This window comes from Mesorhizobium sp. BR1-1-6, from assembly GCF_020165355.1.
Taxonomy (GTDB): Bacteria; Pseudomonadota; Alphaproteobacteria; order Rhizobiales; family Rhizobiaceae; genus Mesorhizobium.
The window spans coordinates 55,333-165,462 of the sequence record NZ_JAIUHZ010000009.1; the positions used below are offsets into that span (position 1 = coordinate 55,333).

The following is a 110,130-nucleotide window of genomic DNA, read 5'->3' on the forward strand; positions in this document are numbered from 1 at the left end:
CTTGCGGCATTCGAACAGACGGTATGGCCGGCAGCGCAAGCAGCGCCGGGCAGGGCGCCCCGGCCGGAGATACGCGTCGACATTGGCGCGCGCATGCGCGGCATGTGGAAATAGCCGCGGCGATGGCGCCAGTCAGGATCGCAATTGCCGGTGCGCTCGGCCGCATGGGGCGCCAGATGGCGGACGCCGTGCAGGCCGACTCGCGGCTGGCGCTTACTGCCCGCTTTCATCGACCGGGCATTGCCGGCGATGGCCTGGTCAGCCGCGACGAGGCGCTCGGCCTGGCCGATGTGGTCGTCGATTTCACCACGCCGGCGGCATCGGCCGATCTGGCGAGAGCCTGCGCCGGCCGTCGCGGGCCTGCCATGGTCATTGGCTCGACCGGTTTCGATGACGCTGAATTGGCAGCCATCGCCGATGCCGCGAAAACCGTTGTCATCGTACGCTCCGGGAGCTTTTCGCTTGGGCTGAACATGCTGGTCGGATTGGTCGAGCAGGCGGCGAGAGCGCTCGGTCCCGCGGACTGGGATGCAGAGATTTTAGAGGCGCATCACCGCCACAAGATCGATGCGCCATCGGGCACCGCCCTGATGCTCGGCCAAGCCATTGCCGACGGACGCGGCGTCGAACTCAATGCGATGGCGAGGCTTGTTCGCGACGGTGTCACCGGTGCGCGGCCTGCCGGCGAGATCGGCTTCGCGATGCTGCGCGGCGGCAGCATCGTCGGCGAGCACAGCGTCAGCTTCTGCACCGGGGGCGAGATCGTCACCCTGTCGCATGCGGCCGAGGACCGCGTCATGTTCGCCCGTGGCGCCATCGCCGCAGCCCTCTGGGTGGCCGGGCGACCGCCCGGTCAATACGGTATGCGCGACGTCCTTGGCTTTGGCGCTTCCTGACGGGCCAGAACCCGCCGCTTTCCATTTCTCCAGTCGGCAAAATGACTGAAAGCTTGCGCCTGCCGCGACCGGAGGCGAAGCCTCCGCGTGGAGAATGCGGCGCGCCTCTTGGCGCGTCCTTCAGCCCGTTTGCAAGCGACAATGTCGACCCAGCCGCAAAAGCAAACGCCCGGATGCGGCCACTTGCGCGGGCCTTACGTAGATAAAGACCGAACCGTTCGGTTCGATTTATGTTGACGGACCGTACATCAAACGGTGAACGTACGCTCTGCGCAAACGGGTGGGCTCAATGGAGTTTTCTCAATAAACCGTTGGTTCAACAAGATAAAATTGTGGCAGCCAGCGATGTCGTTTCAATTTCAAGGGCCGTCCCACAGCTTTTTTGGCACATTTTCGTGACTGGAAACGACAACACCGCAGACCCATCTCGGGGTGGTCCGAGCGACGCGAAATCCTCCCAAGGGCACGCCACTAGACGGACAGAACAAACATACTGGAGTAACCAAAATGACCAAGATCGCTCTTACCGCCGCTGCCATCCTCGTTGCCACGGGCACCGCTTTCGCCGGCAGCGACAATTATGGTTCGGCCAACGCCAATCAGCCCGCCGCCGCTGTCGACCATTCCGTCACCGCTTCGACCTCGAAGACGAACGGAACCGTCCAGGCCCCGGCTTCGCAGGGCGCCGACCGCAACCTTTTCGGCCGCTAATCGCGACTGCCGACATCAACCAACTTGAACTCAGGAGTAAAGAAATGACCAAGATCGCTCTTACCGCCGCCGCCATTCTCATTGCCACGGGCACCGCCTTTGCCGGCAGCGACAATTATGGTTCCAATAATGTCAACCAGCCGGTTGCCAACCAGTCGACCTCCAACATCGACACCACGCATACCGGCTCGATCACCAAGTCCGTAAAGGCGCAGGGCGACGCGAATGCCAACGTGCCGGCTCAGTCTGGCCAGGGCATCTGGGGCCGTTGATTCTGTAAGTCTTCGACCACAAAGAGCGGTGGGCCTGGCCCGCCGCTCTTGTTTTTTGCGCATGACCAATCCTCCAAGCTCGGCAGAAAACAATCCGAGCCCAGGAATAAAACAGGAGTGCCTGGGGTCTTGTCCTTAGCGGAACCGTCCTCCCAAGACGCCGCCTAACGGATGAATCCAGGAGATTGAAATGAACAAGATCGCCCTCGCCACCGCCGCCATCCTCGTTGCGACCGGCAGCGCCTTTGCCGGCAGCGACCATTATGGCTCCGACAATGCCAACCAGCCCGTCGCCCCGATGGCGGGCGTGGACCACCTTGTCACCGGCGCGCTCAAGGATACGGGCATGGCCAGCCACGAGACAGGCGATGCCAAGACGAAGCCCACGACCGACTGGCCCGAACCCGGCCAAGGCATCTGGGGCAATTAACGTCCCGGACACGCAGCGGCCTTGGCTGCCAGCTTAACCCCGGATTTCTAGCGCAGATCCTTCGGACGCAGGCAATGCGTCAGCCGCGCGGACGACAGGTTGGACCAGTCGCCCTGGAAAACGAGGCGCGCAAAGGCTGCCGTTGGAAATTTTCCTTCGAGCCTCCTGCGCGCCTTGGCCTCTGACCCTGGCCCGGCAAGCTGTTTCGCCAGATATTGCAGACCGGGATTGTGGCCGACCACCAGCAAGCTGTCGTTCGACGGATCGGCTTGACGAATCTGGCTCAGAATATCCGTCGCTGAGGCTTCATAAAGCGCCTCGGAGAACGCGACTCGTGGATGCGCTGGCAACTCCGCGTCCACCAGCCGCCAGGTCTCGCGGGTGCGCAGCGCCGGCGATACCAGCGCCTGGTCCGGCAGCCACCCGCGCGTCGCGAGTTCGCGCCCTATCAATTGGGCCGCCTTCAATCCGCGTTCGGCGAGCGGCCGGTCGAAATCGGGGAGGTTGGGATCGTCCCAACTCGACTTGGCGTGGCGCAGCACAAACAACTGTTTCACGATACTCCCGGTCGAATGGCGGATGCAGATGGAGGCAGGACAGCTGCTGGTTCAGGCAATTTGCTTTTCGGCGGCCTCGCGCAAGACTTCTTCTCCCCACTGGTTCAGGCTCTTGCCTGCGAGTTCCGCTGCCATTGCGACTTTTGAATGAACCGAGGGGTCAACGCGCAACATGAGATTGCCGGAATAAGGTCTTTGCGGCGACTTACCGATTTTCGCGCAAGTTTCGACATAGTCGTCCACGGCTTCATGGAAGGCGGCTTTTAGCCCCGCGACAGTTTCTGAATGGAAGGATACGCCGTCTCGAATACCGGCAATACGGCCGAAGAAAATCTCGTCATCGTCATCATAATCAACACGGGCCGAATAGCCCTTGTAGGTCATCGCATTCATGGCTTCACTCCGATCCTCGACAAGAATTGGCGAGCATCCCGTACTTGATATCGCTTTGCTTCCTTTGAAGGGTGCGGCCGGTGGAACGTCTCGACTTCGCTCTTAAAGACAAAACGCACGCGTGAGCCGCTTCCTTCGATCACCTGGCAACCAACGGCGACCAGCAAGGTTTCGACGGCAATCCATTCGATACTGCCCGAAACTGGATCGGTGAATATCGCCTTGAGCACGCGCCTATGCTTGCTGTTCATGCAAGCATGAGATAGGCGAGTGCGCCAAAGTTTGCAATCAAATTATGACTGCAAAAATGCCTACGGCGTGATCCGCGCCAATTGCTCGAAATCGATTTCCTCGCGCAGCGGGCTCGGTGCAATGATCATCGAGGTTGCATTGTCGGCATCGTCGGCGAAGCGGGCAAACACGGTGTGGCCCTTTTCCATCCGGGCCTTGCCCTCGGCGACCAGCCCCAGCGCCAGCGGATAGAGCTGGTGTTCCACCTTCAGCACTCGTGCGGCAAGTGTGTCGGCATTGTCGCCGACCATTACCGGCACCGCCGCCTGTGCGATGATCGGGCCGTCATCCATCTCGGACGTGACGAAATGCACCGTGCAGCCATGGATACGCATACCCGCCACCAGCGCGCGCGCATGCGTATCGAGCCCCTTGAAGGCCGGCAGCAGAGCGGGGTGGATGTTGATCATGCGACCCTGCCATTTCTGGACGAGGCCGGTGGTCAAAATGCGCATGTAGCCGGCCAGTGCCACGATCTCGGCATTGAAGGCCGTGAGGGCCGCATCGATCGCGGCGTCGTGCGCCTGCTTGCTGGCGTGGTCGGCCCGGGAAATCACCTGGGTGGCGATGCCGCGCGCCCTCGCCATGCCGAGCCCGGCGGCATCCGCCTTGTCGGAGATGACGCCGACGATTTCGGCGGGGAAAGCCGGGTCGCTGGCGGCGGCGATCAGCGCCGTCATGTTGGAACCGCGCCCCGAGATCAGAACGACAGTGCGTTTCTTCTGCGCACTCATAGACCGATCGAACCCCGATAGATGACGCCGGCGTCGCGGCGCGGCACGATCCGGCCGATCGGCGTCACCGTCTCGCCGGCTTCCTGCAAGACGGCAGCGACCTGCGCCGCCTGGCCGGACGCCACCGCCAGGATCATGCCGATGCCGCAGTTGAAGGTGCGCATCATCTCTTCGGGCGCCACACCGCCGGTTTTGGCCAGCCATGAGAACACAGGCGGCACGTCGATGGCGTCGAGATCGAGCTCGGCCGAGAACTCCTTCGGCAGAACGCGCGGAATGTTTTCGGGGAAGCCGCCGCCGGTGATATGGGCCAGCGCCTTGATGCCGTGCGTGTTGCGGATCGCCTTCAGGATCGATTTCACATAGATCCGGGTCGGCTCGAGCAGCGCCTCGGCCAATGTGGCCTCGTCATTGAAGGGAGCCGGATCGGTCCATGCCAGGCCGCTGGTCGCAACGATGCGGCGCACCAGCGAAAAGCCGTTCGAATGCAGGCCCGACGAACCCAGCCCCAGCAGCACGTCGCCCTCGACGATGTCGTCGGTGGGCAGAAGCTGGCCGCGCTCGGCCGCGCCCACGGCAAAACCGGCAAGGTCATAGTCCTTGCCGTGATACATGCCCGGCATTTCGGCCGTCTCGCCGCCGATCAGCGCGCAGCCGGCCTGCCGGCAGCCCGCGGCGATGCCGCCGACGATCGCCGCACCCTGGTCCGGATCGAGCTTGCCGGTGGCGAAATAGTCGAGGAAGAACAGCGGTTCGGCACCCTGCACGACGATGTCGTTGACGCACATGGCGACGAGGTCGATGCCGATCGTGTCGTGCTTGCCGGCGTCGATGGCGATCTTCAGCTTGGTGCCGACGCCGTCATTTGCAGCGACCAGCACCGGGTCGGTAAAGCCGGCGGCCTTGAGGTCGAACAAGCCGCCGAAACCGCCGATCTCGCCATCGGCGCCCGGCCGGCGCGTCGCCTTGACCAGCGGTTTGATCTTCTCGACCATGAGATTGCCGGCATCGATGTCGACGCCAGCCTCGGCATAGGTGAGCCCGTTCTTACGCTTGACTGTATCGCGCTTCATATCTGGCTTGTCGCTGTTTCCTTTGCGGCTCTTCGCATGAACGGTTTCGGTCCGCAAGGAAAACGGCGCTGAAACTGCCGCTCCCCACCAGGGGAAGCTCGGCAGCTTCTCTCTTGCGCCCATCCCCCATCTCCATCATCTATCGTTCAGACAGAAGCGACGGGACATGCGCTTGACCATCCCCAACCTGATCACAATCATGCGCCTTGTCCTGGTGCCTGCCGTGGTGCTGGCCATGCTCCAGGCGCGCTGGGATTGGGCCTTTGCCGGGTTCCTCGTTGCCGGCATCTCGGACGGCGTCGACGGCTTCATCGCCCGCCGGTTCAACCAGCATTCCAAGCTCGGCGCCTATCTCGATCCGGTAGCCGACAAGCTGCTTCTGGTTTCCGTGTTCGTCGTGCTGGGCTTCATCGGGCAATTGCCGCTGTGGCTGGTCGTCACCATGGTGTCGCGCGACGCGCTGATCATTTGCGCGGTGCTGTTGTCCACCGTGATGGCCCACCCCGTCGAGATGAAGCCGCTCCTCGTCTCCAAGGTCAACACCGCCATCCAGATTGTACTGGCGGCGCTGGTGCTGGGTGAGCTTGCTTTTTCGATCCATCTCGATCCACTTCGTCCCGCCCTCATAATGCTGTCCGGGGTCTTGACCGTGGCTTCGGCCGCAGCCTATCTCGTGGCTTGGCTGAGGCATATGAGCGGCTATGGCGAAGGCTCCACCCCGGGCACCTGACAAAGAAGCTGCGGCGAGCGCGCCGGCGGCCGCCGGTGATGATCCATCCGCCGGATTCCGCCGGCAGATCTTCTTCTGGCTTGCCGGTGTCGCCGCGCTTGCGCTTTTCCTCTATGTTTTCAGCGCCATCCTCTTGCCCTTCGTGGCCGGCATGGTGCTCGCCTATTTCCTCGATCCCGTGGCCGACCGGCTGCAGCGGCTCGGCCTCAGCCGTTTCATGGCAACGGTGGTCATCCTCATCACCTTCCTTGTCGTGCTGGTGCTGGCCTTTGTCATCCTCATCCCGGTGCTGGCGACGCAGATGGCCGATTTTGCCGGCAAGTTGCCTGAGTACCTGACGCGGCTGCAGAGCCTGATCACCTCGTTCGATCCGAAATGGCTGGAACAGAAATTCGGCGTCAACGCCAATGGCCTGCGCGACGGATTGAACTCACTGCTGACATCCGGCTTCGGTCTGCTGACGACCGTGTTCACCTCGATATGGAGTTCGGGCGTGGCGCTGGTCTCGGTGATCAGCCTGTTCGTGGTGACGCCGGTGGTCGCCTTCTACATGCTGCTCGACTGGGACCGCATGGTGGCGGTGATCGACAGCTGGGTGCCGCGGGACAATGTCGCCACGGTGCGCGCCATCGCCAGGGACATCAACACGGCAACGGCCGGCTTCGTGCGCGGGCAGGGCACGCTGTGCCTGGTGCTGGGCGCCATGTATGCCACTGGCCTGACGCTAACCGGTCTCAATTTCGGCATCCTCATCGGCCTGTTCGCCGGGCTGATCTCCTTCATCCCCTATGTCGGCTCGCTGACCGGACTGGTGCTGGCCGTCGGCGTTGCCTTCGTCCAGTTCTGGCCGGACTGGACCATGGTCGTAGCGGTCGCGGTGGTGTTCTTCATCGGCCAGTTCGTCGAGGGCAATATCTTGCAGCCGCGGCTGGTCGGCAAAAGCGTCGGCTTGCATCCGGTGTGGCTGATGTTCGCGCTGTTTGCCTTCGGCGCGCTGTTTGGCTTCGTCGGCCTGCTGATTGCGGTGCCTGCATCGGCCGCGGTCGCGGTCCTGGTGCGCTTTGCCATTGCGCGTTATCTGGAATCGCCGCTCTACAAGGGTCACGGCAAGGCCGTGCCGCCATTGCCGGCCGATCGTCGCAAAGGCATCAATCCATGATCCGGCCTGGCCGGGTCGCGCGGCTGAGCCTGGCATGAGCGACCAGAGGGCCGACCCGCCGCGCCAGCTGCCGCTCGATCTCGGCCATGGCACCGGCTATTCGCGAGACGAACTCGTCGTCTCCGGCACCAACAACCAGGCAGTGGCGCTGGTCGACCGCTGGCCGGACTGGCCCTCGCCGGTGGTCGTGCTGGCCGGTCCGGCCGGTTCCGGCAAGACCCATCTGGCCTCGATCTGGCGGGCACGGGCGGATGCCGTTCAGGTCGACGCGCACCGCATCGGCGACAGCATTGTAAATCTCGGTGCCCGGCCGGCGCTGATCGACGACGTCGATACCGGCACAGTCGACCAGCAAGGGCTGTTTCATCTGATCAATGCGGTGCGCGGCAGCGGCTCGCATTTGCTTTTGACGGCGCGCCGCTTTCCCTCGGCCTGGGGCGTCACGCTGCCGGATCTGGCGTCGCGGCTGAAGGCGGCGGCAACCGTCGAGATCCACGAACCCGACGATCTCCTGCTGGCAGGTGTCATCACCAAGCTGTTCGCCGACCGCCAGGTCGAGGTCGAGCCGCATGTCGTGCAATATCTGGTGCGCCGCATCGAGCGCTCCCTGGCGACGGCCATGCGCGTGGTGGAGCGGCTGGACCGCGCCGCGCTCGAACGCAAGACGTCGATCACCCGGGCGCTGGCGGCTGAAACCGTCAGCGCCATGGACGAGGGGCAGGGCGAGTTCGAGGTCTAGCGCGCGATGGTCGCCGGCCAGCAAACGGTGGTTCCATGTCCCTTTAGCCGTCCCATTTCGGGAAACAAAAGCTGGCACCGATCTTGCGATACAAGCTTGCCGGCTGACCCCGGTCCTGATTGCGTTCCAAATCAGGTTGTAGGCTCGCCGGGAGTGGGGCGGTTGGGGTTCTCGCCCGGCGAGCTTACCTTCATGTGACTTCAGTCACCCTCACTCTTGCTGCGCGTTCGGCTGGCCCGCGCAATGCCAAGCTAGGTGAGAGAAGAACGGGTATTCGTCAATTGACGGATACCCAAAATGGCGACGGGGCCACCGAGTCGCTGAAATGCCGGCGCTCGGTGAACTCCGTGGCTGAGGCGAACGAGCCATATGCCCGCTGCTTGACGTTGATCTCGTCAGTTGGCCTTCTTCGCCTTGTTCACATAGTCGTTCGTGTACGTCTGCGTGATATCGATCTTGGCGTTGGCCACATCGGGCGAACCGAGAGAGAAAACGTCGAGCACGGCCTGCGCGCCTTTTGGATCCATGAGCCCGGTGGTCGAATACATGGGGATCGCATTTTTCAACGCGGCCAGATAGGCGTCCTTGTCGCTGCCGATCAGATTGTCGGGGATCTGGGCCATGATCTCTTCGGCGCTGTGGGAGTGAATGTAATCCAGCGTGGCAAGCATGGCATTGGTCAATCCCTGCGTTGCTTGGGGATGCGCGGCCATCCATTCCGGCCGGGTGTAAAGCGCTCCGCCGGGATAGTCGCCTCCGAATACCGCCTCGGTATCCTTCTGGGTGCGCGTGTCCGCCAGGATGGTCAGGTCCTTATGCCTGGCCTGAAGCACGGTGACGGCCGGATCGAGCGTCACCACGGCGTCGATCTGCCCTTGCTCCATGGCGGCGACGGCGGTAGCGCCCAGCCCAACGCCGATCACGGCGGCGGATGTCGGGTCGATGCCGTTCTTCTGCAGAAGGAACTTCAGGAAGAAGTCGGTCGAGGAACCGGGAGCGGTCACGCCGACCTTTTTGCCAGCAAGGTCCTTCACTGACTTGATCTTGCCGGTCTGGCCCGGCGCCACCGCCAGCACCAGTCCCGGGAACTGGTCGTAAACGACGAAGGATTGCAGGCGCTGGTTCTTGGCGGCCAATTTCACCGTGTGATCGAAATAGCCGGACACCACATCCGCGCTGCCACCCAATACTGCGGTCAGCGATTGAGAACCGCCCTTGAAATCGACGAGGTCTGCATCGATACCGGCTTTTTCGTAAGCGCCGATCTGTTTGGCGAGCACGGTCGGCATGTAGCAGAGGCATGATGCTCCGCCGATCGAAATGGTGACCTTTTCGGCGGCCCCCGCGTCTGTGGCCACCGCGAGCAATACGACGGCGGCGGCCGCCAGTTTCGAAATGATCCTCATGATCTCCTCCTTGAGCGGAATTGGGGCCTATCGGCCTGGTTTCGAGAATTCAGGCCGCCAGACAAGCAGCCTTTTTTCGATCAGCGTGACGATCCAGTCGATCAAGAGCACAAAAGCGGCGAGGACGAACATTCCGGCAAAGACGCCCGCTACGTCGAAAACGCCCTCGGCCTGCTGTATCAGATAGCCTAGTCCGCCCGCCGCACCGAGATATTCGCCGACCACGGCGCCGACCACGGCAAATCCGACGGAGATATGGAGCGATGAAAACACCCAGGACAATGCCGATGGCATATAGACGTGGCGCAGCAATTGCCGTTCGTTCATGCCGAGCATTCGGGCATTGGCCAGCACCGTCGTGTTCACCTCCCTCACGCCCTGGTAGACATTGAAGAAGACGATGAAGAAAACCAGCGTCACGCCCAAGGCAACCTTGGACCAGATGCCGAGGCCAAACCAAAGCGTGAAGATCGGCGCCAACACGACGCGGGGAAGCGCATTGGCCGCCTTTACATAGGGATCGAAGACGGCCGCAAGTCTCGGCTTGCGGGCAAACCAGAAGCCGATCGCGATCGCTGCCAGCGAGCCGATGGCGAAGGCCAGCATGGACTCCCACAGCGTGATCCACAGATGATGCCAGATCGTCCCGGTGGCAAACCACTTCCATATCTGGCCTGCCACCGCCAATGGGGTCGAGAAGAAGAAGGAAATATTGTTCGGATCGCCGATCAGGTGCGTCGTCGACGCTGCCTGCCAGAGCGCGATGACGATGACGGCCACGGTTAGCTGTGCGAAAAGCAGCGTCGTCCTTTTCATCGGATCGCTCCTTCTTCAATCTCGCCGTAAGCCTTGAGCACTTCCTTCTTCAGCATGTGCCAGATGTCTCGATGCAATTCCTGGAAGCGCGGTTCCAGCCTGATTTCCGAAATATCGCGTGGACGCGCCAGCGGGATTGGAAAGTCGCCGATGATGCGTGCCGAGGGACCGGCTGACATCACCACCACGCGATCAGCCAGCGCGATCGCTTCCTCGAGGTCGTGGGTGACGAACATCACCGCCTTGCGGTCGTCCGACCACAGCTTGAGCAAAAGGCCGCCCATGATCAGCCGCGTCTGTGCGTCGAGCGGTCCGAAGGGTTCGTCCATGAGGATGATCTTGGGGTCGCGGATCAGCACCTGCGCAAGAGCAACGCGCTTTTTCTGGCCGCCTGAAAGCATGTGAGGGTAGCGCTCGCAGAAAGCAGCCAGGCCGACGCGTCCGAGCCATGCTCGCGCGCGTTCCTTTGCTTCGGAAGAGGGCACGCCTGCCACTTCCAGCCCGATGGCCACATTGTCCAGGCCGGTCTTCCAGGGCATCAATGCGTCCTGCTGGAAGAGGTAGCCAGCCTGTCTGTTGAGACCGCGAAGCGGGGCGCCGAACACACGGACGCTGCCTGCCGAAGGCTCGAGAAGCCCTGCGCCGGCATTCAGCAGCGTTGACTTGCCGCAGCCCGTCGGCCCAATGATCGCCACGAATTCCTGGTCGCCGACTTTCAGATCGGCGCGGGCGACCGCCTGGAAGCTACGCCCGGCCGCCAATGCGAAATCTATGGTCACTCCATCGAGATCGACCGCGATCCCGGTTCCGGCTGGCGGCTGTCTGAATTTTGTCTCCGTGCCGCCCGTGGCGGTTTCCGTCGTCATGCTGAATGCCGCCCTGCGCCGAGACGGGTGGGTGTCCAACTGTCGCTCATGGTTCCTCCGTGAGGCTTTAGCGGAGACCGTCGATGTCCGATGGGCATCTGTTGCCCCGCACCGTGTCGTGTTCCGGCTCACAATAGTCGATGCGGTGGAGCAGGCAACTTTGCCGTCCGCGGCTTTTTGTTGCGACCGTGACATGCAGCAGCAAAGACCACTGGGCGCGCGCGGAGATTGCCGACAGCCCCATTCTGCACCCGACACATTGCCATTCGCAGGCGCCAACGGCCCTCGATTGCCTGTTCTGTGAAAGGTGGTCGGAGTGGAGAGATTCGAACTCCCGACCCTCTGGTCCCAAACCAGATGCGCTACCAGGCTGCGCTACACTCCGAACGGTCTGTTGCCTATTCATTTCAGTGTTGCATGGCAAGTGCAAAAACCTGCAAGTGCAAAAACCTTGCCGCCGTCGGCATTGCGCAGTAATGACGGGCGAAGAGGCGGCCATGCTGCCTTGCACAGCAATGAGGTGGTCATGTCCGCGCGCATTTTCAGTCCAGCCAAAACCGCGATGCAGTCCGGCACGGCCAAGACCGGCCATTGGGTGCTGGAATTCGATCCCGAGATGCGCAAGAAAATCGACCCGCTGATGGGCTACACCACTTCCGGCGACATGAGGAGCCAGATCAAGCTGACCTTCGACACGCGTGAAGAGGCCGTGGCCTATGCCGAGAAGGAAGGGCTCGCCTACCGCGTCGAGGAGCCGAAAGAGCCCAAGCGCCGCCAGATTTCCTATGCGGAAAATTTCCGCTATGACCGCAGGACGCCCTGGACGCATTGACCGGCAAAGCCCGGGCGGGCGCCAGCGCAGACATCTTACCGGCTCCGAGCCGGCCAGCGGTCCCGTAGCTCAGCTGGATAGAGCACCGGCCTTCTAAGCCGATGGTCACAGGTTCGAATCCTGTCGGGATCGCCAATAATTTCAACGGCTTAGCTGCTCCGGACGTGAGAAATTTCAACGCGGGCAGGAATCCGGTCGGAACTTTTCATCCCTTCTCGTCTTCACGAATGCGCTTGCCGGCGCGACGGCGGCACGCCGCCGCCGCGGCGCCCTTTCCGTATTATTTCGTGACCTTGTCGCGCGGGAACCTTCGTAACGATCACGCGTTCGGGGCCTTGTATTCGCGGTCCCTCATAAAAGTAAGCATTCGGGCTGCGAATGGCGGGCAAAACAAGCATGGGTTGGGGAAGGAGAAAACCGCGTCATGTCGAAACGTGAAATTGGAACGTCGCCCGCCCTGGGGCGACGTATCGCCGAGCTCAAAGCCAAGATGCAAACCGCCCGGATTTCCGACCATGAGCTGAAGACCTTCCATAAGGTTGCCGCCATCATGGGAGCGGGCGAAGGCTCTCTAGGCCTGGATGCCGACGATCTGATCGCGGCATCCTTTGTTGCAGAGACGCTGGGCGAATCGGCGCCCAACGGCTGACGGCAGGACCCTCCTGTCGTAGGTCCGGATCGATCATCCGGACAAATCTTCGAGACGCAGGCCGGAGGCGGCCGCCGGTCCGGCGGCCGTAACCCTGCAACCTCTGCCGTCGAATTGGAGGGAAAGTCTTATCGTTTTGTTTGCGTTGGCGCGTCATAGTAGACGCGGCTAACGGAGTTGAAGAGATGAAGCTCGACCTGTCGCCGACGAGTTGGGGCAGGGTGATCGCCGTCACCGCCGCCGGCACGGCGTTCTTCATTGGCGTGGCGTTTTTCGTCGATTCGTTCAATTTCCCGTATCTTTCGCCCGAAGCTGTGTGGCGGGCTCAGCTGACCGACATTCTGTTGCCCCTGGTGCTGGGTGGATCGTTTCTCTTCTTCCTGATGTGGAAGATACGCCAGTTGGCCATTGCCCAGCGCGATCTCACCGTCGTTGCCGCCACCGACAGCCTGACGGCGGTGCTCAACCGCGGCGCTTTCTCCATGCTGGTCGAAGCCTATCTCGAACAGGTCCGCAAACAGGCGTCGGCCAATTCCGGTGCGCTGCTGATCATCGACGCCGATCACTTCAAATCGATCAATGACCGGCTTGGGCATGACTGCGGCGACCAGGCGCTCAAACTGATCGCGCAGACGATCAAGGATCAGCTCCGCGGCACCGACATCGTCGGCCGCATCGGCGGCGAGGAATTCGGCGTGTTTCTTCCCGGCGTCGATCCCTCGCAATCCTGGCTGGTTGCCGAAAGCATCCGCCGGCGAATTCGCGAGGTGGAATTTTCGCCGGGCGGCCGGTCCTGTCCGCTTTCCGTGAGCATTGGCGGTACCGCCTTTAACGGGCCGACCACCTATGAGGAGATATTCTCGGCAGCCGACAGGCGGCTCTATGCCGCCAAGTCAAATGGACGCGACCAGGTCAGTTTCGATCCGATGGTTTCCCAGCAAACGCCGCCAGCCGCGACAATCACGGTTCATTGAGGCGGATCCGGCCAGCCACCGGCGCCGGGGGCGCGTCGCTGGGGATTTCTGCAGCCATCACGCAGAAGGTATTTTCGCTTTGCGCGCCGCCCGCTAAAGGTGGTGGCCACAGCTCCGGCCGGGGCTGAATGCATCGGGCAGGGCCTTCTTCGCATGACATTGATGGGCGCGGCGGCACTGCTGATCCTGGTCCTGACCTATGCCGGCGTCGCCGTCGGCCGCATACCAGGCCTGCGCCTCGATCGGGCGGGGATCGCACTGCTCGGCGGGGCCGCGATGATAGCCATCGGGGCGATCAGCCTGGAGGATGCCTACCGCGCCATCAATTTCGACACCATCACGCTTTTGCTCGGCATGATGATCGTAGTGGCGCATCTGAAGGTCTCGGGCGCCTTTCGCGGCCTCGGTGCCGTCGCGATCGAGCATGCGCATGCGCCGTTCATGCTTTTGGTTATGGTGACCCTGCTGACCGGCCTGCTGTCGGCTTTCCTGGTCAATGACGCCATCTGTCTTGTCATGGCGCCGATCGTCGTTCACGTCACCCGCGCCATCAAACGCAATCCGGTTCCTTACCTCATCGCGACCGCCACCGCGTCAAATTGCGGCAGTGTCGCCACCATCACCGGCAATCCGCAAAACATGGTCATCGGTGCGCTGTCGGGCATCTCCTATCCGGCCTTTTCAGCGGCTCTGGCTCCGGTTGCCCTGTTCGGTCTCGTCGCGGTCATCGCCATTGTTCGCATCGTCTACCGCACCGAATTCGCGCGCAACGGCGAATTGACGCCACAGGTCTCGCGCGGCCGCATGCATCGCCGCCAGGTGCTGAAAGCGGTGGTGGTTTGCATCGGACTGGCCGTTGCCTTCTTCGCCGGTGTGCCTGTCGCCAAGGCGGCGCTCATCGGCGGCGCCATCCTCCTGCTCACCCGCGCCATCAAACCAGAGCGCATCTATCGCGAAATCGACGGGCCATTGCTGTTCATGTTCGCCGGCCTGTTCATCGTGGTTGCCGGCGCCGAACGAACGCTGCTGACACCGGACATCGTCGCATCGGCCAAGAACGTCGGGCTGGACGACGTCTGGCGCCTGTCGGGCTTCACCGCGGTGCTCTCCAACATAATGAGCAACGTGCCGGCCGTGCTGGCGCTGCGGCCCTTCATCCCCGGCCTGGAAAACCCCGAGCGCGCCTGGCTGGTCGTCGCCATGAGCTCGACGCTGGCCGGCAATTTCACGCTCCTGGGCTCGGTCGCCAATCTGATCGTTGCCGAACAGGCGCGCGCCGCCGGCACGTCGCTGTCGTTCGGCGCTTTCTTCAAAGTCGGCCTGCCATTGACGCTGCTGACGCTGGCGGCTGGCACGGCATGGCTGGCGCTCTGATCCCTGGCGCGACTGTTCCGTGCTCAATTGCTCCGGAGTGACGGGTGCTCCGGAGTGACGGGGCTTGGTATTTGCGGCCAAGTCCCGCCACCGGCCCAGATTTTCAGGGCGCCACTATCAATCGGCCTTTCATGTTGGGATGGAAGCGGCAGAAATAATCAACCGCTCCCGCCGTCTTGAGGGTCAGTTTTCCCTTCGCCTTCGGCGGGATCATCACCTCCCAGCCGCCCTTCACCGTGGCCGTGTGGGCGAATGCGTCCTTGTTCACCCACTCGATCGTGTCGCCGACCCTGGCCTCGACGCTTGCGGGCGAGAAGACGAGCTTGTCGATCGTCACCTCGATCGTCGCTGCCGGCGCCGGGCCGGCGGCAAGCACCAGCGCCAGCCAGGCAAGGAGCGGTCGGATCAGCACGGCCGCTTTCATTTCAACATGCCGGCGACATGTTCGGCATGCTGCTCATGCCCCTGGAAGATCTTGAGGCCGGTTTCGAGCAGGCTCTTCAGCTCGGCATTGCTGGCTGACGGAATGAGCAGGGTTTCGAGCGCTCCATTGACCTGCTTGTGGTAGGCCACCTCGTTTTCGATATAGGCCTTGTCGAAGGCAGCCCCTTTCAGCTTGGCGAGCTTGGCATGTTCCTCTTTCGCCGCCTTGGTCAGCGCCTGGCTGGTGGCATTGTCTTCCGGCTTCACCTTGAGCTTCTTGAGCAGGTCGAGCGCCTGCTTGTTCACCGCTTCGTGGTCGCGCTCCATGTCCTTGGCGAAATCGACGACTTCCTTGTTCTTGGATTTCTTGATTGCCTGCTTGGCCGCCTCGATGTCGATCATGTCGGCTGTGTAGGCGATGTGGGCGATCTGCGGGTCGGTCGGCTTGTCGGCAGCTTGCGCGAATGGGGCAGCGCCAAGCAGCAAGAGGGCGGCAAACGCTGTGGTATGTCGGATAAGCATGGCATCTCCTTCGCCCGACAGGCTGGGCAGCGGGCTTCATCTGGGTTGACATTCATTGGATGAGGATGGCGCAGAAACGTTCCCGACAAATCGGCGAAAGATCTGGCCTTGAAGATCACCCGTCGAATCCGAGCCGTTTCATCACGGCCTGCGTCAGCCGCTCGCAGCGCCGGCCGGCGAAGGGAAAGGCGTCGAGCAGCACCGGCCCGATCTCGTCGTCCAGCGCCTTGCGCAGCAAAACGCGGGCGCGGTGCAGTCTCGTCTTGACGGTCTCGGGCCGCACGCCGAGCAGGTCGGCGGTCTCCTCGATGCTCAGCCCCTCGATGACGCGGGCCACGAAAACCGCGCGATAGGCGTCGGGCAGGCTGTCGGTCGCCCGCTCGACAAGCCCGAGGATCTGCCGCTGCGCCATCGTCCGCTCCGGATCGTCGCTTGGGTTGAGGGGAAACCGGATGATCTGCGCTTCCGGGTTTTCAGGCATGGCCACGGTTCGCCGTCCTTTGCGAAGCCGCCCGAGCGCCTCGTTGATGACGATGCGCGACAGCCAGGTGGAAAGCGAAGCATCGCCGCGATAGGTGCCGAGATTGGTAAAGGCCCTGACATAGGCCTCCTGCACGATGTCCTCGGCCTCGCTGTCGTTGCGCACCATGCCGCGCGCCAGTCGGTAGAGCCGCTGGTTGTTCAGCTTCATGATCTTGCGAAAGGCATCGCTGTCGCGGGCAAGCGCGCGGGCTACGAGCCGGAGCTCGTCCGTCGCCGTTGATGTTGCCGTCAGCGCGGGCATGTGTCCTCCATCGATCCTTGCACGGAAGATTGGATGCAGGTTTCGAAAAAAGGTTCCCGAAAAATCACGCCAGGCGATCCGCCTGGCTGCCTATGCTAGCACTTTGGCCGGCTCCCTGCCGGTGTTTTGCATCCGCGCCGTCGCGGCCAGCAGATCGGTCTGCGTGATCAGCCCGAGGATGTGGTTTTTATCGTCGACGATGATGACGGCGTGGCTGCGCCCGTCGGTCAGCACTGGCAGCAGCGCCATGGCGTTCGAGCCGGCAGTTGCGGTTGCCGCCGGCGAGATCACGGTTCCGACCGTGCCGGCCGCCAGCGTCAGTTCCCGCAAGCCCACGGTTCCGGCCAGCCTTGCCTCGGCATCCACCACCGGCAAGGTTCGTATGTTGTGGTCAAGCAGCAATTGGCGCGCAGCGGCGGCTGGCGTGTGCTCGTCCACCGAGATGACGTCGCGCGACATGATGTCTTGGCACCGCAACGTCGCATGCTCGCGCACCATGGCCTGCAGCTCGACCTGCCGCAGCAGCCGGTCGAGATCGCCCCGGTCGATGTCGAAGGTCTCGTCGAGCGCTCCAAGCGCGGCATCGATATCCTCGGAGCGAAAACCGACACGCAATTGCGCCGGCGGGTCGATGGTGCCGTGGCTGTTTACCGGCGCCGGGGCCGGCACGTGCGGGTAGTTGCGCCGGGCCAGCTTGTGGAAGCCGTAGCCAAGCGCCACCAGCAGCATCGAATTGACCGCCACGGGCACGAAAGGAAAAAGGAAGCCGGCGCTGATGACGGCTGGACCGCCGAACACCGCGGTCAATGCCGCCGCACCCCCGGGTGGATGCAGGCAGCGCGTGAACGACATTGCGGCGATCGCCAACGCTACCGCAATACCGGTGGCGAGCACCGGCTGGTGCACGAATTGCACCACGATCACGCCGACAAGCGCCGAGATCGTGTTGCCGCCGATGATCGACCAGGGCTGCGCCAGCGGGCTGGCGGGCACCGCGAACAACAGCACCGCCGATGCTCCCATTGGCGCCACCAGCAGCGGCACATGTGGCCCGCTACCCAGTGTGAGTCCGCTGATCGCGCCAGTCAGCGCAATGCCGATCATCGCACCGACGCAGGCGATGATGCGTTCGCGCAGCGTCGCGCCGGCAAGAATGGGAACAAAGAGGCGGAACGCCATGGGCAGGCTCTTGGTGCGGTGGCTGGGGAATGATTTCCGCTGCCGCAATGAAGCGGAAGCCGGCAATTTGGAAGTCAAACAAATCCGCAAAACTGCGGATGGGGAGAATAATATTGCCGACATGGCCGGACCGGGGCGCCGCGTGCGGCCCCCGTTTGCTCAATCGCGTCAAGGCCTTGCGGGCGTTGCTGGTATCGGTCCGAGAGGTCGCGTCAGGCCGCTGCGGCGGCGGTGAGCCCGCGAAGAATATCGGTCATGAGGTCCTCGACATCCTCGAGGCCGATCTGGAGACGAATCAACGGCCCTTCATAGGGGCCCTTGGCAACGACGCGGTCGCCGAGCCAGACCGGCACGGCAAGGCTCTCGTAACCGCCCCAGGAGTAGCCGAGACCGAAGATCCGCAATGCGTCGAGGAACGCGTGCTGCTGTTTCTGGCCGCCGCCGGCAAGCACGATGGAGAAGATGCCGCTGGAGCCGGAAAAGTCACGCTTCCACAGCGCGTGGTCGGGATGGCTGGGAAGGCCAGGGTGGAGCACGCGCGCGACGCCCTTCTGGCCCTCCAGCCACGCCGCGATGGCGAGCGCGCTGCGCTGATGGTGGTCGAGGCGCACGCCCATGGTGCGCAGGCCGCGCAGCACCTGGTAGACGTCGTCGGGTCCGGCGCAGCAGCCAAGCGTGCAGAAGCTTTCATACAGCTGTTTCCAGCAGGCCTCGGTGGCCGACACCGTACCCAGCAGCACGTCCGAATGGCCGGCGGGATATTTCGTCGCCGCATGGATCGAGATGTCGACGCCATGGTCGAGCGGACGGAAATAAAGCGGCGTCGCCCAGGTATTGTCCATCATGACGATGGCACCGGCGGCGTGCGCGGCCTTCGCGATGGCTGGTATGTCCTGCACCTCGAACGTGTTTGAGGCCGGCGATTCCGTGAACACCACCTTGGTGTTCGGCTTGATCAAGGCGGCGATGCCCGCGCCGATGCCGGGAGCATAATACTCGACCTCGACGCCGAGCCGCTTCAGCATCGTGTCGGCGAAGTTGCGCGTCGGATGATAGACGCTGTCGACGATCAGCAGGTGGTCGCCCGCCGAAACGAAGGCAAGCAGCGGCACCGTCACCGCCGCCAGGCCCGACGGGACCACGATCGTGCCGGCCGACCCCTCCAGCGCGTCTATGGCCTGGGCCAAGGCGTCGGTGGTCGGTGTGCCGCGCGTGCCGTAGGTGTATTTCTGGTCCCGTCCAGCCATCGAGGCGGCATTGCGGAACAGCACCGTGGAGGCGTGCACGACAGGCGGATTGACGAAGCCGAAATAGTCGTGCGGGTTGTTGCCCGAATGGGCAAGCCGCGTGTTGATGCCCATTTTGCCAGTCACCGGCTCGTTGCCGTCTTTTGCCATTCGTCGTCGCCTTTTTTGGTAAGCCGCTAGCCATAGTGCGGCGACATGGACCGCGCAACAGCCGGCTTTCGCCAGGACCCCGACTTCGAATGTGCCAATTGCCGGAGCCGCCGCAGGCCGACTGCAAGCGTAATGGCGCGGCCAGAAAGCCCGCCGCCGGCAGCGGCATGCGTCGCCTGATAGCGCAAAGCGTACCTCACCATGACCCAGATCCAGCCAGAGGGCGCAGACATCGGCACGCAACCGGCCGGCAGAGCACAGTAACGCAGAGTAATCGGGCGGATGGATTTTTTGCGGACAGAGCGCAGCCTGGCGTAGGGCGAGCTTCGCCGGCTTTATTCGCGCTTCTGACTAAATTGCGGGCGCGTTTGTCTGCTATTCAGGCAATTGCGGCAAACGATTTTCAAACCCATCTGAATTCGGTCATTTTCCTTGACCTCACAGGAATTATCGCCTTCGATGCTGTTCGTGAATGGGAGGCGGCGCGTCGACTGCGATGCGGAGTTCCGGAAATGGGCCGGAACGAAAAGCTGCGTTCACGCGGGAAAAAAAGATCAGGTTTGCCTGAAAACAGAAAAGGGTCTGTGGGTCATGAAACACATTGCAATCGGCATCCTTGGAGCCGCCGCGCTTGGAGCCGTGGCTTCAACGGCTTCAGCCACCACGCTCGACACGGTCAAGCAGAAGGGCTTCATCCAGTGCGGCGTGTCGACGGGCCTGGCCGGCTTCTCGGCGCCGGACGACAAGGGTGACTGGCAAGGCATCGATGCCGATTTCTGCCGCGCCGTGGCGGCCGCCGTCTTCGGTGACGGCTCCAAGGTCAAGTTCACGCCGCTCAGCGCCAAGGAGCGCTTCACCGCGCTGCAGTCGGGCGAGATCGACATCCTGTCGCGCAACACCACCTGGACCATTAACCGCGACACGGCACTTGGCCTGAACTTCATCGGCACCACCTACTATGACGGCCAGGGCTTCATGATCAACGCCAAGAAGCTGCCGGGCGTCAATTCGGCGCTTCAGCTGTCCGGCGCCGCCGTCTGCGTGCAGAGCGGCACCACCACCGAGCTCAACCTCGCCGACTACTTCAAGGCGAACAAGATGGAGTACAATCCGGTCGTTTTCGAGAAGCTCGAAGAGGTCAACGCAGCCTATGACGCCGGCCGCTGCGACGTCTACACCACAGACCAGTCGGGCCTTTACGGCATCCGCCTGACGCTGGGTGCGCCGGCCGATCACGTCGTGCTGCCGGAGATCATCTCCAAGGAGCCGCTCGGACCGGCAGTGCGCCAGGGCGACGACCAGTGGTACCATATCGTCAAGTGGACCTATTTCGCGCTGCTCGATGCCGAGGAACTCGGCATCACCAAGGCCAATGTCGACGAGATGAAGAACTCGGCCAGCCCTGAGATCAAACGCGTGCTCGGCCAGGAAGCCGACACCAAGATCGGCACCGATCTCGGCGTCTCCAACGACTGGGTCGTCAACATCGTCAAGGCGGTCGGCAATTACGGCGAAATGTTCGACCGCAATGTCGGCTCGGGCAGCCCGCTGAAGATCGCTCGCGGCATCAACGCGCTGTGGACCAAGGGCGGCCTGCAATACGCTCCGCCGATCCGCTGATCGAAATGTGATCCGGAAGGCAGAACCATCTGCCTTCCGGTTTCTCTTTCACAGGGGACGGTGATATGGCATCGCAGGAAGTCCTTCGCGAGGACACAAGTCGCGGCTCCTTTATCAACGACCCGAAAGTCCGCAGTCTCTTCTTCCAGACACTGGTCGTCGTCGTTCTGTTCGGCTCTGTCTGGTGGATCGTGCAGAACGTCATCGACAATCTGCAGCGTCTCCATATCGCCTCCGGTTTCGGCTTTCTCAGGGGCCGCGCCGGATTCGACATCTCGGACACGCCGATCGCCTACACGTCGGATTCGACCTACGGTCGCGCCATCATTGTCGGCCTGATCAACACCATCATCGTCGCCGTGGCCGGCATCGTCACCGCGACCATTATCGGTTTCGTCATCGGCATCGGCCGGCTGTCGCAGAATTGGCTGATCCGCAAGATCTGCACGGTCTATGTCGAGATCTTCCGCAACATCCCGCCGCTGCTGGTCATCTTCTTCTGGTATTCGGGCGTGCTGGCCGTGTTGCCGCCGCCGCGCGAGAGCTATAACCTGCCTTTCGGTTCCTTCCTCAACCAGCGCGGCTTCTATTTTCCGCGCGCCGTCTGGGGCGAGGGCTCCTGGCTGATATTCGTGGCGCTCATCGTGGGTATCGCCATGGCCTGGTTCGTCGCCCGCAAGGCGCGCCAGCGGCAGATGGCGACGGGTCAGCAATTTCCCGTGTTCTGGACGTCCGTCGCGCTGATCGTCGGCCTCCCGCTGCTCGCCTATGCGCTGAGCGGCTTTCCGCTGAGCTTCGATTTTCCGAAACAGTCGACCTTCAACCTGACCGGCGGCTTCCAGGTCAAGCCGGAGTTCCTGTCGCTCTATCTGGCGCTGTCCTGCTACACGGCGGCCTTCATCGCCGAGATCGTGCGTGCCGGCATCAGGGGTGTCAGCAAGGGCCAGACCGAGGCCGCCGCGGCACTTGGACTGCGGTCGGGATCGATCCTGCGGCTGGTCGTGGTGCCGCAGGCCATGCGCATCGTCATCCCGCCGTTGACCAGCCAGTATCTCAACCTGACCAAGAACTCCTCGCTGGCCATCGCCATCGGCTATCCGGACCTGACGGCGACCGCCGGCACGGTGCTCAACCAGACCGGCCAGGCGGTCGAGGGCGTGCTGATCATGATGATCGCCTATCTCATACTCAGCCTGGTGACCTCCGCCGTGATGAACGTGGTCAATGCCAGAATGGCGTTGGTGGAAAGGTAGGCCATGCAGGAACACGACATGTCCTGGGTGCGCACCGAAATGGCCCTGGCGGAGGCGGCGCCGATCAGCGAGCGCGGCCTGTATGCCTGGGTCCGCAAGAACCTCGTCGGTTCGGTCGGCGACACCATTCTCACGATACTCGGCATCATCATCGTCGCCTGGGTCCTGCCGCAGGTCATCAACTGGGCCTTCATCAATGCCCAGTGGACCGGGCCGGACCGGACCGTCTGCGCGACCGTGGCGCAGGGCGGCATCCAGCCCGATGGCTGGAGCGGCGCCTGCTGGGCCTTCGTCAACGCCAAGTTCGGCCAGTTCATGTTCGGCACCTATCCGGTCGAGGAGCGCTGGCGGCCGATCCTGGTCGCCATCCTGTTCGCGGCGCTGCTGGTGCCGATGCTGGTCCCCAGCGTGCCGCGCAAGGGCCTGAACGCCATCCTGCTTTTCCTCGTGCTGCCGATCGTCGCCTTCTTCCTTCTGGTCGGCGGCGTGTTCGGCCTGCCGCATGTCGAGACGTCGCGGTGGGGCGGACTGCTGATCACGCTCAGCCTCTCCTTCGTCGGCATCGCCGTGTCGCTGCCGCTGGGCACCGTGCTGGCGCTCGGCCGGCGCTCCAAGATGCCGATCGTCAAGATGCTGTGCATCGTCTTCATCGAAGCCGTGCGCGGCATCCCGCTGATCACAGTGCTGTTCTTCGTCAGCGTCATGCTGCCGCTTTTCCTGCCCGCCGGCGTCACCTTCGACAAATACCTGAGGGCGCTGATCGGCGTGTCGCTGTTTGCCGCCGCCTATATGGCGGAGGTGGTGCGCGGCGGCCTGCAGGCGATCCCCAAGGGCCAATACGAGGGCGCCGATTCGCTCGGCCTCGGCTATTGGCAGAAGATGGGACTGATCGTGCTGCCGCAGGCGCTGAAGCTGGTCATTCCCGGCATCGTCAACACCTTCATCGGTATGTTCAAGGACACCAGCCTGGTCCTCATCATTTCAATGTTCGACCTGCTTGGCGTGGTCAAGCAGAACTTCTCGGACGCCAACTGGGCGACGCCGCAGACCGCGAAATCCGGTCTCGTGTTCGCCGCCTTCGTCTTTTGGCTGTTCTGCTTCGGCATGTCGCGCTATTCAATGTATACGGAACGCCGGCTCGACACCGGTTACAAACGATAAAAAGGGGATTGGTTCATGGCCACCGAAAACGCCGTCAGCGCGGAAGAGATCAAGGTCAATGCCGCGAAGATGCACATCTCGACCACCGATGTCGCCATCGACATCATCGCCATGCACAAATGGTATGGCGAGTTCCATGTGCTGAAGGACATCAACCTCAAGGTGATGCGCGGCGAGCGCATCGTCATCTGCGGCCCGTCCGGCTCCGGCAAGTCCACCATGATCCGCTGCATCAACCGGCTCGAAGAACACCAGAAGGGCAAGATCTTCGTCGACGGCAAGGAATTGACCAACGATCTCAAGAAGATCGACGAGGTGCGCCGAGAGGTCGGCATGGTGTTCCAGCACTTCAACCTGTTCCCCCACCTGACCATCCTGGAGAACTGCACGCTGGCGCCGATCTGGGTCCGCAAGACCCCGAAGAAACAGGCCGAGGAGATGGCCATGCATTTCCTCAAGCGCGTCAAGATCCCCGAGCAGGCCAACAAATATCCGGGCCAGCTCTCCGGCGGTCAGCAGCAGCGCGTGGCGATCGCCCGTTCGCTGTGCATGAACCCGCGCATCATGCTGTTCGATGAGCCGACCTCGGCACTCGACCCGGAAATGATCAAGGAAGTGCTGGAGACCATGGTTAGCCTTGCCGAGGAAGGCATGACCATGCTGTGCGTCACCCACGAAATGGGCTTCGCGCGGAAAGTCGCCAACCGGGTGATCTTCATGGATCAGGGCCAGATCGTCGAGCAGAACACGCCGGCCGAGTTCTTCGATCACCCGCGCCACGAGCGCACGAAGCTGTTCCTGTCGCAGATATTGCACTGAGCGCTGCCTCGTCGAAATGGAAGGAGCCCGGCCGCGCCACGGTCGGGCTTTTTCACATTTGGCCGATCGGATCGTTTCGATTGAAACGTGATGGAATCGCAAGAACTATGCCCGGATGAGAAAACGCCTTCGTTTCCTGGCCGTGCTGGTGGCCGCGGTGGTGCTGGTCGCGGCACTCGGCACGCTGGTGCCACGACCACTCTGGCCGGCTGCCGCGGCCGGCGAGGGCGTCAGGCACATTCTGGTGCTGAGCAATCCGATCCACACCGACATCGCCATTCCCGTCGATGACGGCGTGCGCCGGCGTTTTCGCTTCCTCGCGGCTGCCGGCCAGCCTTCCGATGCGCCCGAGGTGCGCTACATCGTCTTCGGCTGGGGCGGCCGCGCCTTCTACCTGGAGACGCCGACCTGGTCGCAGCTGAAGGCGATGCCCGTATTCAAGGCCCTGACGCTTGACGCTTCAGTGATGCATGTCGAGGTCGCCGGCGATATCTCCGGACCCGATGTCGCCGGCTTCGACATCCCGGAAGACCGCTTTGCGGCATTGCTCGACTTCATCGATGCGAGTTTCCAGCAAGGACCAGGCGGGCCGATCGTCATCGCCAGGGCCGCCTATTCCGATTTCGACCGCTTCTATGAGGCGAACGGCCATTTCAATGCGCTGGCCGGCTGCAACACCTGGACGGCCGCCGCCTTGCGAACCGCCGGCCTGCGGACCGGTTGGTGGAACCCGCTGCCGGTCTCGCTTGGGTGGTCGTTGAAGCTGTATAATGGTAGGTAGCGCAGATAACGCCAACGCCTCGTTCGAGTTCTAGGCCCGCCACCCATAAAGCCAGTCCAAATCCGCGGCGAGCTTCTCCGGCGCCCGCATTTTCAGGAAAAGGTTGCGCGCCAACGCCACCGGACCCCAGGCATGCCAGGCAAGGCGGTTGAGGGCGCCGCGACGTGCCACTCTCACGACGCGCGGCCGGCGCAGGCCTTCCCAGATTTGAAGACTTCCGGCCAGGTCGGCAGGGGAGGCGGCCATGACGTCGGCAAGCGTGGCGGCATCCTCGATGGCCATCGCGGCGCCCTGTGCCGCGAACGGCGTCATGGCATGCGCCGCGTCGCCGACCAGCGCGATGCGGCCCGACCTTACCCATGGCTGCTTCTGATCGACCGTATGGATCGGCCAGGCCGCCCACGGGCCGGCCAACTCCGCAAGCCTTGCCAGCGCCGGCGCGGTGCCGCGCACGGCGCCGGCCAGAATTGCGGGATCGGCATGGCCGGACCAGCCTTCGGCGATACGCTCGCCCCTGGTGAAAGCGACGAGGTTGATGGCGCTGCCCTTGCTGACGGGATAGGCGACCATGTGAAAGCCGGGATGCAGGAAGGTGGTGACGCAGTCCGGCGCACCGATCTCTGCAAAAGCTTGCCCGGCAGGACTGTCTGCGCTGACGGTTGCCCGCCAGGCCAGTTCGCCCGAGAAGTGGCTTTTCGCAGGGCTGGTTCTTGCTGGGTCGGCAAGTCCGCGGACCGACGACCAGACGCCATCGGCGCCGACCAGAAGGAAACCTTCCGCCGCGACGGGCCTGCCACCCACATCGGCTGCCGCGGTGATGCCTGAACTGCTGATCGTGACGCTGTCAAGGCGCGCGCCGGTGGTGAGATGAACATCGGGCATGGCAGCCACGCGCGCCATCAGCGCGTTTTGCAGGTCCGCTCGATGCGCCACGAGGTAGGGCGCACCCCAGCGCGCCTCGCCGGCTCGTCCAAGAGGCACGCGCGCCAGTTCGCCCAAGGTTGCCGCATCCTTCAGCACCACGGCTTCCGGCCTGACGGCATTGGGAAGAAGTGCGTCGAGTACGCCGAGCTCACGCAGGATGCGTGTCGCGTTGGGCGAAAGCTGGATGCCGGCGCCCGCCGCTTCGAGGCGCTGCGCCTGTTCGAAGATACGCACGGTATAGCCGCGCTCGGCGAAAACCAGTGCCGCGGTCAGCCCGGCAATACCCGCCCCGGCGATGATGACTTGCCGGGACTGTGCGTCTGCCATTGGCCCGGCCCGCTGGAGGTCAGGCGGCCTGATCGATGTAGAGGCAGCCGGCCGGCAGCGTTTCCATCGCCGTCAGCTTCGGCGAATAGCGGTAGAGCGTCGAGCAGTAGGGGCAGACCTTCTCATTGTCGTCGCCCATGTCGAGAAACACATGCGGATGGTCGAAAGGCGGGTTGGCGCCGGTGCACATGAATTCCTTGACTCCGATATCGATCGCCGGATGGCCCGCATCGTTCTGGAAATGGGGAATGGAACCGCCTGCCATCGTCGTCTCCTTTAGCGCAGTCTGCTCAGCGTTTGGATCATAACCGGTCTGTTTGCAAGTTCGATGAAATGAAACTGTCGCAAAAGCCTGTCAGAGGATAAGTTAAGCCGGTTAACCGGCTGGAGCATCGCAGCCAGGCGCAACAGCCTGGGCGCCGCCCGAAAAAGCGGCGAAGCAACCAGACGTGGGAAGAGCAGGAACCATGAACGAACTGAAGCCGGTCCAGAGCGAGTTCATCAATGCGGAAGCGGCAAGCCCGGAAGGCAATCCGGATCGTTTCGTCAATCGCGAGTTCTCCTGGTTGCAGTTCAACCGCCGCGTGCTCGAGGAATCGCAGAACACAAACCATCCGCTGCTGGAGAGGGTACGTTTCCTGTCGATCTCCGCGGCCAATCTCGATGAGTTCTTCATGGTGCGCGTCGCCGGCCTGGCCGGCCAGGTTCGCGAAGGCATCGTGTTGAGAAGTCCGGACGGGCGTACCCCCGAACAGCAGCTCGAACAGCTGCTGCGCGAGGTCGAACGGTTGCAGGAAGACCAGCAGAAAAGCCTTTCGGCGCTGACCGTGCTGCTCAACAAGGAAGGCATCGAGAGCATCACCCGCGACGCGCTGACCAAGGACGAGAAGGCCTGGCTGGAGGAGCACTTCCAGGACCAGGTGTTTCCTGTTCTCACGCCATTGTCGATCGACCCGGCGCACCCGTTCCCGTTTATCCCCAATCTCGGCTTCTCGATGGCGCTGCAGCTTCGCCATCGCAAGAACGGCGAGGAGATGAGCGCGCTCTTGCGCCTGCCGGTGGCGCTGAAGCGTTTCATCCGCCTGCCGGACCGCAAGCACCATGTCCGCTTCATCCCGCTGGAAGAGGCGGTCGGCCTTTACATCGGCAAGTTGTTCCCGGGTTACGAGGTCAAGGGCTCCGGCACGTTCCGCATCATTCGCGACAGCGACATCGAGGTCGAGGAGGAATCGGAAGATCTCGTGCGCCTGTTCGAGACCGCGCTAAAGCGCCGCCGCCGCGGCTCCGTCATTCGCATCGAGTTCGACATGCTCATGCCGGCCGAACTGCGCGAATTCGTCGCCGGCGAACTCGGCGTTTCGTCGAGCCGCATCAGCGTCCTGACCGGCCCGCTGGCGCTCAGCCAGATTTCGGAGATCGTCGCCGTTGCCCGCGACGACCTCAAATTCACGCCCTACAATCCGCGTTTCCCCGAGCGCATCCGCGAGCATGGCGGCGATTGCTTCGCCGCTATCCGCGAGAAGGACATCATCGTCCACCACCCCTACGAATCCTTCGACGTGGTGGTGCAGTTCCTGCGCCAGGCGATGGCCGACCCGGAAGTGGTGGCGATCAAGCAGACGCTTTACCGAACCTCCAACGACAGCCCGATCGTGCGTGCGCTGGTCGACGCCGCCGAGGCCGGCAAGTCGGTGACGGCACTGGTCGAGCTCAAGGCTCGCTTCGACGAGGAGGCCAACATCCGCTGGGCGCGCGACCTCGAGCGCGCCGGCGTCCAGGTCGTGTTCGGCTTCCTCGAGCTCAAGACCCACGCCAAGATGTCGCTGGTGGTGCGGCGCGAGGACGGCAAGCTGCGCAATTATGTGCATCTGGGCACCGGCAATTACCATCCGGTGACCGCGCGCATCTACACCGACCTGTCCTTCTTCACCACCGATGCAACGATCGCACGCGATGTCGCCCAGCTTTTCAACTTCATCACCGGCTATGCCGAGCCGACCGCCGAAATGCGGCTGGCGATCTCGCCCTTCACGCTGAGGAACCGTATCCTGCAGCACATTTCCGATGAGGTCGCCCACGCACTCGAGGGACGGCCGGCACGCATCTGGATGAAGATGAACGCCCTTGTCGATCCGATCATCATCGACGCGCTCTACGACGCCAGCCGAGCGGGCGTCGAGATCGACCTCGTCGTGCGCGGCATATGCTGCCTGCGGCCGCAGGTGCCGGGCCTGTCGGAAAACATCAGGGTCAAGTCGATCGTCGGCCGTTTCCTCGAGCACAGCCGCATCTATTGCTTCGGCAATGGCCACGGCCTGCCGTCGGACGAGGCGGTGGTCTACATCTCCTCGGCCGACCTCATGCCGCGCAATCTCGACCGTCGCGTCGAGACCATGGTGCCGATCACCAACCCAACTGTGCATGAACAGGTGCTGGGCCAGATCATGCTCGGCAACATCATGGACAATCAGCAAAGTTTCGACGTATTGGCTGATGGAACCTCCCGGCGCGTCGTGCTCGAGGAGGGCGAGGAGCCGTTCAACGCACAGGAATATTTCATGACCAATCCGAGCCTGTCGGGACGGGGTGATGCGCTGAAATCGCATGCGCCGAAGCGGATCGCGCAATTCAAGCGCCGCAAGAAGAACGCCGCCGCCTGATGCTGTCCGATTCCCAGGGCCGGCTGCAGGATCGCCGACCGCTGTCCATCATCGACATCGGCTCGAATTCGATCCGCCTTGTCGTCTATGAGGGGCTGGCGCGCTCGCCGACCATGCTGTTCAACGAAAAGATGCTGGCGGGCCTCGGCCGCGGCATCGTGTCGACGGGAAAGCTCGACCCCGAGGGCGTGACACGGTCGATGGAGGAGTTCCGCCGTTTCCGCGCGCTCTCCGACCAGGCCGGTGCCGAGCACATGTACGTGCTGGCGACCGCGGCCGCCCGCGAGGCCGTCAACGGCCCCGATTTCATCCACCGCGCCGAAGACGTGCTCAAGACCGAGATCCGCGTGATCAGCGGCCGCGAGGAAGCCTACTATTCCGCGCTCGGCGTCATCTGCGGCTTTCATCCGGCCAATGGTATCGCGGGTGACCTCGGCGGCGGCAGCCTTGAACTGGTCGACGTCAATGGCGAAGCGATCGGCGACGGCATAACGTTGCCGCTGGGCGGCCTGCGCCTCCAGGATATGGCCAAGAACTCCCTCACGCAGGCAGCGAAAATCGTGCGCGACGAGCTGGGGCGGGCGAAGCTGCTGAAAGGCGGGCAAGGCAGGCCTTTCTATGCCGTCGGCGGCACCTGGCGAAATCTCGCCCGGCTGCACATGGAGATGACCAACTATCCGCTTGGCGTCATGCACCACTACGAGATCGGCGTCGAAAGTGCCGCCAATTTCCTGCGGCAAGTGGCCAAAGGCGAGATCGAGAAGATCAAAGGCATCGAGGGCGTTTCGAAGAACCGCCGCTCGCTGCTGCCTTACGGTGCCATCGTGCTGCAGGAGATCATGGCGGCGATGCAGCCGTCGAAGATCATCGTCTCGGCGCTCGGCGTGCGCGAAGGCTTCCTCTATTCCCTGCTCGACCAGGCCGAGCAGAAGGCCGATCCCCTGATCTCGGCATCGGAGGAACTCGCCCGGCTGCGCTCGCGCTCGGTCACCCATGCGCATGAACTCGTCGACTGGACGGCCAAGACCTTTGCCGCTTTCGGCATCGACGAGACCGAGGACGAGGCGCGCTACCGCCACGCCGCGGCATTGCTGGCCGACATCGGTTGGCGCGCGCATCCCGAATATCGCGGCAAGCAATCGCTCAATATCATCGCCCACGCCTCCTTTTTCGGCGTCGACCACCCTGGCCGCGCCTATCTGGCGATGGCCAACGCCTATCGGCACGACGGCATCTTCAACGAAGCCATCGCGCCCGAGATCAAGGCGCTCGCGACACCGCGCTATCTGGAGCGGGCGCGGGTGCTGGCGGCATCGATGCGCGTCGTCTACCTGCTGACCGCCTCGATGCCCGGCGTCATGCCGAGACTGAAATGGGAGCAGCGCGGCAATGGCGTGCTGGCGCTGGTCTTACCGGCATCTCTGGCAGATCTCTATGGCGAGCGGCCCGCCGGGCGCTTGGCGCAACTGGCGCGAATTACCGGCCGCCTCCTGGTACTGGCGGTCGAAGGCGGGCCGAGCGTTTCGGTGAAATAGGTACGGCCAACTCCATCGCGCCACTTGTTCAGCGGCTTCGCGTTTGAAGACCGGCTTCCCCCACTCCGTCTTGGCTTCGCCAAGCCACCTCTCCCCCGTCCGGAGGGAGAGGAGGGGCGCCAAGATTAGCGAACGCGAGCCCTTCCTCTACCCCGTCGATCGGGGAAGAGGTGTCGAGCGCAGCTCGACGGAGGGGGGTCGACTTGGCTCGGGCGTCGACTTGGCTCGGGCATCGAGAGTTCAACCCGGGGCATATGTCTGGTTGGTTCCGGGCCTGCCCTTGGATTTAGGCGATATCAAACCGCAGCCCGCCCGTCGACCGACCAGGCGCCGGCGCCGGCCATGGCGAGCGCCAGAAAGCCGCCCGATATCGCGATGTCCTTCATCAGCATCTGCTGGTGCAGGAAGGCAAGCGTCGCATCATCGGCGCCCTGGCCGTAATGGCCGATGAAGCCGGCAACGATGCAGAAGGCGGCCAAAAGCAGAGCCACGATCCGGGTCTGGAAGCCGATGAGTATCAGCAGGCCGGCGATCAGCTCGAACAGGCCCGTGCCCCACGCGGCGAGCCCCGGGAGCGGCAGGCCAAGGCCGGCGAAATAGCCCGATGTGCCGGCAATGTCGGCGAGCGCATGGAAGCCTGACGGTACGAACAGCGCGGCAAGCAGCAGCCGCGAAGCCATAAGCAGTGCGTTGCGAGGCATGGTCACCTCCGTTGTCGGTTGGCCGGCTTGGGCTTTACCCACCCGGACCGATCGATCCTACCACCAATGCCCCGGCAAATCCGGGCGCTAAATTGAGGCTTCTGCACTGACAACGAAACAGTGGCGCGGAAAATCCCGCGCCACTGCTGTCAAGACGGGGGAGGGAAGTTCAGCCGCGCTTGGCGTCGATCGAATAGGCGCCGGCGCCGGAGGAAGCCAGTACGAGGAAGCCGCCGGTGATCGCCAGGTTCTTCATGAAGTTGATCATCTGCATCTGGTCGGCCCAGCCGGTGTGGGCGACCAGGGCCGTGGCGACGGTGAAGATCGCCAGCACCCAGGCGGCAATCCGGGTCTGGAAGCCGACGAGAATGGCCAGACCACCGAGCAGTTCGATGAGGCCGACGACGATGGCTGTCACGGTCGGCAAGGGCAGGCCGAGGCCGCCGAAATAGGCCGCGGTGCCGGAAAGGGCGCTGAGCTTGCCGAAACCGGAAAGCAGGAAAATGACCGCAAGCAGGATGCGGCCGAGCAGGATCGTGACAGAACTGTTGGACGCGGTGCCGGCGCCGGCGAAGGAAGTGTTGGTGGACATGGTGGCTCTCCGAATGGGGTTGATCGCCCGTCAGATAGACCATGCTGACTGTTCACCAAAGCCGCCTGTCTGGCGACACATTGTTCACAGGACATACGTTTCCGTGAACCGGTGAAAAACGGAAATTCGTGCCGGTCGATGCGGTGGCGGGAGCATATTTTCCCGCCGAAAAAGTGCCTTCAGCCAGGATGGGTCATATCTTCCGGCCGCACGATCCGATCGTAATCGGCTTCGCTGACCAGCCCGGTGGCCAGCGCTTCCTCGCGCAGCGTGGTACCGTTCTTGTGCGCGGTCTTGGCGATCTTGGCAGCGTTGTCGTAGCCGATGGTGGGCGCAAGCGCCGTCACCAGCATCAGCGAGCGGTCGAGGGCCGCCTTGATGTTGTCTTCGCGCGCCTCGATGCCGACGACGCAATTGTCGGTGAAGGAGACCGAAGCGTCGGCGAGCAACTGCACCGACTGCAGGAAGTTGTAGGCCATCAGCGGGTTATAAACGTTGAGCTCGAAATGGCCCTGGCTGCCGGCGAAGGTGAGGGCTGCATTGTTACCGAACACCTGCACGCAGACCTGGGTCATCGCTTCGCACTGCGTCGGGTTGACCTTGCCCGGCATGATCGAGGAACCCGGCTCATTTTCCGGCAACGACAATTCGCCAAGGCCGGAACGCGGGCCGGAACCGAGGAAGCGGATGTCGTTGGCGATCTTGAACAGCGCTGCGGCAGCGGCGTTGATGGCGCCATGTGAGAACACCATGGAATCATGGGCTGCCAGCGCCTCGAACTTGTTCGGGGCAGTGACGAAGGCGATGCCGGTGATGGCGGCGATGCGGTCGGCCACCCGCTCGGCGAAGCCGACGGGCGCGTTGAGGCCGGTGCCGACGGCGGTGCCGCCCTGCGCCAGTTCCTGCAGGCCGGGCAACGTCAGCTCGATGCGCTTGATCGACGAAGCGACCTGCGCGGCGTAGCCCGAGAATTCCTGGCCCAGCGTAAGCGGGGTGGCGTCTTGCGTGTGGGTGCGGCCGATCTTGATGATATGGTTGAACTCTCTGCTCTTGGCGGCGAGCGCCTTGTGCAGGTGCTTCAGCGCCGGCAACAGGTCATGCACGATGCGTTCGGCGCAGGCGATGTGCATGGCGGTCGGGTAGGTGTCGTTCGACGACTGGCTCATATTCACGTGGTCGTTAGGGTGCACCGGCTTCTTGGAGCCCATGACGCCGCCCAGCATCTCGATCGCCCGGTTGGAGATCACCTCGTTGGCGTTCATGTTGGACTGCGTACCCGAGCCGGTCTGCCAGACCACCAGCGGGAAATGGTCGTCGAGCTTGCCGTCGATGACTTCTTGAGAGGCTTCGACGATCGCCTTGCCGATCGCCGGATCGAGCCGCTTCAGCTCCATATTGGCTTCCGCCGCCGCCCGCTTGACGATGCCGAGCGCGCGCACGACGGATGCCGGCTGCTTTTCCCAACCGATCTTGAAATTGCCGAGCGAACGCTGCGCCTGCGCGCCCCAATAACGGTCGGCGGCGACCTCGATGGGACCGAACGTATCGGTTTCGGTTCTGGTCTTGGCAGCGCTCACGGCAAGTCTCCGGTCTGTCGATTTGGGCAACGGCGTATCGCGTTGCACAAAACGCATCAAGCGGAGATTGCGGGCGATGAAGATGCAAATCGGTTGAAGACGGAGCCAATCTCCCCGCTCGTGGGGAGATGCCCGGCAGGGCGGCGGGAGCGCGAAGGAACGCTATCTGTCGTCATTCAGCTGCGTTCAGGTTAGAACAAGGGCGGAAGTGCAATCGAATGAGAGATCGGCGGGACAGCGCCCCCCTCTGGCCTGCCGGCCATCTCCCCCACGAGGGGGGAGATCGGCTGTCCACTCACTCCGCCGTATACCCGCCGTCCACCGCAAAGACGCCGCCCCGCCTCTGATCAGACGCCGCCTCCGCGCGGACTGGGAAATCAGCAACAAAGCCGCGAGCGCGATGTCGCCGACAGGCGCATGGTTTCGGTCGGTCTGGTCAGGTCATGTCGGACGGCGTGCGAGAAGGCTTGCCATGCAGGTGAGGCGGCAAGCGCGGTTTCATGCTGGGCCTGCGCTTCTTCGCCATCAAAACCCATCACACTGATGAAAACATTCTCACTCGCTCGCACCGGCAGGCGTGGAAAGCTGTTTTCCGCATGCTCCGTGACGAAAGCGGCGAGCAGCCGCGCACCGGGTGACGCCGTCATCGGCGCGACTTCGGCCTCGAAGCGGCTGGCGAACGCGGCCTCTGTGCCCGGCCGCAAATGATAAATCCGAATCACGACCATGCCTGACAGCGGCGTGCTTCTGCCTGGCTTTTCGTCTACGGCCAAGCTCGCGCGCAAGGCGCCAGAGAGATCGAAGCCAGCCCCGGTCCACGCAGGCTTGAGCAGCAGCACATCGTCGGAATCGATCATCGTGGCATTGGCTGAATTGCGGTGCGCTGCCCATACCGGACCGTCATAGAAGGCGCTCAGGGCGCCTTTGCGCACCTCCATGTCCTCGAAGCCGCGCAGCCAGACGAACATGTCGGGGCGATCGAGGTCCCGGAATTGGCCGATGATGGTCATCCCGGCCTCTTCCTGGCCTTCAATCAGCTTGCCGTCAAAGAGGTCGATAAGAGTATCGCGTTTGCCGGGTTTCAGCGTGTACTGGCGCAGTTCGACGACCGGGGAGGCGAGCACTGCCGTCTCCGATGTGGCACTCAGGGGCATGCTCATAAGCTCTCCAAAACAGGGTGATCATCCTGTTTTATAAAACAGACCGGTTGTCCTGTTTTGTCAATCTGCTACCTTCTTTTTCTTCCCTGCTTGAGGGAGAAGGTGGAGATTCCCGATGACAGGGCATGCCCAGAAGCGCACCAATGATCCCGAAGGCATGCGCAACAGAGTGCTCGATGCCGCGCAGGAGTCCTTTCAGGTACGCGGCTATCACGCGTCCAGTCTCGGCGATCTGATGGCGGCGGCGGGTGTCAGCGGCGGCGCGTTGCATCATCATTTCCCGACCAAGAAAGCGTTGGCGCTGGCGGTGATCGAAGAGCGTGTGGCCGCGGCGGTCGAAGAAACATGGATGGCGCCTTTGCGGGCGGCCGCTTCGGCGCGCGAAGGCGTGCGTGCAGCCTTCGAAGCCGTGGCGGCGGAACTTGAGCAACAAGGCTTCGTGCGCGGCTGTCCCCTCAACAACCTTGCACATGAACTGTCGCTCGCCGATGCCGAATTGCGCGCCGCCCTTGCCGGCATTTTTGCCGGCTGGCGCCAGGCGATCGCCGACAAGGTCCGGGCTGATCAGCAGGCGGGCAGGGAGCAGGACACCGATCCGCAGCGTTTCGCCGCCCTGGCCGTCGCGGCCTATTCCGGAGCGATGTCGATGGCCAAGACGGCGCAGGATGCCGGCATGTTGCGCGATTGCCTGGCGGGGCTGGAGCAGAATGTCGCCCAAGCTTCGCCCATGGCCGCAACGAGGCGGCGTCGCAGGATATTGCTGCCACCGGGAAACCTTTGATGCCGAGGACGGGAACGATCCCTACAACTCAGTTCCGTTCTGGGGGAGGGCAGCCGTGGACCGGGCGCTGAACTTTACTGCTGACCGGTGTCCGTGCTGAACTTCAACCCATGATGAAGCGCTTCTCACCAAAATCGGTATCACGACGCCGTTTTCTGGCGCGGGCCGCCGGTCTTGCCACGGCCCTTGCGCTTCCACGCCCGGCGCTCGGCCAGACCGGGCAGCGCATTCAGCCTGTCGACGCCACCTTCCTGTTCATCGCCGATGTCCATGCCTGCCGCATGGCCAGCGGCTTGAGTCCCAATTGCCAGCAGGAAGGCAAGACCGACGCTGCCTTGCTGCGCAATGTGGCGGCTCTGAACGGCATTGGCGACAAAACATGGCCCGTCGAGATCGGCGGCGTCCCGACGGGCCTACGCTCCGCCGGCAGCCGAATCGGCACGCCGCTCGGCCTCGTCATCGGCGGCGACATGACCGACGATGGCGGTGGTCAGATCACCCAGCCGAGTGAAGGCACGCAATTGCTGCAATTCAGCCAGCGTTACCAGCAAGGCATGGGGCCTGACCGCGTGCATGTTCCAGTCTATGTCGGGCTCGGCAATCATGACCTCGACCAAAACGGCCCGCGGCATCACGTTGACTGGTACCGGCGCGAAATGCGCGACTATGTCGAAGTCAATCACCGTGCCGGCGTGTTCTTCAAGCCACCGGTTCCGGCCACCGACTACGATGTGGAGACCGACTGCTATGCGTGGGACTGGGGCGGGCTGCATCTTGTCCAGACCCACCGTTTCGCTGGCGACACCGGCCATGGCGCGGAGAGCAGCCTGCCCTGGCTGAAGCAGGATCTGGCGACCTATGCGGCGGACGGCCGCCCGGTCATCCTGTTTCAGCATTATGGCTGGGATAATTTTTCGACGGAGCGATGGGATCCCGCCAAAAAGGCGTTCGACGACGACGGCAAGGGGCCGCCGCATTGGTGGAGCGATGCGGACCGTCAGGCACTGCTTGCGGCTCTGAAGGGCTATAACATAATTGCCGTCTTCCATGGCCATCAGCACGAGGTGCCGATGATCTATCAGCGCGACGGCCTTGATCTCTTCAAGCCAAAGGCGGCCTATATGGGCGGGTTCGCACTGGCGCGGGTCACCAATGATGGCATGGATGTCGTGCTGGGCGAAGCCAGCGACGATCACGGCGGGGTCACATTCACCAACGCCTTCAGCAAACCGTTCCAGACATGAAAGCCCGCAGCGGCCTTTTCGTCCCGGACGCCGACTGACGTCGACCTGGCAGTGCGCTCGGGCCTCGGCCTCCGCTACGAGATGCCGCCGATGATGACCGCCGCGATGTAGGGGCCGAAAGAAAACGCCCCTCGCACCTTTTATCGTGCGGGGGGCGTCTTTGCCGTTCGCTTTTCCTTCGATTGCTCTCGTGAATTGCTGACGACAACCATGAAACGTGCTTCGACCGAAATGGCTCCCGGCGCGTCCAGATTTTTTTAGGGCCGCTTTGTTCAGTGCCCGATTGGCGTGAACCGTCGCGGCGGGTGAGCCAAGAATTGACATGGCCGTTTAAATAGCTTACAAGACCTTTGTCGATATTTGTTGACTGACTTTTGTTATCCGCGCTTTGCAGCGCGCCTTTGACGAACTTCCCACATCAAAAATCGAGACAAACGACGTTGTGCATCCGCATGACGGCGAACGAGTATTTGCCATGGAAAGGGTTCGTCATGAGCACCGGCACAGTTAAATGGTTCAACGCCACCAAAGGTTTTGGTTTTATTCAGCCTGACGACGGCTCTGCCGACGTTTTCGTCCACATCTCGGCCGTAGAGCGCGCCGGCATGCGTGACATCGTCGAGGGCCAGAAGCTCGGCTACGAGATGGTCCGTGACAACAAGTCCGGCAAGATGTCGGCCGACCAGTTGAAGGCGGCCTGAAAAAGGATTCAGCCTTCCCGGTGACCACGGATGTACTGGCACTGGTGAATGGCGAATTCGGGCGCATGGCGGCGGAAACCTGAGTTTTCGCACGCTGCGTGCCGGAGCGTCCTGTGCATCCACTGGATGCGCGACGCTCTCATGGAAGGTCAGGCGGTGCCTGGCCTTTTTCACTTTGTGGGTCTCGCCGCCGAAAATGCGCTGCGCGTCGGCCTGAACGTGCTAAGGGACGCTCCAGCAAGTTGAATCCGCCGCCCCAATGCTTTTGTGCGTGGGTCCTGACTGAAGACCGGTCTTGCCCTATCGGCACGAGACTCCTGACAGGAGAAAGATTTTGACCGCCAATTCGAAAACAGCTGCTGATCAGGCAGTGCCCTTGTTCAGCAAGACGCAAACCCAGTCGATGTCGCTCAACCGCATCATTTCCGAACGCGATGCCCTCACCCAGGCGCGTGAAGCCAAGACCGCGCGTTTGCGCGAACTGCGCCTGGAAAAAGAGGCAGATGAAATCGCTGCGGCGGCCGCACAGGCGGCGTTGCCGAAACGGGCCGGAAGACGCTGATGGCGACGAAGCGTGTGCCGGCGACACCCATCGCCGCTGATGCGACCATCGCCGACATGGTCGAAACATTGGACAAGCCAGTCGAATATGTTCGGCGTGTGCTGGAAAAACTCGAACGCTGCAAGCGCGTCCATGGCGATGCACAGGTGCGCGTCGGCGTGCGGGGGCGCGCCGAGTGCCCGAACTATTTGATCGAATATGTCCGCCAAGACGCCAAGACCCGCGAGCCGGTGACCCATCAAGACGCCGCCTACAGCGGCAGCACGCATCGCGAACTGGCGCCGCATCACATCGCGGAGGCGAGGAACTGGTCGCCTGAGGAAATGAACATAACGGCGGTTTCGGCCCTGATCGGCCGTTTGCGCAGTCCGCGCGCACCATCGCGCTTCGCCGACGAGGACTGAGATGGCCATAAAATTCTCCGCCAAGGACCAACCGCCGGCGCCCGCCGCCGCTGCAAAGCCAGTCAAGCCGGCTGCCGCGCCGAAGGCCGATGCAGCTGCCGAGGCCGCGACCGATCTATTCAAGTCGCCGGCCGAGGCGCCGTCGCGCAAGGCAGGCAAGAAGAAATAGCGCCTTGCCGCAAGACGCCGACCGCAATCCTGCTGCGCAGGGGCTGTTCAACCCGGTGGCCGCAGCCAGCCTTTCATCGTCGCAACGAGGCACCGTCCCGGCATTTGATTGCCAGAGCTGCGGCGCCTGTTGCTCCTACTCGGCCGAGTGGCCACGCTTTTCCACCGAGGACGACGCGCAGCTCGACCGTATCCCGGACAAGTATGTCGCGACCGATCTGTCGGGTATGCGTTGCGAGGGCCCGCGCTGTTCGGCCCTCTGTGGCGAAGTGGGCAAGGCAACCGCTTGCGGCATCTACGAGCTGCGCCCGGATGTCTGCCGCGCCTGCATGCCCGGCGACGAGGATTGCCTGATGGCGCGCCGGGCGCACGGGCTGCCTGTCCTCTGATCTGACGGCGCCGCGGCTTGTGCGCGGGGATTTCGCTGCTACGCTGCCCGCCGGGCAGCACAGCGGAGGACCAAATCGTGAGTATCGAATTCTTGTTGACGTCGCTGATCGTGGTGGCTTCGCCCGGCACCGGCGTCCTCTACACGCTGAGCGCCGGGCTTTCCCGCGGCGCCCGCGCCTCAATCGTCGCCGCTTTCGGCTGCACGCTCGGCATCATCCCGCATATGGCTGCCGCCATCACCGGCCTCGCCGCGCTCCTGCACACCAGCGCGGTCGCCTTCGAGACGCTGAAATATCTGGGCGTCGCCTACCTCCTTTACATGGCCTGGAACACGCTGAAGGAGAGGGGTGGTCTGAACGTCGAGGACAATGTCGCGCCGCGCTCCACCGGCAAGGTGATTGCGAGAGGCATCCTCGTCAATGTGCTCAACCCGAAGCTGTCGATCTTCTTCTTTGCCTTCCTGCCGCAGTTCGTCAGCACGACCGAGCCGCACGCGCTGTCGAAGATGCTGGAACTGAGCAGCGTCTTCATGCTTTTGACCTTCGTCATCTTCGTCGGCTATGGCATCTTCGCCGCCTCAATCCGCAGCCATGTCGCGTCGCGGCCGAGGGTGCTGACCTGGATGCGCCGCACGTTCGCCGGCGCTTTCGTCATGCTCGGCGCCAAGCTTGCGCTGGCGGACAGGTAGAATTCGTTCGCCTCGCCTTGGCACGAAATCGATGCCGAACAATGAGAAGGCGAGCCTTGGCCCGCCTTCTTTTGTTCTTCAACTCCGGACTAGCCGGCAATCATTTGTTCGCGCCGCCGAGCGCCTTCAATTTTTCGCAGAACGGGGCATACGGCTTGCTCATCGCCGCATCCTGACAGTCCTTCATCATCATGGCTTGGTCGTCCTTGGACATTTTTGCCCAGGCGGCTTTCATCTCGGCGTCGGATTTCATCGTCTTCATGCTCGCATCGGTGAAGAACGGTTCCATCATCTTGGGCGAGTCGAGCGCTCCGGCAAGTGCCGTGCCGCTGAGAACGGTCAACGCGAGTGCTCCAAAGCAGGCGGTTCTGATGTTCATGACATTAGTCCTCCCTATGGTCTTTCTCGATCGTCGAATGGCGGTCGGACTCTATTCCTAGCACAAACCGATGTGTATTAGGAGTAACTCATATGGTGAAGCCGGCCTATCCCTTGACGTAGCCCATCGCCTCGACGATACGCCCGCCCTCGACGCGCATTAGATTGACGCCGCGCAGCGAATTGCCGTCCGCCATCCAGTAGCGCCAGCGGATCGTCGCCCGCTCGCCGGCGACGAAGGTCTCCTCGATGTCGAAGCGCGTGCCGGGCTGGGTCGCGATCGCCGTCCATAGCCCGACGCAGGCCGCCTTGCCGGCATGGCGCGCACCGTCCGGTGCCGGCACGGTGTTTTCAATCACGCAGTCCTCGCCCACCAGCTCGGCGAGCGCCGACGGTTCGTGCAACTGGAACACATCGTTGAAGCGCCGCATGATCTCGGCTGTCCGCCGCGACTCTGGATGGCTGTCCATGATGCTGCTCATCTCGTGCTTCTCCTGATTTATTGTTGCGCGGCGGTACCCACGAGGGTCGCCTTGAGGTTGATCTGGGCCACGCCGGCCAGCGCGCGCGAAACGAGACAGCTCGCCTTGGCGGACTGGGCAAGGCGCTCGAACTGGTCTTCGGCGAGCCCCGCGACGTCCACCGCCGTTTCAAGGTCGATGCGGGTGATGGTCGGCCCGGCCTCCGTCGCTCCGAGGTGCACCCTGGCGATGGTGCGGATGTCCCGGGGAATATGACCTCCCTGGCCAAGGATGAAGGTCAGCGCCATCGAGAAGCAGCCGGCATGCGCGGCCGCGATCAGTTCTTCCGGGTTGGTGCCGGGGCCGTTCTCGAAACGCGACGGAAAGGAATAGGCGCCTTCGAACACACCACTGCCGAGCCGCAGCCGGCCTGAACCTTCCCTCAGCGTGCCTTGCCACTCGGCCGAAGCTTCACGAATTGTCATTGCTGTTCTCCCTTCTGGTTCGATCGATATGAAAGATCAGGCTCCGTCGATGACGACCTTCCCGAACACGTCGCCCTGCTGGAAATAGCGGTAGGCGTCGCGGGCCTCGGCGAAGGGGAAGACCTTGTCGATGACCGGTCTCAACCGGTGCGCCGAGACGGCGTTGAGCATCGTTTCGAGGTTTGCGCGGCTGCCGACGAACAGACGGCCGATTGTGACGAGGCTGCGCTGATAGACGGCGCCCGGGATCTGCACCGTTGCGCCCTTCGCATCCTGAATGGTGAGCAGCACGATGCGCCCGTAAAGCGCGCTGGCGATCAGCGACTGCGCGAAGGTCGGCGGGCCGCCGGTTTCGACGGTAAGGTCGATACCGCCGGTTTCGCCACGCACCATCGCCCCCCATTCCGGCATGTCGGTCGAGGACACGACGAGGTCGGCCCCCATCGCCCGCAGCTTGCCGACCTTCTCGGCGCGAGAGGTGACGGCGACGACGCGGCAGCCGAGCAGCTTGGCGAACTGCAACGCGAACAGCGAGACGCCGCCCGAGCCTATGACCAGAACCCATTGGCCAGGCTTGGGAATCTCCGCCCCGGTCAGTGCGTTCCAGGCTGTCAGGCCGGCGCAGCTCAGCGTTGCCGCCTCGCGCCAGTCGAGATGCTCGGGAAGTCGCACCGCCCATTGCTCGTCAAGCACGGCGTACTCGCCGAGCATGCCATCCAGCGTGCAGCCGAGCTGGTCGATCAGTCCGGCATTGATGCGGCCATCGATCCAGCGGGCGAAATAGCTGCCGGTGACACGGTCGCCGACGGCAAAGCGTGTGACATCATCGCCGATGGCGACGACCTCGCCGGCGCCGTCGCTGAGCGGAACGATCCCGCGGCGCGGTGTCAAGGGGTAGGTGCCATTGAGGATCATCGTATCGCGTCGGTTGAACGAGGTGGCGCGCACCCGCACCACGATCTCCTGGGGCCTTGGCTCCGGCCGCACCTCTTCCCGCATCACCAGACATTCGGTTCCGCCCAAACCCTCAAGACGATAGCTGCGCATTTCGGCTCTCGATTATATAGACTGATCTACATATTATGTAGACCAGTTGTCATATTTCTGGCAAGGCTTATAAGGATCTCTCCTGACAGAGGTTGACATGGCGAACGATACGAGAGCCCGCATACTCGAAACGACCGGATTGCTGCTCAGGCGGCGCGGCTATCACGGCACTTCGCTCAATGACATACTGAGCGCCAGCGGCGCCCCGCGCGGCTCGCTCTATTTCCACTTTCCCGGTGGCAAGGATCAGCTGGTCGTCGAAGTGACGCGCGCCAGCGTGGCCGAGGTGACTGAGAGGCTTGGCGCCGAGCTGGCGGCGGAAAGCGATCCGGCGGTTGCCGTTCACCACATTTACCAGTCGGTCGCTCGCATGCTGGAGGACAACGAATTCTCGCTCGGCTGCCCGATCGCGCCGGTCGTGCTCGATGCGCCGAACGACGTGCCGGACTTGGAGGAAATCTGCCGCTCCGCTTTCGAGCAGTGGATCGGCCTGCTGCGCCAGGCGTTTGTCAGGGCAGGGGTGGTCGAGCGCCGCGCACGGGCGCTGGCGCTGTTGGTCGAGTCCTCGCTGGAAGGCCTGATGGTGATTGCCCGCGCCACCCGCGATCGCTCATCGATCAACGTCGTGGCCGATGAGGTGGCTACCCTGATCGAGCAGGCAGTCCTCGCCGGCAAGGCGACGCGGCAAGCGGAGAGCACTGCTATCTGACGCTGGTTCCAACCGACTACGCTGAAGCAAAGCCTGAATGTGCAAAGAAAAGGGCGGCATCGCTGCCGCCCTTTCCGCATGCATAAAGCAGATGGCTGGATTAGAAGTCCATGCCGCCCATACCGCCCATGCCGCCGCCGCCCATGCCGCCAGGCATGCCGCCGCCAGCCGACTCCTTCTTCGGAGCCTCCGCGATCATGGCTTCGGTGGTGACCAGCAGGCCGGCGACCGAGGCCGCGTCCTGTAGAGCCGTACGCACGACCTTGACCGGATCGACGATACCCATGGCGATCATGTCGCCATATTCGCCGGTCTGGGCGTTGTAGCCGAAGGTCGCGCCCTTGTTCTCGAGGATCTTGCCAGCAACGATCGATGCTTCCGCACCGGCGTTGGCAGCGATCTGACGGGCCGGGGCCTGCAGTGCGCGGCGAACGATGTTGATGCCGGCGGCCTGGTCGGAGTTGACGCCGGTGGCCTTGAGGTTGCCCGAAGCGCGCAGCAGGGCCACGCCACCGCCGGCAACGATGCCTTCTTCTACGGCCGCGCGGGTCGCGTTGAGGGCGTCATCGACGCGGTCCTTCTTTTCCTTCACTTCCACTTCGGTCGCACCGCCGACGCGGATAACGGCAACACCGCCGGCGAGCTTGGCCAGGCGCTCCTGCAGCTTCTCCTTGTCGTAGTCCGAGGTGGTCTCCTCGATCTGCTGCTTGATCTGGGCAACGCGGCCCTGGATCTCGGCCTTCTTGCCGGCGCCGTCGACGATGGTGGTGTTCTCCTTCGAGATCGACACCTTCTTGGCGCGGCCGAGCATGTTGAGGCCGACATTCTCGAGCTTGATGCCGAGGTCTTCGGAGATGACCTGGCCACCGGTGAGGATGGCGATGTCTTCCAGCATGGCCTTGCGGCGATCACCGAAGCCCGGAGCCTTGACGGCGGCGATCTTCAGGCCACCGCGCAGCTTGTTGACGACCAGCGTGGCCAAGGCCTCGCCTTCGACGTCTTCCGAGATGATGAGCAGCGGCTTGGAGGTCTGCACGACCGCTTCCAGGACCGGCAGCATGGCCTGCAGGTTGGAGAGCTTCTTCTCGTGGAGCAGGATGTAGGCGTCCTCGAGATCGGCAACCATCTTATCCGGGTTGGTGACGAAGTAGGGCGAGAGATAGCCGCGGTCGAACTGCATGCCTTCGACGACTTCCAGCTCGGTCTCGGCGGTCTTGGCTTCCTCGACGGTGATGACGCCTTCGTTGCCGACCTTCTGCATCGCTTCCGCGATCATCTTGCCGACCGACTCGTCGCCATTGGCCGAGATGGTGCCGACCTGGGCGACTTCCTCGGAGGTCTTGATCTTCTTGGCGGCCTTGCCGAGAGCTGCGACCACTTCGGTCACGGCCAGGTCGATGCCGCGCTTCAGGTCCATCGGGTTCATGCCGGCGGCAACCGCCTTGTGGCCTTCCTGGACGATCGACTGCGCCAGAACGGTCGCGGTCGTGGTGCCGTCGCCGGCGATGTCGTTGGTCTTCGAAGCGACTTCGCGGACCATCTGTGCGCCCATGTTCTCGAACTTGTCCTCAAGTTCGATTTCCTTGGCGACGGTGACGCCGTCCTTGGTGATGCGCGGTGCGCCGAACGACTTGTCGATGACGACGTTGCGGCCCTTGGGGCCGAGCGTGACCTTCACCGCGTCGGCGAGGATGTTGACGCCGCGCAGCATGCGCTCACGGGCGTCGCGGGAGAATTTTACGTCTTTGGCAGCCATGTTCAACTCCTGGCAGGGGCTCGGATCGAGCCCGAAGATTTAAGATTCAGTTGATGGAAAGGCCGATATTCAGCCGATGATGCCCATAATGTCGGATTCCTTCATGATCAGAAGGTCTTCGCCATTGAGCTTGACTTCGGTGCCCGACCACTTGCCGAACAGGATGCGGTCGCCAGCCTTAACGTCCAGGGGCACGAGCTTGCCAGCTTCGTCGCGGGCGCCGGAGCCGACGGCGATGATCTCGCCTTCCTGCGGCTTTTCCTTCGCCGTGTCGGGGATGATGATCCCGCCGGCGGTCTTGGATTCGGATTCGACCCGGCGTACGACCACGCGGTCATGAAGCGGGCGGAACTTCGACTTTGCCATGTTTTCTTCCTCGATGAGAACGGTGAGAAACAGTTCCTCCGTCCGGCGAAGCCGGACAATCTACAAAGCCCGGCGGTACCGGACCTGTGGTTAGCACTCACCCAGGGCGAGTGCTAACGTGGCGGTGAAATAGGCTGCTGGCTGGCGAGAGTCAAGGCGCGCGCGAGCGGGCAGCGGCGCGAAATTTTGTTTTCCGCGAAAGCCCGCTCGCAGAACGTGCCAGTTGCCGCTGGCCTTTCATGCGAAATGCGCCGGTTCCTCCCGCAATCGACGGCAAAACAAGGCGCGGAGGGGTGCTCTGCCGCTATCGGTCAGAGATCCTGCCGCCCGATACTTCGATACGCAAGACGTGTCGATGTCACGGGAGAGGGGCGCGAAAGCCGCCGCCGAAAACTACAGAAACAATCTCAGCTGCGTATGGATGATGGACCTGTAGTCGTCGATCGTGCGGCGGCCTTCCTTCTCGTCCTGCGTCAGCGCTAGCCGCACGACGCCGCCGGCAAGCTGGAAGATCAGGAACACCACGCGCGCGAAGTCTTCGCGCCGGTCGGGCCGCAGCATCGGAGCGACGTGGTCGCAGAACATCTTGGCCTGGTGCCTTGTCTCAGCAATGTCGAGGTTCTGCAGCGCCTTGTCAGCCTGTATCGCGTTCTGCAGATCCTGGATGGCCGGGTCGTCGGCCACGCGCCGGTAATAGTCCTCGATCATGCGGTCCGCGGCAGCCGTCACGTCCTCAAGCCCACTTATTTCGGCGATGATCTCGCCGAAGCGTGCGCGGCTTTCCTCCGAGAAGCGCTCATAGAGCATCGCCAGTATCGCCGATTTATTGGGAAAATAATGGTAGACGGTGGCGATCGGTCCTCCCGCCAGAGCGCCCACTTCCTTCATCGTCACTGCGTCGATGCCTTTTTCGCCGATCAGCCGCATGGTCGTCGAAAGGATCGCGTCGATGCGTTCGCGGCTCCGCTCCTGCTTGGGCCTGCGCCTCGGCGCCGTCGCCATCCGCCTTGCTTCCGCCATGCGCCCAATCTCTCGCGAGAGCTTCAAAATTCCCGGTTGACAAGAAACATGATCAAGTATCAGTTTCGTAATGCTGACAAGTTGTCAGCTTTTTTATCGCACTGCAAGGACGTTGGGAGGCGCCTCGTGACTGCGACGCAAGCCGTACAAGCGGAAAATGGCGATTGGCTGGTCGGCAACCCGACCGGCGTCGAGCTCGGCTCCGCATTATGGATCGGCTCGGTCGGGCTGCTGATCCTCGGGCTTCAGCCCGTGCTGCTTGGCGCGCTTTACACCGAGGGCCATGTCAGCGGCGATGAACTGGCGCTGGTCGCCACGGCGGAGATGATCGCGATCGCCATCGGTTCAGCCGTGGTGGCGATGCTGCTTTCCGCGCGCAACATGCGCTGGAAAAGCGCCGTCCTTTTGATCCTGCTGGCCCTGGCGAATGTGTGGACCGCCCATGCCGCAAGCGCCAATGCGCTGATCGCCGCCCGCGCCATCGCCGGGCTGGCTGAGGGCGGCCTGGTCGCGATCGCCACCGAACTGATCGCCCGTTCGCGCCGGGCGGAGCGCATCGGCGGCTATTTCGTGACGCTGCAGACCCTGGCGCAATGTGCGCTCGCTCTGCTTTTGGCACTCTATGTCATTCCCGAGGCGGGGTCGTCCGGCGGCTTCATCGTGCTTGCCGTCGTCTGCGTCGTCTCGCTGGCGGCCGCTTTCACCGTACCCGGTGACTACGCCGACCTGCCGAAAGAGGAGAACCTGGCCAATGTGCTGACGGTTCCGTCGATCACCGCGCTATTGTCGGTCTTCTGCTACTTCATGTTCTTCGGCGCGATCTGGGCCTTCCTGGAACCGCTCGGTGCGCAGTATGGGATTGATAGCTGGACCGTCGGCCTGATCGTCTCGGCCAGCCTGGCGACGCAGGTCCTGGGCGCGATGACGGCGACCGTGTTCGAGGCGCGCATCGATTACCGCATTGCCATTACGGCCATCGGTGCCGTCGCGCTGGTCTCCTCCCTTGTTCTTGCCAGCGCACCTGGCCTGACGACATTCTGGATCGCCGCCTTGATCATGGGCTTCATCCTGTTGTTCATCGTACCTTATCAGATCCGGCTGACGATCACGGCGGACGAGACGCGTACCGCCGTGCTGCTGGTGCCGGCTGCACAGCTCTTCGGTCTGGCGATCGGGCCGGTCGCGGCGTCGCTGCTCATCGACGGCAAGGATTTCCGGCCCGTGCCGGAATTCGCCGCGGCAAGCGCGTTTGCCAGCGTGGCCCTGCTTGGCCTGTTCGTGGCCACTATGCGCCGTCGGCGCGCTTGACGGGACGGCTGGATGTCGACGATCACCGCGCGGAACTGGAGCAACTGGTCGGGCTTCGTGCGCGCCGAGCCGAAGCTGGTCGCCACTCCAACCGACGCCGGCGAGCTTGCCGATCTGGTGCGCACGGCACCTGGGCCGCTGCGCGTGGCGGGTGCTGGCCACTCCTTCACGCCGCTGGTGGCATCGCAAGGCTCGATCGTTTCCCTGGAGAAGATCGAGGGGCTGGTCTCGCACGATGTACAAAGCCATCGCGCGCGGGTGCGGGCAGGGACGCGGCTCGGCCCGCTGATGCACATACTGCAAGGCCTGGGCCAGGGCCTGCCCAATATGGGCGACATCGACCGCCAGGCGATCGGCGGCGCGCTGGGCACCGCCACCCATGGTTCCGGGCCGGCGCTGGGTGCTTATCACACCCAGTTGGAGACGGTGCAGATCGTGGACGGACGGGGCGAGTTGCGCGAATTCGATCGGACCCGCGACCAGGACATGATCCAGGCGATGGGCGTTGCGCTCGGCTCCTTCGGCATCTTGACCGAAGTCACGCTGAACAACATCGCGACCTACCGGCTGCGCCGCCGCAAGTGGGTGCTGCCGATCGCCGACATGCTGCGCGATTTCGAGACGATGATGGCCGCGCACCGGTCGGCCGAATTCTACTACATCCCGTTTTCCGGCTACGCGCAGTTCATCGCCAGCGACCTCAGCGACGCGAACCCGACCACCAGGCCTACCGAGCACGACGAGGCCGGCCTGGCGACGCTACGCAAGCTGAGCAGGGCGCTGCGCCGGCTGCCATGGCTGCGCCGCTCCTTGATCCGCGGCGCCGTGAAGAAGGTGCCGGCCGAGGATTATGTGCAGGACTGGCTCAACGTCTATGCCAGCGACCGGCAGACCAAGTTCAACGAGATGGAGTATCATCTGCCCTTCGAGGAGGGGCCGAAGGTGATCACGCAGATCATCGAGCTGACCGAGAAGCACTTTCCGGAAGTTTATTTTCCGATGGAGGTGCGCTCGGTGGCACCCGACATGTTCTGGCTTTCGCCCTTCTACAAGCGTCTGACCTGCTCGATCGCCATTCACCACGATGCCGCCAACGACCCTGAGCCCTTCATGCGGGCGGCCGAGCCGATCTTCCGCAGGCATGGCGGCCGGCCGCATTGGGGCAAGATGCACAGCCTAAAGGCGGCGGATCTCAAAAAGCTCTATCCGCGCTGGGATGATGCCATGGCCGTTCGGGGAGACATCGATCCCGAGAACCGTTTCGTCTCGCCCTACATGGCCGGCCTGTTCGGCATCGGCCAATGAGCGGCTATTTCACCGCGCTGTCGGATGCGTTGAGGGCGGCCGGCGTCTTTCAGCCTTGTCTCGTGCTCGACCGCGACCGGCTGGACCGCAACATCGACCTGGTGAAGCAGAGACTGGCGCCCGGCCTTGCCGTGCGGCTGGTCGACAAGTCGCTTGCTTGCCTGCCGCTGCTTTCGCACATCGCCGGGGCGCTCGGCACCCATCGCTTCATGACGTTTCATCCGCCGATCACAAGCGCGGTGCTCGACGCTTTTCCCGATGCCGACATGCTCTACGGCAAGCCGATGCCGGTCGGCGCGGCAAAGCAGGCGATTTCAAGCAGTACCGCCGACTGGTCGCGTATCTGCTGGCTGATCGACAGCGAGGAGAGACTGGCGGAATACGGCGCTCTGGCCGCCGAACTGGACATCGGGTTGCGCATCGCTTTCGAGATCGATGTCGGGCTGCATCGGGGCGGGTTCGCGGAACCGCGCGCGCTGTCGAAGGCATTGAACGCGCTGCCCGCCCGGCTGCGCTGCGAAGGCGTCATGGCCTACGAGGCGCACGCGCCGAACATTCCCGGTCTGTTCGGCGGTCCCCAAAAGGCGCTGGCAGAGGCGTCGCAGCGGGCCGCGGCATTCATCGCGGCTCTCGGCGAGGACCAGCACCGAACGCTGAACATCGGCGGCTCGAAGACCGCGTTGCTTCATCGTGGCGGCATGGCCAACGAAGTGTCGATCGGGTCGGCCTTCGTGCTGCCCGGGGATTTCGATACGCCCGGCCTCGACGGCTTCCAGCCCGCGGCCTTCATCGCCACGCCTATCCTCAAGGTGGTCGAGCCGATGCTGCCCGGCCCGCCGGCGGTCACCCGCCTGCTGCAGACGATCGGCCGGTTTCCGCGCAAGGGCTGCTATCTCTATGGCGGCAAATGGATGGCCGAACCGGTGTTTCCCGAAGGCATGGAGACCAATGGCCTGCTTGGCCTTTCCTCGAACCAGCAATTCATGGGCCTGCCCGGCGATGCCACCACCAGGTCAGGCGACTACGCCTTCCTGCGTCCGACGCAAAGCGAGGCGGTGCTGCAGCAGTTCGGATCGATCGCGGTCTTTTCGGGCGACAGGCTCGTGGACCGCTGGCCCGCGCTGCCAATGGGGTAGGGCATGGTGCCTCGTTACGATGAGTCCAAACCAGACGCTTCGATGTAACAGACCGACCGTCAACCCAAAGCCACGATGCGCCGGCGACCAGCAGCCGCATGCTTGGAACAGTCAGCGAGCCTATCCGCCTCCAGACGGGGTCATCGTTGACCGGCCTTCTCGGCGAGATATCGAGTAGCCAACGCGATTGAATTGGGGATCGGTGTCGATCCTCTATAGTTGGCAATTTGGCGCCTGGAGATTTCCAACTGGAGCGCCATCCCCTCAAGCGAGAATTTCAGCAGATCGTCCATGATATGGCGGAATTCCCGGTTCTCCATACCAATTGAGGGCAGGGTATCGATCCATTCGGCTGTCAACTCGACTCCCCCGTCCCACTCGATTGCATTGCCGTCTTCGTTAACCCGCATGGTTCCAAACAGCTCGTCATTGTCGCGAAGCGGAATGAAGTGTCGATGGCTATTCAATACTGGATTCAGGTCAACCGTATTGGAGCGGCCGTCTCGCCAGGTGATGCGCACGCGGCGGCCATCAATCATGGTGACCGAGGCGATCCTGGGGAGCGGATTGCCGACTGTTACGATGTCGTCAACCATTGAGGCGGGTCCATTCATTGCGCAACTCCTCTTCATGCGAGTTAGCCCAAGCGATTACGGCATCGAGGTCTTTGCGATGCATTTGGCCACGCAACACGTTCCATGAGCCAATCCTGATCAGGACTTCATACTCACCCTTCAACGCGTGAAAGTGAGGCGGGTTATGGTCATCCGCAAAGACCTGAATCTTGATGCCGTCGAGAACCTTCAAAGTGGGCATGTGGCTGTTCCATCGCGCCAAATTTAATGCAGAGGGTGCACTAAATCAAGCGAAAGTGCACTGGGTGCACCCAAAGCGTCGCATTTCATCAGTTTGATCGATATTGCGCGTGACGTAAATCGACGACCCCGGCCCTGCGTTCTCGTCCGCGCGGCCGCCGTTGTAGCTACCGGATTGAGCTCGGACGGTCGCGCCGAACGGCCGGCCTTGGGTAGCGTTTCAGCGGTAGCGCGCCTGGTTCCAGCGGTGGCCAAGCAGCGACAGGATGATGATCAGCCCGTTGAAGAACTGCACATAGAAGCCGCTGAGGCCGGCAGCGACGACGCCGGTCTGGATGAACGCCACCGTCAGCGCGCCGATAGCGCCGCCAAGCACGGTACCGATGCCGCCCCAGGTCGGCGTGCCGCCGACGAACACCGAAGCCAGCACCGGCAACAGATAGCCGTCGCCGGCGGTTGGCCACCAGGTGAAGTTGATCATCGTCGAGAAGGTGCCGCCGATCGCGGCCCCGATACCGACGAAGACGAACACCTTGACCTTCACCCGCTTGACGTCGATGCCCATCTGCTGGGCGCTGTCGGGATTGTCGCCGACCACCTTCACCTGCGCGCCGAAGCGGTGGCGGTTGTAGAGCAGCGCGGCGAACACGACGAAGGCGAGCGCCCACAGGATCTGTACCGGAATCCCGTAAACCTGGCTGGAGAAGATCGTATAGGTCCAGCTTTGCCCGAGCGTCGGCAGCGCGGTCGACTTGCCTTCGTTGATGATCTGGATCAGCCCGCGCAGCAGGAAGTTCATGCCGAGCGTGGCGATCAGCGACGACAGGCTGCCATAGACGACCAGCACGCCGACCAGGAAGCCGAGCAGCATGCCGGTGGCGAGTGCTGCGACGATGCCGAGGAAGGGATCGTAGCCGGCCTGAACGACCAGCGCGAAAACCCAGGAGGCAAAACCCATCGTCGCCGGAAACGACAGGTCGATTTCGCCGGCGGTAACGACAAAGACCAGCGGCACGACCACGAACAGCGCCACCGGCAGCGTGGTCAGCACCGAGCTGTAGAGGAACCAGGTGGTGAACACCGTCGGATTGGCGATGGTGAAGGCGACCATCATCACCACGAAAACGCCGAGCGTGCCCAGCGCCGCGCGATTGTCGAGAACGAAGCCGCGCAGCAAATGATCCGACGGGTGCTTCCACGCCGCTTCGCCCATTTCGGTATGGGGCGAGGGAGCCTGGCGATTGGGCTCGGCGATGTTGCTCATGGCCTTGTGTCCTCCGCGCGCTGGGCTTCGCCCAAGCCGGGCAGTCCGCCGGGATGCGCGAGGTCTTCCATGAAATTGACGAGCGTGTCGGCCGACTTGATGTCGCGCTTGTCGGCCTGCAGCGCCACAGTGCCACGATCGAGCACGACGAAACGGTCGGCGATGTCGAAGACATGGTGGATGTTGTGGCCGATGAACAGGATCGAGCGCCCGCTCGCCCGCACCTGGCGCACGAAGTGGAAGACCTTGGCGGTTTCGGTCAGCGACAGAGCCGTTGTCGGCTCGTCGAGGATGATCAGGTCGGCCTGCTTGTAGATGGCGCGCGCGATCGCCACGCCCTGGCGCTCGCCGCCGGAAAGCTGGCCGACGACGGACTGCGGCGTGAACACTTTCGAAGTGAAGCCGATCTCGCGCATAAGCCGGCTCGCCTCCCTGATTTCGGTGCCGACTTTCAGCCAGCCGAGGAAGCCGGTGAGTTCGCGTCCCATGAAGATATTGCGCACGATGGTCTGCTGCACGGCCAGCGCCCGGTCCTGGAACACGGTCTCGATGCCGGCGTCGCGCGAGCGCGCCGCGTTCCAGCCGGTGACCGGCTTGCCGCGAACGAGGATCTCGCCGTTGGTCGGCTTGACCGCGCCGGCGAGGATCTTGATCAGCGTCGACTTGCCGGCGCCATTGTCGCCGATCAGTCCGACCACCTCGCCGCGGTCGACGCTGAGATTGACCCCGCCAAGCGCGTAAACCTGGCCGTAGGATTTCGTGATGTCGCGCAGTTCGATGATGCGTTCGGCCATCGGGTCCTCGCTTGCTTGTCGCATGCCGGGCCTCGCCGGCGGTCCCGCCGGCCGGGCCTGAGCCCCCGGCCGGCGGCTTGGGAGGTCAGCGCAGTGCCTGCTTGGCCAGTTCGGCGACGATCTTGTAATTCTCAGGCGTGACGAAGCCGGCGCCGGTATCGACATTCATCGGTGCCAGCCCCAGCACCACTTGCTGGCAGAGGCTGAGGATCGGCAGATAGCCCTGCATGAACGGCTGCTGATCGGCGGTCAGCTGCACCCAGCCGCCCTTGAAGGCCTCGACGATCTGCGGGCTGGTGTCGAAGCCGAAATTGAAGATGTCGCCCGGCTTCCGGCCCGCCGCCGTCATATAGGTCTGGACGTTGCCGAGCATCTGTCCGCCGGGGTAGCCGACGGCCTTTACGCCGGGGTTGTTGAGCAAGGCGGCGGTGATCACCGGGATCGCCAGATTCGGATCGGCCGCCCATTCGGTTGCGGAATTGATTTGAACGACATCGATGCCGGCCTCTTTCAAGGCGGAGACGGTTCCTCGCTCGCGGGCGCCGCGGCTCTCATTCTCGAACGGGCCGATCATGATTGCCTTGTCACCGGCCTTGAGCTTGGCCAGCTTGAAGGCTTCCGCGCCGAGCGCGCGGCCCTGCTGTTCCTGCTGCGCGCCGACATAGCCGCCGCCGAAGGCCGTCACCACCGTCGGCACCGGCACGTTCTGGTACATCATCTTGATGCCGTCCTTATGCGCTTGTTCGGCCAGCGGCATGATGGCGGCGTCGCCGGGGTGGCCCATCATGGCAATACCGTTGGGCTTGACGGCGACCGCCTCGCGCAGCTGCTGGACCATTTTTTCGATGTCCCAGCCTGAGAAGATGTAATCCACTTTCGGTCCGAGATCGGCCGCAGCCTGCTTGGCGCCATTGTAGACAATGGTGCCGAAAGCGTCGCCCTCGGCGCCGCCGACGAAGAAACGGATGTGGACGTCCTTGCACCATTGCGCGTCGAGCGCCTGTGCCGGCAAGGTGGAGATGGCGGCGGCGAGCGCCGTGGCGGTCGCCACCACGGTCGTGCGCAGAAGTGTCGTTCTCTTGGCGATGCTCATGCACGTTCCTCCCTTTTGTCCTCGCGAGCGAGGGTTTCGACATCTGCTTCGGCAATCCCGTCCGGCTCCTCCCGCCGGCCAATCCTCACGTCGGGTTCGGCAGGTAGCTCAGGCCTCCCCTGCATTGCTGGAGGTATTCCAGCGCGCGGACCTGGCCTGTCATTTCAAGATCGTCGCGATAGACCGGGTCGTGCCAACCTTCGATGTCGATGGCGCCCTTGTATCCGGCCAGCCGCAATTCGCTGATCACCCGCGTCCAGTCGCTGTCGCCGAAGCCGGGCGTGCGCATCTGCACGAAGGGCAGGCGGCCGAAGACGCCGTGCTCGCGTATGACATCCCAGCGCACCGTCGCGTCCTTGCCGTGGACATGGAAGATGCGATGCGCCCATTTGCGGATCTGCGGGATCGGGTCGATCAGATAGACCAACTGATGGCAGGGCTCCCATTCCAGACCCAGATTCTCATCCGGCAATTCGTTGAACATCAGTTCCCAGGCGTCCGGATTATGGGCGATGTTCCAGTCGCCGGCGGCCCAGTTGCCATCCATGGCGCAATTCTCGAAGGCGATGCGCACGCCCTTGTCGGCCGCGCGTTTGGCCAATTCGCCCCAGACTTCGCGGTAGCGCGGCAGGCTGTCGGTCAGCGGCTTGCCGCGGATGCGGCCGGTAAAACCGCTGACCAGATTGGTGCCGAACAGATGCGCGCTGTCGATCGCCGTTTCCCAGGCCTTGAGCACGCCGCGGTCGGTGTCGCCGCTCTCGAGTGGATTGCCGAACACGCCGATCGAGCTGACGCTGACATCGGCATCGCCGATCGCGTCGCGGATCTCGCCGGCGAGCCGCCCCAGGTCCTTGCCGCCCAGCGTCTGCCAGAAGAAGGGCTGGACGCTCTCGAAACCGAGCGGCAGGATCTGCCTGACATAGGCGGCCGGGTCTTCGAGATTGGCCCGCACCATGGTGCCGATCCTGATGTCGAGAAGCGGGTCCGCCATGGTCATCCTTCCTGCCTGGGGATTTCGATCCGGCGCCCGGTCTCGGCGCTTTCGATCGCCGCGAAAACCATGGCCAGGCTCTTGATATTGTCGGCGCCGCGCGTCTCCGGCTCGGTGCCGGTTTCCACGGCGCGGACGAAATCTTCCATGACGCCGAGATGCCCGCCGATGCGGTCGGCAGGGTCGAGCGGCGGCACCGCTACCGGCACGACCTTGTCGAGCAGGCCTTCGCGTTCCGGCAGCACGGCTTCGGCCTTCAACTCGTCATGACCATCCCAGGTCAGGCTGCCGCGTTCGCCGACGATGCGCCAACTGCCTTCCCAACTGGTGCGGAAACCGTCGGCGCACCAACTGCCGCGATAGGTGAACATCTTGCCCTGGCCGAGCTCGAAGGTGGCGCTTGCCGACGATCCCTGCCGGTACCAGGAATTGGCCGGCTCCCATTCCCGGCAATACACTTCGGTCGGCTCGCCATCGACCATGTAGCGGGCGGCGTCGAATGTATGGATCGCCATGTCGAGCAGCAGCACATGGCGCATGCCTTCGCGGAAACCGCCGAAATGCGGCGCAATGAAAAAATCGGCATGGATGCTGGTCGCAGCGCCGATGGCGCCGGAGCCGAGGAAGCGCCGGATGCGCCGGACGTTGGCGACGTAGCGGCGGTTCTGCACCACGGCATGGATGCGCCGGGCGCGCCGCGCATCGTCGATGATGGCGCGCGCATTGTCCGGGCTGTCGGCCAGCGGCTTTTCCGTCAACAGATGACAGCCATGGGCAAAGGCCGAATTCGCCACGGCGCGACGGGCGGCAGGCACGACCACGTCGAACACCGCATCGGGTCTGGTCTGGGAGAGAACGACGTCGAGATCGGTCCCGATCGCGACCCCGGCGAGGTCGTATTCGCGTGCCCGCTGGCGCGCCCTGTCGGCGTCGAGGTCGACGAGACCGACGATCTTGACGGCAGGGGATTGGCTGATGGCCTCGAGCCAGGTTTTGCTCATGGCTCCGCACCCGACCAGGACGACGTGCATCATCCAGCGCTCCTCCGGCCAACCCCTCCTGGCTGGCACCCACGGCAGTCCGTAAATGACTTCCGTAAACGTTTACGATGACACACCCGATGGCATATATTGTCAATCGGATTTGTACCGTCGGCTCTGAAACGCCTTGGCCGCACGACCGGCTGGTGCTAGCCAGAAGCAGGAGGGGGAGGTCTTGGCGTCCAGCATTCACGATCTTGCGCGGCACCTGAACATTTCGATCGGTACAGTCTCGCGCGCGCTTAACGGGCGCGCCGACGTGAACGCCGAGACACGCCAGCGCGTGCTCGAGGCGGCCCGGAAGCTCAATTATTCACCGAACCACTCGGGCAGGAACCTACGCCGCGGCACCACCCATGCCGTGGCTTTCATGCTGCAGCCGCATCCGGGCGACCAGCAGTATGGCGAGCCGTTCTTCATTCCGTTCCTCACCGGACTGCAAGCGACATTGGCCGAGTGCGGGCTGGACCTGATCATCGTCATGGGCGCGCCGGCGGATTATCAACAGGAGCGGCTGCGCCGCGTCGTCGAGACGCGTCGTGCCGATGCCGTCGTACTGGCCTGGACGCGGCGCGAGGACGATCGCATCGACTATCTGAGCAAGGCCGGCTTTCCCTTCGCGACGCTCGGCCGAAGCCGGTCCGGCGACGACAGCTATCCCTCTCTGGATCTGGATTTCGAGAAGGCGGGCGCCGATGCGGTCGACCGGCTGGTTGCGCGTGGCCACCGCCGCATCGCCGCCATCCGGCCGTCGCTTGACCTGAATTTCGGTTATCTGTTTCTGGAGGGTTATTGCAAGGCGCTGCGGCGGCACGGCATCGAAGTCGATCCCGGCCTGATTGTGGACGGTTTTATCAACGAAGCCAGTGGCTACGCGGTGACACCGCAAGTCATGCGGTCGAAGGATCCGCCGACCGCGATTATCTTCAACAACGACTCGATGGCGCTCGGCGGCTGCAAAGCGCTCGCCGAAATGGGGATCAAGCCCGGGCAGGATGTCGCGGTGATCGTCATCGTCGACACGCCGCTCTGCCGTTATTTCTCGCCGGCGCTGACCGGCTTTCGTCCGAGCCTTGACCCGATGGGGCGGCGGCTCGGCGAAATCCTGCTCGCCTCGCTCCCGGCTTTCGCCGGCGCGAAAGGGCCAGAGATCATTCGCGAGGTCTGGCCGCTGGAACTGGTGGCGCGCGATAGTGATTGACCACACGTTTGTATCGTTATAACAGAACATGCATCGACCTTGCCTCGACGCTGCCTGCATCCTAGGCTGCGACTCGTGATGGTCCCCGCGCCGCAAGGCGAGGGGTGAAAAGGGAACATGGTGAGGCCCGATTTTCGGGTCGAAGCCATGGCTGCCCCCGCAACTGTAAGCGGCGAGCAAAATCCGAGAAGCCACTGGCCGGCAAGGCTGGGAAGGCAGGATGGCGCAACGACCCGCGAGCCAGGAGACCTGCCATCTGCATGGGTTGACCGGACGGGGTGTGCCGGGAGGAGACGCGGGGTTCGGTCTTGTCGACCGGTTCAAGCCAGCTTCCTTCCGTCGCCATTTTTGAAAGTGACGGAAGTTGGACGGCTCCATCGATCGCATTCACTGCATTCCCATGCATCGCATCATCGTGTGCACGCTTTGCCGCGATATCGCCACCGAGGTGAATTCAGGCCAGCGTCCGGCAGGATTGGCAAGCAAGACGCTGGCCCGTATTCCGGCAGGCCCTGCAAGGAATTGCCCATGACCGCGCCGCTTCTCGATGCCCGCGACCTGGCCGCAGCGGCGGATGGCCTGCATCTGGTGTATCCGGTCAGCCTTTCGGTGGCGGCGGGCGACCGTCTCGCCATCATCGGTCCCAACGGCGCCGGCAAGACGACATTGCTGCGCATGCTATCGGGCATGCTGAGGCCGAGTTCGGGCGAAGTGAAGCTAACCGGGCGCTTGCTGGACAGGATTTCGACCGCCGAGCGGGCGCTGCACATCGCCGTCGTCGGCCAGACCGATCAACCGGATCCACGGCTGGCGGTGATCGACTATGTCGAGCTCGGCCGGGTTCCGCATACCGGCCACAGGCACAGGAGCGAGGAACGCGACATTGTCGTCGAGGCGCTGCGCCGGACCGGGCTGTTGCCGCTGCTTGGCCGCACCATCGGCTCGCTGTCGGGCGGCGAGCGCCAGCGCGCCCAGCTTGCCCGCGCCATCGCGCAGGAGCCGAAGATCCTGTTCCTCGACGAGCCGACCAACCATCTCGACCCGCGGGCGCGCAGCGAGTTGCTCGAACTGGTTGCAGGCCTCGGCATGACCGTGATCGCGGTGCTGCACGATCTGGCGCTGGTGACGCCTTTCGCCACCAGGGTCGCGGTGATGAGCCATGGCCGGTTGCATGTGCTGGCGCCGCCACGCGAAGCACTCACCCAGCAGCTGATCCGCGAGATCTTCGGTATCGAGGTCTTTAGGTTGCGCCACCCGACGGAGGACCGCGAGCTGACGGTGTTCGAGGTTCCGAACCGTGCCGCGCCATCTTCGTGATCGAAGCCATTTCCGGCAGATCCTGTTCAACAAGGAGCAACATCCGTGAAACGCCTTGCCGTGTCTCTTGCCTTCTCCCTGCTCGGCTCTACGGCCTTCGCCTTTCCGGTGACGGTCGACAGCTGCGGCAAGCCGCTGACCTTCGACGCGCCTCCAAAGCGCGCCGTCATTCACGATCTCAACATGGCCGAGATGGCCTTCGCACTGAAGCTGCAGCCGTCGATCGTCGGCCTGACCGGCATCACTGGATGGTACAAGGTCACTCCCGAATTCAAGGCCGAACAGAGCTCGATCCCCGAACTGGCGCCCAAATATCCGACGCTGGAAAACCTGGTCGCTGTCGAGCCCGACTTCTTCTTCGCCGGCTGGTATTACGGCATGAAGCCGGGCGGCGAGGTGACGCCCGATACGCTGGCGCCACACGGCATCAAGACCCTGGTGCTGACGGAAAGCTGCGTCCATCTCGACAAGAACCGGCCCGCCGCTTCGATGGACCTGCTCTATGGCGATGTCGAGAAGCTGGGCAAGATCTTCGGCAAGGAGGCCGAAGCGGATAAGCTCGTCTCCGGCTGGAAGGCGCAGCTCGCCGAAATCACGGCCAAGGTCGGCGACCGCAGGGGAACGCGCGTCTTCCTCTATGATTCCGGCGAGGACAAGCCGTTCACATCAGGCAAGTTCGCCATTCCCAACGCCATGATTTCCGCGGCCGGCGGCGACAACATCATGGCCGACATGGACACCAGCTGGGGCAACACGGATTGGGAGACGGTGGCCTCGCGCAATCCGCAATTCCTCATCCTGCTCGACTATCAGGATGGCGGCGGCTACCGGAAGCTGCTCGATTTCCTGAAAGCGCATCCGGCAATGAAGGAGACGGACGCGGTCAGGAACGAACGCTTCGTGGCGCTTCGCTATGCCGAACTGACCCCCGGACCGGCCAACATCGAAGCGATCGGCAAGATCGCCAGGGCGATGCATCCGGAAGCATTTTAACCGGGAACATGACTTTGCGGCACAAGGCATTCCTATTGGCCATGACGGCGGCGGCGTTGGCAATCGCCGCGTTCGCGCTGCTGTCGATCGCCTATGGCTCGACGATGATTCCGCTGGGCGACGTCGTTGCAGCACTTGGCCATGCGATCGGATTGAAGGGGCATGACGTGTCCGGCCCGGTCGGCAGGATCGTCGTCGACCTCAGATTGCCGCGCATAATCCTGGCCATCTGTGTCGGCGGCGGCCTGGGCGTGGTCGGCGCGCTGTTACAGACGGTGACGCGCAACGATCTTGCCGATCCGTTCCTGTTCGGCCTCTCGTCGGGAGCCGCCGCCGGCGCTGTCTCCGTCATCACCGTCTTCGGCGACAGTTTCGGGATCTGGACGCTACCGATCGCTGCGTTCACCGGCGGTATTCTGGCGGCTTGCGTTGTGCTTTTGCTGGTTGCGCGGGTGAGGGGACAAGGCCCCGAACGGCTGATCCTCGCCGGACTTGCGGTCTCCTTCATGTTCACCGCATTGACCAATTACCTGGTCTTTGCCGGTGACCAGCGCGCCGCCCATTCGGTGCTGTTCTGGACGATGGGCGGGCTCGGCCTTGCGCGGTGGGACAATATCTGGCTGGGTGCGCTTGGGGCCGGCACGATTGCGGCGTACGGGCTGTGGAATCATCGCCGGCTGGACGCTTTCCTGGCCGGCGAAAATGCCGCCGAAAGTCTTGGCGTGCCGGTGGCGCGAATGCGACGGACGACGTTTCTGGTCGCCGCTTTTTCGACCGCGATCCTGGTTTCGGTCGCTGGCGTCATCGGCTTCGTCGGCCTCATGATCCCGCATCTGTCGCGGCCGCTGGCCGGCGCGCTGCATCTGCGCCTGATCGTAAGTTGCGCGCTGTTCGGGGCCGTGCTGTTGCTGGCAAGCGACCTTCTGGCGCGCACATTGCTGCCGCCGCAGGAACTGCCGATCGGCATCATCACCAGCTCGCTCGGCGCCTTCTTCGTTGTCACCATGCTGATCCGCAACCGCTTGTAATGGGTGTCGCGGCGGCCGAAATCATCGGACGCAGCCATGATTGTGCTGCACGGCTGCCATGCACGTTTGCCGGCTTCTGGAACAATGCCGGACTTGAATGATAAGCACGCTTATTATATATGCCACTCATGGTTTCCGAAGGCGTAGACAGATTGGGATTTTTGATCCACGACGTGCAGCGGCTGATGCGAAAGCGCTTCGAAGCGCGCGCCAGCGGCCTTGGCCTGTCCTCGGCGCAATGGCGCCTGATGGTTCGCGTCGCCAAGGAAGCGGGCGTTTCGCAGGCGCGGCTTGCCGAACTGCTTGAAATCGAGCCGATCAGCGTCTCGCGGCTGGTTGACCGGATGGAGGAGGGCGGCTGGATCGAGCGCCGCTCCGACGCCGCCGACCGCCGCGTGCGCATGATCTTCCCAACTCCCAAGGCAAGTGCCGCGTATGCGGAGGTCAAGAGCCTCGCCGGCGAAGTCTATGAGGAGTCGCTGACCGGCGTTTCGCCGGACGATCGCCGCGTCCTGATCAGGGCATTGGATGCGATGGCACAGAATCTCGCGGATGGCGATTCACCGTCCTGCGACAAGGTCAAGAATACGGAAGGCGCAGCAGCATGAACGCGGTAGCCAAGGTCGACGAAAACGCCGCCAAAGTGGAAATGGAAGCGCCGCAGCAGCCGGCCGCGGCCCCTGTTACAATGACACCTCCGGCAGAGCCGGCGCCGGTGCCAAAGAAGAAGCGCCGTCTCGGCCGCTTCTTGTTGATGTTCGCACTGCCGGCGGCGTTGGTCATTGGTGGCGGCTATGTCTGGGTCACTGGAGGGCGCTACCAGGAGACGGAGAACGCCAACCTGCAGCAGGCCAAGGTATCGATCGCCTCGGACACGGCGGGCCGCATCGTTCAGGTCGCCATCTCGGACAATCAGAGGGTGAAGCAAGGCGATCTTCTCTTCGCCATTGACCCCGAGCCTTACCGGATCGCACTTGCGCAGGCCGACGCGGCGGTGGCCGCCGCGCGGCTCAACGTCGAACAGCTGCGCGCCGCCTACAGCCAGGCCATGGCGCAGGAGAAATCCGCCAGCAGCGAAGTTGCCTATGCCCAGTCGCAATACGACCGTGCCGCCGATCTCGCCCAGAAAGGCATCAACGCCAAGTCTTCGCTCGATGAGGCCAGGAACGATCTCGATAAGGCAAAGCAGCAGCTTGCCGTCGCCCAACAGGGCATCGTCAGCGCCAAGGCGGCGCTGGGCGGCAATCCCGATATCGAGACCGACAAACATCCGACCGTGATGTCGGCGCTCGCAGCGCGCGACAAGGCTGCCTACGACCTGGCGCAGACCACGGTGAAGGCGCCTGCCGATGGCGTCGTCTACCAGGCCGCGTCCTTCAAGGTCGGCCAGTATGTCGGCTCCGGCACGCCGCTGTTCTCGCTGGTCGAGACCGGCGATACCTGGATCGACGCCAATTTCAAGGAAACACAGCTGACCAATATGAAGCCGGGCCAGAAGGCAGAAATCGTGGTCGACACCTATCCGGGCAGGACCTTCGAAGCGACCGTCAAGGCTATCGGCGCCGGCACCGGAGCGGACTTCTCGCTGCTGCCCGCCCAGAACGCTACCGGCAACTGGGTCAAGGTCACCCAGCGCATTCCGGTCCGCCTGGAGCTGAGCGATCCCGACGCCAAGATGATGCTGCGCACAGGCATGAGCGCGGCCGTTACCGTCGACACGGGCGTGGCGCGCGGCCTGCCTGGCATTTTCGGCCACGCCACGGCTGGCGAGGTCGCGAAGTAAATCAGCGGAAGCCCGCGGGGATCATGCGGGTGGACGCACTGAGCAGGGGGATTGGTCTGATGGGAGGAGTTGAAGGGGCAGCCTTCGGGGCAAACCGCATCGCGGCTTGATCGAAAGCTGAAATCTTCGACACGGACCCGTCGGTCCTCATGTTTCCGGGCGGCAGGCATCCGCTCAATCGAGACTTTCGGTCGATGTAACCCCCACATCGATAATCGCGTCCCACCGCGATGAGGGTCTCTCAACGGAAGGCTTTGCCGCCCGGAAACCCTGTGTACACGTTTTTGTTACCGGCTGGAAGTTCCGCATTATGAGCACGCCAGAACCTTTCAAAGAAGTGCCGCATCGTGGCCTGATCACGGTTGCGCTCATGCTGGCGACGATCATGCAGGCGCTCGACACCACGATCGCCAACGTCGCGCTACCGACCATGACCGGCGATCTCGGCGCCTCGCCCGACAACATCAACTGGGTGCTGACCTCCTACATCGTGGCGGCGGCGATCATGACGCCGGTCACCGGCTGGCTTGCGGACCGTTTCGGCCGCAAGGAACTGTTCCTGACGGCGGTGGTCGGCTTCACCATCTTCTCGATGCTGTGCGGCCTGGCCTGGAGCCTTGAAACCATTGTGTTGTTCCGGCTCATGCAAGGCGTGTTCGGCGCCGCGATCGTGCCCCTGTCGCAGACCTTCCTGCTCGACATCAACCCGAAGGAACGCCACGGCCAGGCAATGGCCATCTGGGGCGCCGGCATCATGCTGGGGCCGATTCTGGGTCCCACGCTTGGTGGCTGGCTGACCGAGAATTTCAGCTGGCGCTGGGTGTTCTTTATCAACCTGCCGGTCGGCATCGTCGCCTTCCTCGGCATGGCCGCTTATCTGCCGGCCATTGCGCGGCGGGTGCGAAGCTTCGATTTCTTCGGCTTCGCCATGATATCGCTCGGCGTCGGCGCTCTGCAGCTGCTGCTCGATCGTGGTGGCGAGGTCGACTGGTTCTCGTCGGTCGAGATCTGGATCGAGCTTGGCCTTTCGATAACCGGCTTCTGGGTGTTCATCATCCACACGATGACGGCAGAGCATCCCTTCATCGACCCCAAGATCTTCCTCGACCGCAATTTCGTGACCGGGCTGGCGTTCATCTTCGTCATGGGCGTGCTCATCCTGGCGAGCATGTCGCTGCTGCCGCCGATGCTGTCGACCATCTTCGGCTATCCGACCATCACCATCGGCATCGTGATCGGGCCGCGCGGCGTGGGGACGATGATCTCGATGCTCGTCGTCGGCCGGCTCATGAGCAAGGTCGACGCCAGAATCCTCGTCGTCATCGGCTTCCTCCTGACCGCGCAGTCGCTCTACACGATGGCCGGCTTCTCGCCCCAGATGGACAACTGGCTGATCATCACTTCCGGCATCATCCAGGGCCTGGGAATGGGAATGGTATTCGTGCCGCTGTCGACGGTGGCCTTCGCCACGCTTGACGTACGCTTCCGCACCGATGCCACGGCTTTGTTCAGCCTTGTGCGCAACCTCGGCTCGTCCATCGGCGTATCGGTCGTGACGGTGCTCATGGTGCGCAATACACAGATAAATCACGCCGAGCTTTCCACCTTTATCAATCCGTTCAACCCCAATCTGTGGGCGGTTTCGCCGGCGGCGGCCGGCGGCGACCAGATGGCATTGTCCCAGGTCGACAGGATGGTGAACATCCAGGCGATGATGATCTCTTACGTCAACGACTTCAAAATCCTGATGATAATGACGCTGGCCGCCATTCCGTTCGTGATCCTGCTGCGCAAGCCGAAGACGGCGCCGGCTGGCGGCGCGCCGGCGGCACATATGGATTGATATTCGCCGACGGCTGTCCGCTGCCGGCGATGCCGCTGCCGGCGATGGCTTTGCTACCTTCCGAGCACCAGGGCCCAGTAGCGGAGGCTGGGGTCGCGGCCGTCGCGGACATAGGCAAGCCCGAAACGACTGAAGTCCGGGTCGAGTATGTTGCGCCGGTGGCCGGTCGAATGCATCCAGATATCGAACAGTTTCTGCTGGTCGAAGCGGCCTTCGGCGATGTTCTCGGCCGCAGCGCCGTGCACACCATTGTCCTTCATGCGCGAGGCGAAATCCTTGCCCCAGCCGGTGGTGTGACTCATGCGCGTCCGCGACGCCATGTAGCCGGCCTGCTGCAACGCCGCCTGTTCGAGCTGGGTGTCCGCGGTCAGCGGAGTCCGCCCGGCCGCAGCGCGCAAGTTGGCCAGGGTGGCCGTGGCGGAGGAAGAGACACCTGCGCCCTCACCGGTGGGCACGGAAACGGTGGTGCAGGCGGCAAGCCCGGCAATGGCCGCAAGGCCGATCAGCAAGGAGCGCCTTGTCCGGCGCGGTTCTGGAGGGAGGTCGATGACAGTGTTCATTCCTGCCTGCATAGTCGCGATCATGGCTTTTGACGGGCAAGCCGAAGAAACTGTCGAGGAAATTGATGCCTTGGCCTTCGCTGATCGCACCGCGTAGTCTTCAAACGTTGCGTTTGGCCATCCAGCTTCGAATGGCCCATCGTCCGGGAAATCCGATGCCGAAGATCGCGCGGCTTCTGCCGGGCAGCGATGACAATCCCGTGATAGCCTGTCTGGAACCATCGATTTGGCGACAGCCCCTGGCAAATCGGGTATGCTGTTACATCTACTAGTGGCAGCTACGGGCGGCCATCACGGTGGTGACCGCCCCCGACAACGGGAGGAAGCTTATGGCCAGCTTTCATGTCATGGCGGACGCGCGTGGTATGCATGTGCAGCCCACGGTGCGCCACATCACCACATCGGACCTCTGGGATGCGCTGCGGCTCGGTGCCGAGGATTTCTGGGCAAAACCGTCTCACTACGTTTTCCTGTGCCTGATCTATCCCATCGTCGGCCTGATCCTGACGCAGTGGACGTCTGGCTCCAACGCCATTCAGCTCGTCTATCCCTTGATGTCGGGTTTCGCCCTTGTCGGCCCTTTCGCCGCGCTCGGCCTCTACGAGATCAGCCGCCGGCGCGAGCTCGGCATGAACACCAACTGGCGACATGCCCTCGATGTCCGCCACTCGCCGGCGGTGCCTTCGATCGCGGTCATCGGCATCATGCTGTTCGTGCTGTTCCTGTTGTGGCTGTTCACCGCGCAGTCGATCTACACCAGTCTGTTCGGCGACCAGCCGCCGGCTTCGATCGGCGCCTTTGTCCGCGACGTGCTGACGACCAGCAAAGGCTGGACGTTGATCCTTCTCGGCAACGCCGCCGGCTTCGTTTTCGCCGTGATCGTGTTGGCCACCACTGTCGTCGCCTTCCCGCTGCTGCTCGACCGTGACGTCGGCGCCGTTTCGGCCATAGAAACCTCGGCGCGGGCGGTGATGGCAAATCCGCTGCAGATGGCTCTTTGGGGCCTGACGGTCGCGGTGCTGCTGGTGATCGGTTCGATCCCGCTGTTTGCCGGGCTCGCGGTCGTTATGCCCATCCTTGGCCATGCCACCTGGCACCTCTACCGCAAGGTGGTGGAACCGGAGCGGACGCAGCAGACAAGACGGCCGATGTAGACCAACGCCGGGGCCGCCGCTGGGCTCAGCGCTGTGCGTCGGTCGCCATCTTCAGCGCCAGCGCCGTCAGCACCCCTCCCATCATCCAGCGCTGGATGACCAGCCACAAAGGCCGCCCGGCGAGAAACGCGGCGATCGAGCCGGCCATCACCGCGATGATGGCATTCACGGTCAGGCTGATCGAAATCTGCGTCGCGCCGAGCACAAGAAGCTGAGACAGGACATGGCCTTTGCCAATGCTGATGAATTGCGGCAGCAGCGACAAATAGAGCACCGCCACCTTCGGATTGAGCAGATTGGTCATCAGGCCCATGGCGAACAGCTTGCGCGGCCCGTCTTTCGGCAGGTCGCGCACCTGGAATGGCGAGCGTCCGCCCGGCTTCACGGCCTGCCAGGCCAGCCACAGGAGATAGAGCACGCCGGCAAAGCGCAGCGCGTCATAGGCGAAGGGTACGGCCAGCAGCAGCGCCGTGATTCCGAATGCCGCCGACAGCACATAGAAGAGAAAACCGACGGCGACCCCGCCAAGCGAGATCAACCCGGCCTTCGGCCCTTGCGACAGGGAGCGCGAGATCAGGTAGATCATGTTTGGACCCGGCGTCAGCACCATGCCCAGGCAGACCAGCGCGAAGGCGAGGTGGTTGGCGGTATCGGGCATTGTTCGTCCCCAGGCGTGCCGCGATGGATGCGATCCAGCGTGCAGCCATTATGTGCCCGTTGCGGCAGGCGCCCACAAGGGCTTGGCGGCGTCGGGCGTTGCGCCAGAGTTCGGTTAACCGACCACGCGCAGGTTCGACAATTCGTTGCCGATTTCCTTGAAATCGTTGGACAGGCTGGCGCCCGTCGCATTCCAGAACAGCTTGGCGGGTTTGCTCGGGTCCGCCGGGTCCTTGCGGAAGCGCGAGACCGACGAGCATGATTTCAGCGCATCGATGGCGTTCTTGTCGGTGGTCTTGGTCGTGGACAGGTCGAGAGCCACTGTCATCACCATGATGTTGGCCGCCTTGGCGTTGTTGCAAAGCGTCGTCATCTGCTCGTTGAGCGCGCTGGTGTAATTGCCGTTCGAATAGTCGAACTGGCCGATGGCGCTCGATGTGCCCATGAACAGGCGCCCGACCGAGGTGCCGGCATAGCCGGGCTTGAGATAGCCGTAGGACGCGTAGGTCGACTTCGAATCGGCGGGGTCGGAATAGCTGAGCGAAGACGGCGTGTAATAGGTGTTGGCGCCGTCGGTCAGCACGATCACCACCTTGTCGTTGCCTTTTTCTGTTTCCGGGCGCCCCTGCGTGAACGGCTCGCCGCTCGAGACCACCCGCCAGCCCCAGCCCATGCCCTCGGGAACATTGGTGCCGCCATCCGGCTGCATCAGGTCGATCGCGGCTTTGATCGTGGCGAGCCCATCGGCGACGCTGACGTCGGTCAGCGGCGTGATCGGGTTGGTGGTGCAACTGTAGTTCGGGCCGTTGCCTGCGGGCAATACCGGCGCATCGATCGGCCGCGGCTGGAAATATTTGGTCATGTTGCGCAGCCGGGCTTGGCCGCTGCTGCTCGAAGGATCGTCGTTCCACCAGCTGTTGATGGCGCCGTAGGTCTTTGGTGCGGCTTCGTTGGGATCCTGGGTGATCTTCCAGTGATTGCCGGGTTCATCCGGGGCGAACATCGGCACGAACATCGTCGCCGGATCGCCCACGCCTATCCCGGTGTTGGCCGAGCCGCCGGACGGCGGGGCGTCGTTGACATTGTAGGGGTAGGGCCGGGCTTCGACACAGCCTTGCCAGCTGGCGAACGGACCGTAGGAATCGACATAGTCGTATGCGTCGTAACTGCGCTTGCAGGTATTGTTCCAGTTGTATTCAGCACAAACAACGTGCTTGCTGTTTTTAACACGCTCATGGCTGGTGACGACCTTCATGTCGCGGTAGAGCGAAAACCGGGTCAGCATCTGGCCTTCCTCGTCGCCCCAGCCGGTGCCGCGTTTGTACCAGATGCCGTTGGTCTGCTGGGCGTATTTGTTGGCGGCGTTCAGCGTCGACCAGTCGAAATTCTCGTTCGACACCGGTGACAGGCCCTCGGTGTCCATCCAGGACGCATTGCCATTGCCAGGACCGACATTGACCGAGGCGGCAAAGGGTACGAGGCCGAACTGCACCGGCTTGTCGACCTGCTTGATCATCGCGGCCTGTTGGGCAAGCGTGTCGACCAACTGCTTCGCCGCGGTCTTGAGGAGATCGATGCGCTTCTGCCCCGAGCCGGTTCCGGGCGTGACCATCGATCCGGAATTGTCGAGCACCAGCGCTACTTCGAGCGTGTTCTTCAGCCGCACCTCCGAGCACGCGGTGAAGCCGATATTGGTGGCGCCGGTGCCGCCGAGCAGTATCTTCGCCGTCGGCAGGAAGTAAGGATTATAGGTCAAGGTGCCGCAAAGCTTCATTGTTCCGCCGCCAGCGGCGTTGCTGGGCAAAGTGAGGTTGAGCGTCGTGTTGGCGGCATCGACATCGTTCAGATTGGCATTGAAGAAGTCGAGCGCATAGGCCCTCAGCTGGTCGTCGGTGGCGCCTTCCGTCACGCGGCGCGCCGTGGCGAAGTTGGCGGCGTCGAGCGCGTTCAACACCGTCTGCTTTTCGCGGTTCATTTCCGTGAAGTCGACCGCGAGCGCCAGCCCGCCCATCAGCGGGACCATCGCGAAGGCCGTCACGAGAGCATAGTTGCCGCGCCTGTCGCGGCGGAATTGATGCCAGATTTCACGCATGTCTTGCAGCGGCCCCCGCCGGCGGATTCTCGTTCGATGCCAGCTTTCCACAAAACGCTGAAGGACGGGTTTGGGAAACCGCTCGATTGCTTGGTTCGCGCTTCACCAAGCACTAACCAATCTGGAGCGGCCCCCCGGTGCCTCCAAAAAACGACACCCCGCCGGATGCAGGGCGTCGACGTGGAATTCGTCGGATCAGCTGACGATGCGCAGGTTGGACAGCTCGTTGCCGATCGCCTTGAAATCGTCGGACAGCGTTGCGCCCGTCGAATTCCAGAACAGCTTCATCGGCTTGCTCGGATCGGTCTTGTCCTTGCTGAAGCGGGAATCCGAAGAACAGGCCTTCAGCGCATCCATCTGCGTTTTCTCCGCTGTCTTGGTGGCGTCCAGATCAAGCGCGATGGTCATGACCATGACCCCGGCGGCCTTGGCGTTGTTACACAGGGCGGTGAAATGCTCGTTCATCGCTTTGGTGTAGTTGGCGTTGGAATAATCGTCCTTCGCGACATTGGCGCTGGTCCCCAAGAACATGCGGCCATAGCTGTAGCCGTTGCTGTAGGGGACGACGTAACCGAGAGCCGAATAGATCGCCTTGCTGCCAGCCAGGTCGTTACCGCCAGAACTCCAATTGGTTCCAGAGTAGGTCTGCGCCGTCACCGAGGTCGGCGTGTAGTAGGTGTTGGCGCCGTCGGTCAGCACGATCAGTACCTTGTCGTTGCCTCTTTCCGTTTCGGGCCGGCCCTCGGTGAAGGGTGCCGTGCTGGAAAGGGTCCGCCAGCCCCAGGCCATGCCTTCCGGCACGTTGGTGGCGCCGTCGTCGGCCATGGCATCGATGGCGTTTTTGATCAAAGTTGCGCCGGCTGTCGTGGAAACATCGGTTAGTGGCGTGATTGCCGTCGTGCTGCAGCTTGTATTCGGCCCGGCGTCCATGCCGTAGGCCGGCGTGACCTTGTTCACCCAGTCGAAATATTTTGGCATGTAGCGCTGGCGTGCGGCGTCGGACGCGCCTGAACTCACTGGGGCGTCGACATCCCAATTGTTATTGGCTGGCCTTGAAGAGCTATCGACGCGGTCGGTTTCGTCGGGCGCGAACATCGGCACGAAAAGCGTTGCAGGCAGTGTTGTCGATGCAGCTGTGTCCTGGATATTGTATGGATATGGGCGCGACTCGACGCAGCCACCCCAACTCGCGACCGGCGCATAGGTGAAGGTCGCGTTCGATGCACAAGTACCGTCCCAATTCTTGAGACTGCACGCTGAAATGCGTTTCATCTGTTTGTAGATCGAGAACCGGGTCAGCGGCTGGTCTTTCTGGCTCGCGTCCCAGCCGGTGCCTTTCGCATACCAGATGCCGGCGATGTTTTGCGCGTATTTGGTCGTCCCCCACGGCGACTTTTCCTGCGTCATGGTGTTCGTCCAGTCGAAATTCTCGTGATGGATCGGCGAGATGCCGGTCGTGTCCATCCACGCCGCCGAGGCGTTGCCCGGACCGACATTCACCGAGGCGGCGAAAGGAACGAGGCTGAACTGGACCGGCTTGGTGACCTGCCTCATCTGCTGGGCCTGGCCGGCCAACTGGTCGACCAACTGCTTGGCGGCGCTCTTGAGAAGGTCGAACCGCACCTTGTTCGAGCCTTTGCCGAGCTCCTTCATCGAACCGGAATTATCAAGCACCAGCGACACTTCCAACGTGTTCTTCAGGCGTACTTCGGAGCAGGTGCTGAAGCCGATATCGGTGCTGCCGGCGCTGCCGCCCAGCAGTAGTTTAGCCGTCGGCTCGAAATAGGGCTTGTAGACCAAGGTCGCGCAGAGCTTCAGCGTCCCGCCGCCTGTGTTGTTGTTGGGCAGCGTCACGGCCAGCGTGGTGTTGGCCGGATCTATATGCGCGAGATTGGCTTCGAAGAAATTCTTGGCATAGGCCACGGCGTCGGCGTCGCTGGCGCCGGCAACGATCTGCTGGGCCGTGGCGAAGCCGGCCGCGTCCAAGGCGTTCAAGGCGTTTTGCCTTTGGCCCACCATTTCCGTATAGTCGACGGCGATCGCCACGGCGCCCATCAGCGGCACCATGGCGAGCACGGTCATCAGCGCATAATTGCCACGCCGGTCGCGTCCGAATCTTCGGATCATTGTCACAGCTGCCCCGCCAAATCGATAGTCAGTGGGGACGGTGTCATAAATCGTTAAATTTCAGGTTTCTGGAATATATCCAAGGTCAGCCTGCACTTTCAAAGCTCGTTAACCAACCAGTGAACGGTGGTGGATGCCGGTACAGGCGGGCGAAAGCTGGTGACAGGCTGGGCCGGTTCGGATAATTCCAACCGGCTGCGGCGAACCGTCGGCTGCGGCACCGCAACGATCATGACTGAAGGATACGGCATGGCGGCCTCGCCTGACATCATCGGTTCGCTCGAAGACGTGTCGAAGAACTATTCGGCCATTCTCTGCGATGTCTGGGGCGTGGTGCACAATGGCGAAACGCATTTTCCCGCGGCTGCGTCGGCGCTGGCGGCTGCCCGTACGGCCGGCATTCCCGTCGTCCTGATCACCAATTCGCCGCGCCGCAGCGCCGACGTCGTGGCCCAGATGAACGTCATCGGCGTTCCCCCATCGGCCTACGACCGCGTGGTCACCTCGGGCGACGTGACCCGCGACCTGATCGTGGAAGGCCCGCGAAAGATCTTCCATGTCGGCGCCGAGCGAGACTTGACCCTCTATGACGGGCTCGACGTCGATCTCGTCGAGGAGTTCGAGGCATCCGGCGTCGTCTGCACCGGCCTGTTCGATGACGAAGTGGAGAAGCCCGAAGATTATGCGGAGCTGCTGCGGCGGCTGCGCGCCAGGAACCTGCCTTTCATCTGCGCCAACCCGGATATCATGGTCGAGCGCGGCGAACGCATCATCTGGTGCGCCGGCGCCCTGGCGCGCGACTACGCACAGCTCGGCGGCCGCACGCTGATCGCCGGAAAACCTTATGCGCCGGTCTATGATGTGGCGATGAAGGAGGTGGCGGAGATCCTTGGCCGGCCGGTCGAGCGCCGCCAGGTGCTGGCCATCGGCGACGGCATGCTGACCGATATCAAGGGCGCGGCCGACAACGGTTTCGACGTTCTCTATGTCTCGGGCGGCATTCATGCCCGCGACTATGGCGATGCATCGCAGCCGGATCCGGCAAGGCTCGCCGCGTTTCTTGACAGGCACGCCTATCATCCAGTGGCCGTCATTCCCAGGCTGCGGTAGATGGCGATGGACGCTTTCCAGCACCTTTCGGCAACCGCGCCGCTGCCCGCCGATTTGCGCGGCGGCGTTGTCGCGATCGGCAATTTCGACGGTGTCCATCGCGGTCATCAGGCGGTGCTCGAACGGGCATTGGCGGAGGCGCGGCGGCGTGGCGTGCCGGCGCTGGTGCTGACTTTCGAACCGCACCCGCGAAAGATATTCAGGCCCGAGATACCGCTGTTCGTGCTGACGCCGCCGCCGATGAAGGCGCGGCTCCTGTCGCTGCTGGGCTTTGCCGCGCTCGTCGAACAGCCTTTCACGCGCGACTTCGCCTCGCTATCGGCGGAAGCTTTCGTGACCGACGTGCTTGAGAGAACGCTTGGCATCACCCATGCCGTGACCGGCTTCGATTTCCATTTCGGCAAGGACCGCCAGGGCGGGCCGGCCTATCTGATGGCGGCTGGCGAGCGCCATGGCTTCGGCGTCACGCTGGTCGATGCATTTCGGGACGAAAGCGCCGAGGTGGTTTCATCGAGCCGCATCCGCGCCTTGCTTTGCGAAGGCGCGGTGGCCGAGGCCGCCGGCCTGCTCGGCTATCGCTTCACGGTGGAGAGCGAAGTCGTGGGCGGCCAGAAACTGGGGCGAACGCTCGGCTTTCCGACCGCCAACATGAGGCTTCCCGCCGAGGCCACCCTCAGGGAAGGCATCTATGCCGTTCGCTTTCGCCGCGCCGACGGAAGGCTGCATGATGGCGTTGCCAGCTTTGGCCGCCGTCCGACCGTCGACGATGATGGCGCGCCGCTTCTGGAAACCTTCGTCTTCGATTTTTCCGGTGACCTCTATGGCGAGATCTGCCAGGTGTCGTTCTTCGGTTACCTGCGCAGCGAGGTCAAGTTCGACGGGCTTGATGCGCTGGTCGCGCAGATGAAGCGCGACGAGGCCGAGGCGAGAGCACTGCTGGCCGGCGTCAAGCCACTTTCGCAACTCGACGCGGCCATGGCTTTTTGAAGCATGGTCCGGTTTTCGGGTTAGATCATGCTCGAATCAGACGTTACTTTTTCAGCGCCAGACCGACGGCGATGAAGGTCCAGCCCTGGAAGATCAGGTCGATTGCCAGGAACAGGCCGAGCACCCATACGCTGTTGACCGGCCAGCCCATAGCTATGATCAACCCGGCGATCACGCTGATGGCGCCGGCCGCGACGATCCAGCCCCAGCCGCGCTCAGGTCGGTGGCTGTAGCCGACCCAGGCGCGCAGCACGCCGGAAGCGACGAGCGCCACGGCCAGCAGGAAGGTCAGCACCGCCGAGGCCAGCAGCGGGTTGTCGAAGGCGAAAAAGCCCGCGACCGCGTAGAGCAATCCGCTGAGCAGCCAGTAGAAGAAGCGGCCCCACGTCTTGACCCCGAAGGCATGCATGATCTCGATGATGCCGGCCACCAGCATCAGCCACCCCACGACATAGACGGAAGCCACCGTGGCAATGAAGAGGTTGCCGAACGCAATGCCGCCGAGGATCAGCAGCAACACGCCCAGGCCAACAAACCACCCCCACTTTGCTCGCGTCTGTCCGATCGCGTTCTTCAGTGCATCGCCGTGCAAGGTCATGTCGCCACCTCCATCGAGGACCGCCAGCAGGGAATGAAGTTACCCTTGGTGCCGACCCGCGTCCAGCCGACGGCGGCCGGATGGTGAGCAATGCGAGCCGGACGTCTCGACCTTAAATCAAATTTTACCAAAGCCTCTTCAAAGCTGTGACCGAAAGACAGTCGTATCGTGTTAATGGGGTAGTCATGAGTCCGGTCGGGAAAATTTCTGCAGCCTTGGCTACCGTCATGCTGGCTACCTCGGGTGCGGCCGATGCCGGCGAGGGCGCCTTCGGCTGGCTGTCCGGCGATTGGTATCTGACGGTCGGCGCCACCGGCATGGTGGCGCCTAATTTCGAGGGCGGCAAGAAGTACCTGCTCAGCGCCTCGCCGATCATCTCCTTGGGCAAGGCTGGCCCGGCGGCCCGCTTCACCTCACGCAACGACAACATTTCGCTGGCGCTGGTCGATGACGGCGGCGTTCGCGCCGGCCTGACCGGCAAGTTCCTGTTCTCGCGCGACGATGGCGATGCCGACGAGTTGAAGGGCCTCGATCCGGTCCGCTGGGGCGGCGAGGTGGGCGGCTTCTTCGAATTCTATCCGACGGACTGGATACGTGCGCGTGCCGAGTTGCGGCACGGCATCCGCGCCCATAACGGCTTCGTCGCCGACATCGCCGCCGACGCCTTCTACGATGTGACGCCAACCGTCAGGATCTCTGGCGGGCCGCGCGTCTCGTTCGCCTCCGCCAAATTTTTCGACGCCTATTACGGCGTCGACGCGCAGGAAGCCGTGGCCTCGGGGTTGAACCAGTATAATCCCGGCGGCGGCCTGAAATCGGTCGGCCTTGGCGGTGCGGTGACGTGGAAGGTGACCGACCCGATGACCGCCAGCCTGTTCGGGGAATATTCACGCCTCGAAGGCCCGGCCGCCGATTCCAGCCTGGTCAAGGAGCGCGGCGACCGCAACCAGTTCATGATCGGCGTATCGACGACCTATCGCTTCGATTTCAAGATGTAGCCGGTATCGGCCTTATTCCAGCAATCGCGTATCGATCTGATGACTTGTGGTGCCGACGATGGCGATGCCTTCGCGTTCCAGCAAGGCGGGATTGAGAATATAGTTTCTGGCGAAGGGAACGATCACGCAAGGAACTTCCATGACTGGATGGCTGGCGGCACTGACAAAATCGCTGCCAATCTCGCGTGTCTTGGCCGGATTGTCTTTCCAGCCCTCGGGCAAATCGGGGACGGCAATGGAGACGCCGTCAGGCACTTCGATTTCCAGGAGCTGGAACGTGGGCGGCAAATCTTCCACGTCGACATGAACGAGAATTTCAAGAAGCGCCGTGGCGGGATGATCCGCACAGTACACAATGGCGGTGCCCTTGATGTTCCAACGGCCGGAGCTGAGCATGCCGCCCCGGCCGGACAGGTCGGCGAAGTTGGAGATACGCCATAGACGCATCGTCAGGCGAAAATGCCATAATCGATGCGATGCAGTTCCTCTTCCACCAGGGAAGCACCGGTTTCCGACTGCAGGAGCGTGATAGGCGCTTCGTTGAGCACCCGGCTGCGTTTGCGCAACCAACGTTGCGCTTTTTCGTGGTCTCCGAAAACACGATCCGCCATTGTGGAAATGCGCTCGATGCGCATGACGCGATCGGACTCGGCAATACTCAGTTTCTCATTGCGTTCTTTCCTGCGCGCCAAAGTGCGCCGCGATCCTACGATCTTGTAGATTTCGTCATTGCTGAACCCACGGTGGCGGAGTTCTTCCACCTTGGTGAAGCTGACCAGGAATTGCCCCGTTGCGGCATCCCGGACCAAGCCATCCTGCGCACGCTCGACCTTCTCCTTACGGGCGGCCCGTCTGGCAGCCGGCACGTGGACCTTGCGATGCGGATTGGACATGACGCGCCTCCGGTGCCATTTGCCCAAACATATATGCGCAATTGGCACAAGCGGCAAGGCGAGTGCCTTGGAGTTCGGGCTTTCCAAGCTGGCCCACCTCGTTTAAAAGCGCGGCCATGACAGTGGTCTCGCGTTCCGTCGCGATTACGATACGAATTACCAGCCCGGTGTTCCGGACGGCCTGAGAGCTGTCGGAGCCGCCGGGAATCTTGCGCGCGACCCCTCGCGCTTTTTCCAGATCATGATAGTTCAGGCCCGAGCTCCCTTGCCGCCGGGCAATCCACAATGGCAGATCAATGACCGATACAGCTGAAACGATCGACTATTCCAAGACGCTTTACCTGCCGCAGACGGACTTCCCGATGCGTGCCGGTTTGCCCGAGAAGGAGCCGGTGCTGGTCCAGCGCTGGCAGGAGATGGATCTCTACCGCAAGTTGCGCGAGGCCTCCGCCGGTCGCCCGAAATACGTGCTGCATGACGGCCCGCCTTATGCCAACGGCAACATCCATATCGGCCATGCGCTGAACAAGATCCTCAAGGACGTCATCAACCGCTCCTTCCAGATGCGCGGCCGCGACGCCAATTACGTGCCCGGCTGGGACTGCCACGGCCTGCCGATCGAATGGAAGATCGAGGAGCAGTACCGCGCCAAGGGCAAGAACAAGGATGAGGTGCCGGTCAACGAGTTCCGCAAGGAATGCCGGGATTTCGCCGCTCACTGGATCGGCGTTCAGGGGGCGGAATTCCAGCGCCTTGGCGTCATCGGCGACTTCAAGAACCCGTATACGACCATGGCCTTCCACGCCGAGGCGCGTATCGCCGGCGAACTGTTGAAATTCGCCATGTCGGGCCAGCTCTATCGCGGCTCCAAGCCGGTGATGTGGAGTGTCGTCGAGCGCACCGCGCTCGCCGAGGCCGAGATCGAATACCAGGACTACGAGTCGGATACGATCTGGGCGAAGTTCCCGGTCGCCAGTCTGGTGCGCCCCGTGGCTGACGGAGAGGCCGCACTGACCGAGAGCGCTCTCGATCTGCTGCAGGCCCATGTCGTCATCTGGACGACGACGCCTTGGACGATCCCCGGCAACCGTGCCGTCAACTATTCGCCGCGCATCGACTACGGTCTCTACGAGGTCACGGCAGCCGAGAACGCCTTCGGCCCGCAGCCGAGCGAAAAGCTGATCTTTGCCGATACGCTGGCCGAAGAGGCTTCGGTCAAGGCCAAAGTCACCTTGAATCGTCTTCGCAGCGTGTCGGCGCAAGAGCTTGGAAGTCTTACGCTTTCGCATCCCTTCAAGGGTCTTGGCGGCGGTTACGAGTTTCCGGTGCCCATGCTTGCCGGCGACCATGTCACCGATGATGCGGGCACCGGGTTCGTTCACACGGCGCCGGGCCATGGTCGCGAGGATTTCGACGCCTGGATGGAGGCGGCCCCGGACCTGCGCGCGCGCGGCGTCGACACCGCGATCCCGTTCACCGTCGACGATGCCGGCTTTTTCACCAAGGACGCGCCGGGCTTCGGTCCGGATCGTGAGGGTGGCGCGGCGCGCGTCCTTGACGACAACGGCAAGAAGGGCAATGCCAACCAAGCGGTCATCGATGAGCTGATCAAGCGCAACGCGTTGTTCGCGCGCGGTCGGCTGAAACACTCCTATCCGCATTCCTGGCGGTCGAAGAAACCGGTCATCTTCCGCAACACGCCGCAATGGTTCGTCTACATGGACAAGGACCTCGGCGACGGCACGACGCTGCGCAGCCGTGCGCTGAAGGCGATCGACGACACCCGTTTCGTGCCAGGGGCGGGGCAGAACCGCATTCGCGCCATGATCGAGGAACGGCCCGACTGGGTGCTGTCGCGCCAGCGCGCCTGGGGCGTGCCGATCGCGGTCTTCGCCGACGCCGACGGCAATGTGCTCCAGGACGAGGCGGTCAACCAGCGCATCATGGACGCTTTCGAGAAAGAAGGCGCCGATGCCTGGTTCGACGCCGGTGCCAAGGAACGTTTCCTCGGCAATCACGATGCCTCCAGATGGAAGCAGGTCACGGATATCCTCGACGTCTGGTTCGATTCAGGCTCGACCCACGTTTTCACGCTGGAGGATCGTCCGGACCTCAAATGGCCGGCCGATGTCTATCTCGAAGGCTCCGACCAGCATCGCGGCTGGTTCCACTCCTCACTGCTCGAAAGCTGCGGCACCAGGGGCAGGGCGCCCTACGATACCGTCGTCACCCATGGTTTCACCATGGACGAGGACGGCCGCAAGATGTCGAAGTCACTCGGCAACACCGTCGTCCCGCAGGACGTGATCAAGCAGTCCGGCGCGGACATCCTGCGCCTGTGGGTGGTGACGACCGACTATTGGGAAGACCAGCGCCTCGGCAAGAACGTGCTCCAAACCAACATCGACGCCTACCGCAAGCTGCGCAACACCATCCGCTGGATGCTGGGCACGCTCGCCCATGACGATGGCGAGGAGGTGCCGCTGGCAGGGATGCCGGAGCTGGAACGGCTGATGCTGCATCGCCTCGCCGAACTCGATGAGGTGGTGCGCCAGGGCTACGATGCCTTCGAGTTCAAGCGCATCACCCGTGCGCTCCTCGATTTCATGGTGGTCGAGCTGTCGGCCTTCTATTTCGATATCCGCAAGGACGCGCTCTACTGCGATGCGCCGTCGAGCGCGAAGCGCAAGGCCTCGGTGCAGGTGGTGCGCCACCTTTTCGACTGTCTGGTGAGATGGCTGGCGCCGATGCTGCCCTTCACCATGGAAGAGGCCTGGCTCGACCGCCACCCCGATGCCGTCTCGGTGCATCTCGACCAGTTCCCGGCGATCCCGGAAAACTGGAAGAACGAGGCGCTGGCGGAAAAATGGCGTAAGGTGCGGCAGGTGCGCCGCGTCGTCACCGGTGCGCTGGAAATCGCGCGTGCCCAGAAGGTGATCGGCTCGTCGCTGGAGGCGGTGCCGGTCGTTACCATCGACGATGCGGCGCTCGAAGCCGCGATATCGGATGTCGACATGGCCGAAATGGCGATCACCAGCGATCTCGTCATCGCCCATGGCGAGGCGCAACAAGGCGCCTTCACGCTCGAAGACGTCAAGGGCGTCGCCGTGGTGATCGAAAAAGCCGAGGACCGCGGCCTGGTCAAATGCGCGCGGTCGTGGCGTTACACCGCCGATGTCGGGCAGGATCCTGCCTTTCCCGATGTCTCGGCGCGCGACGCCGCCGTGCTGCATGAGCTTAGGGCGCTCGGCCGGCTTTGAAGGCCAGGCATATCGGTGCACAACTGCCACGCCGGTCGGTGCAAATCCGTCCGCGCGTTGCCCTTAACGAGTGGTTGAGGTAAACACGCGAAACTCCGGAAGACAAATTGTCGCCGGATTTTCGGCGCAAGTGCTTGGACGATGGGGACCGGACCTTGGGACCGGCGGCGATCGAGAGGCTGTCTAGAGTGGGACTTTTTGGCATGACCGAGAGATTTAACGCGCGCCTCGCGCTGTTGGCGCCGCTTGTCGCATCGGGGCTCGCTCTGTCCGGATGTGTCGGTTCTCCGACCTACGGCACCGACAAGACCGCCGGCGAACAATTGGCCGGCGATCTCACGGGCGCTTTTTCGTTCGCGCCGAAGCGGAAGGAACACATCGATTACAAGCCGCGTCCGACCCTGGTGAAGCCGGCGCCTGGTCAGAAGGAAGCGCTGCCGGCGCCACAGGATAGCATCGAGACCGCAAGCGCCGAATGGCCAGAATCGCCCGAGCAGCGCCGTGCCCGCCTGCGCGCCGACGCCACCGCACACCAGGATGATCCGTCCTACCAGTCGCAGATCGTCGACGACGTGCAGACGGATCCGGCCTCGGTGAAGAAGGCGATGGAAGAATCCGGCTCGAGTCACCCGCCGCGTTGGACGCCTGCCGATTCCGACAAGGGCCGCGCCGCCGATATCCAGCGCCGCCTTGCCGAAAGCAAGCAGGGCGATCCGAATACCCGCAAATATCTGAGCGAACCGCCCCTTGCCTATCGCGTCGCATCCGGCACGGCGCCGCAAAACGAACTCGGCGAAGACGAGTACAAAAAGGAACGCCGCCTGAAGAGAGAGGCGGAAGGCAAGAAGGGCGGCTGGTTCGACTGGCTGCCGTCCCTGTAAAAAGCGGGGCGCATTTGCTTTGCTGACGGGTATCGCACCCCGTTCAGTCGCGGCGTTCCCGAAAGAAATCCTTCAGCAGCAGGGCCGATTCGGCCTCCGCGATGCCCGCATAGATGTCAGGCGTGTGATGGCAGGTCGGCGAAGCGAAGAAGCGCACGCCGTTGACCACCGCGCCGCCCTTTTCGTCCGCGGCGCCAAAGTAGAGCCGGCGCAACCTGGCGAAGGAGATGGCGCCGGCGCACATGGCGCAAGGCTCCAGCGTCACATAGAGATCGTGTCCGGAGAGCCGCTCGCTCGACAGCCTTCGGCAGGCTTCGCGGATGGCCAGCATCTCGGCATGGGCCGTCGGATCGGCAAGCTCCCGGGTGCGGTTGCCGGCACTGGCAATGACCGTGCCGGCGCTGGCGATGACGGCGCCGACCGGCACTTCGCCGCGCGAGGCTGCCGCTTGCGCCTCCTCCAGCGCCAGCGCCATGAAATCGGGCCGCTTCACGCGGGTTTCCATTCCGATTATCTCCTCGCCACTCGACGGTGATCCTGTTATTGAGCGCATAACCTCGAAAATCGGGTACGGTTTTCGGAAATGATCATGCGCCAAATCAAAAATGCTACAGCGTTCGTTGCGCGCCCGAAAGGATGCGCCACGCTGTAGCAGCGCAAACGGACAAAGGCCACATGGACGACAACGACAAGAAATCTCCGCGCCAGAAGGGTCCGGGCAAAAGCGGTCCGAAACCGGCGGGCGCGCGTGGGCGCGATGCCGGCAAAGGCGGCAAGCCGGCCTTCGGCGCCAAGAAACCGTTTGCCAAGCGTGGCGACGGCGGCAAGCCCTTCGAAAAACGCGAAGGGCCGCGCAAACCCTACGCGCCGCGCGGCGCGCGGCCGATGGCCGCCGATGGCGAACGGCCCCAGAAGCGTGAGTACAAGCCGCGCGAAGGCGGCGAAGGCGGGCGCCCGGAGCGGCCCTTCAACAAGGGTCCGCGTCCGCAAGGCAAGCCTTATGAAAACCGCGAAGGCCCGCGCAAGCCCTACGCGCCGCGTGGCGACCGTCCAATGGCCGCCGATGGCGAACGGCCCCAGAAGCGTGAGTACAAGCCGCGCGAAGGCGGGGAAGGCGGGCGCTCGGAGCGGCCCTTCAACAAGGGTCCGCGTCCGCAAGGCAAGTCTTATGAAAACCACGAAGGCCCGCGCAAGCCCTATACACCGCGCGGCGGGCGGCCAATGGCGGCTGAAGGTGCGGCGGGTGAAAGACGCTTCGATCGTCCTAAGCGTGATTTTGCCGATCGGCCCAAGCCCGACTTCTCTGACCGTCCGAAGCGCGATTTCGCAGACCGTCCGAAGCGCGATTTCGCTGCCGACCGGCCGCAAGGCGGTTTCAAGTCCCGTCCCCGTCCTGCGGAGGCGCCCGAGGAAGCCGGCGAGCGGATCGCCAAGCGGCTGGCTCGCGCCGGGCTTGCCTCGCGCCGCGACGCCGAGGAGTTGATCGCGGCCGGCCGCGTCAAGGTCAACGGCCGGGTTCTGTCTTCGCCGGCCTTCAATGTGATGCCGGGCGACATCATCCATCTCGACGGCATGGAGATCCCGCCGATCGAGCGCACTCGGCTGTTCCTGTTCCACAAGCCTGCCGGTGTCGTGACCACCAACCGCGACCCCGAGGGCCGCAAGACCGTCTTCGATGTGCTGCCGGCTGAATTGCCCCGGCTGATGACCATCGGCCGCCTCGACATCAACACCGAAGGCCTGCTGCTGCTGACCAATGATGGCGGCCTGTCTCGCGTGCTCGAACTGCCGGCCACCGGCTGGCTGCGCCGTTACCGCGTGCGCGTCCATGGCAAGGTCGAGGAAAGTGCGCTTGCGGGCCTGCGCGAAGGCATTGCCGTGGACGGCGTCTTCTATGGCGCCATCGAGGCGAGCCTCGACCGCGAGCAGGGCTCGAACGCCTGGCTGACGATCGGCTTGCGCGAGGGCAAAAACCGCGAGGTCAAGAACATCCTCGGTGCGCTCGGCCTCGACGTGACGCGGCTGATCCGCATCTCCTACGGCCCGTTCCAGCTCGACGAGCTCCCCGAAGGCCATGTGCTGGAGATCAAGGGCAAGGTGTTGCGCGATCAGCTCGGCGAACGCCTGATAGAGGAATCCGGTGCCAATTTCGATGCCGAGATAACAAAACCGTTTTCCAACTTGCCGGTGCGGCGGGTCGAGCCGCGCCGCGAGGAGGCCGAGCGGCCGAGATTTTCGCGCGAGGGTGACCACCGGCCGATCGGCGAGGGTGGCCTGATCAAGAACCGCAAGCGCCGCGAAGGCAGCCGTGACGAGGCGCTGGGCAAACTGTCGACCAGCCCCGACAGAGGCGCGAGGCCGGAAAAAAGCTTTGGCGACCGCGGCCCGAGACCCGAACGCGGTAGCTTCGGCGACAAGCCGCGCGGTGGTTTTGGCGGCAAGCCGGGCGGCAAGAAATCCGAGCGCGAGCAGCGGCCGATCGAGCCGCCCGGCCAGCGCAAGGCCAATGTCTGGATGGCGCCGGGCGCGCGGCCGATCGGCAAGGGCAGGGCGGAGGCGGATGCTGCCAAAGCCGCTGAAGCCAAGGCCCGCAAGGCGTCTTTCAAGCCGGCCTATAGCAAGCCCGGCGGCAAGCCGGGCGGCCCAAAGCCGTTCGGCAAGCCGCGTGGCGAACGTCCGGGTGGCGGCGGCGAGCGGCCGCGCGGCGGTTTCAAGGGTCCAAGGGCGAAATGAGGATCGTCGGCGGCGAGTTTCGCGGGCGCCCGCTGGCGACGCCCCGCGGCAGCGCCATCCGCCCCACCACAGACCGCACCCGCGAGGCTGTTTTCAATGTGCTGGCGCATCGCTTTGCCGATCGGTTGCAGCGCGCGCGCGTGCTCGACCTGTTCGCAGGCACGGGCGCTCTCGGGCTCGAGGCGCTGTCGCGCGGCGCGTCCTATGGCGTCTTCATCGAGGAGTCGGCGGAGGGCCGCGGCCTGATCCGCGACAATGTCGAGGCCTTCGGCCTGACCGGCCGCACCAAGATATTCCGGCGCGACGCGACGGCTCTGGGCGAGGCCGGCACGCTGGCGCCGTTCGACCTCGTTTTCGCCGATCCACCTTACGGCAAGGGTCTTGGCGAACGCGCGCTGAGGTCGGCCAAGCAAGGCGGCTGGCTGCGTCCCGGCGCGCTGTGCGTGGTCGAGGAGGCAGCGGCGGCGCCTTTCGAGCCGGGACCGGGATTTTCAGTTGTCGACGAGCGCCACTATGGCGAGACGCTGATCCGGCTTGTCGAGGCCGCCTGAGTTAAGCTTCATTTGCGGGCGAAGATGGAATGCGAGCCCTCTTCCCAGGGGAGCAGGTCGTGCCATGCCAGAAATCAACAATTCACTTTCACAACATCGGCGCGCCGCCTATCGTCCGTCATGAGAAACCGGAGCCATTGATGACATTTCAGGCTGAATGGCTGCGCAAGACGCTCTTGGCCACATTGCTGGCTTTGGTCATTGCCGGACTGGTCCCGGCGGCCTTCGCCGCCGACAAGCGGCCGGCCGAGTTCAAGGTAACGGATTTCCTGCTCGACAATGGCATGGAAGTGGTCGTCATTCCCGACCATCGCTCACCGATCGTCACCCATATGGTGTGGTATAAGGTGGGCAGCGCCGACGAGCCGCCAGGCAAATCCGGCATCGCCCATTTCTTCGAGCATCTGATGTTCAAGGCGACGGCCAATCACGCCGCCGGCGAGTTCGACCGCGCCGTCTCCGACATAGGCGGCTCCAACAATGCCTTCACCTCCTACGACTACACCGCCTTCCACGAGACGGTGGCGCCGTCGGCGCTCGAGCTCATGATGAGCTTCGAGGCCGACCGCATGCGCAACCTCATCCTCACCGACGATGTCATCAAGACCGAGCGCGACGTCATCCTGGAGGAGCGCCGTTCGCGCATCGACAACAGTCCCGAGGCGGTGCTCGAAGAGGAACTCGACGCCACGCTGTGGCAGAACCAGCCCTACCGAATTCCGGTCATTGGCTGGATGCAGGAGATGGAGCAGTTGAACCGCACCGACGCCATCGCCTTCTACAACAAATACTACCAGCCCAACAACGCGGTGCTGATCGTGGCCGGTGACGTCGAGCCCGACACGGTCAAGGCTCTGGCCGAGAAAACCTACGGCAAGATCGCGCGCGGGCCCGACCTGCCGCCGCGCGTCCGCCCGGTCGAGCCGGAGCAGAACACCAGGCGCACGGTGACGCTGTCCGACGCCCGCGTCAGCGTGCCGAATTTCTCCACCCAATGGGTGGTGCCGTCCTACCACACGGCCAAGCCCGGCGAAGCCGAGGCGCTCGACCTGCTGGCGGAAATACTGGGCGGCGGCAACCGCAGCCGGCTGTATCAGGCGCTGGTGGTCAGGCAAGGCATCGCTTCCAACGCCGGGGCCTATTTCCAGGGCACCATGCTGGATGACACCAACTTCACCGTCTATGGCACGCCGCGCGGCGACGCCAGGCTCGTCGATGTCGAGGCGGCCGTCGACGCGGAGGTCGTGCGCATCGCCAGGGAAGGCGTCACCGTCAAGGAGCTGGACAAGGCTAAGGACCGCTATGTCCGCTCGATGGTTTTCGCCCGCGACAAACAGGATTCGATGGCCAATATCTATGGCGCCGAGCTTGCCACCGGCGGCAATGTGCAGGACATCGAGCAATGGCCGGAGCGCATCCGCAACATCACTCCCGGCGAGATCAAGGCCGTCGCCGCGCGCTATCTGGTGCTGGCCCGGTCGACGACCGGCTATCTCTTGCCGCAGCAACAGGCGGGGAATTGATGATGAAGAGCGAGCAACACGGCTCTTTCCCGTCTCCCAAACGGGGAGAAGGGAGGGCACGCGCAGCGCTTGTCACTTTGCTCCTTTCCATCTTCTTCCTGGTCCTGCCGGCGCTTGCCGCCCGCGCCATGGACATCCAGCAGGTCACGTCGCCCAAGGGCGTCACCGCCTGGCTCGTCGAGGATTATTCGGTGCCGATGGTGGCCATCCGTTTCGTCTTTGGGGGCGGCTCGACGCAGGATCCGCCGGGTAAGGAAGGGCTGGCCAATCTGATGACCGGTCTGTTCGACGAAGGCGCAGGCCCTCTGGACAGCGACGCCTTCCAGGTGAAGCTCGACGACGCCGGCGCCGAGATGAGCTTCGAGGAGACCCGCGACGGCATCTACGGTTCCATGCGCATGTTGGCCGAGCAGCGCGACGAGGCGTTCGACCTGCTGCGGCTGGCGGTCAACGAGCCGCGTTTCGACCAGGCGCCGATCGATCGCATCGGCGCCCAGATCCTGTCCGGCATCATCGCCGGAGAGAACGACCCCGATACGATCGCGCAGGACAGGTGGGCGCGCGCGCTCTATGGCGATCATCCTTATTCGCGCTCCGACCAGGGCACCAGGCAGAGCATCGCCGCCATCACGCGGGACGATTTGAAGGCGCTGCACAAGGCGGTCTTCGCGCGGAGCGGACTGCATGTCGCGGTGGTCGGCGCCATCGACCCGGAAACGCTGAAGAAGAAACTGGACATGGTGTTCGGCAACCTGCCGCAGAACCAGGCGCTCGCGCCGGTTGCCGACGTCGAGCCGAATCTGGCGCGGCATATCGAGGTCGACTACGACCTGCCGCAGACCTCGCTGCAGCTTGCCTGGCCCGGCGTGAAGCGCAAGGCGGCGGATTTCTTCCCCGCGGTTCTGATGAACGAGATTCTCGGCGGCGGTACTTTCACCTCGCGCCTGTTCCAGGAGGTGCGCGAGAAGCGCGGGCTGGCCTACAGCGTCAATTCCTCGCTGATCAACCAGGATCATGCCGACGCGCTGATCGTCACCACCGGCACGCGATCGGACCGGGCCGCCGAAACCCTCGGCATCGTGCGGGACGTGGTCAAGCGGCTTGCCGAAGACGGCCCGACCGACGCGGAACTGGCGGCAACCAAGAAATACATGATCGGCGCCTACGCCATCAACAACCTGGATTCCTCCAGCGCGATCGCCGCGACCCTGGTCGAGCTGCAGCTCGACGACCTCGGCGTCGATTACATTCAGCGCCGCACCGGCCTCATCAACGCGGTGACACTCGACCAGGTCAAGGCCGCGGCGAAGAAGCTTTTGTCGGCCGAGCCGACCATCATGGTCGTCGGACCGCCCTTGGCCGGAGCCAACAAGGGATGAGCCTCACCTTCGGCATCGCCTTTGGCGGCGGCGGCGCGCGCGGTCTGGCGCACATCCATGTCATCGAGGCGCTGGACGAACTGGGCATCAGGCCGGTCGCAATCGCCGGCTCGTCGATCGGCGCCATCATGGGCGCCGGCATGGCCTCCGGCATGACCGGCAAGGACATCCATGATTATGCCCGCTCGATCCTCGGCCGTCGCGCCGAGGTGGCGAGCCGCATGTGGCGGGCGCGGCCCGGCACCATCGCCGAGGCCATGCAGGCCGGCATCCGCGTCAGCCAGTTCAATGTCGAACGCATCCTCAAGGCCTTCCTGCCCGAAGCCATTCCCGAAACCTTCGCCGAGCTGAAAATCCCGCTGAAGGTGACGGCGACGGACTATTTCGGCCACAAGCTGGCCGTGTTCGCCGAAGGCGACCTGCATTCGGCGCTAGCGGCTTCAGCGGCCATTCCTGCCGTGTTCCGCCCGGTGATGCGCGACGGCCGGCTGCTGATCGACGGCGGCATCTACAACCCTGTGCCCTTCGACCTGATCGAGGATGATGCCGACATCATCATAGGCGTCGACGTGGTCGGCGCGCCGGAAGAGGCCGACCACAGGCGGCCGACCTCCGTCGACCTGATGTTCGGCGCCACTCAATTGATGATGCAGTCGATCATCGCCAACAAGCTGAAGCAGTGCCAGCCCGACATCCTGATCCGCCCGGCGGTGTCCAAATACCGCGTGCTCGACTTCCTCAAGATCGAGGTCCTGATGACCGAGACGGCGGATATCAAGGACCAGCTGAAGCGCGAGGTGGAGAGGGTTGTGGAGGCTAGGGAAAGTGCTGCTGTCGAGCAAAGACGGGGAAAGCAGACCGGGTGACGCGAGGTCCACACGTTGCCTCACGTCACCGCTATAGTTTTGATCCCGAAAGCCAGGCGCCCTCCAGTCCTCTCTGGAAGAAGGGCACTCTAACCGATTACGATTTCGCCAGCACCGGCGCATACTCCAGCGCCACCACCCCATTGCTGAATGGCTTGGCGGAAATCAACTCAAACGACACCGGATCGCCGGCCGGAAACAGCTTTTTGCCTTGGCCAACGGTGCCGGGGTAGCTCAGCAGCCTGACGCGGTCGACCAGACCATGGCGCAACAGTTCCTGCGCGACGTTGAGGCTGCCATGCACATAGATGTTGCCGCCGCTACCTAGCTTCAGTGTCCTGACCGCCTCCGGCAGCGGCCCCCTGAGCAGCTCGGCCGGTTTCCAGTCGAGCACCTTCAAACTGCTGGACGCGACGTATTTCGGCAGCGCGTTGAACCGGTCGGCGAAGTCTCCGGTTTCGCTCGGCCACGAGCCGGCGAAAATCTCGTAGGTTGTGCGTCCCAAAAGCATGGCGCCGCTGTCAGCCAGCTCGTCCTCCTTGAACCTGTTCATCTCGTCGTTCCAGGTCACGCCAGGCAGTTTCTCGACTTCGGCGATGCCATCGACGCTGATGAATTCGGTGACGATAAGCTTTCTCATTGGCGTTCTCCTTTCCACAAGGACGAACGATGATGGCTTTGTGCGACACGCTTCTGGAAATAACGCTGCGCTTGTTGTTTGGCCGGGCAGCGTCGGCCTCGGCCGGCGCCAATTGGCGATGCCGCCGATCATCGTCAGCGGCTAAAAATAGGGTCCGGCTGAGAAGCTGGCGACGCCTGGCGCCGTCCTCTCAGTCCTTCGCGCGCTCCACATAGGACCCATCGGCCGTCATCACCACCACGCGGGTGCCTGGCGCGATATGCGGCGGCACGGCGGTGCGCACGCCGTTGGAGAGCAGGGCGGGCTTGTAGGAAGAGGACGCCGTCTGGCCCTTGGTCGTGGGCTCGGTCTCGACCACTTCGAAGGTGGCCCGCTGCGGCAGCACCAGGGAGATGGCGATGCCGTTGAACTGCGAGACCTGAACCGGCATGCCTTCCTGCAAATAGGGGGCGGCATCGCCGACGACGGCTTCCGACACCGCCACCTGGTCGTAGGTCTCGGGGTTCATGAAGTGATAGCCTTCGCCGTCGGCGTAGAGGAAGGTGTGCTCGCGCTCCTCGACATAGGCGCGCTCCACCTGTTCGGTGGTGCGGTAGCGTTCCGAAACCTTCACCCCGTCGCCGATGCGGCGCATGTCGAGCTGCGTCACGGGCGTGCCCTTGCCTGGGTGGATGTTTTCGGCAAAGAGGATCACATAAAGCTTGCCGTCCTTGTCGACGACATTGCCTTTGCGGAGCGAACTGGCGATGACTTTCACCACGGTTTTTTATCCTGCGAGAGTTGACGGGTCTTTGCCGGCTTGTGCGGCTTTGGATGGGGGCCTAGCGCATCTCGGCGCGAACCGCCAGCCCCCAACGCGAACCAGCGCGCCTTCAAACCGCTCATGACCGCCGCTTCGCCCTGGTGGACGCCGCATGTCCATGCCGATCGCCGCCCGCGCCTGATGCTGCGCAACGGCCTTGCCGCCGTTTTGCGTGACTGGTTCGCCCGCCGCGATTTCATTGAGGTGCAGGCGTCGGCCCTGCAGATATCGCCCGGCAACGAGGCGCATCTGGCGGCCTTCGCAACCGAGACGGTCGCGCCGGACGGGCAGCGCAAGCCGCTCTATCTGCATACGTCGCCGGAATTCGCCTGCAAGAAGCTGCTCGCCGCCGGCGAGACCAGGATCTTCAGCTTCGGCCCGGTCTATCGCAACCGCGAGCGTGGCCCTTTGCACCATCCCGAATTCACCATGCTCGAATGGTACAGGGTCGGCGAAACCTATGAGAGCCTGATGCGGGATTGCGCGGATCTGCTGGCGCTGGCCGCGACAAGGGCAGGGGCCACGCGCTTCAGCTTTCGCGGCCGCGACTGCGATCCTTTCGCGGAGCCGGAGCGGCTGACGGTGGCGGACGCCTTCGCCCGCCATGCCGGGATCGATCTGCTTGCGACGGTCAGCGCCGACGGCATCACCGACCGCGATTCGCTCCATCAGGCCCTTACCGGTGCCGGCCTGCGTACCGCGCCCGACGACGGCTGGGCCGACCTGTTCAGCCGGGTGATGGTGGAGAAGATCGAGCCCAATCTCGGTATCGGCCGCGCGACCATCCTTTGCGAGTACCCGGTCGCCGAGGCGGCTCTGGCGCGACCGAGCCCACGCGACCCCCGCGTCGCCGAGCGCTTCGAGCTCTATTGCTGCGGCGTCGAACTTGCCAACGGCTTCGGCGAGTTGACGGACGCCGAGGAGCAGCGCCGGCGCTTCATCATGGAAATGGACGAGAAAGAGCGCGTCTATGGCGAGCGCTATCCGCTGGACGAGGATTTTCTCGCGGCACTCGCGGTCATGCCACAGGCCAGCGGCATCGCGCTCGGCTTCGACAGGCTGGCGATGCTGGCCACGGGCGCGCAAAAAATCGAGGATGTGATCTGGACGCCTGTTGCCGGGTCCTGAGTCCGCGCGCCACGGCTTGCACCATGTCAATGCGCGAAAATCTGCTCCAGCGAACGAAAGCCCTTGAATTCCAGCGCGTTGCCCGAGGGATCGCGGATGAACAGCGTCGCCTGTTCGCCGGGCTCTCCCTTGAAGCGGATCATCGGCCGCTCCAGCCAGTCTATGTCGGCGCGTGCTTCCAGCCGCGCGGCAAGCCGCTGCCAGTCATCCATCAAAAGCACGGCGCCGAAATGCGGGATCGGCACCGCCATGCCGTCGACCTTGCCGTCGCTGGCAGCCGGCGCGGCCGGTGGCCGCAGATGCGCCGACATCTGGTGGCCGAACAGGTCGAAATCGACCCAGGTCTCCGAAGAGCGGCCGATGGCGCAACCCAGCACCTCGCCATAGAAAGCGCGTGTTTCATCGAGATCACGGACCGGGAAGGCAAGATGGAAAGGCGTCATTGGAAATGCTCCGTGCTGGCGATGCGGTGCCGCGCTTCGCGATGGGCGGCTGAACCGATGCATTTTGATTGAAGCTTGTGCCATTGCACAAGCCGGACCGGAACAATAGATGGGGGACGGCGGCTCTCGGGCCAGCCGCAACAGCAGGATCACGCGCATGAGCGATATATCGGACGCATCAAGATTGACCGACCGCGTCGCGGCCCTGGTCGAGGCTGCCAAAAAAGCTGGCGCCGATGCCGCGGATGCCGTCGCGGTGCGTGGCCGCTCGACCGGTGTGTCGGTGCGGCTGGGCAAGGTCGAAAACACCGAGGCCTCGGAAGGCGACGACGTTTCGCTGCGTGTCTTTGTCGGCCAGCGGGTGGCAAGTGTTTCCGCTACTGCCGCGTCCGACCCGAAGGCGCTTGCCGAACGTGCCGTCGCCATGGCCATGGTCTCTCCCGAAGATCCCAACCAGGGCCTCGCGGATCCGGCGCTGCTAGCCAGGCAGACGCGCGATCTCGACCTGTTCGATGCAACAGAAGTATCGGCCGACCAGTTGAAGGAAGCGGCACTGGCCGCGGAAGCGGCGGCTCTGGCCGTCAAAGGCGTGACCAATTCGGCGGGCAGCAATGCCAGCGCCGGGCTCGGAGGGCTGGTATTGGCCACCTCGCACGGCTTCCTCGGCCATTATGTCGCCTCGCGCTTCTCGCGCTCCACGAGCGTCATCGCCGGCGAGGGTACCGGCATGGAGCGCGATTATGAATTCTCCTCGCGCCAGCATTTTGCCGACCTGGATGCGCCGGAAGACATAGGCCGCAAGGCCGGGGAACGCGCCGTGCGCCGGCTCGGCGCGCGCAAGGCCGCGACCGGACCGGTCGACGTGGTGTTCGATCCGCGCGTGGCGCGCGGCATTGCCGGCCATCTCGCGGGCGCCATCAACGGCGCTGCCGTCGCGCGCAAGACGTCGTTCCTGCGCGACATGATGGGCAAAAAGGTGGCTGCATCGGCCATTACCGTCACCGACGAGCCGCTGAGGCGGCGCGGCCAGGCCTCGCGTCCGTTCGACGGCGAAGGCGTCGAAGGCGACAAGCTTTTCATGGTCGAGAACGGCGTGCTCAACCACTGGTTCCTGTCCACCTCGGCGGCGCGGGAACTGGGTCTCGTCACCAATGGACGCGGTTCGCGCAGCGGCTCGTCCGTCTCGCCGTCTTCGACCAATCTTGCCATCGAGCCGGGTGAGCGCTCGCCAGAAGAACTGATTGCGTCACTCAAGACCGGCTTCTACGTCACCGAGGTGTTCGGGCAAGGTGTCGACATGGTGACCGGCGAATACAGCCGCGGCGCTTCGGGGTTCTGGATCGACAACGGCCAGCTTGCCTATCCCGTGGCCGAAGTCACGATCGCCTCCAACCTGAAGACGATGTTCCTCAACATGGTGCCGGCAAGCGACCTCGATCGCAATTTCGGCACCGCTGCCCCCACGCTGCTGATCGAAGGCATGACCCTTGCCGGAGCATGATCTGACCACGACCGGCGCCACGGAGGATCTGCCGCTGCTGCGCGACGCTGCCCGCGAGGCCGGCGTCATCGCCATGCGTTACTTCGGGAACAGCCCGCAGGTCTGGATGAAGGGCGGGACCTCGCCGGTCAGCGAGGCCGATCACGCCGCCGATGCGTATTTGCGCCAGACCCTGCTTGCGGCGCGGCCGGATTATGGCTGGCTGTCCGAGGAGACGGTCGACGATCCAGTGCGGCTTTCGGCGCGCCGAACCTTTGTCGTCGATCCGATCGACGGCACCCGCGGCTTCCTGGAAGGCCAGCGCACCTGGTGTGTCAGCGTCGCCGTCGTGGAGCATGGCCGTTCGCTTGCCGGCGTGCTCGAGTGTCCGGCGCTTAACGAGACTTACTGGGCGCTGCCTGGCCAGGGCGCCTTCCGCAACGGTAGCCGCATCGCGGTGCGCCAGCCCGGCGACAAGGCCGAAATTTCCGGATTGAAGCAGTTGCTCGACAGGATACCGGCCGGCTGGCAGGAACGGCTGAAGCGGGCGCCCTACAGCCCTTCGCTTGCCTATCGCCTGGCAATGATCGCCAACGGCACGCTCGATGCCACTTTCGTAAAGCCGAACGCGCACGACTGGGATATCGCCGCCGCCGACCTTATCCTGCGCGAGGCGGGCGGCCAGTTGCTCGACCCGCATGGCCGCGCGCCGCTCTATGCCGGCGAGGTGACCCGCCATGGCGCGCTCGCCGCCGGCAGCGGTGAACTGCTGGCGGTGCTCGTGGGCGTCATTGCCGGACTGGATGATTGAAAGCATTATCGAAGGTTCCAAAGTCGGCGGCTTTGGTCTAGACCTGTCACAAACTCACAATATGTGAAGGACCGAAATGGCCGCGGAAGACGGAAAGAAACAGCTTTTGCACCTGGTGTTCGGCGGCGAACTGAAGAAGCTTGGCGGCACCGAATTCCGCGATCTTGACGCGCTCGACATCGTCGGCATCTATCCCGACTATCAATCCGCCCATACGGCATGGAAAGCCAAGGCGCAGGCCAGCGTGGACAATGCCCATATGCGTTATTTCGTCGTGCACCTGCATCGGCTCCTGGACCCCGACCACAAGGCTGTCGGTTGACTTCGATGGATAATGATCTGGCGAAAGCGCCGCCCGGCCAGGCTACGCCGACGGGCAGGGGCCGCAGCCGCGCCACCAAGGCATTCTGGCGCAGGATCCGCAAGCCGCTGGCGCAGTCGCGATTCGTCAAGAACATCATCGTCGGCCTGCTGGCGCAGTTCGTTCGGCTGGTGCGCCTGACCAACCGCGTCGTCGACGGATCGGCGAAATTGACCGGCGGTGCCTATGCCCAATTCGAGCCCGGCATCATTGCGCTCTGGCACGGCCAGCATCTGTTGACGCCGGCCTACTACCCCAAGGGCAGGCCGCTCGTCGCCATGGTGTCGCGCAGTGCCGATGCCGAACTCAACGCCCTGATGATCGAGAGATTCGGCATCGAGGCCGTACGCGGCTCCGGCGGGCGCGATAATGCCAAACATCTCGACAAGGGCGGAGCCAAGGCACTGATCGCCCTGAAAAAGTCGCTCGTCGCCGGCAAGAACGTCGCCATGATCGCTGACATCCCCCATGGCACGCCGCGCGATGCGGGGCTTGGCATCGTGCTCCTGGCGCGGCTCTCCGGCCGGCCGATCCTGCCGGCGGCCATTGCCACCAGCCGCCGCAAGGTGCTGGAGAAGAGCTGGGACAAGACGACCATCAACCTGCCGTTCGGCCGCTCGTCCATCATCATCGGTACACCGGTTTTCGTGCCGGCCAATGCCGATGACGCCGAGATGGAGCGCAAGCGCCTCGAAGTGACGGCCTCGCTCAATGCCGCGACCGCCGAGGCCTACCGTCTCGTGGATGCCCCGCGATGAGCGGTCGCTGGGCGCGTACCATGCTGACGGCATATCGTTTGGCGGGCGCTGTCGCCTATCCGCTGGTCGGACCCTATGTTGCCTGGCGCACCTCGCGCGGCAAGGAAGACCGCAACCGCCGCCGCGAACGCTACGGCGTCGCCGGCCGGCCTCGCCCCGATGGGCCTGTTATCTGGATCCACGCCGCGAGCGTCGGCGAAACCATAGCTGTCGTTCCCCTGGTCGAGAGCATACTCGACTACGGCGTCAATATCGTGCTGACGACCGGCACCGTAACGTCGGCCAAGGTCGCCGACGAGAGATTGGGCGACCGCATCATCCACCAGTATGTGCCGCTCGACCTCAAGCCGGCGGTCAGCCGTTTCCTCGACCACTGGAAGCCGGATCTGGCGATCATCGCCGAATCGGAGATCTGGCCGATGACGATTCTCGAGCTTGGCGCCCGCCACGTGCCGCAGGTTCTGGTCAATGGCAGGCTGTCCGACCGCTCCTTCACGTCCTGGAAGAAGCGCCCCAACATCGCCGAGGCGCTGTTCGAGAACCTTGCCCATGTCGTTGCCCAGTCCGATGTCGACGGCGAGCGTTTCCGCGCGCTCGGCGCCCGGCCGGTAACCGTTTCCGGCAATCTCAAGGTCGACACCAACCCGCCGCCCGTCGACGAACGGGCGCTGGCCACCTTGCAGCGGCAGATTGGCGGCCGTCCGACCTGGGCGGCGATCTCGACCCATGACGGCGAGGAAGTGGTTGCCGCCGAGGTCCATGCGATGCTGCACAAGCGTCACCACGGCCTGCTGACGATCGTAGTCCCGCGCCATCCCGACCGCGCCGAGGCCCTGGCCGAGCAGATTTCCGGCATGGGCCTCAAGGTCGCGCGGCGCAGCAAGGCCGACAGGATCGGGCCCGACGTTGACATCCTGCTCGGCGATACGATCGGCGAGATGGGGCTCTATCTCAGGATGACCGAGATCGCCTTTGTCGGCCGTTCGCTCACCTCCGAAGGCGGCCAGAACCCGCTCGAGCCAGCCATGCTCGAGACGGCGGTCCTTGCCGGACGCAACGTGCAGAATTTCCGCGAGGCCTACCAGCGCCTGCTCGACAGCGGCGGCGCCAAGCTGGTGCGCGACCGCGACATGCTGGCCGGTGCGGTCAACTTCCTGCTCACCAACGAAGTCGCGCGCCATGAGATGATGGCGGCCGGCGCCGCGACCGTCGATGAGATGCGCGGCGCGCTGGCGCGCACGCTGAAGTCGCTTGAGCCCTATATCCAGCCGCTGGTCGTCAAGGCGCGCCTGAAGGGCGCGAACGGGCGCTAAAATGGCCTCCGAAGCACCGCCGTTCTGGTGGGAGGAGCCGGACTGGCGCGTTTTCGCGCTGTCGCCGCTGTCGGCCGCCTATGCATTCGTCGCCGGCCGTGGCATGCGGCGGGCCAGACGCGAGAAGATCGAAGCGCCGGTTCTGTGCATCGGCAATTTCACCGTCGGCGGGACGGGCAAGACCCCGGTGGCGATCGCCATGGCCGAACACGCCAGGCGCATGCGGCTCAAACCCGGTTTCCTCTCGCGCGGCCATGGCGGCTCCTTCGCCGAGCCGCATGTCGTCGACATCAAACACGACAGCGCCAGGCATGTCGGTGACGAGCCGCTGCTGCTGGCCGAACACGCGCCCGTGGCAGTGACGCCGCACCGCGCCGCCGGCGCCCGACTGCTCATGGAAAATCATGGCTGCGATTTCCTGATCATGGATGACGGTTTCCAGAGCGCGCGCATCCATATCGACTATGCGCTGGTCGTCGTCGATGCGCGGTACGGCATCGGCAACGGCCGTGTCATCCCGGGCGGGCCGCTCAGGGCCAAGGTCGTCGATCAGCTGGTCTTCACCAGCGGGTTGCTGAAGATGGGTGACGGCACCGCCGCCGACGCGGTGGTGCGCCAGGCGGCGCGCGCCGGCCGGCCGATCTTCGAGGCTCACACCGAGCCGAGCGGCAAGGAACGCCTCGCCGGCAAACGCTATCTTGCCTTCGCCGGCATCGGCCACCCCGAGAAATTCTTCGACACGGTAGAGGAGGCCGGCGGCGAGGTGGCTTTGAAGCGGCCGTTTCCGGATCATCATTTCTACGCCGAGGATGAGCTTGCCGAACTGGCGGCCACCGCGCGCGCCGAAGGGCTCGGCCTCATCACCACCGCCAAGGATGCCGCCCGGCTGCGCCACGGCGCCTCGAAGGACTTTCTCGATCGTCTCGACGTGCTGGAAATCGACGCGGTCTTCGAGCTCGACCACGTTCCCGAACGTATCATCGGGGAGACGCTCGATGCCTGGCGCCAGCGTAAGCTTAAGCTTAAGGGCTAAGGCGTTCAGCCTTCGATGGAATCGCCGACCCGCTCTGCCTCTTGGTTTTTACGCAACGGCGGACAGAAATCGCTGCGCATTCCTGGATTTGCTCAGCTTCGCTTGCGCAATTCCGGATGCGCCTCGATCTCGCGGCGCAATGAGGCCGCGGCGTTGATGTAGGGCTCCTGCCTCTCGACGCTCCAGTACTTCAGCTCGTCGAGCGGAATGCTTTCGCCGGTCACGGCGCAGCGCACGAACGCGCCGGGGCTCGTCACCTGGAAGTCGCCGTCGAGATAGCGGATACGGGCTTCCTTGCCGCCGGGGCCTTCGAAACGGTTCATCATGCTTTGGTGCCGAGCTTCATGCCGAGTTCATCGCCACAAATTGCCGGCAAGGTCAAGCATGGGACAAGCTCGAGGCAATGCTGATATCCTATTTGATGAGCCGAAGAGTACCATTGGTGGGGACATGATGGACATTTCTTCCGCTCGGCCGGCTTCCTTGCTCAAGGAGGCGATGACGCCGCAGGCGGTGCCGTCGGCGAAACCCGATGCGCTCAAGGCAGCGCTGGTCAAGGTGGCCTTGCGACCGCCGCTGCCGGCCTTGCGCCCGCAACCGGCCTTGGAAGCGTTGGCGGCCCTGCCGCCCGCGTCGGCCGAGACGTCGCAGCAATTGGCCGCACCGCAGATCGTGCGGGCCTATCAGGCGGCGATGGAGCCGGACATGGACACCGCCGGAAAGACCGTTTCCGAGATTGCGGCGCGCAAGCAGACGTCGCCAGGCGACGAGGCTCAGCGCAGCGTGCCAGTGGCGGTCACAAGATCCGAAGACGGTGGGGCTGCACGGCCCGCGCCGCTCTCGTGGCCGGCGTTCGTCTCGCCGCGGGTATCCGTCGTGCAAAAGGCGTCAGCCGACAATGTGGTGCCGGGGCGCATGACCGGCCAGCCAAAGGGAGCCGCACCGGGGAATCGCGAACAAGGCGCGGTCGGCATCGGCCCCATCGCAACGGGCCTGCCGGTTGCCGCGCTCATTGCATTTGTCTGGTTGGCCATTCGCTAAAGCAAGTGTGTACGGTTTTCCCGGGAAAAGCGCGTAGCGCTTTCCCTATGGAATTGCGCAAAACAAAGACATAGAGCGGTTCGCCGTTTCCGTGAAACGATGAACTGCTCTGAAACCTACGTGTCGGCTTCGATGAAGTGTTCGATCTTTTCCGCCGACACACCGGCCTGCGCCGCGATGCGGCGCGACAGGTCGGCGGCAGCGGCGCGGGGCCTTCCGGCGGGACGATCGAGCCAGTAGGAAACGGGATTGAGCACAACACGATCGTCGACGGCCACGACGCGCCCCGACCGTATCTGGTGTTCGGTGAGCGGCGGGCGCGCCAAGGCGATGCCCAGGCCGTGTGCGGCGGCATCGAGCACCAGATTGTAGTCTTCGAAGCGTCGGTCCTGCGGGCGCGGCCGGTAATCCATGTCCTGCGCGGCGAACCAGGCGCGCCAGCCGGATGCGTCGGAATCGTTGATCAGCGGGAATTTGAGCAGCCGGGCCGGGTCGCCGCAGCCGATCTCCGGCGCGAGGCTCGGCGAGGCGATCGGAAACAGATACTCCTCGAACAACTGCATCGAAACGCGGCCCGGGATGCGGCCGCGTCCGCAGCGCACCGACAGATCGATGCCTTCATCGGCGAGATCGGCCTGGCGGTTATCGATATCCAGCACGATGCGCAGGCGGGTGGGATCATTCTCAAGCGCCGCCATGCGTGGCATCAGCCATAGGCCGCTTACCGAGGGGATCGAGGCCAGCCGCACCACTGCGGTGCCGCGCGGTTCAACCCAGCGGTCCGAATTGACCGAGATCAACGCGAAGGCTTCGGTGGTCCTGAGATGCAGGCGATTGCCTTCGTTCGTCAGCGTCACGCCGCGCGCCCCGCGTTCGAAAACCTTCAGGCCAAGCCAGCCCTCCAGCTTGGCGATCTGCCGGCTGATAGCGCCATGGGTGAGATTGAGCCTCTGCGCGGCTGCCGAAAAACTCCCCGTGCGTGCCGCTGCATCGAAGGCGCGCAGTGTCTCGAGCGGCAAGATGTCGTCTAAGCTGTGATCCATAGTCACAGCTGACCCTCGATTTGGTCGTTTGTCAATTGGTCCGAAAAAGCGTTTTCTCCCCATCGAGAGGCGAAAGAACGGGAGGACGATGAGATGAGGGCGATGACGAGCACGTTGAATCCAGCACAGCGGATGGACACCACCGCGGCCGTAGCGGTGGCGCTGACGGTGATTGGCTGGGCCTCGGCCTTTCCGGCGATCCGGGCTGGCCTCGCCGCGTTCGGGCCGCTCGAACTCGGCGCCCTGCGCTTTGCCATCGCCGCGGTACCTGCGGCGATCTTCCTTGCTGTCAGGCGGCCGACGCTGCCGCGCACAGGCGAGTTGTGGCGCCTGGCCTTTGGCGGCGCCGTTTTCGTCGCGCTCTACACCGCCATGCTCAATTTCGGCGAACTGACGGTTTCGGCCGGTGCTGCCGGATTCATCATCAATGTCAGCCCGATCTTCACCGCCATCATGGCGATGGCGCTGCTCGGCGAACGATTCTCGACGATGGCCTGGGTCGGTACTGCCATTTCCTTCAGCGGCATCGGCATTATCGCCATGGCCGACGGACAGGGCCTGCATTTCGACACGGGTGCGCTCCTGGTGCTGGGATCGGCGCTCTGTTCGGCGGTCAACACCATCGTCCAGAAGCCGCTGTTCGCCCGCCATCATCCACTGACCATTGCGGCCTCGAATATGGTGCTCGGCGCGCTCTGCCTGGCGCCCTTCCTGCCGGCAGCTTTTTCGCAGGCGGCGGTCGCCGATATGGGGGGGCTGGGCGCCGTCATCTATCTCGGCGTCGTGCCGAGCCTGATCGCCTATGCCGCCTGGGCGACGGCGCTTTCGCGCTTGCCTGCGGCGCGTGCCTCGAACTTCCTTTATCTGGTCTCTCCCATGTCCGCCCTGATCGGCTTCTTCTGGCTGGGCGAAGTCCCGATGCTGCTCGGCCTGCTTGGCGGCGCGCTGGCGCTAGGGGGCGTCATCGTAGTGAATTTGAAACGATAAATCAGAGAGTTGCGGCTGTTTTCCCACTCAAATCCACAAGTCGCGCTGCTTCAACCGGCAACCCCTGTGATACGGGCATAAGGCGCGCTATCCTGATTTGCGCTGATGGAGGGGATCGGGATGGGAAGAGCGTTCGTGGCCGCGTTTTTCTGCTTGCTGCTGCTGAGCCAAAAGGCCGTCGCCGGCTGGTATCACGTGGAGAACTACGAAGGGTCGATAGGACCCGATCCCGTTCATCTATCGCTTCAGACATATGACAGCTATGGCAGCGGCATAACGGTCGAGGGAAGTTATTTCTACGACGCCAGGCAGAGTCCGATCGCGCTCTACGGCACGGTCAGCGGCACCAGGCTCTCGCTGTGCGCGATTTCGGACGACCAGGAATTTGAACGCATCATGGTGATGGGATCGAAGACACCAGTCGATACCACGAATTGCCCGCTTTCCCTCGACATCGGCGAAAGCGGTGCGAGAGGGACCTGGCGCAAAGGCGCGGACAAATTTCCGGTCACGCTGAAGAAGGTTGCAAGCCTGGACGACACGGGCGAGGCGAAACTCGACGGAACTGTCGAAATTCCCTTTTGGGCTGAGACCGCTGCCGACCGGTTTGCCGGACTTTACACAAACACCGGTTCAGGGATTTGCATGACGAAAATGCAGGTCATCAAGAAGACCAGCGGCAAGGTCGTCCAGCAAATCCCTTTCGATGACGATGGTTGCGATGCGGGCATGTTGATGACGCCTATCTACATGAACGTCCAGAAATGGGTGGAGCGTCGCAAGGACATCATCTCCGTGAACTTTCGTGGCGGCGGCAACGGACACACGATGGATTACATTTTCAATCGTTCCGCCAGGAACTACCAGCAAAAGAAGTGACCGATGGCGCCCGGCCTTGCCGACATAGGGCCAAACTTCACCGCCGCCCGAACAGCCTTTCGATGTCCGCCAGCTTGAGTTCGATATAGGTCGGGCGGCCGTGGTTGCAGGTGCCGGAGCCGGGCGTGGCCTCCATCTGGCGCAGCAGCGCGTTCATCTCCTCGGCCTTGAGCAGGCGGCCGGAATGCACTGAACCATGGCAGGCCATGGTCGCCGCGATTTTGTCCAGCCTTTCCTTCAGCGTGTCGACGGTGTCGTTGTCGGCGATCTCGTCGGCGAGGTCGCGCACCAATTGCTGGACGTTGGTCTCGCCCAGCATCGACGGTGTCTCGCGCACGGCCACGGCGCCCGGCCCGAAACGCTCGATGCCGAGCCCGAAGCGGGCGAGCGTTTCGGAATGCGTGGCAAGCCGTTCGGCATCCTCTTCAGGCAGGTCGACGATCTCCGGCAGAAGCAGCATCTGCGACGGCACGGCGCGCGCGTGCAGCGCGTTCTTCAACGCCTCGTAGACCAGCCGCTCATGCGCGGCATGCTGGTCGACGATGACAAGTGAGTCCCTGGTCTGGGCGACGATGTAGTTCTCATGCACCTGCGCCCGTGCCGCACCGAGCACCGTGCCAAGCAGCGTCTCCGCCGCTTCGCCCTGTCCTGCCCGGGCGTCGGCGCTGGCGATCGGGCCGGCATCGAACGCCGCCTGCTCGTTTTCGCCGAACCCGCCGTTTCGTTCGAATCCTGAACCCTGGAACTCCATGTCGAGTGGCCGTTGCGGCGAGCGTGCGTGGTCGAAACCGGCAGAGCCCGAGGCGCGGTAGGCCGCTTCGTAGCTGCGGTGACCATTGGCCGGGCCGCCATAGGCGTATGACGCCGCTCCCGGCCGGAACGCCGCCATCATGCCGGCGGCACCGGAAGTGGCGGCGCGGATGCCGGCTTCGGCAAGCGCCTGACGGATGGCGCCGACGATCAGCCCGCGCACCAGGCCGGGGTCGCGGAAGCGGACATCGGCCTTGGCTGGGTGGACATTGACGTCGACGATCGCCGGGTCGAGTGTCAGGAAAAGCACCGTGACCGCATGGCGGTCGCGTGGCAGGACGTCGGCGAAGGCGCCTCTGATAGCGCCGGCGATCAGCTTGTCGCGCACTGGCCGGCCATTGACATAGGCATATTGCTGCAGCGCGTTGGCGCGGGTGAAGGACGGGATCGATACATGACCGGTCAGGTGCACGCCTTCGCGCATCGCATCGATGGCAATGGAATTGTCGGGAAACTCGACCCCCATCACCTGGGCGATGCGGCGCAGGCTGCCTTCCGCGCTGTCATCGGTCGCCGGCAATTCCAGCGTCGAGCGGTCGGAACCGGTGAGCGTGAAGCGAACGGTCGGAAAGGCGATCGCGATGCGCTTGACCACGTCGCTGGTCGCCGAGCTTTCGGCGCGCTCGCCTTTCATGAATTTCAGCCTTGCCGGGGTGGCGAAGAAAAGGTCGCGCACCTCCACGGTGGTGCCGCGATTGGCCGCCGCCGGCCTGACGGGCGAGATCCTGCCGCCCTCGATGCCGATCTCGGCGGCGCTGTCGCTTGCCGCCGTGCGCGAGCGGATCGACAGCCGCGACACCGAGCCGATCGATGGCAGCGCCTCGCCGCGAAAGCCGAGCGAGCGGATGTCGTGGATGTCTTCGGCAAGCTTGGAGGTGCAATGGCGTGCAATCGCCAGCGAAAGCTCCTGTTCGGGGATGCCGAAGCCGTCATCGGTGACACGGATCAGGTTCAACCCGCCGCCTGACGTGACGACCTCGACTTTTCCTGCACCGGCATCAAGCGCGTTCTCGACCAGTTCCTTCACCACGCTTGCCGGACGCTCGATGACTTCGCCGGCGGCGATCTGGTTGATCATCGTTTCAGAAAGCTGGCGTATGGGCATGGTGACAGTATAGGCGGATTCGTGCCGAGCGGGCGAGGGTGAAGTACGGTGAAAACAGTGAACGACCTCACGCTTGCGCTGCCAGCCAATCCCGTACCTTGCGGGCATTCTCGCTAAGCTCCCGGTTCCTCGGCCAGATGACATAGAACGCCTTGCCGGTCTTGAGCACATGGTCCGTCACCGGCACCAGCAGTCCCGTCGAGAGCATCCGCTCGGCAAGGTGGCGCCAGCCGAGCGCGATGCCTTGCCCTTCCATGACGCCCTGGATTACCAGCCCGTAGTCGTTGATGCGCAGGCCGCGCGCGGTATCGCCGAGACGGGCGCCAGCCGATTCGAACCACTCATTCCAGCTCGCCGCCTCCCGATAGGGCTCCTCAAGATGGATGAGACGGTGCGTGGCCAGTTCCGCGACCGATTTGGGCAGGCCGAACTTCGCCGCGTAGCTGGTGCCGGCGACGGGAAAGATCTCTTCGTCGGCAAGCGGCAGCGAATGATAGTCCTGCCAGTCCCTCGGTTCGCCGCCGCGCACGGCAAGCGGGATGCCCTCTGCGATGATGTCGAGGTCGCGGTCGGCGGTCTGGATGCGCAGATCAATGCCCGGCAGTTCGTCGCGGAACTGCTGCAGCCGCGGCATCATCCAGAAGGAGCCGAACGCAGTTGAGGCGGCAAGCGTCACGTGGCCGCCGGTCGCCTGCAGGCGCAGATCCTCCGCCGACTTGCGGATGTGGGACAGGCCCAGCGAGACGTCGGCGTGGAAACGCTCGCCGGCCTCCGTCAGGCTGACCTGCCGGTGACGGCGCTGGAACAGCTTGGCGCCGAGCTGTTCCTCCAGCCCGCGCACCGCGTAGGAAACGGCGGCCTGGGTCATGCCGAGCTCTCGCCCGGCGGCGGTGAAGCTCGACAGGCGGCCCGCCGCCTCGAAGACGATCAGGCTGCCGGCCGAGGGCAGGAGGTGGCGCAGGTTTCGCATAAGCAGAGCTTATACAAGAGATCAGGATTTTCCAGCGTCACATTCCTGTTTTGTGCGTCTAGGCTGCGAGGTATAAGAGGAATGGAGTTGCCATGAACGCACCGGCCGCTGTGACCGAACACTCCAATCGTCGAGCCGGCGGCCGCCTGGGGCGCAAGGCGCTGCGGGGAGCTCCGGTAACGTCGTTTCCGACACTGGTCCGCCAAATCCCCGTCTATCAGATGGTGCCGGACGAGGCAGTGGAACTCATACACCAGGAATCGCTCGCCATCCTGGAGGACGTCGGATGCGAGTTCCGCGACGATGAGGCCATCGAAATGTGGAAGGCCGCCGGCGCGGACGTCTCCGAGACAAGAGTGCGGATCGACCGCGCCTTGCTGATGGAGCTCGTCTCGAAGGTGCCGTCGGAGTTCACGCTCAACGCGCGCAACCCTGAGCGTACGGTGCGCGTGGGCGGAAAGAATTCCATCTTCGTGCCGATGTATGGCGCGCCTTATGTGCGTGACCTCGACAATGTCAGGCGCTACGGCACGCTCGCCGACCTCAACAATTTCCACAAGCTCGCCTACATGGCGCCGGCCCTGCATTCCTCGAGCTCGATCATCTGCGAGCCGATGGAAATAGCGGTGCCCAAGCGTCACCTCCACATCATCCATTCGGCGCTGAAGCATTCCGACAAGCCGTTCATGGGCATCGTGACTTCCAAGGATCGGGCGGAAGACACGATGGCGATGGCGGGCATCGTGTTCGGTGAGGATTACGTGCGCGACAACCCTGTGCTGGTGTCGATCACCAACTGCAATTCACCGCTGGTATGGGATGCCACCATGCTGGATGCGATGAAGGTCTATGCCCGTCACAATCAGCCGCTGATCCTGGCGCCCTTCGCGCTGTGCGGCGCCTCGACCTCGGCCTCGGCCGTGGGCGCGGTGGCGCAGGTCAATGCCGAGGCGCTTGCCGGTGTAGCGTTCACCCAGCTCCTGCGTCCGGGCTCGCCTCAAATCTACGGCCAGTTCATGGTCACGGTCGACATGAAGACCGGCGCTCCGATGGGCGGCACGCCGGAGGCCGCGCAGATGATGTACCTGATGGGCGCGCTGGCACGGAAATACGGCCTGCCGTGGCGCACGTCCGGCTTCCATGTCGGCTCGAAGCTGAACGATGCCCAGGCCGGCTACGAGGCGAACATGCTTATGCATGCCGCCATCCTTGCCGGCGCCAACTACATCTGGCACTCGGCCGGATGGCTCGAGGCGGGTCTCACCTGCGGCTATTCGAAATTCGCGACCGACTGCGAACAGCTCGTCGGCTGGTACAAATATGCCGGCGGGCTGCCGTTCGACGATTTCAAGGAAGCGATGGCCGCCATCCGCGAGGTGGGGCCGCAGGGCCATTTCCTCGGCACACAGCACACGCTCGAGCATTTCGAGCGAGCCTTCTTCATGCCCAGCATCATGGATTTCAACTCCTACGAACAGTGGAAGGCCGAAGGGGCGAAGGACCATGACACGCGCGGCCGCGAGAAAGCGCGCAACATGCTGGCCGATTATGAGGAGCCGAAGCTCGATGAGGGCATCGCAGACGGTCTCAGGGATTTTATCGCGCTGCGCGAGGAGAAACTGCCGGACAGCGTTAGCTGACAGGACGAAGATCTGACGGGAACCACAAGGGAGGAAAAAAATGACGCTTTTCAAAAGCAATGGTGATCGTGTTCCAAGCGCCATAGAGGCGATGGCAAAGGAGGCGCGTGCGGGTCGGATCGACCGACGCGAATTCCTGGCGCTGGCAAGCGCCTTCGGGGCATCGACGGCTCTGGCCTATGGCATGATCGGTCTTGCCGCGCCGACGAACGCCTTGGCCGAGGAGCCGAAGAAGGGCGGAACGCTGCATGTCTCGATGTCGGTGAAGGCGCAGAAGGATCCGCGCACCTATGACTGGGTTGAGCTTGCCAACATCTCGCGCACCTGGCTGGAGCCGCTTGTGCGCTATACCAGGCAGTTCACCTTCGAGCCGGTGCTGCTCGAAAGCTGGGACATCAACGACGACGCCACCGAATATACGCTGCATGTGCGCAAGGGCATCACCTGGAACAATGGCGATACCTTCAACGCCGATGATGTGGTGCACAATGTGACGCGCTGGTGCGAGAAGGGCGTCGCCGGCAACTCCATGGCCGCGCGTGTCGGCGCGCTGATCGACGCCAAGACCGGCAAGGCGAGGGACGGCGCGATCACCAAGGTCGACGACAACACGGTCAAGCTGAAGCTCTCCGAGCCCGACATTTCGCTGATCCCGAACTTCACCGACTATCCGGCGCTCGTCGTCCACCGCAATTTCGATGCCGATGGCGCCGATCCGATCAAGAAGCCGATCGGCACCGGACCCTTCGAGCTGGTCTCTTACGATGTCGGCCAGAAAGCCGTCGTCAAGCGCCGCGAGAACGGCAAATGGTGGGGCGGCGAAGCTCCGCTCGACGGCGTCGAATTCATCGACTACGGCACCGATTTCAACGCCACGGTGAATGCCTTCGATTCCGGCGAAATCGACCTCAATTTCGAGTCGCCTGCCGATTTTATCGACATCCTCGACAAGATGGGGCTGGAGAAATCGGAGGTGGCGACCGCGACCACCCTGGTTGCGCGCACCAACGTCACGCACAAACCCTACGATGACAAGCGTGTTCGCAACGCGCTCCAGATGGCGGTCGACAACAACGCGGTGCTGCAGCTCGGCTACAGCGGTCGCGGCACGGTCGGCGAAAACCACCATGTCAGCCCCATCCATCCGGAATATTATCCGCTGCCCAAGAAGGAGCGTGATGCCGCCGGCGCCAAGAAGCTGATGGCGGAGGCGGGTCAGGCCGACTTCGAGCATGAGCTGATCACCATCGAGGACGATTGGCAGAAGAACACCGGCGATGCCATCGCGGGCCAGCTGCGCGAGGCCGGAATCAAGGTGAAACGGACGGTGCTGCCGGGCTCGACGTTCTGGAACGACTGGACGAAATATCCCTATTCGATGACGATCTGGTACATGCGCCCGCTCGGCGTCCAGGTGCTGGCGCTCGGCTATCGCACCGGCGAGGCCTGGAATGAATCGGCGTATTCGAATCCCGATTTCGACGCCAAGCTCAAGCAGGCGCTATCGCTGATCGACGTCGCCAAGCGCAAGGAGGTGATGAAGGATGTCGAGCAGATCCTGCAGGATTCCGGCGTCATCATCCAGCCGTTCTGGCAGAAGCTCTACAGTCATACGAGCAAGAAGGTGAAGAACTACGGCGTCCACCAGACTTTTGAAATGGACCTCCAGAACGTCTGGCTGGACGCCTAGCTGCAATTGGCGAATGCCGGCACCCTTTCAGGTGCCGGCTGTCCGGCAAATCGATTATGGCTGCGGGCGCTGGCGCTCGGGTGCTGCCGCTAGGGCTTTTGAGGAGCGGTACATGTCTGGGCAGGTCTTCAACCGGTTGTTCACGCCGATTGCTCTGCGCGGCAAGACCTTACGCAACAGGATCGTGTTCGGAGCCCATACCGCGAACATGGCGGTAGAGGGACTGCCGACAGAACGGCATGTCGGCTATTATGCCGAACGCGCTATCGGCGGCGCGGGCATGATCGTCGTCGAGCCGATGCCGGTGCACCGGGCCGCGATTCTTACCCGCGGCAACTTCCGTCCTTCCGACGACAGCGTGATCCCCCATTTCCGCAAAGTGACGGAAGCGATCCGCGGCAATGGCGCCGTCGCCATCCAGCAGCTCTATCATGTCGGTCAGCACGCGGACGCGGACAACTCGTTCCATGCCGGCTGGTCCCCTTCCGGACTGCCGAGTTATCACGACTCTGACGGTTCGCATCGAATGTCCGAAGCCGAGATCGAAGAAACGATCGACGGTTTCGTGCAGGCGGCGCGCCGTTGCCGCGAGGCCGGTTTCGACGGCGTCGAGGTCTGGGCGGCGTATCATTCGATACTGGACCAGTTCTGGACGCCCTGGTCGAATCGCCGCGACGACCGGTGGGGCGGCAGCCTTCAAAATCGCACCCGGATGAGCCGTGAGGTGATGAGCAGAATTCGCCGGGAATGCGGCGATGATTTCATCATCGGCCTTGCGGTCAACGACGAACCGGAAGTGGAGGTGGCGCTGAAGCGCGAAGCATTGGCCGAGATAATCGACCTCCACGACCGCGATTCTTTGATGGATTATGTGACTTGTGGAACGGGCTCCTACTTCGATTTCTACAAAATCATCCCGACCTTTGTTTATCCGGAAAAGCTCGGCGCCGACCTGGCGTCCGTGCTCAAATCCACCGTGCGCCACGCGTTGGTCACCGCCGAGAGTCACATCCGTACGCCGCAGAATGCCGAAAGTGTGCTGAGCGAAGGCCACGCTGATCTGGTTTCCATCGTGCGGGGGCAGATCGCCGATCCGCACCTGGCCGCAAAGGCCGCCGCCGGACGGCCGGAAGACATTCGCGGGTGCCTGTCCTGCAACCAGATGTGTTGGGGCCGACGCAGCCGCGACTACTGGATCAGCTGCGTCATCAATCCCTCGGCGGGGCGGGAATGGGAATGGGGCGGAGATCGCTTCGCCCCGGCTAGCCAACCCAAGCGCGTACTGGTCGTCGGCGGCGGTCCCGCCGGCCTCGAAGCGGCGCGTGTAGCAGCCGAACGCGGTCACCGTGTCACGCTGGCCGAGGCTTCCGACCGTCTTGGGGGGCAGTTCCGCCTTGCGGGGCTGCAACCGCGCCGCGCCCAGATTCTGGATCTGATCGACTGGTACCAGCGCCAGCTCAGCCAGCTTCAGGTCGACGTCCGGTACGGACAATATGTCGAGGCGGAGGATGTCGAGCGCGAAGGCGCGGACCACGTCATCATCGCAACCGGCTCGATGCCGTCAGACGGCGCTTTCCAACGGGCATTGCCGCAGTGGGAAAGCATCCCGGGCGGCGGGCTGGTTCTCTCGGCCGAAGCCGTGATGGCCCGTGAGGCGAGACCAGGCAAAAATGTTATCTTGCTCGACGATGGCGGCAATTGGAAAGGGTGCGGCACCGCCTGGAAACTCGCCGAGGACGGTCACAATGTGACGCTTGTGACACCTGACGCCCTGGTTGGCAAAGAGCTTCAGCGAATGGCAGTCGACGCGCCGCTGCGCCGCGCACTCGCCAGGCTGCGGGTGCGGTTTTTGACCGAGAGCGCCATCGTTCATTGGGACGGGAAGGCCGCCAGGGTCGCTTCCCTGCTCGACGGAACCGAGCAGGACGTCGAAGCCGATGCGCTGATCTTCGCCACGACGAGTATGGCAGCCGACATGCTTTCCATCGAGCTCGACAGGCGCAAAATTGCCCACACGTCGATTGGTGATTGTACCGCCTCAAGGCAGGCGGCTTTTGCCATCCATGATGGACGCAAGGTGGCGCTTGGTCTCTGATCGCAGTCTTGGCACGCGCGCCTGTCGGATGGCCTGCATCGGCCGCGACGCGGCCGCGGGCTTCATGAGCCGCAAAAAAGCCGATATGCAGGATGCGTGCTACTGGATTGCGCCAAGCCATCAAAAGCCGGAGATTCTGCATGAGACTGACAGTGCTCCTTGCCGCCCTTGCGACGGCCTTTCCCGCTGTCGCCCTGGCCGGTCCGGCGTCGGACGCCGTGAAGTTCTTCTATGTTCCGGATGTCAAGTTCGAGGCCGACGCAAAATACCGGGATCGCTTCACCGAGCCGGTGACAAGACTGTTCGACCTCAACGATCAGGCAACGAGGAAGAATCCGGACCAGGTCGCCTGCATCGATTTCGATCCGGGCCTCGATGCGCAGGATTTCGACCAGAAGACCGTCTCCAAGACCCTGAAAGTGTCCGAGATGGTGGATGGCGATACTGCCCAGGTGGTGGCGAGCTTCAGCCTCTTTCCGGAAGGAGACGATGCACAACGCGAAATGCATTGGTCGCTGAGGAAGATCGGCGGCAAGTGGAGGATATCGGACATCGCATCGAAGACCAGCGATTGGACGCTGAGCCAGCTCGAATGTCTGGCGGGCCAAGATCCGGAGTGATCCGATGGCCCGCCGCCGGTTCCTGGCACTGTCGGCCGTGTGCATTATGGCGGCGGACTTGAGTGGCGGCGCCGCGCAGGGGCTACTCGGCACGCCGCCGGCAAACGCTCCGGCGGCCACCGCGCCCGACGACAACGGGTCGCCGCCAGCGCCTGCACCTCGCGCAGCCGCCGAGCCGGCAACACCACCGGCTGCCTCGCCGAGCGAACCTGCCGCCCCAATTCAGCTGGGCTCGCCGACAGCGGTGGTCCGGCCATTCTACGACCAGCTCGGCTTGGAGGTCGATCCGTCGCAGCGCCGCCATTTCGTCGATCCGGCGAAAACGGTGCTCGACAAGAGCGATGCGCTGCGCAAATCCGGGCAGGGCGAGTGCCTCGACCCCAACATGGCGCTCGACAATGCCGACTATGATAAGGCCGAGATCGACAAGAGCCTGAAGACGCTCGAGGCGATCAATGGCGATCAGGCCAAGGTCATCGTCGCCTTCGTCGTCGCCGGCAACCCGCACCGCCTTGAGTGGAAGTTCAAAAGGGTCGACGGCGAATGGAAGATATCGGACCTGCTATCGGTGACCGGTGAATGGGCGCTCAGCCAGTACCAATGCGAATGATGGTTCGAGCTAGCCTCGCCCGCGATAGGGCGCCACTCCGGTCTCGGGCAGCCAGGCGCCTTCCGGCGGCGCGCCCGTCTGCCAGAACACGTCGATCGGAATGCCGCCGCGTGGATACCAATAGCCGCCGATGCGCAACCATAGCGGGCTCGTTGCCGCCACGATGCGGCGGCCGATCATGACGGTGCAATCCTCATGGAAAGCACCATGATTACGGAACGAGGTCATGAACAGCTTGAGCGACTTCGATTCCACCAGAGCCGCGTCGGGTGCGTAGTCGATGACGATATGGGCGAAATCAGGCTGGCCGGTGACCGGGCACAGCGAGGTGAATTCCGGGCAGGTGAAGCGCACGATGGCCGGCGGGCCGTCGCCGCGCGAAAACGGCACGGTTTCCAGGACCGCCGCTTCCGGGCTCTGTGGCGTCTCGACATGCGCGCCGAGCTGGGTGAGGGTTTTGGTATCGATCATGGACGGCTCCTTGCCTGCCTGTCGCCGGAAGCACGCTTCCATGGCGGTCGGCGCGAACGAAGATTGGAATAAACGCCGCAATCCATTCAGGGGCGGCGCATCTGGCCGCTCAATAACACAATTTGAAACCGCAGGAAGACGATGACCAGCAACGATCCGCTTCTCCAGCCCTATCAGCTCAAGCATCTGACGTTGAAGAACCGGGTGATGTCGACCAGCCACGAGCCTGCCTATTCGGAAGACGGCATGCCCAAGGCGCGGTACCGGCTCTACCACACGGAGAAGGCCAAGGGCGGCATGGCGCTGACAATGACCGCCGGCTCGGCCATCGTTTCACGCGACAGCCCGGCCGCCTTCGGCAATTTGCATCTCTATGATGACGGGATCGTGCCATGGCTCGCGGAACTGGCCGACGCCTGCCACGAGCATGACTGCAAGGTGATGATCCAGATCACTCATCTCGGCCGTCGAACCGGCTGGAACAAAGCCGACTGGCTGCCCGTGCTGTCGGCTTCGCCGGTGCGGGAGCCGGCACATCGCGCCTTTCCCAAGACCATCGAGGATTGGGATATAGAGCGCATCGTTTCCGACTATGCTTCCGCCGCCCAGCGCTGCCAGGCCGCCGGTCTCGACGGCATCGAATTCGAGGCTTACGGCCATCTGATGGACGGCTTCTGGTCTCCGTCCACCAACCATCGGGACGACGAGTTCGGCGGCTCGCTCGACAACCGGCTGCGGTTCACCGCCATGGTGCTCGACGCCGTGCGGGCGGCCGTCGGCGAAAAATTCGTCGTCGGCATACGCATGGTCGCCGACGAGGATTTTTCGCAAGGCCTGTCGAAAGAGGAGGGCGTCGAGATCGCCAGGCGGCTTGCCTCATCAGGCAAGGTCGATTTCCTCAACATCATCCGCGGCTCGATCGAGACCGACGCGGCACTGACCAAGGTCATTCCGGTGACCGGCATGCGCTCATCGCCGCACCTCGACTTCGCCGGCGAGGTGAGGGCGGCGACGAAATTCCCGACCTTCCACGCGGCGCGAATTTCCGACGTCGCAACCGCGCGCCACGCCATCGCCGCCGGCAAGCTCGACATGGTCGGCATGACCCGCGCCCACATCGCCGATCCGCACATCGTCCGCAAAGTGATGGAAGGGCGCGAGCACGAAATCCGCCCGTGTGTCGGAGCCACCTACTGCCTCGACCGCATCTACGAAGGCGGCGAGGCGCTCTGCGTCCACAATGCGGCGACCGGCCGCGAGGCGGACATTCCGCATATCATCACCAAGGCCGAGGGACCAAAGCGAAAAGTCGTCGTCATCGGCGCTGGTGCAGGCGGACTGGAAATAGCGCGCGTGGCCGCGGAGCGCGGCCATCAGGTGACGGTGCTGGAGGCATCTTGCCAGGCCGGCGGGCAGGTCAGGCTGGCGACGCAGAACCCGCGCCGCAAGGAATTGATCGGCATCGTCGACTGGCGGCTGGCCGAACTCGACCGGCTCGGCGTCGAGATCCGCTACGACAGTTGGGCCGAGAAGGACGACGTTCTGGCGTTGTCGCCCGATGTCGTGGTGATCGCCACCGGCGGACTGCCGCAGAATCCGCCGCTGACGGCGGGCGACACTCTTGTCACATCGAGCTGGGACAT

General features: G+C 63.4%; 114 protein-coding genes, 2 tRNA genes and 1 riboswitch (2 of these 117 cut by a window edge). Of the genes, 66 read left to right on the top strand and 50 right to left on the bottom strand.

What is annotated here, in order from left to right; genetic code table 11:
* From LB545_RS18500 to LB545_RS18520, 5 genes are all read left to right on the top strand, one after another.
* A protein-coding gene (locus LB545_RS18500) for an ATP-dependent helicase (RefSeq protein ID WP_224705608.1) crosses the window boundary here: on the top strand, positions 1-114 show its end. Its footprint begins 1,980 nt before the window's first position; 114 of the gene's 2,094 nt are visible here — the last part of the coding sequence; the start codon falls outside the window, past its left edge; it ends in the stop codon at positions 112-114.
* Between the two features lie 8 nt (positions 115-122).
* Positions 123-896: a 4-hydroxy-tetrahydrodipicolinate reductase gene (gene dapB / locus LB545_RS18505; protein WP_140670125.1), complete on the top strand. Its 774-nt coding sequence runs from the start codon at positions 123-125 to the stop codon at positions 894-896.
* A 507-nt stretch (positions 897-1,403) separates the two neighbouring features.
* Positions 1,404-1,607 (top strand): DUF680 domain-containing protein, encoded by a 204-nt coding sequence (locus tag LB545_RS18510; protein ID WP_140515477.1) that lies wholly within the window; start codon positions 1,404-1,406, stop codon positions 1,605-1,607.
* A gap of 44 nt (positions 1,608-1,651) precedes the next feature.
* Positions 1,652-1,879, top strand: a complete 228-nt coding sequence (locus tag LB545_RS18515) for a DUF680 domain-containing protein (protein WP_224705610.1) — start codon at positions 1,652-1,654, stop codon at positions 1,877-1,879.
* A 190-nt stretch (positions 1,880-2,069) separates the two neighbouring features.
* Positions 2,070-2,309, top strand: coding sequence for a DUF680 domain-containing protein (locus tag LB545_RS18520; protein ID WP_140670121.1), 240 nt, complete (start codon positions 2,070-2,072; stop codon positions 2,307-2,309).
* Positions 2,310-2,356: 47 nt separating this feature from the next.
* On the opposite strand, the gene LB545_RS18525 is transcribed toward LB545_RS18520, so the two are convergent.
* Genes LB545_RS18525 through purM form a run of 5 tightly spaced genes read right to left on the bottom strand, consistent with a single transcriptional unit; the run spans position 2,357 to position 5,357 of the window.
* A complete protein-coding gene (locus LB545_RS18525; protein WP_140494356.1) occupies positions 2,357-2,866 on the bottom strand; it encodes a SixA phosphatase family protein in 510 nt (169 codons plus the stop codon).
* 51 nt (positions 2,867-2,917) lie between these two features.
* Positions 2,918-3,259, bottom strand: coding sequence for a type II toxin-antitoxin system HicB family antitoxin (locus LB545_RS18530; RefSeq protein WP_140494354.1), 342 nt, complete (start codon positions 3,257-3,259; stop codon positions 2,918-2,920).
* Positions 3,256-3,510, bottom strand: coding sequence for a type II toxin-antitoxin system HicA family toxin (locus tag LB545_RS18535; RefSeq protein ID WP_140558881.1), 255 nt, complete (start codon positions 3,508-3,510; stop codon positions 3,256-3,258). Before LB545_RS18535 ends, LB545_RS18530 begins: the two co-directional genes overlap by 4 nt.
* 60 nt (positions 3,511-3,570) lie before the next feature.
* Positions 3,571-4,284 carry a phosphoribosylglycinamide formyltransferase gene (gene purN, locus LB545_RS18540; protein ID WP_140565088.1) on the bottom strand — a complete coding sequence of 238 codons (714 nt, stop codon included), beginning with the start codon at positions 4,282-4,284 and terminating at the stop codon, positions 3,571-3,573.
* Positions 4,281-5,357 carry a phosphoribosylformylglycinamidine cyclo-ligase gene (purM, locus tag LB545_RS18545; protein WP_140494348.1) on the bottom strand — a complete coding sequence of 359 codons (1,077 nt, stop codon included), beginning with the start codon at positions 5,355-5,357 and terminating at the stop codon, positions 4,281-4,283. The genes purN and purM overlap by 4 nt, the downstream gene beginning before the upstream one ends.
* A gap of 172 nt (positions 5,358-5,529) precedes the next feature.
* On the opposite strand from purM, the gene LB545_RS18550 reads away from it, so the two are divergent.
* The 3 genes from LB545_RS18550 to hdaA are packed head-to-tail and all read left to right on the top strand — an operon-like array spanning position 5,530 to position 7,985.
* Positions 5,530-6,087, top strand: coding sequence for a CDP-alcohol phosphatidyltransferase family protein (locus tag LB545_RS18550; protein WP_140495033.1), 558 nt, complete (start codon positions 5,530-5,532; stop codon positions 6,085-6,087).
* Positions 6,059-7,246 carry an AI-2E family transporter gene (locus tag LB545_RS18555; RefSeq protein WP_224705612.1) on the top strand — a complete coding sequence of 396 codons (1,188 nt, stop codon included), beginning with the start codon at positions 6,059-6,061 and terminating at the stop codon, positions 7,244-7,246. Before LB545_RS18550 ends, LB545_RS18555 begins: the two co-directional genes overlap by 29 nt.
* A 34-nt stretch (positions 7,247-7,280) precedes the next feature.
* The gene (gene hdaA, locus LB545_RS18560) at positions 7,281-7,985 is read left to right on the top strand and encodes a DnaA regulatory inactivator HdaA (protein ID WP_140494345.1); all 705 of its coding nucleotides are present in this window, start codon (positions 7,281-7,283) and stop codon (positions 7,983-7,985) included.
* Between the two features lie 395 nt (positions 7,986-8,380).
* Here the strand turns inward: hdaA and LB545_RS18565 are convergent, their stop codons facing one another.
* From LB545_RS18565 to LB545_RS18580, 4 genes are all read right to left on the bottom strand, one after another.
* Entirely contained in the window at positions 8,381-9,391 is a 1,011-nt protein-coding gene (locus tag LB545_RS18565; protein ID WP_140520617.1) for an ABC transporter substrate-binding protein, read from the bottom strand.
* A 27-nt stretch (positions 9,392-9,418) separates the two neighbouring features.
* Positions 9,419-10,207: an ABC transporter permease gene (locus tag LB545_RS18570; RefSeq protein ID WP_140584473.1), complete on the bottom strand. Its 789-nt coding sequence runs from the start codon at positions 10,205-10,207 to the stop codon at positions 9,419-9,421.
* On the bottom strand, positions 10,204-11,073 hold the full coding sequence (locus LB545_RS18575; RefSeq protein ID WP_140670119.1) for an ABC transporter ATP-binding protein: 870 nt from the start codon (positions 11,071-11,073) through the stop codon (positions 10,204-10,206). Before LB545_RS18575 ends, LB545_RS18570 begins: the two co-directional genes overlap by 4 nt.
* A gap of 308 nt (positions 11,074-11,381) precedes the next feature.
* Positions 11,382-11,458: transfer RNA gene (locus LB545_RS18580), tRNA-Pro, on the bottom strand.
* 141 nt (positions 11,459-11,599) lie between these two features.
* On the opposite strand from LB545_RS18580, the gene LB545_RS18585 reads away from it, so the two are divergent.
* The 5 genes from LB545_RS18585 (at position 11,600) to LB545_RS18605 (ending at position 14,902) form a co-directional block, all read left to right on the top strand.
* Positions 11,600-11,905 (top strand): ETC complex I subunit, encoded by a 306-nt coding sequence (locus LB545_RS18585; RefSeq protein WP_140494338.1) that lies wholly within the window; start codon positions 11,600-11,602, stop codon positions 11,903-11,905.
* A 58-nt stretch (positions 11,906-11,963) separates the two neighbouring features.
* Positions 11,964-12,040 (top strand) — tRNA-Arg (locus LB545_RS18590).
* A 289-nt stretch (positions 12,041-12,329) separates the two neighbouring features.
* On the top strand, positions 12,330-12,554 hold the full coding sequence (locus tag LB545_RS18595; RefSeq protein ID WP_140494336.1) for a hypothetical protein: 225 nt from the start codon (positions 12,330-12,332) through the stop codon (positions 12,552-12,554).
* 185 nt (positions 12,555-12,739) lie between these two features.
* Positions 12,740-13,528: a GGDEF domain-containing protein gene (locus tag LB545_RS18600; protein WP_140494334.1), complete on the top strand. Its 789-nt coding sequence runs from the start codon at positions 12,740-12,742 to the stop codon at positions 13,526-13,528.
* A 153-nt stretch (positions 13,529-13,681) separates the two neighbouring features.
* Positions 13,682-14,902 carry an anion transporter gene (locus LB545_RS18605; protein ID WP_140670117.1) on the top strand — a complete coding sequence of 407 codons (1,221 nt, stop codon included), beginning with the start codon at positions 13,682-13,684 and terminating at the stop codon, positions 14,900-14,902.
* Between the two features lie 103 nt (positions 14,903-15,005).
* Here LB545_RS18605 and LB545_RS18610 read toward each other — a convergent pair whose 3' ends face one another.
* From LB545_RS18610 to LB545_RS18630, 5 genes are all read right to left on the bottom strand, one after another.
* Positions 15,006-15,326, bottom strand: coding sequence for a cupredoxin family copper-binding protein (locus LB545_RS18610; protein WP_224705615.1), 321 nt, complete (start codon positions 15,324-15,326; stop codon positions 15,006-15,008).
* Complete coding sequence (locus tag LB545_RS18615; protein WP_140521607.1) at positions 15,323-15,847, bottom strand: DUF4142 domain-containing protein; 525 nt, start codon at positions 15,845-15,847, stop codon at positions 15,323-15,325. The genes LB545_RS18610 and LB545_RS18615 overlap by 4 nt, the downstream gene beginning before the upstream one ends.
* Before the next feature lie 115 nt (positions 15,848-15,962).
* Positions 15,963-16,631, bottom strand: a complete 669-nt coding sequence (locus LB545_RS18620) for an RNA polymerase sigma factor (protein ID WP_224705617.1) — start codon at positions 16,629-16,631, stop codon at positions 15,963-15,965.
* Positions 16,632-16,721: 90 nt separating this feature from the next.
* The gene (locus LB545_RS18625; RefSeq protein WP_140515503.1) at positions 16,722-17,810 is read right to left on the bottom strand and encodes an HPP family protein; all 1,089 of its coding nucleotides are present in this window, start codon (positions 17,808-17,810) and stop codon (positions 16,722-16,724) included.
* 212 nt (positions 17,811-18,022) lie between these two features.
* Positions 18,023-19,207, bottom strand: a complete 1,185-nt coding sequence (locus tag LB545_RS18630; protein WP_140515505.1) for a cystathionine beta-lyase — start codon at positions 19,205-19,207, stop codon at positions 18,023-18,025.
* A gap of 591 nt (positions 19,208-19,798) precedes the next feature.
* On the opposite strand from LB545_RS18630, the gene LB545_RS18635 reads away from it, so the two are divergent.
* From LB545_RS18635 to LB545_RS18655, 5 genes are all read left to right on the top strand, one after another.
* Positions 19,799-20,827 carry an amino acid ABC transporter substrate-binding protein gene (locus LB545_RS18635; protein WP_140494320.1) on the top strand — a complete coding sequence of 343 codons (1,029 nt, stop codon included), beginning with the start codon at positions 19,799-19,801 and terminating at the stop codon, positions 20,825-20,827.
* A gap of 65 nt (positions 20,828-20,892) precedes the next feature.
* Positions 20,893-22,080 carry an amino acid ABC transporter permease gene (locus LB545_RS18640; RefSeq protein WP_140494318.1) on the top strand — a complete coding sequence of 396 codons (1,188 nt, stop codon included), beginning with the start codon at positions 20,893-20,895 and terminating at the stop codon, positions 22,078-22,080.
* Between the two features lie 3 nt (positions 22,081-22,083).
* Positions 22,084-23,241 carry an amino acid ABC transporter permease gene (locus LB545_RS18645; protein WP_224705618.1) on the top strand — a complete coding sequence of 386 codons (1,158 nt, stop codon included), beginning with the start codon at positions 22,084-22,086 and terminating at the stop codon, positions 23,239-23,241.
* A gap of 69 nt (positions 23,242-23,310) precedes the next feature.
* Complete coding sequence (locus LB545_RS18650) at positions 23,311-24,060, top strand: amino acid ABC transporter ATP-binding protein (protein WP_181165173.1); 750 nt, start codon at positions 23,311-23,313, stop codon at positions 24,058-24,060.
* Between the two features lie 115 nt (positions 24,061-24,175).
* Positions 24,176-24,841 (top strand): TIGR02117 family protein, encoded by a 666-nt coding sequence (locus LB545_RS18655; protein ID WP_140584477.1) that lies wholly within the window; start codon positions 24,176-24,178, stop codon positions 24,839-24,841.
* A gap of 30 nt (positions 24,842-24,871) precedes the next feature.
* Here LB545_RS18655 and LB545_RS18660 read toward each other — a convergent pair whose 3' ends face one another.
* The gene (locus LB545_RS18660; protein ID WP_140650587.1) at positions 24,872-26,092 is read right to left on the bottom strand and encodes an FAD-dependent monooxygenase; all 1,221 of its coding nucleotides are present in this window, start codon (positions 26,090-26,092) and stop codon (positions 24,872-24,874) included.
* Between the two features lie 19 nt (positions 26,093-26,111).
* The gene (locus LB545_RS18665; RefSeq protein ID WP_140494310.1) at positions 26,112-26,357 is read right to left on the bottom strand and encodes a zinc-finger domain-containing protein; all 246 of its coding nucleotides are present in this window, start codon (positions 26,355-26,357) and stop codon (positions 26,112-26,114) included.
* A gap of 202 nt (positions 26,358-26,559) precedes the next feature.
* Here LB545_RS18665 and LB545_RS18670 point away from each other — a divergent pair, with 202 nt between their 5' ends.
* Both LB545_RS18670 and ppx read left to right on the top strand, forming a co-directional pair.
* Positions 26,560-28,752, top strand: coding sequence for an RNA degradosome polyphosphate kinase (locus LB545_RS18670; RefSeq protein ID WP_140494308.1), 2,193 nt, complete (start codon positions 26,560-26,562; stop codon positions 28,750-28,752).
* The gene (gene ppx, locus LB545_RS18675) at positions 28,752-30,287 is read left to right on the top strand and encodes an exopolyphosphatase (protein WP_140494306.1); all 1,536 of its coding nucleotides are present in this window, start codon (positions 28,752-28,754) and stop codon (positions 30,285-30,287) included. Before LB545_RS18670 ends, ppx begins: the two co-directional genes overlap by 1 nt.
* A 296-nt stretch (positions 30,288-30,583) precedes the next feature.
* On the opposite strand, the gene LB545_RS18680 is transcribed toward ppx, so the two are convergent.
* The 4 genes from LB545_RS18680 to LB545_RS18695 all read right to left on the bottom strand — a co-directional run bounded on the left by LB545_RS18680 (position 30,584) and on the right by LB545_RS18695 (position 34,317).
* Positions 30,584-30,988, bottom strand: coding sequence for a DoxX family protein (locus LB545_RS18680; protein ID WP_140650590.1), 405 nt, complete (start codon positions 30,986-30,988; stop codon positions 30,584-30,586).
* A gap of 169 nt (positions 30,989-31,157) precedes the next feature.
* Positions 31,158-31,580 carry a DoxX family protein gene (locus LB545_RS18685; protein ID WP_140650593.1) on the bottom strand — a complete coding sequence of 141 codons (423 nt, stop codon included), beginning with the start codon at positions 31,578-31,580 and terminating at the stop codon, positions 31,158-31,160.
* Between the two features lie 179 nt (positions 31,581-31,759).
* Positions 31,760-33,157: a class II fumarate hydratase gene (gene fumC, locus LB545_RS18690; protein ID WP_140650596.1), complete on the bottom strand. Its 1,398-nt coding sequence runs from the start codon at positions 33,155-33,157 to the stop codon at positions 31,760-31,762.
* Between the two features lie 377 nt (positions 33,158-33,534).
* Positions 33,535-34,317 (bottom strand): NIPSNAP family protein, encoded by a 783-nt coding sequence (locus tag LB545_RS18695; RefSeq protein WP_140650599.1) that lies wholly within the window; start codon positions 34,315-34,317, stop codon positions 33,535-33,537.
* 115 nt (positions 34,318-34,432) lie between these two features.
* Here LB545_RS18695 and LB545_RS18700 point away from each other — a divergent pair, with 115 nt between their 5' ends.
* The 8 genes from LB545_RS18700 to LB545_RS18735 all read left to right on the top strand — a co-directional run bounded on the left by LB545_RS18700 (position 34,433) and on the right by LB545_RS18735 (position 39,255).
* Positions 34,433-35,098: a TetR/AcrR family transcriptional regulator gene (locus LB545_RS18700; RefSeq protein WP_140650602.1), complete on the top strand. Its 666-nt coding sequence runs from the start codon at positions 34,433-34,435 to the stop codon at positions 35,096-35,098.
* Between the two features lie 110 nt (positions 35,099-35,208).
* A complete protein-coding gene (locus LB545_RS18705) occupies positions 35,209-36,342 on the top strand; it encodes a metallophosphoesterase (protein ID WP_224705619.1) in 1,134 nt (377 codons plus the stop codon).
* Between the two features lie 491 nt (positions 36,343-36,833).
* Complete coding sequence (locus LB545_RS18710) at positions 36,834-37,043, top strand: cold-shock protein (protein ID WP_010915421.1); 210 nt, start codon at positions 36,834-36,836, stop codon at positions 37,041-37,043.
* A 334-nt stretch (positions 37,044-37,377) separates the two neighbouring features.
* Entirely contained in the window at positions 37,378-37,605 is a 228-nt protein-coding gene (locus LB545_RS18715) for a hypothetical protein (protein WP_224705620.1), read from the top strand.
* Positions 37,605-38,009: a hypothetical protein gene (locus LB545_RS18720; RefSeq protein WP_140494290.1), complete on the top strand. Its 405-nt coding sequence runs from the start codon at positions 37,605-37,607 to the stop codon at positions 38,007-38,009. The genes LB545_RS18715 and LB545_RS18720 overlap by 1 nt, the downstream gene beginning before the upstream one ends.
* Position 38,010: 1 nt before the next feature.
* Entirely contained in the window at positions 38,011-38,178 is a 168-nt protein-coding gene (locus LB545_RS18725) for a hypothetical protein (RefSeq protein ID WP_181167560.1), read from the top strand.
* A 4-nt stretch (positions 38,179-38,182) separates the two neighbouring features.
* On the top strand, positions 38,183-38,566 hold the full coding sequence (locus LB545_RS18730; protein WP_224705621.1) for a YkgJ family cysteine cluster protein: 384 nt from the start codon (positions 38,183-38,185) through the stop codon (positions 38,564-38,566).
* Positions 38,567-38,643: 77 nt separating this feature from the next.
* A complete protein-coding gene (locus LB545_RS18735; protein WP_140494286.1) occupies positions 38,644-39,255 on the top strand; it encodes a LysE family translocator in 612 nt (203 codons plus the stop codon).
* 100 nt (positions 39,256-39,355) lie between these two features.
* Here the strand turns inward: LB545_RS18735 and LB545_RS18740 are convergent, their stop codons facing one another.
* The 4 genes from LB545_RS18740 to LB545_RS18755 form a co-directional block, all read right to left on the bottom strand.
* On the bottom strand, positions 39,356-39,634 hold the full coding sequence (locus LB545_RS18740) for a hypothetical protein (RefSeq protein WP_140637692.1): 279 nt from the start codon (positions 39,632-39,634) through the stop codon (positions 39,356-39,358).
* A gap of 106 nt (positions 39,635-39,740) precedes the next feature.
* Complete coding sequence (locus tag LB545_RS18745) at positions 39,741-40,115, bottom strand: nuclear transport factor 2 family protein (protein WP_140583819.1); 375 nt, start codon at positions 40,113-40,115, stop codon at positions 39,741-39,743.
* A 17-nt stretch (positions 40,116-40,132) separates the two neighbouring features.
* Positions 40,133-40,579: an OsmC family protein gene (locus LB545_RS18750; RefSeq protein WP_140560507.1), complete on the bottom strand. Its 447-nt coding sequence runs from the start codon at positions 40,577-40,579 to the stop codon at positions 40,133-40,135.
* A gap of 36 nt (positions 40,580-40,615) precedes the next feature.
* Positions 40,616-41,626, bottom strand: a complete 1,011-nt coding sequence (locus LB545_RS18755) for a zinc-dependent alcohol dehydrogenase family protein (RefSeq protein WP_224671832.1) — start codon at positions 41,624-41,626, stop codon at positions 40,616-40,618.
* A 97-nt stretch (positions 41,627-41,723) separates the two neighbouring features.
* Here LB545_RS18755 and LB545_RS18760 point away from each other — a divergent pair, with 97 nt between their 5' ends.
* Positions 41,724-42,335 (top strand): TetR/AcrR family transcriptional regulator, encoded by a 612-nt coding sequence (locus LB545_RS18760; protein ID WP_224705622.1) that lies wholly within the window; start codon positions 41,724-41,726, stop codon positions 42,333-42,335.
* A gap of 100 nt (positions 42,336-42,435) precedes the next feature.
* Here LB545_RS18760 and groL read toward each other — a convergent pair whose 3' ends face one another.
* The 3 genes from groL to LB545_RS18775 form a co-directional block, all read right to left on the bottom strand.
* On the bottom strand, positions 42,436-44,091 hold the full coding sequence (groL, locus tag LB545_RS18765; RefSeq protein ID WP_140494274.1) for a chaperonin GroEL: 1,656 nt from the start codon (positions 44,089-44,091) through the stop codon (positions 42,436-42,438).
* Positions 44,092-44,160: 69 nt separating this feature from the next.
* Positions 44,161-44,457 carry a co-chaperone GroES gene (groES, locus tag LB545_RS18770; RefSeq protein WP_006203049.1) on the bottom strand — a complete coding sequence of 99 codons (297 nt, stop codon included), beginning with the start codon at positions 44,455-44,457 and terminating at the stop codon, positions 44,161-44,163.
* A gap of 393 nt (positions 44,458-44,850) precedes the next feature.
* Positions 44,851-45,477, bottom strand: a complete 627-nt coding sequence (locus LB545_RS18775; RefSeq protein ID WP_181165128.1) for a TetR/AcrR family transcriptional regulator — start codon at positions 45,475-45,477, stop codon at positions 44,851-44,853.
* A gap of 126 nt (positions 45,478-45,603) precedes the next feature.
* Here LB545_RS18775 and LB545_RS18780 point away from each other — a divergent pair, with 126 nt between their 5' ends.
* From LB545_RS18780 to LB545_RS18790, 3 genes are read left to right on the top strand one after another with little or no spacing between them, the layout of a single operon-like run.
* Positions 45,604-46,785, top strand: coding sequence for an MFS transporter (locus LB545_RS18780; protein ID WP_140494272.1), 1,182 nt, complete (start codon positions 45,604-45,606; stop codon positions 46,783-46,785).
* A gap of 12 nt (positions 46,786-46,797) precedes the next feature.
* The gene (locus LB545_RS18785) at positions 46,798-48,090 is read left to right on the top strand and encodes a D-arabinono-1,4-lactone oxidase (RefSeq protein WP_140494270.1); all 1,293 of its coding nucleotides are present in this window, start codon (positions 46,798-46,800) and stop codon (positions 48,088-48,090) included.
* Positions 48,087-49,226, top strand: coding sequence for a DSD1 family PLP-dependent enzyme (locus tag LB545_RS18790; RefSeq protein WP_224705623.1), 1,140 nt, complete (start codon positions 48,087-48,089; stop codon positions 49,224-49,226). The genes LB545_RS18785 and LB545_RS18790 overlap by 4 nt, the downstream gene beginning before the upstream one ends.
* A gap of 140 nt (positions 49,227-49,366) precedes the next feature.
* Here the strand turns inward: LB545_RS18790 and LB545_RS18795 are convergent, their stop codons facing one another.
* From LB545_RS18795 to LB545_RS18825, 7 genes are all read right to left on the bottom strand, one after another.
* Positions 49,367-49,822 (bottom strand): DUF2442 domain-containing protein, encoded by a 456-nt coding sequence (locus LB545_RS18795; RefSeq protein ID WP_181167562.1) that lies wholly within the window; start codon positions 49,820-49,822, stop codon positions 49,367-49,369.
* A complete protein-coding gene (locus LB545_RS18800) occupies positions 49,815-50,042 on the bottom strand; it encodes a DUF4160 domain-containing protein (protein WP_140515532.1) in 228 nt (75 codons plus the stop codon). The genes LB545_RS18795 and LB545_RS18800 overlap by 8 nt, the downstream gene beginning before the upstream one ends.
* A 219-nt stretch (positions 50,043-50,261) precedes the next feature.
* Positions 50,262-51,305, bottom strand: coding sequence for an ABC transporter permease (locus LB545_RS18805; protein WP_140557115.1), 1,044 nt, complete (start codon positions 51,303-51,305; stop codon positions 50,262-50,264).
* A complete protein-coding gene (locus tag LB545_RS18810; protein ID WP_140560600.1) occupies positions 51,302-52,099 on the bottom strand; it encodes an ATP-binding cassette domain-containing protein in 798 nt (265 codons plus the stop codon). Before LB545_RS18810 ends, LB545_RS18805 begins: the two co-directional genes overlap by 4 nt.
* 85 nt (positions 52,100-52,184) lie before the next feature.
* Positions 52,185-53,192, bottom strand: coding sequence for a substrate-binding domain-containing protein (locus tag LB545_RS18815; protein WP_140565111.1), 1,008 nt, complete (start codon positions 53,190-53,192; stop codon positions 52,185-52,187).
* An 85-nt stretch (positions 53,193-53,277) separates the two neighbouring features.
* The gene (locus LB545_RS18820) at positions 53,278-54,183 is read right to left on the bottom strand and encodes a sugar phosphate isomerase/epimerase family protein (RefSeq protein WP_181169909.1); all 906 of its coding nucleotides are present in this window, start codon (positions 54,181-54,183) and stop codon (positions 53,278-53,280) included.
* A 2-nt stretch (positions 54,184-54,185) separates the two neighbouring features.
* A complete protein-coding gene (locus tag LB545_RS18825) occupies positions 54,186-55,217 on the bottom strand; it encodes a Gfo/Idh/MocA family protein (protein ID WP_140631406.1) in 1,032 nt (343 codons plus the stop codon).
* A 181-nt stretch (positions 55,218-55,398) separates the two neighbouring features.
* Here LB545_RS18825 and LB545_RS18830 point away from each other — a divergent pair, with 181 nt between their 5' ends.
* The 7 genes from LB545_RS18830 (at position 55,399) to LB545_RS18860 (ending at position 63,388) form a co-directional block, all read left to right on the top strand.
* The gene (locus tag LB545_RS18830) at positions 55,399-56,424 is read left to right on the top strand and encodes a LacI family DNA-binding transcriptional regulator (protein WP_140631409.1); all 1,026 of its coding nucleotides are present in this window, start codon (positions 55,399-55,401) and stop codon (positions 56,422-56,424) included.
* A 62-nt stretch (positions 56,425-56,486) separates the two neighbouring features.
* A riboswitch (cobalamin riboswitch) is annotated at positions 56,487-56,696 on the top strand.
* A gap of 256 nt (positions 56,697-56,952) precedes the next feature.
* Entirely contained in the window at positions 56,953-57,741 is a 789-nt protein-coding gene (locus tag LB545_RS18835; protein WP_140631411.1) for an ABC transporter ATP-binding protein, read from the top strand.
* A 45-nt stretch (positions 57,742-57,786) separates the two neighbouring features.
* The gene (locus LB545_RS18840; RefSeq protein WP_140631414.1) at positions 57,787-58,734 is read left to right on the top strand and encodes an ABC transporter substrate-binding protein; all 948 of its coding nucleotides are present in this window, start codon (positions 57,787-57,789) and stop codon (positions 58,732-58,734) included.
* Positions 58,735-58,742: 8 nt separating this feature from the next.
* The gene (locus tag LB545_RS18845) at positions 58,743-59,762 is read left to right on the top strand and encodes a FecCD family ABC transporter permease (protein ID WP_181165125.1); all 1,020 of its coding nucleotides are present in this window, start codon (positions 58,743-58,745) and stop codon (positions 59,760-59,762) included.
* Positions 59,763-59,890: 128 nt separating this feature from the next.
* Positions 59,891-60,370, top strand: coding sequence for a MarR family winged helix-turn-helix transcriptional regulator (locus LB545_RS18850; protein WP_140495025.1), 480 nt, complete (start codon positions 59,891-59,893; stop codon positions 60,368-60,370).
* Positions 60,367-61,545 (top strand): HlyD family secretion protein, encoded by a 1,179-nt coding sequence (locus tag LB545_RS18855; protein ID WP_140494249.1) that lies wholly within the window; start codon positions 60,367-60,369, stop codon positions 61,543-61,545. The genes LB545_RS18850 and LB545_RS18855 overlap by 4 nt, the downstream gene beginning before the upstream one ends.
* Before the next feature lie 310 nt (positions 61,546-61,855).
* Positions 61,856-63,388: a DHA2 family efflux MFS transporter permease subunit gene (locus LB545_RS18860; RefSeq protein WP_140494247.1), complete on the top strand. Its 1,533-nt coding sequence runs from the start codon at positions 61,856-61,858 to the stop codon at positions 63,386-63,388.
* A gap of 53 nt (positions 63,389-63,441) precedes the next feature.
* On the opposite strand, the gene LB545_RS18865 is transcribed toward LB545_RS18860, so the two are convergent.
* Complete coding sequence (locus tag LB545_RS18865) at positions 63,442-63,948, bottom strand: CAP domain-containing protein (protein WP_224705624.1); 507 nt, start codon at positions 63,946-63,948, stop codon at positions 63,442-63,444.
* A gap of 329 nt (positions 63,949-64,277) precedes the next feature.
* On the opposite strand from LB545_RS18865, the gene LB545_RS18870 reads away from it, so the two are divergent.
* Positions 64,278-65,102 carry a DUF2189 domain-containing protein gene (locus tag LB545_RS18870; protein WP_140515546.1) on the top strand — a complete coding sequence of 275 codons (825 nt, stop codon included), beginning with the start codon at positions 64,278-64,280 and terminating at the stop codon, positions 65,100-65,102.
* A gap of 25 nt (positions 65,103-65,127) precedes the next feature.
* Here LB545_RS18870 and LB545_RS18875 read toward each other — a convergent pair whose 3' ends face one another.
* From LB545_RS18875 to LB545_RS18885, 3 genes are all read right to left on the bottom strand, one after another.
* Positions 65,128-65,760 carry a LysE family translocator gene (locus LB545_RS18875; protein WP_140583801.1) on the bottom strand — a complete coding sequence of 211 codons (633 nt, stop codon included), beginning with the start codon at positions 65,758-65,760 and terminating at the stop codon, positions 65,128-65,130.
* Positions 65,761-65,874: 114 nt separating this feature from the next.
* Positions 65,875-67,851, bottom strand: coding sequence for a TadE/TadG family type IV pilus assembly protein (locus LB545_RS18880; RefSeq protein WP_224705625.1), 1,977 nt, complete (start codon positions 67,849-67,851; stop codon positions 65,875-65,877).
* Between the two features lie 195 nt (positions 67,852-68,046).
* Complete coding sequence (locus LB545_RS18885; protein ID WP_224705626.1) at positions 68,047-69,978, bottom strand: pilus assembly protein; 1,932 nt, start codon at positions 69,976-69,978, stop codon at positions 68,047-68,049.
* A 249-nt stretch (positions 69,979-70,227) separates the two neighbouring features.
* Between LB545_RS18885 and LB545_RS18890 the strand changes: the two genes are divergently transcribed.
* Complete coding sequence (locus LB545_RS18890) at positions 70,228-71,088, top strand: TIGR01459 family HAD-type hydrolase (RefSeq protein WP_224705651.1); 861 nt, start codon at positions 70,228-70,230, stop codon at positions 71,086-71,088.
* Between the two features lie 6 nt (positions 71,089-71,094).
* On the top strand, positions 71,095-72,075 hold the full coding sequence (locus tag LB545_RS18895) for a bifunctional riboflavin kinase/FAD synthetase (protein ID WP_140495019.1): 981 nt from the start codon (positions 71,095-71,097) through the stop codon (positions 72,073-72,075).
* A gap of 43 nt (positions 72,076-72,118) precedes the next feature.
* On the opposite strand, the gene LB545_RS18900 is transcribed toward LB545_RS18895, so the two are convergent.
* Entirely contained in the window at positions 72,119-72,673 is a 555-nt protein-coding gene (locus LB545_RS18900) for an HdeD family acid-resistance protein (RefSeq protein ID WP_140670093.1), read from the bottom strand.
* A 227-nt stretch (positions 72,674-72,900) separates the two neighbouring features.
* Between LB545_RS18900 and LB545_RS18905 the strand changes: the two genes are divergently transcribed.
* Complete coding sequence (locus LB545_RS18905; protein ID WP_224705627.1) at positions 72,901-73,671, top strand: MipA/OmpV family protein; 771 nt, start codon at positions 72,901-72,903, stop codon at positions 73,669-73,671.
* A gap of 12 nt (positions 73,672-73,683) precedes the next feature.
* Here LB545_RS18905 and LB545_RS18910 read toward each other — a convergent pair whose 3' ends face one another.
* Positions 73,684-74,118 carry an RES family NAD+ phosphorylase gene (locus LB545_RS18910; protein ID WP_140494233.1) on the bottom strand — a complete coding sequence of 145 codons (435 nt, stop codon included), beginning with the start codon at positions 74,116-74,118 and terminating at the stop codon, positions 73,684-73,686.
* Positions 74,119-74,120: 2 nt separating this feature from the next.
* A complete protein-coding gene (locus LB545_RS18915) occupies positions 74,121-74,564 on the bottom strand; it encodes an antitoxin Xre/MbcA/ParS toxin-binding domain-containing protein (protein WP_140494231.1) in 444 nt (147 codons plus the stop codon).
* A gap of 296 nt (positions 74,565-74,860) precedes the next feature.
* Here LB545_RS18915 and ileS point away from each other — a divergent pair, with 296 nt between their 5' ends.
* Both ileS and LB545_RS18925 read left to right on the top strand, forming a co-directional pair.
* A complete protein-coding gene (gene ileS / locus LB545_RS18920; RefSeq protein ID WP_140631419.1) occupies positions 74,861-77,824 on the top strand; it encodes an isoleucine--tRNA ligase in 2,964 nt (987 codons plus the stop codon).
* 203 nt (positions 77,825-78,027) lie between these two features.
* The gene (locus LB545_RS18925) at positions 78,028-78,705 is read left to right on the top strand and encodes a hypothetical protein (RefSeq protein WP_140494227.1); all 678 of its coding nucleotides are present in this window, start codon (positions 78,028-78,030) and stop codon (positions 78,703-78,705) included.
* Between the two features lie 43 nt (positions 78,706-78,748).
* On the opposite strand, the gene LB545_RS18930 is transcribed toward LB545_RS18925, so the two are convergent.
* Entirely contained in the window at positions 78,749-79,198 is a 450-nt protein-coding gene (locus tag LB545_RS18930; RefSeq protein WP_140495017.1) for a nucleoside deaminase, read from the bottom strand.
* 182 nt (positions 79,199-79,380) lie between these two features.
* Here LB545_RS18930 and LB545_RS18935 point away from each other — a divergent pair, with 182 nt between their 5' ends.
* From LB545_RS18935 to LB545_RS18955, 5 genes are all read left to right on the top strand, one after another.
* On the top strand, positions 79,381-81,438 hold the full coding sequence (locus LB545_RS18935) for a pseudouridine synthase (protein WP_224705628.1): 2,058 nt from the start codon (positions 79,381-79,383) through the stop codon (positions 81,436-81,438).
* Complete coding sequence (gene rsmD, locus LB545_RS18940; RefSeq protein ID WP_140494223.1) at positions 81,435-81,989, top strand: 16S rRNA (guanine(966)-N(2))-methyltransferase RsmD; 555 nt, start codon at positions 81,435-81,437, stop codon at positions 81,987-81,989. Before LB545_RS18935 ends, rsmD begins: the two co-directional genes overlap by 4 nt.
* 140 nt (positions 81,990-82,129) lie before the next feature.
* Positions 82,130-83,512, top strand: coding sequence for a M16 family metallopeptidase (locus LB545_RS18945; protein WP_224705629.1), 1,383 nt, complete (start codon positions 82,130-82,132; stop codon positions 83,510-83,512).
* A 2-nt stretch (positions 83,513-83,514) separates the two neighbouring features.
* Positions 83,515-84,891 (top strand): M16 family metallopeptidase, encoded by a 1,377-nt coding sequence (locus LB545_RS18950; protein WP_181168491.1) that lies wholly within the window; start codon positions 83,515-83,517, stop codon positions 84,889-84,891.
* Complete coding sequence (locus LB545_RS18955; protein ID WP_140494217.1) at positions 84,888-85,757, top strand: patatin-like phospholipase family protein; 870 nt, start codon at positions 84,888-84,890, stop codon at positions 85,755-85,757. Before LB545_RS18950 ends, LB545_RS18955 begins: the two co-directional genes overlap by 4 nt.
* Before the next feature lie 97 nt (positions 85,758-85,854).
* Here the strand turns inward: LB545_RS18955 and LB545_RS18960 are convergent, their stop codons facing one another.
* Both LB545_RS18960 and efp read right to left on the bottom strand, forming a co-directional pair.
* Positions 85,855-86,397 (bottom strand): dihydrofolate reductase family protein, encoded by a 543-nt coding sequence (locus LB545_RS18960; protein ID WP_140880477.1) that lies wholly within the window; start codon positions 86,395-86,397, stop codon positions 85,855-85,857.
* A 190-nt stretch (positions 86,398-86,587) separates the two neighbouring features.
* A complete protein-coding gene (gene efp, locus LB545_RS18965; RefSeq protein ID WP_140494213.1) occupies positions 86,588-87,157 on the bottom strand; it encodes an elongation factor P in 570 nt (189 codons plus the stop codon).
* 123 nt (positions 87,158-87,280) lie between these two features.
* Here efp and epmA point away from each other — a divergent pair, with 123 nt between their 5' ends.
* The gene (gene epmA / locus LB545_RS18970) at positions 87,281-88,327 is read left to right on the top strand and encodes an EF-P lysine aminoacylase EpmA (RefSeq protein WP_224705630.1); all 1,047 of its coding nucleotides are present in this window, start codon (positions 87,281-87,283) and stop codon (positions 88,325-88,327) included.
* A 26-nt stretch (positions 88,328-88,353) separates the two neighbouring features.
* On the opposite strand, the gene LB545_RS18975 is transcribed toward epmA, so the two are convergent.
* Positions 88,354-88,770, bottom strand: coding sequence for a VOC family protein (locus tag LB545_RS18975; RefSeq protein ID WP_140494209.1), 417 nt, complete (start codon positions 88,768-88,770; stop codon positions 88,354-88,356).
* A gap of 157 nt (positions 88,771-88,927) precedes the next feature.
* Here LB545_RS18975 and LB545_RS18980 point away from each other — a divergent pair, with 157 nt between their 5' ends.
* The 6 genes from LB545_RS18980 to lpxK all read left to right on the top strand — a co-directional run bounded on the left by LB545_RS18980 (position 88,928) and on the right by lpxK (position 94,526).
* A complete protein-coding gene (locus tag LB545_RS18980; protein ID WP_140557090.1) occupies positions 88,928-90,271 on the top strand; it encodes a TldD/PmbA family protein in 1,344 nt (447 codons plus the stop codon).
* Positions 90,258-91,061, top strand: a complete 804-nt coding sequence (locus tag LB545_RS18985) for a 3'(2'),5'-bisphosphate nucleotidase CysQ (RefSeq protein WP_140583786.1) — start codon at positions 90,258-90,260, stop codon at positions 91,059-91,061. The genes LB545_RS18980 and LB545_RS18985 overlap by 14 nt, the downstream gene beginning before the upstream one ends.
* A gap of 76 nt (positions 91,062-91,137) precedes the next feature.
* Positions 91,138-91,383: a DUF4170 domain-containing protein gene (locus tag LB545_RS18990; protein ID WP_140494203.1), complete on the top strand. Its 246-nt coding sequence runs from the start codon at positions 91,138-91,140 to the stop codon at positions 91,381-91,383.
* A 5-nt stretch (positions 91,384-91,388) separates the two neighbouring features.
* A complete protein-coding gene (locus LB545_RS18995; RefSeq protein ID WP_140521674.1) occupies positions 91,389-92,180 on the top strand; it encodes a lysophospholipid acyltransferase family protein in 792 nt (263 codons plus the stop codon).
* On the top strand, positions 92,177-93,493 hold the full coding sequence (waaA, locus tag LB545_RS19000; protein WP_140557085.1) for a lipid IV(A) 3-deoxy-D-manno-octulosonic acid transferase: 1,317 nt from the start codon (positions 92,177-92,179) through the stop codon (positions 93,491-93,493). Before LB545_RS18995 ends, waaA begins: the two co-directional genes overlap by 4 nt.
* 1 nt (position 93,494) lies before the next feature.
* Positions 93,495-94,526, top strand: coding sequence for a tetraacyldisaccharide 4'-kinase (gene lpxK / locus LB545_RS19005; RefSeq protein WP_140560527.1), 1,032 nt, complete (start codon positions 93,495-93,497; stop codon positions 94,524-94,526).
* 92 nt (positions 94,527-94,618) lie between these two features.
* On the opposite strand, the gene LB545_RS19010 is transcribed toward lpxK, so the two are convergent.
* Positions 94,619-94,852 carry a DUF2093 domain-containing protein gene (locus LB545_RS19010; protein WP_140494196.1) on the bottom strand — a complete coding sequence of 78 codons (234 nt, stop codon included), beginning with the start codon at positions 94,850-94,852 and terminating at the stop codon, positions 94,619-94,621.
* A gap of 172 nt (positions 94,853-95,024) precedes the next feature.
* On the opposite strand from LB545_RS19010, the gene LB545_RS19015 reads away from it, so the two are divergent.
* The gene (locus tag LB545_RS19015) at positions 95,025-95,567 is read left to right on the top strand and encodes a hypothetical protein (protein ID WP_224705631.1); all 543 of its coding nucleotides are present in this window, start codon (positions 95,025-95,027) and stop codon (positions 95,565-95,567) included.
* Between the two features lie 116 nt (positions 95,568-95,683).
* Here LB545_RS19015 and LB545_RS19020 read toward each other — a convergent pair whose 3' ends face one another.
* Complete coding sequence (locus tag LB545_RS19020; protein ID WP_224705632.1) at positions 95,684-96,610, bottom strand: LysR substrate-binding domain-containing protein; 927 nt, start codon at positions 96,608-96,610, stop codon at positions 95,684-95,686.
* A 93-nt stretch (positions 96,611-96,703) separates the two neighbouring features.
* Between LB545_RS19020 and LB545_RS19025 the strand changes: the two genes are divergently transcribed.
* Together LB545_RS19025 and LB545_RS19030 are read left to right on the top strand one after the other, a co-directional pair.
* On the top strand, positions 96,704-97,597 hold the full coding sequence (locus LB545_RS19025) for a DMT family transporter (RefSeq protein WP_224705634.1): 894 nt from the start codon (positions 96,704-96,706) through the stop codon (positions 97,595-97,597).
* Positions 97,598-97,732: 135 nt separating this feature from the next.
* Complete coding sequence (locus LB545_RS19030; RefSeq protein WP_224705636.1) at positions 97,733-98,476, top strand: hypothetical protein; 744 nt, start codon at positions 97,733-97,735, stop codon at positions 98,474-98,476.
* 37 nt (positions 98,477-98,513) lie between these two features.
* Here the strand turns inward: LB545_RS19030 and mutL are convergent, their stop codons facing one another.
* Both mutL and LB545_RS19040 read right to left on the bottom strand, forming a co-directional pair.
* The gene (gene mutL / locus LB545_RS19035) at positions 98,514-100,391 is read right to left on the bottom strand and encodes a DNA mismatch repair endonuclease MutL (protein ID WP_224705638.1); all 1,878 of its coding nucleotides are present in this window, start codon (positions 100,389-100,391) and stop codon (positions 98,514-98,516) included.
* Between the two features lie 67 nt (positions 100,392-100,458).
* Positions 100,459-101,361, bottom strand: coding sequence for a LysR substrate-binding domain-containing protein (locus tag LB545_RS19040; protein WP_140494187.1), 903 nt, complete (start codon positions 101,359-101,361; stop codon positions 100,459-100,461).
* Positions 101,362-101,453: 92 nt separating this feature from the next.
* Here LB545_RS19040 and LB545_RS19045 point away from each other — a divergent pair, with 92 nt between their 5' ends.
* The 5 genes from LB545_RS19045 (at position 101,454) to LB545_RS19065 (ending at position 108,016) form a co-directional block, all read left to right on the top strand.
* A complete protein-coding gene (locus LB545_RS19045) occupies positions 101,454-103,001 on the top strand; it encodes a trimethylamine methyltransferase family protein (RefSeq protein WP_140624617.1) in 1,548 nt (515 codons plus the stop codon).
* Between the two features lie 40 nt (positions 103,002-103,041).
* A complete protein-coding gene (locus LB545_RS19050; protein ID WP_140728241.1) occupies positions 103,042-104,691 on the top strand; it encodes an ABC transporter substrate-binding protein in 1,650 nt (549 codons plus the stop codon).
* 112 nt (positions 104,692-104,803) lie between these two features.
* Positions 104,804-106,786, top strand: coding sequence for an FAD-dependent oxidoreductase (locus LB545_RS19055; protein WP_140522172.1), 1,983 nt, complete (start codon positions 104,804-104,806; stop codon positions 106,784-106,786).
* Positions 106,787-106,926: 140 nt separating this feature from the next.
* Positions 106,927-107,406: a DUF3828 domain-containing protein gene (locus LB545_RS19060; RefSeq protein ID WP_140521688.1), complete on the top strand. Its 480-nt coding sequence runs from the start codon at positions 106,927-106,929 to the stop codon at positions 107,404-107,406.
* Positions 107,407-107,410: 4 nt separating this feature from the next.
* Positions 107,411-108,016 carry a hypothetical protein gene (locus LB545_RS19065; protein ID WP_140521690.1) on the top strand — a complete coding sequence of 202 codons (606 nt, stop codon included), beginning with the start codon at positions 107,411-107,413 and terminating at the stop codon, positions 108,014-108,016.
* Positions 108,017-108,025: 9 nt separating this feature from the next.
* Here the strand turns inward: LB545_RS19065 and queF are convergent, their stop codons facing one another.
* On the bottom strand, positions 108,026-108,487 hold the full coding sequence (gene queF / locus LB545_RS19070; protein WP_140515582.1) for a preQ(1) synthase: 462 nt from the start codon (positions 108,485-108,487) through the stop codon (positions 108,026-108,028).
* Positions 108,488-108,628: 141 nt separating this feature from the next.
* Here queF and LB545_RS19075 point away from each other — a divergent pair, with 141 nt between their 5' ends.
* Positions 108,629-110,130 carry the 5' portion of an NADH:flavin oxidoreductase gene (locus LB545_RS19075; RefSeq protein WP_224705640.1) on the top strand. The gene runs 544 nt beyond the window's last position, so only the first 1,502 of its 2,046 coding nucleotides appear in the window; its start codon is at positions 108,629-108,631; its stop codon lies beyond the right edge, outside the window.

What these genes read in the sequence shown, in the direction of transcription:
- LB545_RS18510 (WP_140515477.1), top strand. Translation starts at nt 1,404, where the DNA reads ATGACCAAGATCGCTCTTACCGCCGCTGCCATCCTCGTTGCCACGGGC.
- LB545_RS18570 (WP_140584473.1), bottom strand. Translation starts at nt 10,207, where the DNA reads ATGAAAAGGACGACGCTGCTTTTCGCACAGCTAACCGTGGCCGTCATC.
- LB545_RS18795 (WP_181167562.1), bottom strand. Translation starts at nt 49,822, where the DNA reads ATGGTTGACGACATCGTAACAGTCGGCAATCCGCTCCCCAGGATCGCC.
- LB545_RS18565 (WP_140520617.1), bottom strand. Translation starts at nt 9,391, where the DNA reads ATGAGGATCATTTCGAAACTGGCGGCCGCCGCCGTCGTATTGCTCGCG.
- LB545_RS18615 (WP_140521607.1), bottom strand. Translation starts at nt 15,847, where the DNA reads ATGCTTATCCGACATACCACAGCGTTTGCCGCCCTCTTGCTGCTTGGC.
- LB545_RS18850 (WP_140495025.1), top strand. Translation starts at nt 59,891, where the DNA reads ATGGTTTCCGAAGGCGTAGACAGATTGGGATTTTTGATCCACGACGTG.
- LB545_RS19055 (WP_140522172.1), top strand. Translation starts at nt 104,804, where the DNA reads ATGTCTGGGCAGGTCTTCAACCGGTTGTTCACGCCGATTGCTCTGCGC.
- LB545_RS18865 (WP_224705624.1), bottom strand. Translation starts at nt 63,948, where the DNA reads ATGAACACTGTCATCGACCTCCCTCCAGAACCGCGCCGGACAAGGCGC.
- LB545_RS18745 (WP_140583819.1), bottom strand. Translation starts at nt 40,115, where the DNA reads ATGAGCAGCATCATGGACAGCCATCCAGAGTCGCGGCGGACAGCCGAG.
- LB545_RS18740 (WP_140637692.1), bottom strand. Translation starts at nt 39,634, where the DNA reads ATGAACATCAGAACCGCCTGCTTTGGAGCACTCGCGTTGACCGTTCTC.
- LB545_RS18815 (WP_140565111.1), bottom strand. Translation starts at nt 53,192, where the DNA reads ATGAGCATCGCCAAGAGAACGACACTTCTGCGCACGACCGTGGTGGCG.
- LB545_RS18750 (WP_140560507.1), bottom strand. Translation starts at nt 40,579, where the DNA reads ATGACAATTCGTGAAGCTTCGGCCGAGTGGCAAGGCACGCTGAGGGAA.
- purM (WP_140494348.1), bottom strand. Translation starts at nt 5,357, where the DNA reads ATGAAGCGCGATACAGTCAAGCGTAAGAACGGGCTCACCTATGCCGAG.
- LB545_RS19065 (WP_140521690.1), top strand. Translation starts at nt 107,411, where the DNA reads ATGGCCCGCCGCCGGTTCCTGGCACTGTCGGCCGTGTGCATTATGGCG.
- ileS (WP_140631419.1), top strand. Translation starts at nt 74,861, where the DNA reads ATGACCGATACAGCTGAAACGATCGACTATTCCAAGACGCTTTACCTG.
- LB545_RS18635 (WP_140494320.1), top strand. Translation starts at nt 19,799, where the DNA reads ATGAAACACATTGCAATCGGCATCCTTGGAGCCGCCGCGCTTGGAGCC.
- LB545_RS18800 (WP_140515532.1), bottom strand. Translation starts at nt 50,042, where the DNA reads ATGCCCACTTTGAAGGTTCTCGACGGCATCAAGATTCAGGTCTTTGCG.
- LB545_RS18950 (WP_181168491.1), top strand. Translation starts at nt 83,515, where the DNA reads ATGAAGAGCGAGCAACACGGCTCTTTCCCGTCTCCCAAACGGGGAGAA.
- LB545_RS19045 (WP_140624617.1), top strand. Translation starts at nt 101,454, where the DNA reads ATGAACGCACCGGCCGCTGTGACCGAACACTCCAATCGTCGAGCCGGC.
- LB545_RS18905 (WP_224705627.1), top strand. Translation starts at nt 72,901, where the DNA reads ATGCTGGCTACCTCGGGTGCGGCCGATGCCGGCGAGGGCGCCTTCGGC.
- LB545_RS18870 (WP_140515546.1), top strand. Translation starts at nt 64,278, where the DNA reads ATGGCCAGCTTTCATGTCATGGCGGACGCGCGTGGTATGCATGTGCAG.
- dapB (WP_140670125.1), top strand. Translation starts at nt 123, where the DNA reads ATGGCGCCAGTCAGGATCGCAATTGCCGGTGCGCTCGGCCGCATGGGG.
- epmA (WP_224705630.1), top strand. Translation starts at nt 87,281, where the DNA reads ATGACCGCCGCTTCGCCCTGGTGGACGCCGCATGTCCATGCCGATCGC.
- LB545_RS18755 (WP_224671832.1), bottom strand. Translation starts at nt 41,626, where the DNA reads ATGCGCAGCTATCGTCTTGAGGGTTTGGGCGGAACCGAATGTCTGGTG.
- LB545_RS18670 (WP_140494308.1), top strand. Translation starts at nt 26,560, where the DNA reads ATGAACGAACTGAAGCCGGTCCAGAGCGAGTTCATCAATGCGGAAGCG.
- LB545_RS18720 (WP_140494290.1), top strand. Translation starts at nt 37,605, where the DNA reads ATGGCGACGAAGCGTGTGCCGGCGACACCCATCGCCGCTGATGCGACC.
- groES (WP_006203049.1), bottom strand. Translation starts at nt 44,457, where the DNA reads ATGGCAAAGTCGAAGTTCCGCCCGCTTCATGACCGCGTGGTCGTACGC.
- LB545_RS19060 (WP_140521688.1), top strand. Translation starts at nt 106,927, where the DNA reads ATGAGACTGACAGTGCTCCTTGCCGCCCTTGCGACGGCCTTTCCCGCT.
- LB545_RS18585 (WP_140494338.1), top strand. Translation starts at nt 11,600, where the DNA reads ATGTCCGCGCGCATTTTCAGTCCAGCCAAAACCGCGATGCAGTCCGGC.
- LB545_RS18610 (WP_224705615.1), bottom strand. Translation starts at nt 15,326, where the DNA reads ATGAAAGCGGCCGTGCTGATCCGACCGCTCCTTGCCTGGCTGGCGCTG.
- LB545_RS18835 (WP_140631411.1), top strand. Translation starts at nt 56,953, where the DNA reads ATGACCGCGCCGCTTCTCGATGCCCGCGACCTGGCCGCAGCGGCGGAT.
- LB545_RS18810 (WP_140560600.1), bottom strand. Translation starts at nt 52,099, where the DNA reads ATGGCCGAACGCATCATCGAACTGCGCGACATCACGAAATCCTACGGC.
- LB545_RS19040 (WP_140494187.1), bottom strand. Translation starts at nt 101,361, where the DNA reads ATGCGAAACCTGCGCCACCTCCTGCCCTCGGCCGGCAGCCTGATCGTC.
- LB545_RS18520 (WP_140670121.1), top strand. Translation starts at nt 2,070, where the DNA reads ATGAACAAGATCGCCCTCGCCACCGCCGCCATCCTCGTTGCGACCGGC.
- LB545_RS18760 (WP_224705622.1), top strand. Translation starts at nt 41,724, where the DNA reads ATGGCGAACGATACGAGAGCCCGCATACTCGAAACGACCGGATTGCTG.
- LB545_RS18640 (WP_140494318.1), top strand. Translation starts at nt 20,893, where the DNA reads ATGGCATCGCAGGAAGTCCTTCGCGAGGACACAAGTCGCGGCTCCTTT.
- LB545_RS18620 (WP_224705617.1), bottom strand. Translation starts at nt 16,631, where the DNA reads ATGCCCGCGCTGACGGCAACATCAACGGCGACGGACGAGCTCCGGCTC.
- LB545_RS19050 (WP_140728241.1), top strand. Translation starts at nt 103,042, where the DNA reads ATGACGCTTTTCAAAAGCAATGGTGATCGTGTTCCAAGCGCCATAGAG.
- LB545_RS18695 (WP_140650599.1), bottom strand. Translation starts at nt 34,317, where the DNA reads ATGAGCATGCCCCTGAGTGCCACATCGGAGACGGCAGTGCTCGCCTCC.
- LB545_RS18915 (WP_140494231.1), bottom strand. Translation starts at nt 74,564, where the DNA reads ATGTCCAATCCGCATCGCAAGGTCCACGTGCCGGCTGCCAGACGGGCC.
- ppx (WP_140494306.1), top strand. Translation starts at nt 28,752, where the DNA reads ATGCTGTCCGATTCCCAGGGCCGGCTGCAGGATCGCCGACCGCTGTCC.
- mutL (WP_224705638.1), bottom strand. Translation starts at nt 100,391, where the DNA reads ATGCCCATACGCCAGCTTTCTGAAACGATGATCAACCAGATCGCCGCC.
- LB545_RS18955 (WP_140494217.1), top strand. Translation starts at nt 84,888, where the DNA reads ATGAGCCTCACCTTCGGCATCGCCTTTGGCGGCGGCGGCGCGCGCGGT.
- LB545_RS18960 (WP_140880477.1), bottom strand. Translation starts at nt 86,397, where the DNA reads ATGAGAAAGCTTATCGTCACCGAATTCATCAGCGTCGATGGCATCGCC.
- LB545_RS18655 (WP_140584477.1), top strand. Translation starts at nt 24,176, where the DNA reads ATGAGAAAACGCCTTCGTTTCCTGGCCGTGCTGGTGGCCGCGGTGGTG.
- LB545_RS18790 (WP_224705623.1), top strand. Translation starts at nt 48,087, where the DNA reads ATGAGCGGCTATTTCACCGCGCTGTCGGATGCGTTGAGGGCGGCCGGC.
- LB545_RS18605 (WP_140670117.1), top strand. Translation starts at nt 13,682, where the DNA reads ATGACATTGATGGGCGCGGCGGCACTGCTGATCCTGGTCCTGACCTAT.
- LB545_RS18910 (WP_140494233.1), bottom strand. Translation starts at nt 74,118, where the DNA reads ATGCGTCTATGGCGTATCTCCAACTTCGCCGACCTGTCCGGCCGGGGC.
- LB545_RS19015 (WP_224705631.1), top strand. Translation starts at nt 95,025, where the DNA reads ATGACGCCGCAGGCGGTGCCGTCGGCGAAACCCGATGCGCTCAAGGCA.
- LB545_RS18785 (WP_140494270.1), top strand. Translation starts at nt 46,798, where the DNA reads ATGTCGACGATCACCGCGCGGAACTGGAGCAACTGGTCGGGCTTCGTG.
- LB545_RS18820 (WP_181169909.1), bottom strand. Translation starts at nt 54,183, where the DNA reads ATGGCGGACCCGCTTCTCGACATCAGGATCGGCACCATGGTGCGGGCC.
- LB545_RS18600 (WP_140494334.1), top strand. Translation starts at nt 12,740, where the DNA reads ATGAAGCTCGACCTGTCGCCGACGAGTTGGGGCAGGGTGATCGCCGTC.
- LB545_RS18975 (WP_140494209.1), bottom strand. Translation starts at nt 88,770, where the DNA reads ATGACGCCTTTCCATCTTGCCTTCCCGGTCCGTGATCTCGATGAAACA.
- LB545_RS18925 (WP_140494227.1), top strand. Translation starts at nt 78,028, where the DNA reads ATGACCGAGAGATTTAACGCGCGCCTCGCGCTGTTGGCGCCGCTTGTC.
- LB545_RS18845 (WP_181165125.1), top strand. Translation starts at nt 58,743, where the DNA reads ATGACTTTGCGGCACAAGGCATTCCTATTGGCCATGACGGCGGCGGCG.
- LB545_RS18645 (WP_224705618.1), top strand. Translation starts at nt 22,084, where the DNA reads ATGCAGGAACACGACATGTCCTGGGTGCGCACCGAAATGGCCCTGGCG.
- LB545_RS18630 (WP_140515505.1), bottom strand. Translation starts at nt 19,207, where the DNA reads ATGGCAAAAGACGGCAACGAGCCGGTGACTGGCAAAATGGGCATCAAC.
- LB545_RS18990 (WP_140494203.1), top strand. Translation starts at nt 91,138, where the DNA reads ATGGCCGCGGAAGACGGAAAGAAACAGCTTTTGCACCTGGTGTTCGGC.
- LB545_RS18855 (WP_140494249.1), top strand. Translation starts at nt 60,367, where the DNA reads ATGAACGCGGTAGCCAAGGTCGACGAAAACGCCGCCAAAGTGGAAATG.
- LB545_RS18665 (WP_140494310.1), bottom strand. Translation starts at nt 26,357, where the DNA reads ATGGCAGGCGGTTCCATTCCCCATTTCCAGAACGATGCGGGCCATCCG.
- LB545_RS18980 (WP_140557090.1), top strand. Translation starts at nt 88,928, where the DNA reads ATGAGCGATATATCGGACGCATCAAGATTGACCGACCGCGTCGCGGCC.
- LB545_RS18895 (WP_140495019.1), top strand. Translation starts at nt 71,095, where the DNA reads ATGGACGCTTTCCAGCACCTTTCGGCAACCGCGCCGCTGCCCGCCGAT.
- LB545_RS18660 (WP_140650587.1), bottom strand. Translation starts at nt 26,092, where the DNA reads ATGGCAGACGCACAGTCCCGGCAAGTCATCATCGCCGGGGCGGGTATT.
- waaA (WP_140557085.1), top strand. Translation starts at nt 92,177, where the DNA reads ATGAGCGGTCGCTGGGCGCGTACCATGCTGACGGCATATCGTTTGGCG.
- LB545_RS18885 (WP_224705626.1), bottom strand. Translation starts at nt 69,978, where the DNA reads ATGATCCGAAGATTCGGACGCGACCGGCGTGGCAATTATGCGCTGATG.
- LB545_RS19025 (WP_224705634.1), top strand. Translation starts at nt 96,704, where the DNA reads ATGAGGGCGATGACGAGCACGTTGAATCCAGCACAGCGGATGGACACC.
- LB545_RS18890 (WP_224705651.1), top strand. Translation starts at nt 70,228, where the DNA reads ATGGCGGCCTCGCCTGACATCATCGGTTCGCTCGAAGACGTGTCGAAG.
- LB545_RS19010 (WP_140494196.1), bottom strand. Translation starts at nt 94,852, where the DNA reads ATGATGAACCGTTTCGAAGGCCCCGGCGGCAAGGAAGCCCGTATCCGC.
- rsmD (WP_140494223.1), top strand. Translation starts at nt 81,435, where the DNA reads ATGAGGATCGTCGGCGGCGAGTTTCGCGGGCGCCCGCTGGCGACGCCC.
- purN (WP_140565088.1), bottom strand. Translation starts at nt 4,284, where the DNA reads ATGAGTGCGCAGAAGAAACGCACTGTCGTTCTGATCTCGGGGCGCGGT.
- LB545_RS18725 (WP_181167560.1), top strand. Translation starts at nt 38,011, where the DNA reads ATGGCCATAAAATTCTCCGCCAAGGACCAACCGCCGGCGCCCGCCGCC.
- LB545_RS18685 (WP_140650593.1), bottom strand. Translation starts at nt 31,580, where the DNA reads ATGTCCACCAACACTTCCTTCGCCGGCGCCGGCACCGCGTCCAACAGT.
- LB545_RS18625 (WP_140515503.1), bottom strand. Translation starts at nt 17,810, where the DNA reads ATGGCGTTCCGCCTCTTTGTTCCCATTCTTGCCGGCGCGACGCTGCGC.
- LB545_RS18945 (WP_224705629.1), top strand. Translation starts at nt 82,130, where the DNA reads ATGACATTTCAGGCTGAATGGCTGCGCAAGACGCTCTTGGCCACATTG.
- LB545_RS18555 (WP_224705612.1), top strand. Translation starts at nt 6,059, where the DNA reads ATGGCGAAGGCTCCACCCCGGGCACCTGACAAAGAAGCTGCGGCGAGC.
- LB545_RS18535 (WP_140558881.1), bottom strand. Translation starts at nt 3,510, where the DNA reads ATGAACAGCAAGCATAGGCGCGTGCTCAAGGCGATATTCACCGATCCA.
- LB545_RS18650 (WP_181165173.1), top strand. Translation starts at nt 23,311, where the DNA reads ATGCACATCTCGACCACCGATGTCGCCATCGACATCATCGCCATGCAC.
- LB545_RS18775 (WP_181165128.1), bottom strand. Translation starts at nt 45,477, where the DNA reads ATGGCGGAAGCAAGGCGGATGGCGACGGCGCCGAGGCGCAGGCCCAAG.
- LB545_RS18705 (WP_224705619.1), top strand. Translation starts at nt 35,209, where the DNA reads ATGATGAAGCGCTTCTCACCAAAATCGGTATCACGACGCCGTTTTCTG.
- LB545_RS18900 (WP_140670093.1), bottom strand. Translation starts at nt 72,673, where the DNA reads ATGACCTTGCACGGCGATGCACTGAAGAACGCGATCGGACAGACGCGA.
- LB545_RS18875 (WP_140583801.1), bottom strand. Translation starts at nt 65,760, where the DNA reads ATGCCCGATACCGCCAACCACCTCGCCTTCGCGCTGGTCTGCCTGGGC.
- LB545_RS18935 (WP_224705628.1), top strand. Translation starts at nt 79,381, where the DNA reads ATGGACGACAACGACAAGAAATCTCCGCGCCAGAAGGGTCCGGGCAAA.
- LB545_RS18595 (WP_140494336.1), top strand. Translation starts at nt 12,330, where the DNA reads ATGTCGAAACGTGAAATTGGAACGTCGCCCGCCCTGGGGCGACGTATC.
- LB545_RS18710 (WP_010915421.1), top strand. Translation starts at nt 36,834, where the DNA reads ATGAGCACCGGCACAGTTAAATGGTTCAACGCCACCAAAGGTTTTGGT.
- LB545_RS18805 (WP_140557115.1), bottom strand. Translation starts at nt 51,305, where the DNA reads ATGAGCAACATCGCCGAGCCCAATCGCCAGGCTCCCTCGCCCCATACC.
- queF (WP_140515582.1), bottom strand. Translation starts at nt 108,487, where the DNA reads ATGATCGATACCAAAACCCTCACCCAGCTCGGCGCGCATGTCGAGACG.
- LB545_RS19020 (WP_224705632.1), bottom strand. Translation starts at nt 96,610, where the DNA reads ATGGATCACAGCTTAGACGACATCTTGCCGCTCGAGACACTGCGCGCC.
- lpxK (WP_140560527.1), top strand. Translation starts at nt 93,495, where the DNA reads ATGGCCTCCGAAGCACCGCCGTTCTGGTGGGAGGAGCCGGACTGGCGC.
- LB545_RS18515 (WP_224705610.1), top strand. Translation starts at nt 1,652, where the DNA reads ATGACCAAGATCGCTCTTACCGCCGCCGCCATTCTCATTGCCACGGGC.
- LB545_RS18700 (WP_140650602.1), top strand. Translation starts at nt 34,433, where the DNA reads ATGACAGGGCATGCCCAGAAGCGCACCAATGATCCCGAAGGCATGCGC.
- groL (WP_140494274.1), bottom strand. Translation starts at nt 44,091, where the DNA reads ATGGCTGCCAAAGACGTAAAATTCTCCCGCGACGCCCGTGAGCGCATG.
- LB545_RS18575 (WP_140670119.1), bottom strand. Translation starts at nt 11,073, where the DNA reads ATGACGACGGAAACCGCCACGGGCGGCACGGAGACAAAATTCAGACAG.
- LB545_RS18530 (WP_140494354.1), bottom strand. Translation starts at nt 3,259, where the DNA reads ATGAATGCGATGACCTACAAGGGCTATTCGGCCCGTGTTGATTATGAT.
- LB545_RS18860 (WP_140494247.1), top strand. Translation starts at nt 61,856, where the DNA reads ATGAGCACGCCAGAACCTTTCAAAGAAGTGCCGCATCGTGGCCTGATC.
- LB545_RS18880 (WP_224705625.1), bottom strand. Translation starts at nt 67,851, where the DNA reads ATGCGTGAAATCTGGCATCAATTCCGCCGCGACAGGCGCGGCAACTAT.
- hdaA (WP_140494345.1), top strand. Translation starts at nt 7,281, where the DNA reads ATGAGCGACCAGAGGGCCGACCCGCCGCGCCAGCTGCCGCTCGATCTC.
- LB545_RS18995 (WP_140521674.1), top strand. Translation starts at nt 91,389, where the DNA reads ATGGATAATGATCTGGCGAAAGCGCCGCCCGGCCAGGCTACGCCGACG.
- LB545_RS18680 (WP_140650590.1), bottom strand. Translation starts at nt 30,988, where the DNA reads ATGCCTCGCAACGCACTGCTTATGGCTTCGCGGCTGCTGCTTGCCGCG.
- LB545_RS18825 (WP_140631406.1), bottom strand. Translation starts at nt 55,217, where the DNA reads ATGATGCACGTCGTCCTGGTCGGGTGCGGAGCCATGAGCAAAACCTGG.